The following is a 115,343-nucleotide window of genomic DNA, read 5'->3' as shown; positions in this document are numbered from 1 at the left end:
AATGGCAGGACAAATGCTGTTCAGCTACCCCTGACAGAATGGGAAAAAGTACTGAATAAGCTAAAAAAGTATGAACAGGCTTTAAAGCTGAAATCAGACCTTAAAGAGGCATTTGAACAAGTCGAAAGTCTTAAAAAAGCAAAAGGACATAAGCAGACACTAAACGAGTTTTTAAATGAGCTTTAGTGTTATTCCCAGCGATAAGTTTAAGCGGGAAGCGAAACGGCTTATCAGGAAATTTCCATCTCTCAAAAAAGAGCTTGCCAGCTTAGGTGCTATATTAGAAAAAGAACCAGACACGGGAACACCTTTAGGAAATGAAACTTATAAAATCAGGCTTGCTATTAAAAGCAAAGGAAAAGGAAAAAGTGGCGGAGCCAGAGTTATAACTTATTTTGTTACTGACAACAAAGAAGTTTATTTATTGACAATTTATGACAAATCGGAATTTGATAGCATAGATGACAAAACAATCAAATTAATTATAGAAAGTTTAAATGCTGACAAATAGTGTGAACATTCCCGCCGTGGTTCGCACCTCTGGATCTCCTGCCGATCATTTGTTTTACCCGATAGTTATCTGATAAAGCATGAACATCCCCAAATCTTTCTTTTTCCTCTCAGCTTTTCATGATGTTCTCAGTAATGTCTGCCTGTGATCAGCCTTGTGTGCCGGAAAGATGAACCAGGACGGGTAAAGACACAAACCAGTACGGAAAATAGTGTCAAGGAAAGCCATCCCCTTCCAGCAAATGCCATTATAATGATAACGCCCTGCCATTCTTTACGCATTCACCCGCATGCGTTACTTCCCTTACATCAACCAGGTGCGCGGCTTCTACCAGATTTACCAAATAGATTGCATTACACAGCATTTTGTAAATTAAGTGAGTTATGAATCACCAGGAAGAACACCGGGAGCTGTATATCCGTATTGGTGAAATATATTTTTGGATGGCGAATACGGATGCGGTTTCCGTCATTTCGACCGAGCCAACACGAACACTATAGTTTAATGCAACTTTTGCGAGGGAGAAATCTGCCGGGCATTTGTACTAATGCTCAACATTTGCATTACTTCCTAACAGATTTCTCTCCCGCCGTAATATGCATTTAAATCAATACAACCCGAGGGCGGTTCGAAATGACGGTAGCGGTTTCCGTCCTTTCGACCGAGCCAACACGAATATTGTAGTTGAATCACTCTTATGCGAGGGAGAAATCTGCCGGGCTTTGGTACTAATGCTCATCTTTTGCACTACTGCCTAACAGATTTCTCTCCCGCCGCAACATGCATTTAATTCATTACAACCCGAGGGCGGGTTCGAAATGACGGTAGCGGTTTCCGTCATTTCGACCGAGCCAACACGAACGTTATAATTTAATGTAACTTTTGCGAAGGAGAAATCTGCCCACTTCGGTACTAATGCTCATCTTTTGCACTACTGCCTAACAGATTTCTCACCCGCCGCAAGATACATTTAATTCATTACAACCCGGGGGCGGGATCGAAATGACGGTAGCGGTTTCCGTCCTTTCGACCGAGCCAACACGAACACTGTAGTTGAATCACTCTTATGCGAGGGAGAAATCTGCCGGGCACTGGTACTAATGTTCATCTTTTGCACTACAGCCTAACAGATTTCTCACCCGCCGCAATAGCCGTTTAATTCATTACAACCTGAGGGCGGGTTCGAAATGACGGATGCGGATTCCGTCATTTCGACCGAGCCAACACGAATACTGTAGTTTAATCACTCTTATGCGAGGGAGAAATCTGCCGGGCTTTGGTACTGATGTTCAGCATTTGCACTACTGCCTAACAGATTTCTCTCCCGCCACAATAGCCGTTTAATTTATTACAACCTGAGGGCGGGTTCGAAATGACGGATGCGGATTCCGTCCTTTCGACTGAGCCAACGCGAACACTGTAGTTTAATCACTCTTATGCGAGGGAGAAATCTGCCGGGCATTGGTACTAATGCTCAACATCTGCACTATTGCCTAACAGATTTCTCTCCCGCCACAATAGCCGTTTAATTTATTACAACCTGAGGGCGGGTTCGAAATGACGGATGCGGTTTCCGTCATTTCGACTGAGCCAACACGAATATTGTAGTTGAATCACTCCTATGCGAGGGAAAAATCTGCCGGGCATTGGTACTAATGTTCATCTTTTGCACTACTGCCTAACGGATTTCTCACCCGCCGTAATAGTCGTTTAGTGTATTACAACCTGAGGGCGGGTTCGAAATGACGGTAGCGGTTTCCGTCCTTTCGACCGAGCCAACACGAATATTGTAGTTGAATCACTCTTATGCGAGGGAGAAATCTGCCGGGCTTTGGTACTGATGTTCAGCATTCGCACTACTGCCCAACGGATTTCTCACCCGCCGCAATATGCATTTAATTCAATACAACCTGAGGGCAGGTTTGAAATGACGGTAGCGGTTTCCGTCCTTTCGACCGAGCCAACACGAACACTGTAGTTTAATCACTCCTATGCGAGGGAGAAATCTGCTCGGTTTTCTGTACTGATGTTCAGCATTCGCACTACTGCCCAACGGATTTCTCACCCGCCGCAACATGCACTTAATTCAATACAACCTGTGGGCGGTTCGAAATGACGGTAGCGGTTTCCGTCCTTTCGACCGAGCCAACGCGAACACTGTAGTTTAATCACTCTTATGCGAGGGAGAAATCTGCTCGGTTTTTTGGTACTGATGTTCAGCATTCGCACTACTGCCCAACGGATTTCTCACCCGCCGCAACATGAATTTAATTCAATACAACCTGAGAGCGGGTTCGAAATGACGATGTGCACCGTCATTTCGACTGAGCCAACACGAACACTGTAGTTGAATCACTCTTATGCGAGGGAGAAATCTGCCGGGCTTTGGTACTGATGTTCAGCATTCGCACTACTGCCCAACGGATTTCTCACCCGCCGCAACATGCACTTAATTAAATACAACCTGTGGGCGGGTTCGAAATGACGATGAGTATGCAGTCATTATAACCAAGCCAGCGCGGACAGCATATGGAAAATGTACAAGAGAATCATCCCCCTTGCAGCAAATACCATTATAATGATAACGACCTGCCATTCTTTACACATTCACCCACATGCGTTACCTCCCTTACATCCACCAGGTGCGCGGCTTCTACCAGCTTTATCAAATGGGTGCATACTGTTAGCGGGGCTGCTATAGCAGTAGTATCACTGTTCAGGGCATTCTCCACTACCTGCTCCCAGCACTGCAGCCAGTCATTGAGCGACTGGTAATCGAAAAACCGTTGAAATGCCCGGTAGGGATCACTATATTCTTTTTCAGACAGGCAGCGTGGGAACTCCTTCCACGCATCAGCGCTAACATAATGGCTGCAATAGTATTTTTTATGGAAGAGCTCTTCTTTTTTAATGGTAACCGACCTGTGCTTTTTATGCCTCAAAGCATGGGTGGCTTGTATAAGCGAGCGGATGAGCTTGCTGTCTAAAAGTATATCGCCGGGCGGGTGTCCTTTGTATATACCTGCCCCGCTGGCATGGCTCACGAGCTTTTTGATGAGCCTGCGAAAATGGTGCACATGGGCTTCGGCAAAGAAGTGGGCAATTACCTGGTAAGGGTCTGTAATGCATTCGCAGAGCCAGCATTGGGTGGTAAACGGGTCTTTGTGGTGTTTGGTTTTCATCTTTTTATTTTTAGGTGAGGCTTGTATAGACCTATAAGGTTTCAAAAACCTTATAGGTCTTGCTGCGGCGGTATTATGCCGGGGAAGGCGGTGATGATCTCTCCGCCGGTGCTGGTAATGACCGTAATAATTGTTACGGTATTGCCGGAAGTATCGTGGCCGAGCGGCGTGCCGGTATCCAGTACCCGCTGCAGGTGGGGACTGCAGGGCACTCCCGCCCCTTTCGGTACGGGCAGGGGTTGGGGCGGTTGCTGGCAGGCATCTCTTATGCAGGCTACAATTTGCGGTATGGGTATGGTAAACTTGCCGGTAAGCGGGTGGCGCGGCACTTTGTAGTAATGGCGCTCTAAAATATGCGCCAGGGCTTTGCTGCTTAGGTAGGAGCCTTTACGCAGCAGCTTTTTACGGTGCTTTACCGGCAGTTGCCAGATAAGCCCCTCCTGCAATTGCTGCAGCCAGCTTTGGGTATCTGCCAGCAGGAACAGGGCCTGCAGCCATTGGGTTTCGTTGAAATGGATGTTGGTGTTTTGTGCAGGTGTGGCAACGGCGTTGTTCATAACAAAAAGTTTTAGGCTGGCACCCGCACAAAAAAGGCGTGGCGCTCAACTTACCGAACTGAGGCCGTCGGAGGCCCTGCAACGGATAAGAGAGCTCACGCCTAGGTCGTGAGCCATTCTGCTTATCATCTCGTTGCAATTGAAATTTCCGACGTTTCAGTTCGAGATTCAAAGCGAATTGCTTCAAATGTTTTTATGAAGTAATCGCAAAAATAATTTCTTTGTAAATATACAAAGAAATATTATAAAGTGGGGATTTATTCCCACATTTATTTTTTTGTAGAGTAAGACCTTACTACAAAATGTATTATGGAAAAGGTTCCTGATAGTGATTTTTTAGTTCAATTTGGAAAGCAAGTTGAAAAGTTTAGAAAGAAGAAGAAACTAAGTTATAGAAAACTAGCCCAGAACTGTAATATAGATTACAGCGATATAAGCAAAATTGAAAAGGGAAAAGCCAACATCACAATGTTGACGCTATTAGAACTCGCTAAGGGTTTGGAAATACATCCTAAAAAGCTGCTGGATTTTGAGTTTGATTTTGAGGATTGAATTTATATGTAAAGGGTTTAGAAATTAGACCGTCTATTGCCGGCTGACATTATTTTTTTATAGATTATTCACCTTGCAATCATGCCTAAGTTGGACAATATTGATCTGGTCTTAAAAGAGAAAATAGCCAGGAGAATTAAAGACCTCCGGGAACGCTCTGGGAAAAATCAATTAACCTTTGCAAGCGATGCTGAAAAAGACCGGCAAACGTTAAGCCGTTGGGAAACAGGATGATGTTTTTTAATATTTTTATGTAGCCGGCTACATTGCTACTATCAGCTTCCGTTGTGTCACTCACTTGTGCTTCATCAATACTATTCAACTGCTCATGAAGCACCCCGATGAATATCGGTGGTACGTTCTGTGCGCTATTCAGCAAGGCGCGGTGTTAACTATAGTTTTCACGGCTATTTATTTCCGAGAATTTTATAACCAATCCTGATAGCGAATGTGTGGAAATGATCCCCGTAAGCCAATCCATCAGAAGAAATAAAACGATAATCAATTGAAAAAGTAAATTTCCGTTTTTGAATACCCGGTTCTATACCAATAAAGCCACAAAAATCGTCATGACCGCCTTCTATATTAATGCCAAAACCTGCTTTGGGCTCAATAAAAGCCGACTTTATATTTTTTCGATATCCAATAGAAGTAAGTGCAAAAGTATAGCTATATGCGTCGTAATCTAAATCTTCATACAGCCTGTCAATGCCCAACGTAGCAACTAAAGCATTGCTTTTCTTGCCAACGGGAAATAGGAGCTTTACATGGCTTCCAACTCCCCAAAGTGGATATCCCTCATTTAATGCAAAATCTATAGAACCGGTTACTTCCAACTGTGGCTTTTTTGCCTGCTGCGCATTTGAAGAATAACTATAAACAAGCAAGCAAAGCAGAATAAAGGTTGAAGGTTTAAGTAGCATTGATCAGAAAAATTAATGTTGAAGTATTCGAGTTTATAACAATAATTGGAAAACTTCTCACCGCCGGGTGCGAAGCGCCCGTTAGAAAAAACTTAAGATCGAATTTTCATACATGCATTAAAAATATCAATTACTGCTTGTGCTAAATTAGTGTCTATTAAGTGCTTTTGTGCAATAAGATAATAACTTGTTTCAAGCGGACTAGCCTGGGCCCTAACATTTATTCTTTCTGCTTCACCTTCGCCATAGCTATTTTTATAATCAGATTCAAGCCGTAGCAGTATATAATGTTCAGTAAACGCTTTTCGAGATTTTGCCTTACTTGCTTTATATGCAGGCCAAAAATCCTCATGTCTCTCCATTTGGGGATTATATTTATTCAGCATGTTTTCGAGATTAATTTCCATTTCTCCAAAATCACAAGGCCATTGATCTCTTATTATTTCAAATGTTTCCATATAGGTACCCTCATTCACTTTCCCCATAGGAACAAAAAGTATTTCCTTATATTTTTCACTTATATAAACCCTTGCGAGTTTATATGAGTATGTGGAGTCAACGAAATCTTTTTTTTTAAATATATCTTCAGGCTGTATCATGTATTGAGTTTTGGAATTATTAACAACTGAATGCTGTGAGCTGGTTATTGTTTTTTAGTCGTATAATTCTTTTTACAGTAATCTCTTTAGAAAACACTGCAGGTCTGATTGATTTTACTTTTTTACTGGTGTGTGAAAACGCCCATCAGTATGGAAAATGTTATGCGTTTGCTATTTGTCTTTCAGCCTAATTAACGGATTCTTATATTGATCAATTAGACCCGTCAATGGTTCAGCATCCCAAAAAAATACTTTCGAATCAATTCCATTTTCAGCCGTCAATCCAGTGGCTTTTAAAATTTCTTTTACTGCTTTTGGATTGATTTGTCTTTTCCAACCAGGGAAGCCGACTTGAATATACCTTTTTTGATATCTCTGTTCAATTAATCCAAAAAACTTCTTTTGGGTAGCTTCTCCAACAACATCGACAAACCCTTCATTTGAAATTTCAAAGTGAAATCCTTGCCTCTTTAATAACTTGTCGAATTCTTGATATGTAACCGGATAATATTTTTTTTCAATTTCTCTTGTATTGCGTCTTATAAAATCTGAAATAAAAATAATTTCCTTATCTTCTAATTTCTGATATCTCCTTTCTTTGAAATTTTTGAAATCTGTTAATCGGTCAGCGGCAACGCACAAAGCAAGTTTTTCAAATTCTTTTTGCTGAGTATCAATAGTACGTCCATACTTTAACAAGTGATATATTAATGTCAGAAGTCCTGTTCGCTTGTTTGCATCATGGAATGCGTGGTTCTTTACAATACCATAGAATAGGGTCGCGCAAATCTCCTCTGGCTTTTTCCATTTTTGAAAGCCTCCATAACCGGCAAGTTGACGTCCCAATGTTGAACCTAACAAATTAAAGTCCTTTACACCATAAGTGATACTTTCTGTGTTTGATGAAAAGAAGTCAATTATTAAGAAATGAGCTTTTAAAATTTCTTTATAAGAAATCATTTTTTCAGAATCAAAGGGGTCGTCTTCGATTAAGGCTAGATTTCTTTCAAACTCTTGCTGAATTATTTGACTGTCGAACATGGAAGTTTTTTATAGTGACGCACAACGTTTATATTCATGCTATTACACGAAATAATTAAAATTACAAAGTACTAAAAAAGCATTTAGGGTATACATTTTACATTGGTTTATATCGCCAATACAATCTCTGTATCCGTATTTAGATGTTTCTAAGCGTTTGTATACGAGTAATCAGAATAGCTTCACCGCTTCCAACCGCATGCTTCATTTTTGCAGTTTCCTATAAGATCAGGCACATACAAAGACATCACAGTTTCAGCTAATACTGGCGCATGTTTCTAACCACTAAAATTTTTAAAATTGGGTTCGGGTAGTGGCAGGCTGTCAAAAGATTGAAGGATTAAGCGTGTTTCAAGATAAGATGTTTTTTGATAATATCAAATACTTAATTGTGGCAGACCATATTTTCTGCATTGTTGCTAGCTAAACATATATCAGTACAAAGGGCTAGGATCTTTTGTACGATTTGTGTGTTAGTTTTTGTATGCCGTAATGAGTCTGCTTATACGTTGGTTTGGGATAGAGTTACGATTTCACTGTTATTATACAGATTACGTAAATATAGTGATCTGATCCTGAACTGGCTTCGCCTCTTAACCTTTGGCTTAATTGAAAGATTTTCCATTTTTATGCCAGGATCGTAATAAATATTTCCTATTGCCATTTGCTTTAGGAAAAGCTGAAAGTCTGTTCCTGTACCTAAAATAACTTTGTTCCCGTACTTGTATTGTCGTTCGTTTATCTTGTTTGATAGTGATGGAACGTAGCAGGCCTGATTGTGTTTTCTGTTCCAATGTAAAAGAAGTGATGCAAAACTCCAGGCTGCAGCTTCGTTGCCCTGATTGTCAACCAATACAATACGGCCATTTGAATTTCTGATTTTGCCACTTGCATTGTCAAAGCCAATCAGTTGCAGCTCAAGGTTTGTTAAAGAGTGCCGCAATCCTACTTTGTGAACGCCACCAAAGTTTATTCGATCCTCTCTGCCTGTTTTGTCAAAATAGCCGTATTTATTTAGAAATACCTCTATTCCCTGCGTTTTGTAAATTCCTTCTGTAGGCTCGGGCGTCATTAGCGTAATAACCGAGGTAGTAATACGGTCGAAGTTTTTAACACCAAATTGTTTTACTTCCCAGCCTAAATAATCAGGTTCAGAGTACCCGTTTGGTGTAATCCCTAATTCAGCTTCTAAAGTGTAACCACCGCAATTTGAAGAAATGCATGGTAAAATATTTCCATTCCTATCTAACCTTTTGGACGTAATCCAATTCAATTGATAAATGCGGTAAAGCTCTACAAGCAACTTCTCTTTGTTGTTTACAGCTTGTGGAAGTTCAATAACTTTGAAAACACCAACTTCATCATCAGCTATAATGCAGTTAAACTCCTGTGCCATTTCAGAATCTGGTGCAACAACATAACCTAATATAATTCCTGCTTTAGAAACGCTTAAAAACAATAATCTGTCAGCTAAACGCCGTGTCATTAGATATGAAGGCGGATTTTCACACTTGGCTAAAAAGCCTGAGAATCTTACTTCGGGATATTTCGGATAAAGTATCAGTTGTGAGTTAGGGGCCGGATAAATATTTCCATCATCACCAATCCACGAAAATTTGATTGATGCTTTAAAACGCTCTCTGTTCCAATCGCCCGCTTCTTCCGTTTTGATTTCAGCGATTGGCAGAATATTCAATATCTCAAAACTACCACCTAAATAAACCTGATTTTTAGAGTTATCGTTGGGTGAAAGTTTTTTTACATAAATTTTCTGGCAGCCATAATCAGCAAATAGCTTTTTGAGATTTTGCAGATTCATCTATTGCTAATAATGATTTTACTAATTGTTTGCCCACAGCCTGAATAAGAGGAACAGTTACGGAATTTCCAAATTGTCTGTAAGCCTGATTGTCTGAAACGGGAATAACAAACTCGTCCGGGAAGCCTTGTAATCTTGCACATTCTCTTGGTGTCAGTCGTCTTGGGTTGATACCATGCTGCGGTATCAGAATTTCCGAGCCGTCTTTGTAATAACGTGCAGAAATTGTTCTTGAAATTCCGTTTAAATCTGTCATCCCGAACCCAAACCCGTTGCCTTGTGCCTTATGCTTTGCAGCGTAGTTTTGTAAGTAGTCCCAAAGTTTATCGGTCAAGGTGTATTTAGTTTCTATTTCTTCTTCAAGGATGTCTTTAATTTTTGCGGTTGGGTCTGGAAGTTTGGGAAATTGAAAGTTTTCTTTGCCCTTGAAGATGTTATTTCTGAAACCTACGACTATTATCCTTTCACGATGCTGAGGCACAAAATGTTTACCGTCCAAAACCTGATAATGGATTGAATAACCTAACTCTGTCAACGTATTTTTAATAACTTTAAATGTGTTGCCTTTGTCGTGTGAAACAAGGTTTTTGACATTTTCCAACATAAAAGCCTTTGGCTTTTTATGTTCCAAAATTCTTGCGATATCAAAAAATAATGTTCCCTGCGTTTCATCCAAAAAGCCGTGTTTTTTCCCTAATGCGTTTTTCTTTGAAACACCTGCTATTGAAAACGGCTGGCAGGGAAAGCCTGCCAATAGAACGTCATGGTCGGGAATTGCTTTTTCGCTGATTTTGGTAATGTCGCCGAACGGCACTTCTCCAAAATTAGCTTCGTAAGTTTTCTTGGCAAAGTTGTTCCATTCGCTTGTAAAAACGCATTTGCCTCCTAAATTTTGATACGCCAGGCGGATACCGCCAATACCTGCAAAAAGGTCAATAAATTTGAACTTAGGGTTTACTTTAGGCGGAAATGGCACATCAAATTTTAACGGGATATAAAGTTGTTCAGGTTCTTCAACAACAGATAGAATCTCCTCGAACAGATACTCTTTTGCAGATGGCTTGAAATATTGAGAAACGCCATTTTTGTGGTTCTGCCAATAATGGGTCAGGTGGGCAAAGCCGTCATTTAAGTGCTTGTCCACATTTATATTAAGTTTCTCCTTTATTTTACTATAAGTCGCCATTCGTACTATATTAAATTTTCTTCAATTTTATTTATGCAATTTGCTAAATTTTTTCGTATTTCTTTACTCCAAAACCGTAAAACTTTCCACCCCGTTTTCACAAGTTCTTCATTTACCCGACTGTCCCTCTTCATATTACCCTCAATTTTAGCCCACCAAAAGTCCCGATTGGTCTGAATACGGTGTTTTTCAGTATCCCAGTCTTTTCCGTGAAAATATTCACTGTCTACGAAGATGGCAAGCTTATATCGCTTAAAAGTCAGATCAGGCTTGCCAAAAACAGTCTTATCATTTTTTCGGTAACGGTGCCCTCGTTGCCAAAGGGCTTTAGCCAAAAGAACTTCGTCCTTTGTCTCTTTGCTGCGAATGGCCTGCATATTTTTCCGTCTCTGTTCTTTGGTTAATACGTCCATCTCGTAAAATTAGTCAAATGGCTGGGTGTGTTGGTAAAATTGCGGCTCTTTTCTGGGTTGGAGTTTGCAGGAAGGATAAATATTGGATAAGCTGTACAAGTACGAGAAATGCAATGCCAAAATATTATTGAAGTCCTCAGATAAAATCGCCTGCAAAGCTTATAGGTTTGACCTTTTTCGAATCCTATGGCTAACTATATAAGGGCTTCATAGAATGGCATTATATAAATAAAGCTAATAACTACTTGCAAAGCCATTACAGGAACAACTAAGGATAATGAATATTGTGAAGCATGCCTATTCTTCTACTTTACCGAAATATGCTTCACCTGTTCCATATGAATATTCCTTATTATACTCTTTAGAGGGTATATAACTTAACGCAAGCTGCGGATAATTAAGCCACAATTTAAACAATGTTAATGCTGAGGTCTTTGCTCCAAGAGAGTTCAAAATAATATTATAATTGTCAAAATAAGTTCCATTGGTACCAATTTCAATTTCTGACAGTTTTTCAACAATTTGATTATACGATTTTTGAATGTCATAAGGATTATATTTATATATCAATCTTACATTGTACTTAGATTTAAATAATTCTTGACACTTCTCAACTATATCACGGTTACGCTCATTTTCGCTATCCTGAAAATATAAAATAGTTGTTTTTGGTTCAAAGTTATAAATGAGGCTGTCTAAACGTTGTATATCGTAGCCTCCAGTGACAATTAGTAATGTGGGAAGTCCTAATTGAGCAATTCCTGACATTTTGTATAGCAAACGTGGTTTTCCTGGATCTCGGCTTATCCATTCAGTGGTATATCCTTGAGGTCTAAAATAAATAAAATGAGTTTCAGAAGAGACAAGTCTGCAATTATATAATGTCAGCCATATAGCTTCACGCGTCATAGTTGTAATATCTACCAGAACGATAGAATTTTTACAGTTACTAACAATACGGTCTCGAAAAATAAACCAATTTTCATACGGTTTTGCTGGATCAATTTCAACCTCAACCAGCTTTCCCTCCATGAGGCTCCTAGTTTCTTCCAAGTTCGCTTTCTTCCACTCGTGGGTAAGCGGATTATTATATTTGAACATCAGAAGCATGCTCCCGGGGTGATTTGATATATTTTGTTTTAACCCTTGTATAAACCGCTCCTCCCAACTGAGGACTGAAATTATAACGTATTTCATAAATCAAATAAAGTTTGCTGTGTGACTTCTTTGGCGTTTATTTTTTTGTTCTTGGTTGCTGCATCATAAAGCTCTTTAGCTTTAATAGAAACCCTTGAATGCTGGCCTATTACATCGAGCCCCCTACTAGGGAACAATATTCTATTAGGTATATAAATTGTCTCCTTTTCGCCAAATTCTTTTGCGGATGATTTCCTATCATAGAGAATTAATGCTTCTCTAGAGATTCTTATCCATTCATCCATTTCTGCAGACTGTTCTTTCGTTAGGTCGCTCCAAGCAGATATGGAAAAAGTAATAGCCCTTGGTTCTGAAGAGTTTTCATTTAGGAGCCGTTCTTTAAATAGTAATGTTATCTGTTCAAATAAATTCTTAATTTCTGCACCTTGTTTGGTTGAACAATTATCAATATTATTAAACAAATCATTTTCTATTTTATTCCATAACTGATTACTCTGTTCTTTAATCACCTCATCTTGATAGCTAGGACGAATACTTGATATCGCTTTTGGATCTTTATTCTCATCATTTAATTTGGAAACTTCTTTATCGAACATCCAATAGCATGGCTGAAGTAAGTTTCGAACAACTCCTGTTGAAAGATGAACAATGGTTTCCCATCCGGAGTACTGAGGTAAATTCGCTTTAGATGAGCGAGTTCTAAAATATTCTGCTCTGGCATATTTATAAACATAATCATTAATCTTTTTTGCAGCATTATCTTGATTTTTATATAGTTCCTCTGCTCTCTTTCTTATAACTTGTTCGGCAGAAATAAAATCAGATTCAACTTTAGGATTTATCGGAAAGAAAGTGTAAACATCTGTATTGTTTGCTCCAAATTTTTCAAGTCTTCGCTTAACAATGTCTTTTGCCCAAAGCCCAAAATCAGAGAACTTGTTTTGATAAGGTTTCTCCATATCTATTTTAAGAAAGTCATGTCCTTCAATAATTGAACTTCCGGTCGCAGTAATATACATATGTGGTCTAACCTTAGCCACTGCTACTTTAAAGCTAAAGTCAGTATGGTCTCTATAGGCTATCCATGAATTTAAAACTTTCACTTGATAAGAGTTTAAATCATGTGCATCGTCAATAAGAAATAAAAAATGTAACCTATTCAAATGTTCAATACTTTTTACTATTCTTATTAGAGGAATTATCAATGAAAAAAAAGAAACGCACTTTTCACTGAATGAGCCATCGGAATTATTTATTTCATTTTGAGTTTCATTACTAAGCTTCTGAAAATACTTAACTAGCCCTTTAAAAATCGGCGCTCCATTCGGCACATCAATATTTAGAATATATTTTAGATCTGATCGTATTTCTTCTTCCTTTTGTGTATCGAAAAGGTTTGGAATTAGTGACAAAACATTCACCATCTCGTGTGCAATGGATAGAACAAAAAAATGCTCCGAAAGAACAGATACCTTGAAATCATTATTTACAAGTTCGTATTCTTTTTTGAAAAAAAGAACGTTTGTACATGGTATATATATTCCTATTTTTGAATAATCAAATTCTTTATTTTCTTTTTCAGCCTTTCTCAATTGCTTTTGATACGAATTATATAAAAGGGTCATGGATTTACCACATCCCCTTTCGCCTACTATGAAAATATTTCTACTAGATTGGATAAACCTGGAATAATTATGATCTTCAACAAAGTATTCAATGAGTTCATCTGTAGCAAAATTTACAGCAGCCTCAAACTCAAATGGATTTATGGGTAGTTTATTTTCCATTAAATTCAATTTTTATAGAATTGTATACTTCCTCGGGAGAGTATTTATTATTATGGGAAAAAAATTTATCTGGATTCTCTCCAACAGGTAGAGTTAGGTCATCAAGGAATAATTCAGAAATACCCGGATCTATCCTTATCGCTTTGGATCTTTCATCGTCTATGTTTTCTATAAGAAAATTAAAGGTGACATGTGTTTTTTTGAAAGGACTTAGCCAATCACAATAATATTTACAATACTTCCTTTCCGCTTCAAGTTTTAACATTCTTCCAATTGTAAATCGGAAAAGATCAATAAATTCGACATGAGTTTTCTCGGAAATGACTCCCTTGTTTGCTTGGATCGAAAAATTATATGTTAAACAAATTCGCTCATTTTGCCTGTCAACGTTAGTCTTAGTGATTTCGGCGTATTTATGGTATATAATTGAATTTTGGGAATACGGATAATTATAATATTTATTCATAAAAATAGATGTTCTGTGTGGACCTTCCGCCAATTCATCAGCAAATCGCAAAAGAGCCGCACTTTTTTTTGAGTAAATTTCGCAACCAAATAAATGTGGTGGCAATATTGACAACTCATTTATTGTATCCTTTGAACCATCGCTTGCTGTTCCAGAGTGCTTACTGGCAACTTCTGGAACTAATATTCTCTCTTCATCGAATTCTCTCTTTCTACCCCTTATATAGTCATATATTTCTCTGATCACGTCTTGCTCATGATGCCTCATTCTATCAACAGTCAGATTACCTACATCATGGAAGAGTATTAGCATACATATAAAGTAAATTTGGATAGCGTGTAAGTCTTCAATTTCATTCCCAAGCAATTTTTCTGCATATCTCATTACATCCATAATATGATCTTCACCATGATCTGACAGATCTTTTTGAATAAACTTGATGTCTTTATATATATTATCTGATATCAACAAGTCTCGTGCGCTTGTGTAGTATCCATAAAATTTATCAACATCAGAAGGAGATTCCAGGAAATCTTTACTTAGTTTTTCGTGTAGTTTTGATTCAATTTTCTGTTTAGTCCAAGACATATCTCAGCTTTGATTCTTTAATTGTTCGAAGATCGCTTTTGCTAGTAGAGGAGGTACGGAATTTCCAACTTGTTGTTGTTGAAACCCAATACTTCCGAAAAAACGAAATTTATCTGGGAAAGATTGTAGTCTAGCTGCCTCTCTAACACTTAAGCCTCTGTTCTCAATAGGATGAATAAGCATATTTTTTCTATAATTTCCTATAACTACAGAAGGCTCGTTTTGTTTCAGCCTAAAATATATACCTGTATGGCAACGTGTGTGATCTTTATAATTCTTCATTAACCTTGCAGGAATATTTTCCCAATTACCTCCTTCAGGGATATGCTGATATCGTTTAAGTACGAGATTGTTATTTCGTGTCACTAAATTATTGCGAGATGTTTTTTCTGTGCCTCGCATCACTTTTTGATACTTTGTTTCGGTATCACATCTATAGTCAAGTTCATCGAAATCTGCTCCATTGGGAAGAGCAGGAAGATCTGACAACGCTTCCTTTACCGTTAAATATTTTGAAACAGTAGGCTTAGGAAATTTAAAACTTATTCCATGTAGCGAACCGACGATGAACACTCTATTTCTTACTTGGGGTACCCCAAAATCAGCTGCATTCAAAATCGCGAAACTAGAGTTGTATCCCAGCTTTTTTAATTCTTTATTTATCGCTTCAAAAAAAAATCCAGATTCTGTTTCTACAAGTCCTTTTACATTTTCAACAATTATCCAGTCTGGTTTTAAAATTCGGGCAATTCTTATATATTCTTTAAAAAGCCAGTTTTCATTATTTGTTTTATTTCGAGTTTTTTGATTTGATGTAGAAAATCCTTGACAAGGAGGGCCTCCAAATAAAACTTTTAAATGAGCATTATCGAAAATGCTTTGATCTAAATCCAGCTTTCTTATATCATCATTGAAGAGAACCGTATTGGGATGGTTTGCTTGAAAGGTAATTCCTGCAAATCGATCCTTTTCAACGGCAAGTCTTACATCTATACCTGCAGCAATTGCGCCTTCAGACATGCCGCCTGCTCCCGAAAATAAATCAACAGCCTGCATTTTTTTATTATTCATAAACGAATGCAAAAATATAAGTTATGCACTCATGTTGATAAATTATCTAAAATAATTGATAATCAGTATTATATATATCATTTCACAATATTCGGCTTATCCTATTAATTCCATTATTCATTCTGTGTAAATAAAACTTCATTTTGACTTTTAGCAACAACTTACCCCCAAATCCGTCTCAAGTATCCTTAGTAATTTTAGATAACGTCTCAACATCCCCCGTGGTTCGTGTCTCACGAAACACTTCTTCTTAAATAAATAAATGTGTCGCTTTCAAGGCTCGTGCGGTTGAGAAACTATAAAAGCTCTTTTTGTAACACTCTCCTGCATTTGCTCAAAAACGAATATACAAAGAGGCATTGCTACTCCAGCTTACATTTGGAGCACAGTTACAAAGTCACTTATATTTTTTGAATTGGGTTCGGGTAGCGGCAGGCAGTCAAAAGATTGAAGGATTATAAGTATGCTTTAAGGTAAGATGTTTTTTGGAAATATCAAAGATTTTATTGGTATAGATAGAGTTAGCAGGAGATTACTAATGGACTGCCTGCATAGGGGTTTTAAAAAAATATCTTACTAACCGGCAATCATTTTAGAGTTTGATTTGTAGCAGCTATAACATTCTGGATATGCTATGCTTGTATCTGCTTTCTTTCCGCAGGAGTGGCAATATTTCTCGGGGTATAGCCCATCTTTCCATTTTGACCACGCATTATAACAGTTAGTACATAAAGGTTTTTCAGGATTGTATTTTAGATTATTACTACACCTTATGCAAACACCGTCTTTTTTTACATACATTCCAATACTTGGAATTTTTGCAGTGAAATTGATTGAATCTTCTGATTGCAACGATGAAAGAGGTGTTGCATGTTGAAAAAAATGTTCTGCTTCCTTTTTTGCAACCTCAAATAATTGTTTGTCTGTATCTCGTCTGATATATATGCCCATTTCTCGGTTCTTCTCAGAGAACTCATACATATTCATGGAGCTGATGACCATGCTATCTTGGTTAAAATAACATTTCGCATGTAAGTTCTTCAGGTGTTTAATGGCAATATTTTTTAGTAAAAGTAAATTGCCTACGCATTCAGGCTTAGAATCTTTGCCAATTAAAATAGTTACTGGCGTATTTCTTTTAGCTGCATCGCTAATACGAACAAACCAATTTTCGGATAGCTGCCAGTAAGGCGAGATTAATACTAATGTAGATTGAGCGTTCCGAATGATATCTTCAATTTTGGCAACTGTCTCTCGAGTAGTTAGAAATTCTGCCATAAATACAATAATAAGGGGTTGATATAATTAACGACTTAAGCACGCGAGTATTGTCGATAGAATGTACTTAAAGTACAATTATATAAAAATCACTTAATTATAAATTTTTGGTAGGATTAAGTACGAAAGAGGTTTTCGCTCCTTATCGGTAAATGACGAGTTATCTATACCAACCTCATCTCCTGCCTGTGTCGGCTTAGATAGTCGTGATTTTCCAGTGACAGGTTTTTGATCATTTTCCTTCCACTAATGTCTATTCTATAATAGTCACTTTCCTTGAGAGTGTCTGATAAAATAATTTTTACCATTGTTTTCAAAACTGATCAGATGCTGATCAAACAATGCATCGTAAGCAGGTGAGCGTAATATACCATTGTGCACATCTGATCTTTCATTATTGTTGGCAAAAGCGCTATGTTACAATGTGAGAAGCAATTAAAATTTAATGCTTTGTATAACCAGTTACAGCGCACGCAAACTTCCAACGGTGTAATACACTTTTGCGGTAAGCTCCCTGCCCTATTCGGGATGTAACCAATCCTTTGCGCTCAGTTTCGTTTGGAATTTGAGTGCCATATTCGGCAGGTGGATCTTCCATAATCAATTCCTGGAAATCTTCCCGGTAGCTAAGCGTTATTCCCTTTTTCTTAAAAAAGAATTTAATCGCGTTTCTTTCTTTTCCTTCCCGGTGCCGGCCCCGTGAAAAAGCCATAATCAATTAACTCCAGCTCTCCTTTATATTGTACAAATCCTTTTGCAACATATTCAAAAAGAAAAATGCTTTTATTGTTTTTCTTATGTTCCAATAAAGCTAAATTCCCCTTCACAAAATTCATATTCCCTGTTTGGCCTTCTCCGGTATAAGAAAATACGCTCTCGTTTTCTCATTGATCTTTGTAACCATGTTTATGGCCGGTAGTACCTGAAAAAATGAAAATGTAAGGCTGGGTAGCAGAAACGGAAATTCCAGACTGGCGACTTCCTCCATAGGAGTCGTGAATAGTGGATCGTTGAATAATGTCATTTATTTTAAAGTCTGGTTGCAAAAGCGTTATGGAATTACGCTTGGTGCAGATTCCTCCTTGGGTCGGAATGACAGGCCGCGGTGCAATGCATATGCTGAATAATGAACCGAACGTACAAGAGTGCGACGCAAGAAAAGCCTAATAGAAATCCAACTGCCGGCTACCCAAAAATAATAATACACCACTCATTCAGCCTGGTGATTGTGTACGGCAGCAGCTATAACAATTCCCTTTATTACCCGGGCAGGTAAGATACCGGGCAGGGGCTGTATAATACACCGCTATTTTGTTGCATACCGTTGTATGCAGCCTCATATTTACTGCCATTTGCAGCAGTCCTGCCAAATGTGAGATTCTCACATTTATCGCTTATCTTCTCACAATTAAACTTAACACTACAATGTATAAACGCTTTTCATTTCTTATTGCTATCGGGTGCTGCTTTCAGCTTTGTGCACAGCCGTCAAAAATCAGGCATGTGGTATTAATAGGCTGCGACGGTTTTGGCGCCTACGCCGTGCCTCATGCCGATATGCCCGAATTAAAAAAGCTGATGCAGAACGGCGCATGGTCGTTAAAAGCGCGTGCTGTGCTTCCGTCTTCCAGCGCGGTAAACTGGGCTTCTATACTGATGGGGGCGGGACCAACCATGCACGGTTATACGGAATGGAACAGCGTGGTACCGGAAATACCTTCTGCCGATACAACACCGGGAGGAATATTTCCTTCTGTTTTCAGCCTGCTGAAAATGCAGAAACCTTCCGCGTCAACAGCGCTTATATTTAGCTGGCAGGGTATTGACCCGCTGGTGGAAAAGGGCGCTACCGATTTCAGGTTTGCGGGAAATAATAAGGATGATGTTTGCGTAGATACGGCGGTTGTTGTTATCATCAGCCAAAAACCTGTGCTCACTTTCATTCACCTTGATGAACCTGATGGTGTTGGACATAATATAGGGCATCGCACAAAGGAATATTATGAGGAGTTAAAGAAGGTGGATGCCCGTATCGGCAGAATAGTGGCCGTGGTAACTGAGGCGGGCATTGCTGATGAAACAGTTATTATTGTAACGGCCGATCATGGTGGCATTCATAAAGGGCATGGCGGTAAATCGTTGGATGAAGTGTTAATACCCTGGATATTGTATGGCAGGGGAGTAAAGAAGAACAAGGAACTGCAAACCCCCATTATAACGTATGATACCGGCGCAACCATTGCCTGGCTGCTTGGATTGAAAATGCCAGCAAGTTGGCGCGGGCTGCCGGTGAAAGAAGCATTTTAGAAGTGTGGCGGTAATTCTGGCGCCGTGGTTCGCGTCTCGCGAAACACTTTTTCTTAAATAAATGTACCGTTTTCAAGGCACGTGCCCCGGCGATTGAGAAATAGAATAATGATACTATCAAAAAAGCTTACAAGTCGTTACTAAAAACTCCTGTATTCCCCGATCAAATATTTATTGGCTTCATCTTCTTTAAAGCGTGCGTTTGCACCATCCCAGTTTAATATTTGGTTAGGGAAGCGCGCTGCGATCACACCCAGCAAAATTACTTCTGTAAGCTTTGCTGCATAAGAAAATGGCGCACTGCATTTTGCCTTGCCAAGACAGGTATCTACAAACTGGTGATAGTGCTTTTGACCCTCCACATCATAACTTACTGTTGGTTTACCGGCTTCACTTTTAGCATCGAATTTTTTGATGTCGATGAGTTGATAAGCATTGTCAACAATCAATCTTGGAAGCTCCATGAAGTGGGGGAGCAATAAGCGTTGCCCGTTTTCTCCAATAAACATAGCGCCCTGGTCAGGCAACTTTTCATCGTTGGGCAGCTTCAGTTCTTCCTGCAACTCCGGCGCACCTTGTCCGTCATACCAAACCCATTCAAGTGTTTTTGCTGTATATTTTGTTCCCGGAAAAACATAGGTTACATGGTTTTTTTCAGCATGTCCAAAGCTATTCGGTTCGCGGCACTCATTTTTCACCGTTAACGGAACACCCAACTGTAAAGCATTATAGGGTGTATCAAAAATATGCACGCCCATATCGCCTAATGTGCCGCAACCGTAGTCAATACATTTTCTCCAATTGCCGTTAAGATAAAATCCTTCTTTATAAGGTCTTTGTTTAGCAGTCCCTAACCAAAGGTTCCAGTCTACTCCCTCAGGCACTGAGTCGCTTCCCTCTGGTTCTGGGCCATCATAACCCCAAACTTTAGGCGACCAGGCAATCACCTTTTTCACTTTTCCGATAATGCCTTTCTGAATAAGTATAGTAGCTAACTTATAATCGTAAAAAGAATGCACCTGGATACCCATTTGAGTTACCAGCTTTTTTTGCGCAGCCACAGCTTCCATCTTCCTCGCTTCTGAAATGTAATGTGTGAGTGGTTTCTGGCAATACACATTCTTATTCATCTCCATTGCCAGTAAGGAAACCGGCGCATGTGCATGATCAGGTGTTGATACCACAACAGCGTCAATTTCGTTGGCTATGTTTTTGAACATTTCCCGGTAGTCTGTAAATATTTTGGCGTTTGCATACGTTGCTTTAACGGCATTTATTTTATTCATATCCACATCGCAAAGCGCCACTACTTCTACTGCGGGGTGAGAAGCGATGTCTTTCAGATCATTTAAACCCATTGAACCAAGTCCCACCTGGGCTATTCTTAATTTTTTTTTAGCACCGGATGCAGAGGATGGAAATGGCAATAAAAAAGCCAGCGCCCCTGCGGCTGTGGTTTGTATAAATTCTTTTCTTTTCATTAGTCCTTTTTAAATCGAATTGTATAGAAAATGGCAAAGTATTGCCAAAGTAACTAAACTTTTGTATGCAGTGTTACTAAACCGGAGAAAATGCCAAGAACGTCGCCAGGAGGCGATAATATACGCATACGAGGCGAAGACACCTCGCATAGCGATTGAATCAGGCTTACTGAATTTCACCAATGTATATTCGATGTCGCTTCCTTAAGCATAAGAATCATCATAAACTTTACATCGCAGCTCTATCCATATTACGGAGGGTGATCTTATGAACCCCGGGGGTACTATCGCAGTCTCTATGCCAACTCGGGGGAGTGGAGTGATCTTCCGCACTGCCTTTCTAAAAAAGAGTTTGGTGATCCCTACCGGGCATTCAGGCAATTTTTTGTATTCCTGCCACTGCAGCAATGGATACAGCATTGGGAAAAACTGGTGGGATCGGCGCTGTTGCACAGCAGGGGAAGGCATAGCATTAATATAATGGCAGCTTACTTCCTGCTGGTGAAGCTGCTGGAGGCGGCCCACCTGGTGGATGTGAGGGAGGTGAATCATGTAGCAGGGGTTTTGAAGGATCGGCTTCAAAAACAATGATGTTTCTTCTGTACTTTTTTGCTTGTCCAAAAAAGTACCAAAAAAAGACCCCGGAAACATATTACCCCCATGTTTCCGGAAGGAGCCCTGATTGAGCTTTTGTACTACTGTGACTTCAGCTATTGGAATGCTACTGCCGGCGTAGGTGCAAAATGCTGATTAAACTCAGTCACAGTTCCTTTGCGTCCGTTGCTCCCCTGCGTGCTTTGCGTGAAACTTCATGTTTCCGGGGGAGCTTTGATTGAGCTTTTGTACTACTATGAATTCCGCAACAGCACCCTGATGCGTTTGCTGATAACTTGGCCTCCCGGAATACTTACAACCGCTCACAGTCTTTGCGATCCCACCGCAAAGCCCGGCGAAGGGAATGAAATCCCTACTTACTTTTTGATTTGTGGTGCTGGCATTAAAAGGAAAATAAGGATAACAGTTGCAATATTCATTAAATTGTAAGTAAATTTATGAGCAGGAAGCAGTAAGTGGAAAAAATTTCTATACACAGCTTTATGACCGGTGCAGCAGGAGGGTTTTGAATTTTAATAAAAAAAGGAGGATGTAATGGGATCAGGTATAAAAAATAATATGCAAGCTTCCGGGTTCAGAGACCGGAAATCATATTCCCCGGAAGAAATATGGGCTGCCGGCGGCACTACCGCTTTCGGCAAAAAGAAAGGACAAAACAATGAAAAATTGATTGAAGCCCTGGAAGCAAGCCCGGAGATAGAACCTTTTAATGAAGAAGAGTGGAAAGAAGCATTGAAGCAATTGGAGCAAAATAAATGACGGGTATGCATTTGCTTTTTGACACAAAGGCGTAACCCGTTATTTGGAGAATATAATTTTCTTACACCCAGAAATATGGGTAAAAACGACCTTTGGATAGCATCGCTTGCCGGGTTACTTGATCTGCAACTTGTAACAACCGATAGTGATTTTGATCATTTGAACGGTGTATTTTTTGAAGTTAGAAAAATAGAACTCAATCAATTATCTGATTTCTTTTAAGAGGTATAATGCTTAAAGACACTATTACTAAAAAGCTAAAGTGGTGGAATGATAAGTTCATTGTTGATGACCTTCAAAAAAGGTATGAAGCATGGGATAGCGGTAAGGAAAAGGGTTATTCTATGGCAGACATAGATAAAGATATTGCCAGGCTGAAGAAAAAGCGCACTTCGAAATGATGACTTATACTGATTTATAAAATAGCCAGGAAGAAAAAATAGTTACAATAGTATCAGTATTTCATACAAAAAGAAATACGAAGAGAAATACAGATCATAAATGCAAGTTTGAAAAGGTCAAAAGCCGGCTCCGGCAACTTTAGTTATTGGTTGCCAAACCTATCTTTTTGGATTCACTTTTGGCAGGTAATAAATTTTATTAGTTGCCAATTACTGTTGTTCAACACGCTCTCCAGCCTGTATTCCGACTAAAAAATTTGCTGTGCAAAATCAATAAGGCCATGACGAGGATTTATAGTATTGATAAATAGTCGATTAGAAAATACGTCATTGGCACGAAGGAGGAATCTGTTAGAATGTAGTGTATACAGGAGAAGAATGTTGGCGGGAAGCAGATGCCTTCCCGACCTTCGGTTTAGGGTCGGTATGATTGCTGTGCAGCATTCAGCGGTAGTGCAATCGTTCAACATTTTGCACTACTGTTCAACATGTACTCTCCTGTTTGTCATTGGCACCTAAGGATGGGTCTATGTCCCTGAAAATTTACTCTCGCAATTTATCCGGACATCCCGAAGTCAGTACTAAAGTTAGATTGATAATCGAATATAATCGCATCAAATCGTATTAATTATTTTTTGGTAGGATTATTAATCGTATATTAACGTATCAAATCGAATCATACATGAATGATAAAATATATGCGTTTTCCTTTTCTCCGGACTGGATGCTACTGTCTAACCGTATCAGCCAGTTAGACCGCTTTGATGCATCCTGGACAACGATAGAAAAAAGAGAAGGTCAAACCTTAAAGCAACTAAAAGCCATTGCAACAGTAAGAAGCGTAGGAGCTTCCACAAGAATCGAAGGTTCTCAAATGACAGATGCGGAAGTGGAATCACTATTGAAAAACCTGGCTATATCCAGGCTGGAGGAGCGGGATGAACAGGAGGTTGCCGGCTACTTTGAAACACTTGAATTAATTTCCGGGTCGTACCAGGATATAGCCATTACTGAAACGAACCTGAAGCACCTGCACAACGGTTTAATGAAATACAGCAGGAAAGATGGCTGGCACAGAGGAGACTACAAGCAGCAAAGCAATATGGTTCAGGCAAAGGAAGCAGACGGAACAACAAGGATCATTTTTAAAACAACAGACCCGGGCTTTGCTACACAAGATGCGATGAGCAGTTTGGTGGAATGGTATTATTCGGATTCAAAAACATTGCCTTTAATAAAAGCTGCTGTGTTTGTATATGAGTTTTTAAGCATCCACCCTTTCCAGGATGGTAATGGTCGTTTAAGCCGGCTGCTGGGTACGCTGTTGCTGCTGAAACACGGCTATTCGTGGATCCAGTACGTAAGCTTTGAACATGAAATTGAAAGCCGCAAAAGTGAATATTATAAAGTACTGATGCAATGCCAGCGGAGCCGCCCCGGGGAGGAGGTGGCTCCATGGGTGGAATTTTTTTTTGATTGCCTGCTTAATATCCAACAACAACTCATGGCTAAGCTGGAAGTGCAGAAAAAAGCCAGCATGCTGTCACAACGGGAGAAAATGATATACAGCTTTATCGAAAATCACCCGGGATCACGCTCAGGAGAAATTGCCCGTAAACTTGATATTCCTTTACCCACTGTAAAACGAATGCTGGCTGAGATGGTGGTAAGTAAATTACTCATACAATTCGGCAAGGGCGCAGGAACGAACTATACTATTGAAGGTACCGGGGTGCTTAAAAAAGATCAGGCGATGCGCTTTACTGATACAGACAGAAGCAAACAATTTATGCTACAGCACCAGGGCTCATTTATTGAGATCACCAGGATTATACTAACACCATTATTTGAATGGAAGCATCCCGGTGAATGGGGCTCAGTGCTTGCCAGGAATGGATTGCATATAAGGATAAAGTGTATAAGCGCCGGGTCAGCTACCGTGGAAGCGCCACCGGTCGCACTCATTGCCGCTCCTTATCAGTACCAGCCGGTATTTGAATTAGAGCAACCAATAAATATCCCGGCGGGAGTATGGGAGGGAAATCCTTATAAAAAAGAGTTTCCTATAGAGGTAACGATTACACTTGAAGGATCTTCAAAGAACTTTGATTTTGATGTTATGATTATTTATGATAAGGCTTAACATCTGCAGAAAGAAGTTCAGCATTGCATTGTTAATGCATTTCGGCCACAGCTCAATTTTCGTACCAATGCTACCAGTTTATTTGTTTTCCTGTCTCCCGGTCTGTTCGGATACTTTCTGTCCGCAATAAGGGCAAAAAACCCAAAGCTTCTCTAATGTGCTGAGGCAACTGCTGCAAGTAATTATCCTGTCAACTACTGATTTCATGGGGTTTGATGTTCTTACAGTAAATGCTTCGGTAATTTCTTTTAAAAAGCTTGATTCATTTCCCCTTTCTGTGATGAGGAACAGTTTGTCTTTGGCTCTCGTAATGGCAACATAAAATAATCTTCTTTCTTCTTCCAATAGCAAATCATGGTCAGCTTTTTTGATTATCTGAAAAATCCTGTCCTCCATCCAAATGTCAGGAAAGCCTCCATATCCTTCTGTTAAGCCGATGATAAATACAATTTTTGCCTCAAGCCCTTTGGCGCCATGGATCGTTTTTGATTGAACACTTAGTCCTTCGTCTTTAAACCGGGTTAAATAGGAGGTGTACATTTTTTTTCTTCTGTAGAGAAACAGGATTTCGTCATTGCTCACTCCCTCATTTGCCAATTCCTTTATATTATCAATACAGAACTGAATATTTTCTTCTCTGTTGTTTCCTGAATAAACAACTATTTTGTGCTCAGAGATCTTAGAAGCCTGAACATCTTTGTCTATTTTGAATTTGTTGTAACTGATTACTTCATTACTCGCGCCAACTATGTTTTGCGTGCTTCTATAATTCAAGCTGAGTGTTATTATTTTCGAGTTGGCAAAGTGTTTTTCAAAATCTATAATATAACTTATGTTTGATCCCATAAATCCGTAAATACTTTGCCAGTCATCTCCAACGCAGAAAAGCTGGGTGTCCTCAGTTAAGAGCACTTTGATTAACTCTACCTGTAAGGTATTTACATCCTGAAATTCGTCTACTAAAATGTATTTATATTTTTCCCTGTATTTATTGGCAATATCAGCATGGTTCTTAAAGAGTGGAATGCTTTTTGAAAGCAAATCATTATAGTCAAGATAGGATTTGTTTGTACAGTAATCAATATATTTTTTGATAACCGGAACAGCAAGTTCATAAAAATTACGAACTCTCTCATGCGGGTCATTTCTACCTTTTTCTAAAATAAAACCGGCGTCAGTATTTTCAACCTTGATCATGTCTGAAACTCTTATGATCTGCCGAATAAATTCTTTAACATTTTCATGATAGCCATTGAATTCCTCTTTAAAATCGAGGGTTACGGTTTTGTGATAATAAGATGACAGCCGGTTCTTTACAATTTCATCAAGCGTTTGATTAAAAAGAGTTGAGTCTTTCGTTATGCTGTCTGAGGTTTTGATCAATAGTAAATTGCCTTTTTTAAATTGTTCTTCCTTATCTCTGATCGTATAGCTCTTATCGCTGACATGTTCTATATAAAGATCTGCATCAGGAATATAAAAATCCGGGCGGAATGGAAAGTCTTTTACATTTACCCGGGGTTCATATTCATACCTGATGTTGTGCCTGTAAAACCAGTCAGCAATATATTGTTCTGATTTTGACCGAACTTTCGTTCCGTCAAGAGTCGTGAAATACTTTCCATCTTTCGGTGGAAGTCTTTGGTCTGTATTCTGTATGTGAATTTTGTCAATAATATAATCAAGTATATATCGTTTGAGCTGAAGTAAGTAGCCGGCATCCTCACATAGTTCGATTAAAAGCTTATGCATTACTCCGAATGCAGTTTCCCGGGCAGTATATTTGGAAAGCTCGTCGTCTTCGTTCTTTTTTGTGTTTTTGATTATTTTGAATTTATTATCGAATACCTTAGCTCCGTCATCGCGAAGAATACTGAAGCAAAATGAATGGAATGTTTTGATGGTCAGGTTATTTGTCAACGCGTAATTTTTCTGCTGGATATGTCTCTCTTTATCCTTTTTTACGTTGCTTAAGGTTTCGTCAAGTAGCTGCTTCTTATAGTTTCCACTTGTGTCTGCTGAAATGATTAATCTGTCTATCATTTCATTTGTTGCATCTTTGGCAAATGTAATGGCAAGTATGCTGGAGGCGTTTACACCTTTTTCTTCTATCAGGTAGATAATTTTCTGTAAAAGTGTTTTTGTTTTACCCGAGCCGGCACCGGCTAAAACCAGTATACGCTTGTCCTCGCTAACAACCGCTTCACGCTGCTTATCGTTTAGCGCACTTAAATCGGTTTTTATTATATTTTCCAAAAGCTTATTCAGTTGTTTGTTTAACAGGAAGGTTTATTTTCTTCCAAAGTCGGCGGGATTTTCTCCCCAGGCTTTCGTTTCCCATTTCAGTATTTCATTGTCATAGGTGTTTTCATTCAGCCATTTAACTGCTCTGTCAATAAGTTCAAACAGTTTCTTATTTTTATCACTTCTCTTATGATTGGTTCTTGCCTCTTTGTTCTTTACCCAGCCAATGGCATTTCTGCTGTCTGAGTAAATTGGAAGTTTCAGGCTATTTTGCTTACAATAGGCTAAAGCATGAACAATTGCTAAAAATTCAACAATATTGTTTGTTCCGTCTTCAAATGGTCCTCCTTTAAACAAAATTTTGCCGGTTTCTGTGTGAATACCCTGGTATTCTGCAACTCCTGTTGTCGTGTCCCAGGCTCCATCAACTGAAATACTTTCTTTGACCGGGCTTCCCAGTAAAGCAAGCTGTTCGGGAGTTAATTCTGATTCAAAAAAATCTTTCCCGATAAATTCCCTGCTCGAACTTTTAAAAGCTTGTTCTGCCAGTTCTCTTGTTTTAAAGGATTTATAAACAGCTTTAGGGTAACCGGATACTTGCGCGCTGCACTCTTCCCATGTTTCAAAGACGCCAGTCTGTCGTCCGACCCAAACTACATAATATTTTGTTTTTGCCATTCCCGGTGTTTGGCGTTTTCTGTTGCGAGATATCTTATACCGGCAGATTTACGTTTATTAACAGTTAGCCAACGGTTAGTCGAATTTAGTACAAAAATTTATCAGTACTGTAGACATCCTGGGATGTTTTTCAGGGGCAGTATTACATATTCCCAATGAACGATAATAAATCCTACCGTACCTGTTATAACATCTACCTTTATCTGAACCTGGTTAAAAGTACTTTTGCTGCAAAAGAATAACAGGTGAATGCACAAAACAATATCTCCCGTAAAAATTTTATCAAAAATTCAGCTTTAGCCATGGCAGGATTAACCATAACACCGTGCATACCGGGTTTAAAAGCTGCTACGGGTAATACACCCGCAGCAGGTAAAAATAAATTAAGCCTCAAAAATGTTCGCCTGGAAACCGGCTTTGTATACGAGGACGGTGAAGTAACGGCAACCACCACTGGGTTGTTTTATATTGAGATAGAGAACGGCAACATTGCAGCCATATCTCCCAACCAGCCCAACGCCAATGCCATTGATGCAAAAGGTTACCTGATGCTGCCTTCTTTTAAGGACATGCATATCCACATGGATAAAACCTTTTACGGCGATAGCTGGCGGGCAACGCGGAAAAGAACAGGCGGCGTAAAGGGAATGATCGCGCTGGAGCAAAAGATACTCCCTGAAATGCTGAAAAATTCCACGTTCAAAGCGGAAAAAATGATGGAGCTGCTGCAATCAAAAGGCACGGGCTTTGCACGTAGTCATGTGAATATAGAGCCTGTCTCTAAGCTGGAATCATTAGCGCACCTTCAGCAAGCCCTGGAAAACAGGAAAGACAGCTTTGGCGCGGAACTCGTGGCTTTTCCGCAACACGGTGTATTCTATACCAACTCCGCTCCTTACATGAAGGAAGCAGCCAAAATGAATATTGATTTCATTGGAGGACTGGATCCTTACACTATTGATGGCGCTATTGAAAGAACGATTGACTTTACCGTTCAACTGGCGCTGGATCATAATAAGGGCATTGACATTCACCTGCACGAAACAGGCGAATCAGGATTGAAAACGGTGGAATATTTAATAGACAAGGTAAATGAAAACCCGGTGCTGAAAGGAAAGACCTACATCAGTCATTGCTTTGTGCTGGGAAAATTAGACAACGCCAGGCAGGAAGAGATCGCTGAAAAGCTGGGTGCTGCACAAATAGGCATCAACTCCACCATTCCATTCGGCGGACTGATCATGCCCATTCCCACATTGTATAAACACAAAGTGAAAGTAATGACCGGTAACGACAGCATTGTAGATCACTGGAATACTTTCGGCACAGGCAGTGTGCTGCACAAAGCCAACCTGGCGGCGCAACTATATGGCTATTCTACCGAGTTCGGTTTGTCGAGAAGCCTGGGGCTGGCAACAGCCGGTGTGCTGCCGTTGAATGATAAAGGCAACCGCCAATGGCCTAAGGCAGGTTACAAAGCCAACCTGGTACTTTTGAATGCCAGTTGCTCTGCCGAAGCGGTGTCGAGGGTTTCGCAGGTGGAGTCGCTGATCTATGAGGGGAAGGTGGTATTTTAAATTAAATATTCCGGCTATGCAGCTATTGCTATTGTTATTTTCATTCGTCATTTTTAATGCATGTCAGCCGACTATTATTGAACCTTCAACTTATACAATGCATAAGCAACAAAATATTATTGAGGCTGTAAAGAAGAATGATATGGAGGCTGTGAAGAAGCTGTTGAGCGGCGGTGCGGATGTGAATACAAGAGATAAAAGCGGGCGGTCATTATTGCTGATCGCTACTATACAGCAGCAGGCGGAGATGGCAAAGCTATTGGTAACACACGGAGCTGATGTGAACCTGCAGGCTGATAACCTTGACAGTCCGTTCCTTTATGCAGGCGCCAGCGGGCAAACCGCTTTGGTAAAGCTGTTTTTAGCGAACGGCGCACGCTTTGATCGGTTCAACCGCTACAACGGCACGGCATTGATCCCTGCCTGCGAGCGGGGGCATGTGGAAACCGTTACAATACTGGCTAATACAAAAGGTTTTCCCATTGATCATGTGAACCGCCTCGGCTGGACGGCATTGTTAGAGGCTGTTATTTTGGGCAACGGAAGTGAAAGCTACCGGCAGATCGTACAGATACTGAAAGATGCCGGCGCCAACCTTACCATTGCGGATAAAGATGGCGTCACGCCTTTACAACATGCACGGTCGAGGGGCTTTAAGGAGATCGCCGAAATACTGGAAAGATAGAGGCGCAGGAATAAGCGCCGGGTATTGGTTCGGAATGTCCTATTTTTAAGCAACAAGTTTTGAAGCTGTATGAAGCATCCGCCCGGTCACTTCCCGGTTTTAAGCATCAGCGGGTTCAGCGAAGGCCAGTCCACGCGCTGTAATGTTTTATTTCATGAGCTGAGGGGAGCGCATTCGATTGATGATCCGCATAAGCATGATTTTTTTGTGATCATGCTGTTTGAGCGTGGCAGCGGCACACATACGATAGATTTTATACCTCACAGGATCAAAAGCCACCAGGTTCACCTGCTTTTTCCCGGCCAGGTGCACCAGTGGAAAATGACGCAGCAAACCATCGGCTACCAACTGATGATCAGCCGCGAATGGTTTGAGTGGTTCCGCCCTTCTCTGCGGTTCTCTGCATCCTATTACCAGAGCCATCCTGTAATGAATATTTCAGAAGCGCATTATCAATTGCTGCTGTATGAATTCAGGGCGATCCAAAAAGAATTGAGCGGAACAAACACTGCCTGGGAGCTTGTGCAAACCCGTTGCCAGTTGATCTGCTTGCTGATCAGCAAGATCGTGGAAAGCGCTTCCGGAGATTTTGAGGGATATCATTCCAACCCTGTTATAACAAAATATATAGCCCTGGTTGACCAGCATTTTAAGCAGGAGCATTCGGTAGCATTTTATGCCGGTAAGCTGCATATCTCTGCCAATTATCTCAATATTGTTTGCAGGAAAAACCTGCATGCGGCCGCTTCCTCGCTTATCTACGACCGCATTTTACTGGAGGCAAAGCGGCTGTTGAAGGTTTCGGAAATGTCGGTAAAGGATATAGTGTATGCGCTGGGGTTTTACGATCACGCTAATTTTTCAAAGTTCTTCAGATTGCAAACCGGCATGACGCCAACACAGTTTAAGGATTTGTAACATCACAACAGCGTATACGATCAGGCAAATGCAGCGCCGGGAATTATCTCTGTCGGCTGGCGAAATATTATAGTGAAAGAGTATGATCCTGCCGCGCAGGACGCCGGAATTTGTGGCATAGAAAAAACAGGTGAGGCCGTTAAACAGCAACCTCTGATATGCACTTTGTCATCAATATGCCTGATAAACAAAAACAGGAGCCCTTGGAAACTCCTGTTTATACAGTCATAGTGTAAAAATCTATTGCGCGGGTGTTAACACCTCGTCTATTACATGAACGATCCCGTTTGACGCCGGCACGGAAGCAACGATATTTGCCTTTCCGTTGATCAGCGGCTTGCCGTTTACTATTTTGATCGTTATATTTTTTCCATCCACCATACCAAGGCTTTGGCCGTCCTGCAGTTGTCCGGCTTTAAGCACGCCCACGTACACATGATGCTGCAAAACATCAATTAAAGCGTCTTTCTTTCCGGGTTTCAGCAAGTCTTCCACTGTGCCTGCCGGGAGCTTGTCAAAAGCAGCGTTGGTGGGAGCAAACACTGTAAAAGGGCCTGCATTGCTCAGCGAAGTCACCAGGTCGGCAGCTTTTACTGCTTTCACCAAAGTACTGTGGTCTGCACTGCCAATGGCGACCTGCACTACATTTGGCTGAGAGATGTTATCTACCACGCCTGCCTGCGAGTGCGTTTCAACAGCTGTTCCCGGAGATGCTTCAGTATGGGTGTTGGCGCCGGAGTTGCAGGCAATCAGTGTGCCTGCGCCAAAAAAAATAAAAAGTAGTTTTTTCATGCTCGAAGAGTTTCCTGTAAGTTATCAGAAGCTTATCCTATACCTTATGAGGTTTGTCATGCAGACAGCTGATTTTACCCCTTGCAGGTTGTGTAGTAGTGGTAGAAGCAGGAACTGGGCTATTATTCCGGACAGTTCAGGTTGGTTATCGCGTAAGCAGTACAACGCCGTTTTGGCGTTGATTTACTCCATCTGTATCTGCAAGATTGATCATCCAGGTATAGGAACCTGCTGGCGTTGGCTTGCCTTTTATTGTTCCATACCAGCCTTTCTTAATATCAGTTGCCTAATCTATTCTTTTGTTTAACCAGGTGTAATATATGCTTGTCATCAGCATTTTCCGGATTTTCTCCTCTGTCCGGGTGCTGATAAATATCATGTATTTTGCGGCATGTAGATATCTTATTTACCGCAAATGCTACAAACGGTAACCTATATTACCGCTGTATGTGATATTAACGATCTTGTTGCCAGGGCATGCTTACCAAAGGCCCGCAAGGCGTAAGAAGCACCAGCTACCTGATGGCAGGGGATAGTTATGTATAAGTAGTAAAACCCTTTTTTGCGGCTTTGCCTTTTGTGAACTTTCACGAAATATCATTGCTTGGTCCGGAAATTTCCGGCATTTTAAAATCTTGGTAAAAACCAACAACCATAAATGTATTGCCCCGCATTTTTGCAGTGAAATAATAATACAATATGGAACAGGTAAACAAACAGGCATTACTTAACAAACTTTATCAGCGGGTTGAAAATCATCTTCACCATGCAATACATGCTTTTCAAAATATGAGCGAACAGGCATTGCTTGCAGCATCTGCAACCTGCGGCTGGAGTATTGCACAGTGTCTTCAGCATTTAAATGAATACGGTGATTATTATTTGCCCGCAATAGAGAAAGCAATCAAGAATAATTCCGATACCACTAAAACCAACTTTAAAAGCTCATGGTTTGGCGCATATTTTACTAAAATGATGGAGCCGGAAACAGGAAAGAAAAAAATGAAAGCTTTTAAAAAATATGATCCGCCACCACAATTGAATGCTTATGCAGTTGTAGCGGAATTTATACAGCAGCAGGAGCAATTGCTCACACTTTTGTCAAAAGCAGCTTCTGCTGATCTTGATAAAAGAATACCTATATCATTAACAGCATTGATCCGTTTAAAGCTGGGAGATGTTTTTCAATTTGTGATTGCGCACGATGAAAGACATGTGCAGCAGGCACTGCGGAATTGTATAGAATAACTTTTATTGATGTAAAGAGTATTTGTTCGCAGTTTTATGAGTTGAATTTTATATCTTCATACTAACTTACTAAGAGAATAATATAGCTTCACGCATAAGAATTGATATATGCCCCGGTTACAATGTTTCCTGTAAACACCCATCCAATGTCTTGATCATTTAGCCGTAGTTTTTTCAGTGACTACATTGTTTACTAATCTTTAATTATTTTGTTATGAGAATTATTTCTACAAAAAAATTAATTGGAGGTGTATTAGCGGTATTTTTATTGATTATACAGGGTGATAGGGAGAAGAAATATACAGATACTTATAAAGTCAACAATAGCGCAAACACATATTTCAGCAAAAAAGCGGGAATTACCGGTGCGGATATTGATAAAAAAATGCTTGCCGCTATTGAAGCGAAAGAACACAATATCCGCTTTGATCCCGTAAACAAAACTTACCGTAGCCCCAACCGCAGGCATAATATCAGGAGTAGTTTTCGACCGGGAAGCTGGTCGCTGCAAAATCGTATTCAACAAAATAATCCCGGCTTTAAGCTGAAGTTTATTACAGAGGGTATTTATGCTGACGGAAATTGCATTGCCAGGCCCGGGCAGAAGGTTTCTGTTGTTACCGATAATAATAAGGTTGATTTTGAACATGAAAAGTTTACAGAACAGTATATCAACAATGACGAAGGTGTGCGTCAGAATTTTATAATAAAATCCGCTCCCAAAAATACAGGAACAATTGCTGTGCGGTTGCAATATTCAGGTATGACGGCTACCGAAATAGCTGAAAATGCCATTTCCTTTCATAACGCTAACAGCACACTTACCTATACTGATATACGTGTATGGGATGCAACGGGGAAAAATGTTACTGCGAAAATGAAATTGAACGGAAATGAAATTAATTTAATAGCTGAAGTGAAGAATGCTATATTTCCGGTAACCATCGATCCTGTTATTTCAAATCTAAAATTGCCTGACGCGATATTATCTGGTACTGCTTCTTATCCACACATTGGATATGACGTAGCAGGAGCAGGTGATATTAACGGAGACGGCTATGGTGATGTGCTTGCCGGTTCGGATGGTGGAATGGTACTTGTTTATTACGGTGGGGCAGAAGGTATTACAAGTTTTAATACAGATACATTAACAGATGAAAATTCCTCTTTGGGGTTTTATGTTGCTGCAGCAGGAGATATTGATGCAGATGGTTACAGCGATTTTGTTGTGGGGATTGCATTTCAGGATAAGGCGGTAGTATTCTATGGTTCTGCCTCAGGCGTAAATGTAAGCAAGGTTGATACGCTTGTGGGGGCCGTTAATTCCGGTATAGGTCATTTTAAGGCAATAAGCGGAGATATAAATGGAGATGGATACAGTGACATTGTTACCGGTGCTTTTTTTTATCCTGATGGTAACGGCACTAACGGCGCGGCTTTTATATATTATGGCGCCGCTTCGGGAATTAATACATCGCCCAGCTCCGCTGTTGAGCTCAAATTGAATGATCCTGAGTTAGCGTACAGTACTATTTTAGCGGAAGCAGGAGATATAAACAACGATGGTTATGATGATTTCATGATTGGCATTCCCGGCTTGAATAAAGATCAACCAGAAGAAGGCATTGCCCTGCTTTTTTACGGAGCCGCGTCAGGCATTATAGCCGCGCCAGATACGATTGAAGGTAACCAGGAAGGAGCCCGGTTAGGCGCAGGTATGGCAGGTGGATGTGATCTGAATGGTGATGGTTTTAGCGATATTATTATCGGTGCACCCGGTTATGATAACGGAGCAGTTGATGAAGGAATAGCGTTGGTTTATTATGGCGCGGCCTCAGGCCTGGATCAATCAACAGCAGATACACTGCAAAATAATAAACCCGGTGAGAACTTTGGTACTTATGTTGTTTGTAATAAAAGAGCAACTAACTCGGCATATGTGAGTATATCGGCCGGGAGCCCGGGCAATACCGGATCGCTCCTTACCATTGCTACGGTATATTCAGGTACCACAACGGGTATTAATAAAAGCAATGCAGATACTATAAAATTGCATAGCATCTATGCTACAAACGATAGATATCCAATTGCTTTTTCAGAAAAGACCAATGAAGATAACCTGACGGACCTGGTGCTGGGTTCTATATATGGAAACATACATGGTTATGCAGGAGCCATATTCGTATATTATGGAGAATTAAGTTCCGGAGGCACATTACCTGCATTGCATGCAGGCAACCAGGCCGATGCCTTGTATGGAGCAGGGATATCCGGCGCAGGAGATGTTAATGGCGATGGGTATTCAGATTTGATTGTTGGCGCTCCGGGTTATGATAATGGTGAAGCAGATGAGGGCGCTGCCTTTTTATATTATGGTTCATCAACCGGTATTGGTTCAGATCCTGTAATGCTGGAGGCTGACCAGGCAAATGCGCATTTCGGAACCGCTGTTTCCGGTGCAGGAGATTTGAATGATGATGGATATGCTGATATTATTATAGCTGCTCCTCATTATGATAATGGGCAAACAGACGAAGGTGTTGTATTTGTATATATGGGATCTTCAACGGGCATTAGTACCACCCCTGCAGCGTTGCTTGAAAGCAATCAGGCTAACACTTTATTCGGCAACAGCATATCAAGGGCAGGAGATGTTAACGGGGATGGATTTAGTGATATATTGATTGGTGCACCTTTATATGATAACGGGCAAACTGATGAAGGCGTTGTATTTGTTTATACCGGTTCATCCGCAGGCATAAATAACACACCGGCAATTATTTTAGAAAGAGACCAAGGAAACGCTCAATTTGGAGCAAGCGTAGCTGCCGCCGCTGATATAAATGCAGATGGATATAGCGATATTGTAATTGGCGCGCCTTTTTATGATAACGGCGAAACGGATGAAGGCGCGGCCTTTATTTACCAGGGCAGCGCTGTTGGCCTGAGCAATACCGTTGTTGCTGTTATAGAAAGCAACCAGGCTAATGCGCAAATGGGAATATCTGTTTCCGGAGCAGGTGATGTAAATGGTGATGGGTATAGCGATGTTATTATTGCCGCTCCATATTTTGATAATGGAGAAACAGATGAAGGTGTTGTTTGGGTTTACCATGGCTCAGCTACAGGAATCGTTACGCCTTATGCAATATTGTTGGAGGGCAATCAAATTAATGCACAGTTTGGTTATAGTGTTGCAGGCGCAGGGGATAACAATGCAGACGGCTACAGTGATATTGTGATAGGCGCTCCTTATTTTGATAAAGAGGAAACGGATGAAGGCGCTGCTTTTGTATATTATGGCGCTGCATCAGGCATTAATAATGCGCCGGTTGCGATACTTGGAAGTGACCAGGCAGGTGCTCATTATGGTACCTGGGTAAATTCGTCGGGCGATATTAATGGTGATGGTTACAGTGATGTTGTTATAGGTGTGCCGCAATATGAAAACGGGGAGACCAATGAAGGCGCAATATTTTTCTATAATGGCAGTGGAAGCACAACAGGAACAACTGCTGCCTATACATTCAATATTGCAGGAACCCGCATTTCCGGTGCAGGTGATTTAAATGGCGATGGTTTTGATGATCTGATCGTAGGAGTACCAAATGGTGGTATGTATATTTACTATGGTTCGCAAAACGGCATCAGCAATACGCCTGATGTTACACTGTTGTCAGGGTGGGGTGGGGCTACCGCAGGAGATGTTAACGGCGATGGCTATGGTGATATGGTGGTGAATATAATAATAACCCAAACCCCACAGGAGCAGATAAGCGGGGTTGTTATTTTTTATGGTTCAGCTATAGGAATCAATATTAATAATACAGATACGTTAGAAGGATATAATGATGTCAACTTAGCACCTTATCCCAGCATGTTTGGGTACGTAAATGTTGCAGGTGATGTTAACGGCGATGGTTTCAGTGATCTTTTTATTGCGGCTCCCGGTGTTTTTAGCGGGACTGGTATTATACATGTTTATTATGGCTCGGCAACAGGAATAATAAAAACACCCGGAACGCTTTTGTATGGAGCAAGTGTTAAAACCTATTTTGGTGATAATCTTATTATGCCCGGTGATATAAATGGCGATGGCTATTGTGATGTGGCTGTAGGAGATTCGGATGCCAGTACCAATGGTTTTCAAAATGGAGCATTTATGGTATATTACGGCTCTTCGGCCGGCTTTATTCCAAATGGTGAGGGTTTTACAAACCCTGGTGATATTGTTTCGGGGGTGTTTGAAGAAGAGCATTTTGGAACTATCTCTCCTGCCGGAGATGTGAATGGTGACGGATTTGCTGATATCAAAGTTTACCAGGTTGGCGGTGGATGGTTCATATATCCTGGGTCTGCCGCAGGGATAAGCCGATCTCCGGTATATTATCCGACAGTAACGGCTGGCGGTATTGCTGATGTTGATGGGGATGGCTATGCAGATACTTATATTAATGGAACGGCAATAGGTGATATAAATGGCGATGGATTTACGGACATTGCTTTGAATGCAGCGGATAAAGCAGAAGTTTATTGGGGAAACAAGAGCGCTGGTATCCGTAAAACCATACAATTATTTAATACTTCAACAACTATACCTATTCAGCAGGTAAATATTACGCAACCTGATTTTGCCATAGGGTTATTTGCCAAAAATCCACAGGGCAGAACAAAGGGTAAACTGGTTTGGGAAACAAGAGCGCAGGGGCAACCCTTCAGCAGCGGTTCACCCATTACCAACAGCACACAGTTTACAGCAGAGCAGATGGTGTTTTCAGACCTTGGCGCTTCAGGTATTTTGCTTACGGACAATGTTAATAAAACAGCGTTTCAAACAAAAGTACGGGCACGTGTAAAATATGATCCTGTTACATCGCTGAACGGGCAGGTATACAGCCGCTGGGTATATCCGCCAGGCTTTTTTGGTGCTATGAGCATGAATGCTGCGGCACTGCCGGTTGATTTAATTGATTTTACAGCAACACCTGTTGACAATAAGCGGGTAAGGCTATTTTGGGAAACTGCTTCTGAAATCAATAATAGCTACTTCTCAGTTGAAAGATCAGCAGATGCAGCGCGTTGGCATGAAATAAACAAAGTAAACGGAGCTGGCAACGCTTCAACAAATATAGCCTACGAAGTATGGGACGAACAACCGTACAAAGGAATTTCTTATTACCGTTTAAAGCAGGTGGATAAGGATGGGAAATTCAGTTATTCGGAAATAAGAAAAGTAAATATTGCAGATCATAAGTCGAAGCTTCGTGTTTATCCCAATCCGGCAAATAGTATATTGTCCGTTGAAGGTAGCAGGGCGGAACTCACCCGACTGCAATTATATAATGTTGAAGGCAAAAATATAACTCCATCGATAAAAATAAGAAGGGTAGATGATACGATACTATCGCTGGATATAAGCAGGTTAACACCGGGCATATACTATTTGCAAACAACAACTGAAACAAGGAAAATTATCCGGCAATAGATCAAGGAAAATAAGAACAGAAAGTGGAAATTTTATTTAAACACATTCAGGTACTTTCTCGCAAACTTATTGTATAAATAAATAAGCGGGTAAATTACGGCAAGTGTTAAAACAGTAATCACTAAACAATAGAATACGTTTGTTCTTATTATCTCGCTGTCTAAAGAAAGCATTTTGCTAACCGCATAAATCAATGCACGATATGTTTGCTCCTGGAATGCTAAAATCACAATAGAATTTTTTCCAAGAAACGCTAACAGTCTGTTTGACCTTATAAATATTGAAATAATTAAATAAACGGCTATACCACACAAAGCCAATGGAATATAAGGTAATGTAGTGTTTTCTATATTGCTGGAATATTTGCCCATGCATAATAATTGAACACCCAAACAACCAATAAGCAAAAATATTTTAGCGGTTAGCCCACTCCTTGTACTCAATTGCTGTACATGCCCTTTTGAAAAAAAACCAATACCATAAAATGTTACAGCAAATAGCGCAGTATGTATACCCCATGGCAAAATATTTAAATTGTTTGCACGAATTAAGGTTGCCAGTACAAAGCAAATAAGCAGGAGCCCTGCTACACCCCAGCTATCTTTACATTTCGATATTCCCCAAAACATTAATTCAACAGAAAATAAGCAAGGCAAAAACCATAAAGCACCATTAAAATTTAAATGAAAGCCCTCATATGTGCCATATATCAGCCCCAATAGTTGGTGCGGAATACTGAATTCACCTCCCCGAAAATGTCGTTCAATAAATACAAAATATAAGAATGTGATAAGAAAGAACAAAATATAGGGCAGCACAATTGTATTGATTTTATGTTTTACAAAACTTCTGAAACCAGCATATTTATCTCTGTTAAATAACATCCCCGAAATCCAAAAAAAAAGCGGCATATGGAAATCCCATATATATTCCCGCATAACAGCAATATGTGTTATATGTCCAAAAACGACAAATGAAATACCTATTCCTTTTAAAATATCAATATAACCTATGCGCTGCTTTATCGCTTCCATATTTATTATTTTCCAGATCGGTTAACCGATTATATGTGAATATCAACGTTATTTACTTTTATGCAAACTAATGTACCATTAACTGATGTAATATGTGCCCCTATTTTGGCATTTTACTAAATTGATGCTGATTTATTGAGGTACACCTGCTTTATATAATACAGTTATCGTGTCTGTTGTAATGCTATATGCTTCTGCAGCGCCTGCTATAGCAGCTTCGCCCTGTTTTACATGCAGGGTTTGATTGCTTGAGGTGATGGTTGCTTCGCCTTCCGTTACTAAAATGATTTCTATTGAAAAAGCAGTATGCGTATATTTTTCATCCTTGCCCAATTCAATTTTGCTTACTATAAAATCCGGTACAGGGCAATAATAAACAGTTTCGGCTCCTCTTTTTTCTCCATCCATTATGTTAGCAACCACACCTTCAAATAAAGTGTGTTTCAATAATTCAGGCACATCAATATGTTTGGGGGTGAGTCCGCCGCGCAGCACATTATCAGAATTTGACATCAGCTCTATATTCTGTCCTTCCAGGTAAGCATGAGGCACACCTGCCCCCTGGAATATTGCCTGACCCGGATGCAGTTGCAGAATATTAAAAAAATAGATGGAGAAAATTCCACGATCCATATTGGTATACCGATCATCACTGTCAGGTAATGTTTTGCAGGCCCAATATGCCGGCTCTGCTTTTGATAATTGATTGGTTTTATAAACGGCTTCCGATCTTTTGAGTAAAGGCGCCAGCATATTATCTACTTCGGACTGTGGCAATTCCATCACATATTTATACAAACCGAAATAGCCTTCTTTATCAAAGATGGATAATAAAGCGTTGAACTCCGGAACTTCGCTCAGGGTTTGCCGCAATGCGTTTTTTTCTTTGAAGCCATGCAGCAGCCAGAATTCACTTAACGCAACCATTACTTCAGGCTTATGGTTATCATCTTTATAATTGCGGTGGGCTGCGGTAACCGGGATGCCTGCTTCATTTTCTCTTGCATATCCTTTTTCTGCTTCTTCTTTGGTAGGATGCACCTGTATGGAAAGCATATCTTTTACATCCAGCACTTTAAACAAATAAGGTAAACCGCCAAATGTTTTTGCTACTGTATCCCCCAGCCATTTGGTTTTATCCTCATCTATAAGTTTGTTCAACGGTGTGGAATGATCTTTATCCCATTCCACCAGCGACGGGCTGCTTGTATGCGCTCCCATCCAGTATTCGGCAAATGGTTTGTATTCGCTGTTTTCTACTCCCAGTAATTGCGGTAAAAAAGTATAGCCGCCCCATGCATAATGCTGAACTTTTCCTTTTAGTTTGAACATCTGGCTTTGTTGTTTAAATATCTTTTGTGTATCAAGAATGAAGGTATAATAATAATTGTAGGTTGGAAATTTAAAAAATCCGGGATGTCCGGCAAATTATCCTGAACCAGGTAGAAACTAATTTTTTTGACAATTTCAGAAATATATTCAATAGCATAGATATGCTATCTCATCTAACTGGTTTCCGTTAATTTAGTGGAATGTTCCTGAGATTGTTTACGCTCCTGGCTGTACTGGTTTCTTTTTGTCGTTCCGGCTATTCACAACATTATATTTTTAACCGCCTTTCAATGAGCGATGGATTGTTATCTAATAATGTGAGGGCGGTGTGGCAGGATAAAACAGGTTATTTATGGCTTGGAACCGAAAACGGGCTACAGCGTTATGACGGCAACCGTTTCAGAACCATAATAAATGAACGTACAGAGCAGATTTTTTCAGACCTCGCTAACAGGGTTTGGATAAGGATGGGAAAACGTGTTGGAATTCTCAACACTACAACATTTGTTTTTACTCCTGTTGCTTATGAAAACAGTGAAGCAATACATAATAGTTCCACGATATGGTTGCGGAAAGATGCGTCAGGGAATGTTTGCCTGCAGCTTACAGGAAAAAATTACCAGTATTTTGACGAGGAAACAAGCAGCTTTTCCACCAGGCATAATCCTTTTAAAATCCCCGGTCATTTAAAAATACTTGATGTTGCGGAAGACCTGGCAAAAGGCAGATACTGGATTGTAAGCTCCAAAGGTTTGGGCTATTGGGATAAAGCCACAAAAAATTATTATACCGCATCTAATAAGGTTCAGAACGAACCTCTGTTAGCGGAGAAAAAAACACTTCAGCGCATTTCAGATTTTTTTATAGATAATAAAAACGTTTACTGGCTGCTCGAAAACAATAACAGTATTTCCCGGTTTCTTTTTTATAACAGCCTTACCAATATATTTGAGCCAGATACAGCTTTCCTGAATCATGCTGAGAACAACAGCTATTTTGAAATATATGGGCTGAAAAATATTAACGATTCCACTACGGCTGTATATGGGTTAAATTATTTTCGCATAAGGAGTGGACTGAATTTTTATAACCTGAAATCTCATATCAGTAATCCTTATGGTATTCAATTTAACTCCGTGTCTGATGTATTACAGGATGAGGAGGGAATTATCTGGGCAGCTACAGATAACGGGCTTTATTATACCAGCAATATTTTAAAAAATCTCCACATTGTTTTCAGCCAGGAGCAAAACAGGAGCGTTGTAAGCGGCCTGGCGCAGGATCATAATGATAATTTATGGATCGCTACCTGGGGCAGGGGGATATTTTTGTTAAACAACAATTATTCGGATCCTGATACAAGACCTGTAAATGAAATAAATGACCTGGGTGATTTTGCGAAAATGGCCTGGACGCTTTGTGAAGATAACCAGGGTAATATGTGGATAGGTTTTCATGAAGGAAAGTTACTCAGCTATAATCTTCAAAGTAAAAAAACTGTCTTATACCAGCCTCCTGTTTTCAAAAATAACGCCGTCAGGCAGATTACAAGAGATAGCAGGGGCTTACTCTGGATCGGGCTTAATGATGGAAATATATTTACGCTTAATCCTTCGGCTCAGCTGCCGAAGGACAGGGCTCTTACACAAATATGTGCTTTAAGTGGAGCCATTAGCCGGATGGTACTGATCAATAACCGGTATATATGGGTAGCTGTTAATGGTAAAGGAATAGATATAATAGATACTGACAGTAAAAAGATTATTCATTCAATAGATGTGCAAAAAACCGGGGGCGGCTTTATTACGAGGGTTAAAGATATACTCAGGGCAAATGATTCGCTTTGCATTATTGCGGGAGAAAAATTGGCAACCGTGAATAGTAAAACCTTTGAGGTTAATATTGATGTAAACAATATATCTCCTCCGGGAACAATATACACTTTACAAAAAGACGCCGACAATTATTATTGGCTGGGAGGCTCAAACGGAATTTGCAAACTGAACCTGGATACCAGAACGCTTACAAAATATTCACAACAGGATGGATTGCTTACAATCCACAATAACAGCTATATACCCGAAAGAAGCATAATGCTCCGCTCCGGCAGGATGGTGTTTGGAGGTAACCAGCACCTGGTAGTATTTGATCCGGCAGATTATAATACATCTGTTCAGCCTCCCGATGTAACTATAACAGGCTTTCAATTGAATAACAGGTACCTGCCCCCGGATTCACTGGATAAGCTAAAAGAAATTTCCATATTGTATGAGCACAGGGCTTTTGCTGTTGAATTTGCAGCACTGGCTTTCAGGCAAAGAGGAAAGCTGGTGTATGAATATAAGCTTGAAGGCCTAGATAAAGCATGGAGCACGCAAAGTACGCCCGCACCTGTTAAGTATAATGTATTGCCCCACGGCAGGTATCGTTTTCTTGTACGCGCAAAAAATGAAGCAGGACAATATTCGCAGCATATTACTTCATTGCATCTTTTTATTGCTCCTCCTTTTTGGAAAACAACCTGGTTTTATATGCTGCTTGTAACAGTTTTTGCCTCCCTGCTTTTTTATCTCCATCGCCTCCGGCTGCAAAAGCTATTACATGTAGAAAGAGTACGCAGCCGCCTTGCCCGGGATCTGCACGATGATATGGGGTCTACACTAAGTACCATTAATATTCTCAGCAATATGGCGCTGCAGCAAAAGCCTTTAGATGAAACCAGGAACCGGGAATATATGAGCACCATCAACACCAGCACTTCTCAAATGATGGAAGCAATGGACGATATTGTATGGAGCATTAATCCTGCTAATGACAGTATTGCTAAAATTATTGCAAGAATGAAAGAAACCGCCGGTGCAGTGTTGGAGCCTAGGCAGATTGAATATCGTTTTGACGTAAACTCTTCTGTGCCCGAGCTTCGTTTATCAATGGAAGCAAGGCGTGAAATATTCCTTGTATTTAAAGAAGCACTGAATAATATTATAAAGTATGCGGATTGTACCGGCGTTGTATTTACACTCACAAAAAAAGGATCGGATTTTATATTGGTTATTGAAGATAATGGTAAGGGTTTCAGAACGCCGGCAGATATATCTGTTGTAAGGGGCAACGGGCTGAAAAATATGCAAAAGCGCGCAACAAATATAAAAGGGCAACTATTTGTTAAATCTGAACCCGGAAAAGGCACCACTATACAATTATCTATGCCCATCGCATAAATATGCGTTGTATTGAAGTAACCGGTAACTGATATTTGCAATATCAACTTAAAACAAAATGACTAATAAACAAATACGGGTTTTATTGTATGATGATGCTGACCAGTTCAGGGAAGCCATCACACTTTTATTAGATCAGGCGGAAGGATTTGAAGTGGTGGGAAATTTCAATAATTGTGAAACCGCGGTAGCGGATATTGAAATGTTGAAGCCGGATGTGATACTGATGGATATTGATATGCCGGGGGCTACGGGCATGGATGGTGTACGGATGATCCGTCAAAAAAATCTCACGGTAAAGATCATAATGCTTACTGTTTTCGACAATAATAAAAACATTTATGATGCCATCCGCCTTGGGGCAAATGGTTATGTGCTGAAGAAAAGTACACCGGATGCTATTATCAATGCTATAAAAGATGTAAATGATGGTGGCGCTCCCATGAATTCATCTATCGCAACACAGGTATTGCAAATGTTTGCCGGCATGTCACCCGGCACTCAAAACTATGGTCTTTCAGAAAAAGAAAAGCAGGTGTTGAAATCACTGGTAGATGGCAATAGCTATAAAATGGTAGCCTCATCACTCAATATTTCTATTGATACCGTTCGCTCTCACATACGAAGCATTTATGAAAAACTACAGGTAAATTCTAAAAGCGCCGCAGTGGCCAAGGCGTTAAAAGACCGCATCCTTTAACTGGTTTTATATATGATTTTTTAAACGGCAAATGTTGTAATGGCATTGCTATGCATAAACCATAATAACAATAATACAATCATGAAAAAGAATACTTTTTTTAACGTGCTTATTTTTTTAACTGTTGCATTTATATCCTGCAAAAAAGTTCCTGTTAATATTCCTGACCCTGTTAAACCTGTGCCGGCAGATACAAGTACCCGGAGAGATTTTAAGATTGTTTTTGAAAACCTGGATAACAGCCAGGTGGGGCAGGATAGCCTGATAGCTGTATTGACTATTGAAAATGCACAAACACCTGCAGGAGATACCAATATTTCCATACCTGTTGTTTCCAATCAGCAATACCGCACCGGCACACTTACGCTTGCAAAAGGAAATTATACAATCAAAAAACTCATCCTTAAAAACAGTGCCGGTATAGTGAGATTTGCAACCCCTGTTGCAGGGTCTGCTAAGGCGTTATCGGTTAATAAGCCACTGCATATTGCTTTTACATTAGACGATAAAGCAGAAAAAGCCATTCCTGCAGAAATTATTACAGTAAGCAATACAGATACTCCTGAAAGTTTTGGATACCCTGCAGGCTGTTTCGGTAATCGTAACCCGGAAACGGAAATGGATAAGCTTATCTATATCCGCCCCATTATTAAAGTTGGTGATATTATATATGATAGCATTCCTGTTCAACTGATCGTGAAAAGCTGGGATGTAAAAAATGAAATGACCTATAATATTCATTACCTCGCGGCAGGTACACAAGGTGTTTATCTTTCCGCAAAAGGACAAAAGCATCAGCTCTCTGTATCCAAATGGGGTGCTTATGATGAAATAATCCTGTATAAAAATGAAATACACGAAAACGCAGTATATGATATAGGAGGTGAAGTAGCCGCGCAAAAACTGAAAACTGTATACGAGCTTAAAATTGTGGGTAATACAAGCACCGCATTAACAAAAACGGATTATAGTTATCAGCCGGATGGAGCAGTTATACAAAGACAGGTGATGGCGAAACGTGCAGATATGTCTAACTATATAGCCCAGAAAGACCTGTATGAATATACCAATGGCAAAATCACCACTATCCGCAGCTATGATGAAAACAATGCATTGTTTAAAACAACCACTGTGCAATATGACAATACCGGGGGAAGGGTTATTGCTATGGCTGAGGCAGGAAGCGCGGTAAATATAAACGCTGTAGTAAATTATACACTGCTTGATACGAGGGTGGGCATCAGCCAGGATTACCGGATAGATATACAATACAATTACAGTGATGGGCGCCCGGCTTCTTATTTCAGTAAAACCATGTATGGAGGACGTGTTTTAACTGATGTGAGGGCAAACAGCAATGGAAGCAGGGAGGAAGGTATATACAGTCATGACTCCGGGATAAATCCTTATGCACACCTCGCTATTCCTGATATGGAGCTTACCCAATATACAAAACACAACCTGGAGGTTCAGTGGAAAACATGGTACGGTGGTTATCCTGAAAATGAAGCGTATGCCATCAGTTATGTGTACGGGGAAGGCGGATATCCTAAAGAAGTGACAACAAAATATCGTTCATATAATACCAAAGCCGACACCTACAGCATTCGTAAAGTGTTTGTTTATTAAAATCATATTCCTGTTTTTATTTACCATTAAATATTTTAAATGAAGTTTTTTGTAGAAAGAGTATGCATAAGTATGCTTATAGTTTTCTTCCTGCCCGCATTATTTGTTTCCTGCAAAAAAGAAAAAAAACAGGCAGATGATGCCCCTCTTGTAATAACTCCACTGGTACGTCCCAGCGGCATATCAACCGGAGTAGCTGTTACAAAAATTATAGGCACTTCAGGAGGCACTATCCGTTCTGCCGATGGAAGTTTGCTTATTGTTATTCCCGCAGGAGCGCTGGATATCAATACAACGATAACTGTAGAACCGATAACAAATACTAATATAGCTGGTATAGGCAGTGCATTCAGACTTACACCTCATGGAAAAATATTTTCAAAACCTGTTACCATTACCTGGGCATGGGCTGCTCATGCTGATAGCATTGGCTTATTGCAAACATTAGGACTTGCATACCAAATGGATGACGGTGTATGGAAATTTACAGGTGCCGATAGCTTTGATGCTAATAACAAAACCGTAAGCTTTAGTACAACACATTTTAGCGACTGGTCATTGATGAACCGTATTTCCCTTACGCCTTATAAGGCTTCTATAGATGTGGGCGATAAGCAAACCATAAATGCCCTGGTATTCACGGAGGTTGATATGGACAACCTGTTGGTGCCCCTGGTTAATGATCCTGACGGTCCTTATAATGATTCTGGCTATCCTGTAGGTACACCTGCTCCATTGCCTTACAGGTTTATAAAATCATGGAAATTAACCGGTGCCGGAAGTATCGCTGAGATATCAAAGCATGCTGTAAGATATCAGTCACCTGCTTCAGTAAACGGAACTACATCAGCAACGGTTACGCTGCAACTGAATGCACCTGTACCCGGCACATTTTTACTGGTAAGCAATATTACTATTATGGGAGATGGCTGGATAGAGCTGAGCATTGACGGAGGTTCTCCGGTACGTTTTCCTGCTTCACCTGTTGTAAAAATGGGAACTCAATACATACTGTCCAATCCGGAGGATGAAGGCGGAGGACATTTCCTGCTTACCTGGGATGGAGGGTTGGGGAGCCATGCTTTTGATCTTGATGCTGGTGGAACACGGTTTCACTTTTTAACCGGCATTAATGAAGGATACAACAGTATGTATATACCCGGGGCAAACATGCCTCCGCAGGCCAGTGAAGGCAATGTAAATATTACAAAACTAAGTGCCGGAAAAGCAGAGGGAGCTTTTAACATCAGCAATGTAGGTGTTGGCGATAAGTTCAAACCTGAAGCTACCGCGCAGGGAAAGTTCAGCGCAAGATTATTTATACCATAATTCAACCTCAGATAGCATACAATTAAAGAGATACAGTATGAAAGCAAGATTAGTTATAATAATAGCCGGGTTGTTTTTTTTCTCATGTGAAAAATACGATCATCGTACTGAAAGCATGGATCAATTACAAAAAGATGTAACAGGGCTTATCCGGTCGCGGACCCAAAAAATTCCTTTTACGGCACCCATCGCATGGGCGATGATTCAGAACGGTAAGACGGTAGCTGCATACAGGCAGGGAATGGAAGTGCCGGAAGGTAATACCGCAGTAACGGATCAAAGCTTGTTCCCATTAGCATCTGCCACTAAACTATTTACCAGCGTGATGATAATGAAAGCTTTTGAAGAAGGACTGATTCAACTGGCTGCAAAGGCATCTGATTATATAGACGGGTTGCCGCAGATATGGCACAATGTCTCCATTAGCCAGTTATTATCGCATACAGATGGTATTCCGGATGCGTCAGAAAATGAAGATTATAAAACCCTTGTGTTCGAAGTAAAAGAATTGCTAAGCAGGAGCGCCTATCTTGATTATGCCGGAAAACTGCCCTTGATGTTTGAGCCAGGAACACAAACAAGATACGGTCAAACTGGTTATGTGTTGCTATCCATGATTTTGGAAAAGATATATAAAAAAGTATATGAAGAAATAATTGTAGAAAAAATACTGGAACCTCTTGGTATGCAGCATACGCATTTTTTTACCTATAGTAAAACCATTGGAACGTACAAGCCCGGGGTATTTGAACCTGACGGCAAGGGATTTTAAAAAGAAACGCCCAGGTATGTATACGCTGATTACGCCACAGCAGGCATTTGTACCAGCTTAAGCGATATGATAAAATTCATCTGCGCGCTGCAAAAGCATACGCTTATTGACGCCACACATTTTAAACGACTTTATACACCGGTAGAAGGTGTGAACGATTTTGCATTGGGATGGGAGTACCGCTATAAAGATGGCCACCTCAGGGCAGGGCATAGTGGCGGATGGTCTGTTGTGATAATGCACCTGCCGGAAACTAATACTACAAGTATTTTCCTTTCATCGGCTGCTGATAGGTCTGTTATAAATACAGGCTATCAATTGGCTGAAAAAGTGCTGGATTACGCTATCAGCTAAATTTAAAAATATGAACAAAGTATTATTGATAACTGTTATGATAATTACCCCGGCCATTTGTGTGGCGCAGCAAAAAATAAAGAGGTGGGCTTTGCAAGGGGAGGCACTGGCACAAACTACAGGCGCATATGCTGAATCAATGCGGATTCCCGGATTAAGAAGACAGCTAAACGATGGAAGAGGATTACAATTGAATGCTGAATATGTATACGTATACCAGCATAACTGGCAGATTTTTCAGCATGTGGGTATAATGCAATATTATCATCCCCAACAGGCAAAAGGGTTTTCTGTTGCTGCTCAGTTAGGGTATCGTCAAAAAATTTCCATTGCATATATGGAGGCATTGATAGGCGCAGGATTTCTGCGAACAACATTTTATGACAAACGGGAATTTCAAAACCTCAATGGGAATTTTTATAAAGCAGGTTCAGTATTGCAGGGTTTACGCCATCAGTGGCAGTTGGTGTTGGGGCAAATGTAAATAAAGCATTGAGCACTTATATTCGATATTATCATTTGGCACAGTTGCAGAGCAGCGCTTCGGCACAAGGTATCCGCCTGCACAGAAACCTGGCTATTGGTATTGGGTTGAAGATGTAAAAAAGTAATGCTTTTAAACGGCAGATGCTATGTGCAAATTCAGTGATTTCGCTTTTAAAAAGATATTTTAATCTCAAAAGATCAATGTCCATTAGTTAAGCAATAAAAGAAGGTTTATGAGGAAAATGAGACTGCCTTAGATGTTTCCAAAAGCGAAATCCCTGCGTGCAAATTAAGCTTTCAGGTGTTAGGATGGGCTGTTTTCATATTCCTCATCCACCTTCAGATTTTTTCCATCCGCTGCCGTTGTTGCCAGTATATCGCAGCGGTTGTTATAGGCATTATCCGCATGTCCTTTTACCCATACAAACTGTATGCTATGTTTTAAAGAAAGCTGGTAATATTTTTTCCAGAGGTCTTTATTTTTTTTGCCGCCCTTAAAATCCGTTTTTATCCAGTTGTTCAACCAGCCTTCTTTTACTGCCCTGACTACATATTGACTATCGGAATAGACGGTGATAGCAAGATTGGTTTTGGTTAAAGCTTCCAATGCCGCTATTACCGCCATCAGCTCCATCCTGTTATTGGTAGTGCGCCTGTATCCTGCAGACAATTCTTTCTCGTGGTTACCCCATTTTAAAATAGCGCCATATCCTCCGGGACCAGGGTTGCCCCGTGCCGCGCCATCTGTATAAATAATAAGTGATGGCTGCATACTATATAAATATTTCTCCTTTCAGATAGGTTACGGCATAACCACTCATTAAAACCCTGTCGCCTGCCAGCACACAATCAAGATGGCCTTTTCTTGCAGAAAGCTGGATGGCTTTCATATTGTTCTTCTTCAATACCGAAGCCCAATATGGCACAAGCAAGGTATGGGCAGATCCTGTAACGGGATCTTCATCAATACCGCTTTGCGGAAAAAAACCTCTTGAAACAAAATCAACCTCATTACCTGGAGCAGTTACGAGCACACCACGACTTTTTATGGTAGATAGTGTTTTAAAATCAGGTTGTAGATTTTCGACAGTGCTTTGTTTATCGACCACCACCATATAATCAAATTTTCCTTTGTATACTTTCGATACTTCAATTTTCAATCCTTCCGCAATAGCGGGAGGAATATCGGCTACTATTTCAAAATGATCTGCCGGAAAATCCAAAGTAAGTTGCCCGTTTTTTTCTTTACCCACTTTAAGCCAGCCGCTTTTTGAATTAAAGCTGATCTCATTTTCACTATACCCGAGATGGTTAAAAAAAACATGCGCTGATGCTAATGTGGCATGCCCGCATAACGCTACTTCAACAGTTGGTGTAAACCACCTGATATGATAGCCTTCATTTTCTTTAACAATAAAAGCGGTTTCGGCGAGATTATTTTCCAGGGCAATATTTTGCATTACAGCATCCGGCAGCCATTCATTAAGCGGGCACACTGCTGCCGGGTTGCCGCCAAAAATTTTTTGTGTAAATGCATCTGCCTGGTATATGGGGATGTTCATAATTTTATATTTCAGGTTTGTAACAGATGCAATATTAGCGGTTATTTTTTGCCAACATTAACCATGCAGGTATTTATTCGGAATATTTATGGGGGAATAATCTATTCTGTACCTGGCTTTTAGCAATATTGATACTACTTCATAAATCTGCTTTTCTGTTCTTTGAAATTGCCGGAGCAATCCCATCATAGCATAGCTTACAGGATTAACTGAGGGAATAAATGTTTCCCATTCGTAGCCTTTACCCCAGATGAGCCCCGGCACAGTTAACGACAAATCTGCATTTTGAGCAACAAGAAAATTCATTACATCAATGCAACTGTTGGCATGTTGGTTAACCGTATGAAAAACCGGGGTCTGTCCACCAAAGCCATTACTGTCAAGTCCGGCTGTTGCATTAATATCTGCCCCATACTTTACAAGCATTTTTGCACAATGCAAATGATTGTATTCAGCACAAATATGTAAAAGGGTTACTTCGTAAAGTGGTGTAAAAGTGCAGTCTAAAGAATATGTTTTAAATACCAGTTCCCTGTTATTATTTAAATATTGTTCAAGTAAAGTCGAATCGTCGAGTAAAACAGCTAATAAAACCTTGTCATCGAATGCTACGCCAAAATCCACAAAAACCTTAATGCAATCTTTAAATCCGGGGCTGCGCAGATACATGTTTATAAGTTCATAAATGAGAGGTTTGCCTTTATGCAATTGATTGGGATCAACGCCATTCTGGAAGCATGCTTTAATTCCTTCTGCTGAATGAACTTCAAAGTCTCCTATTATTTTTTGCAGATAGTCCATTTAAAAACGAAAGAGTGTTGTGAAATGTAAGATTTGAAATTTGAAACACTTTCCCCCTATAATTTGACGGCTTTGAGTATTCAGCCTTCGTTTTGTCAGCTGATAGCTGATTGCTCATTGCCCATAGCCACCCCCCATCTCACACCTGAAATACTCCCAAGCTAAAATGCTCAGCATTTTTTTTATGATTTGCCGCAGCGATTCCCTCTGAAATAAGCTGCCGGGTTTCTCCCGGATCAATAATAGCGTCTACCCATAACCGTGCTGCCGCGTAATAGGGAGTTGTTTGTTTTTCGTAGCGCTGCCTGATGTCGTCCAGTAATTTTTTTTCTTCTGCGGGATCAATTGTTTTTCCTTTTGCTTTCAGGGCGCTTACCTGTATCTGCAACAATGTTTTCGCTGCCTGCTCGCCGCCCATTACTGCTATACGTGCCGAAGGCCATGCGTAAATAAACCTCGGATCATAGGCTTTGCCGCACATGGCATAATTGCCTGCGCCAAATGAGTTGCCGATAATAATAGTGATTTTAGGAACAATGGAATTGGCTACGGCATTTACAAGCTTAGCACCATCTTTAATAATGCCTGAATGCTCGCTCCTGCTACCCACCATAAAACCTGTTACATCCTGCATAAAAACCAGTGGTATATTTTTCTGGTTACAATTCATGATAAACCGGGCAGCTTTATCGGCGCTATCATTATATATTACACCGCCTAACTGAATTTCACCTTTTTTGTTTTTAATTACTTTACGCTGATTGGCAACTATACCAACAGCCCAGCCATCAATGCGTGCATAGCCGCATAAAATGGTCTGCCCATAATCTTTTTTATACTGATCAAAATCGGAATTATCTACCATTCTTTCGATGATCTCCAGCATATCATAAGGCTTGGTTGGGTCTGCAGGCAGCATGCCGTATATATCCGCAGGATCTTTTTTGGGCTTAATGCTTTTTATTCTGTCAAACCCCGCGGTTTCCTTCGCGCCCAATTTTGAAATGATCTTTTTTACTTCGTCTAAGCATTGCTGTTCGGTATCGAATTTATAATCCGCTATTCCGCTTATTTCTGTATGCGTTGTTGCGCCGCCAAGCGTTTCCGTATCAACTTCTTCACCAATGGCAGCTTTTACGAGATATGGCCCGGCTAAAAATATGGACCCATTATTTTTTACCATCAGGGTTTCATCGCTCATGATGGGTAAATATGCGCCGCCTGCCACACAGGCGCCCATTACCGCGGCAATCTGCACAATGCCCATTGCACTCATGCGGGCATTGTTACGGAATATGCGCCCAAAATGTTCTTTGTCCGGAAAAATTTCATCCTGCATCGGGAGAAATACGCCGGCACTATCTACCAGGTAAATAACGGGCAGATTATTTTCCATGGCAATCTCCTGCATACGCAGGTTTTTTTTACCTGTAATAGGAAACCATGCGCCTGCTTTTACGGTTTGATCATTGGCAAGAACAACACATTGCCTGCCGCTCACATAGCCCACACCTGCAACTGTTCCCCCTGCCGGGCAGCCACCCTGTTCTGCATACATTTCATAGCCCGCAAATGCCCCGATCTCTATGAAGGGTTTTCCTGTATCGCATAAATATTCAATTCTTTCCCTTGCGGTAAGTTTGTTTTTCTCCCATTGTTTTTCAATGGCCTTCTTACCACCACCTGCATAAATCTTTTCCAAAGCCATTTTAACCTGGCTCAGGGCAAGCTTATGCACATCTTCGTTTTTGTTGTTTTCTATATTCATTTACTCATTTTTATTGCCATGGATAGGTACGAATAAATCGGGAAGTAAAAACCTATAGGGTTTTCCCGGCCGCATTGCAGCGCTGCAAATCCTATAGGTTTAGCGGAGTTTTATTTAGCCCAGTAATCAACCACTACCGCTTTTTCAAGATAGGGCTTTAATACTTCCACAAAAGCTTTATGCTCCGGGTGTGGCAGATATGCTTCCCTGTCTTTTTCAGATGCGAAGGTTACAAAAAAGCAATGCGTTAAACCTTCGTTCAATCCTTCAGGACTGTTATTGGTTCCCCACTCAAATGCTTTTACTTCTTTAATTTTTGAAGGCAATGCTTTAAATGCATCTTCTACCTTCTTTATCTGTTCAGGCGTGGCGCTTTCTTTAAATTTAAATAATACAACGTGTCGTAACATTTTTTGGTCTTTATAGTTTGCTGAAATAATGGTTGCTGAAATAGCGAATACAGCAATAATTAAAATGAAATTTCTCATATTGATTGTTTTATTTTGAGGTGTATGTATAGGATTTAAGGTAAATGGTTTAAGGTAAAGTAGCTCAAACGCCTGTGGCCTTATACCCTACACCTTCCACCCTCTACCTCAAAAATATATGTTTTAAAACGCTAAAATAAAGGTTTGTATATGAATATTATTATTTCTGAAGATTATGCTGCAATGTCGCGCCGTGTGGCAAATGATGTAAATAAGATCATACAGGAAAAACCCGGTTGCCTGGTTTGCATTCCATCTGGCGATACGCCAACCGGAATGTATAATAACCTTGCTGAAGATCACAAAGAAGGTAAACTGAACATCGGGCAAACTTATTTTGTGGGACTGGATGAGTGGGGCGGATTGAATAAAGAAGATAACGGTAGTTGCGGTTATTACCTGCATAAATATTTTCTTGATCCATTGCAGGTAAAGAAAGAAAAATATTTTTTATTTGATGGCAAAGCCGGTAACCTGCAAAATGAATGCATAAAAGCAGAAGCATTTATTGATGATAAGGGAGGTATTGAACTTGCCATACTTGGATTGGGTATGAATGGGCATCTTGGTATAAATGAACCGGGTGTATCTCCGGAATTAAGAACACATGTAATTCAGCTTGATGAACTCACTAAAAAAGTAGGGCAAAAATATTTTGATAAAACAACATTGCTCAGTACAGGTATCACTATAGGCTTACAATTACTGCTTGAGGCAAAAACAATTTTTCTTTTAGTCAGCGGCAAACATAAAGCTGGTATACTTAGCCAGGTGGTGAATGGAGAAATATCAAATAAAGTTCCGGCGAGCTTATTACGCAATCATGATAATTGTTTTGTGTATGTGGATAAGGATGCTGGGGGAAAAACGGAGATTTAATTTTATAGTGAATCAACCACATAGGAGCATAAGAAGCATAGGAAAGCATAGTTTAAATTTATCAAAACTATGTGTACCTGTGTTTCTATCTTTCTATGTGGTGAAATAATTATGATAAACAAATAACAAAAGCAGCACTCCAAGGAATACTGCTTTTGCATGATCACCAATAAGTGAACATTTGATTTTACACTGGTAGACTATTGATTATCTCTGTTATAATCTACTTTAATGTTTACTGTTCAAGTTTGATTTCACCCACATCTGTAGCTGCGCCATCTTTTACTTCAACGCCATCTTTAGCGGCATTTTTAAAGGGGGCTTTAGCTTCGATAATTACCTGGTAAGTACCCGGTTTAACATCGCCTATTTCGAATGCACCATTAGCTATATCTGCTTTAACTGTATCAGTACCTGAAATAGCCCATGCCCTAACTGCTGCATCTGCGGGGCTCACAGTTCCTTTAACAGAACCATTTGTAATCACATTAAATGCGAACAATCCGGCAGTCAAAATACCTAAGCCTGCCAATGTTAATCTTGCTTTTTTCATACCTCTGGAATTTTTATGTTTATCTAATTAATGACGATATTATTTTCCGAGGAGTTTGAGGATCAGGAGGGATGCAACTATAAAGACAACTACTGTGCCAAAAAATAAGCTGCACAGGTGTTAAAATACTTTAACACATTCATAATGTACAGAAAAACCTATACCTGCAAACGCTTATTCATCATCTTCGTTTATACATAAACGTTATACCCCTGCATCTGCCATATCTCGTTATTCACAGTGGTGCATATTCATAATTACATCTGTTCTTCTCTTTTGCTATATTTGCCGCGTTTATAAAATACTAAAATAATTAGTATACATTTGCCGCGTTTTACAACCCAATATTGATATGAATTATGGCAGAAGCTAAACAAAACTTGTTTGATTATAATGAAGATTCCATTAAATCCCTTGACTGGCGGGAGCATATCCGCCTGCGTCCCGGTATGTACATTGGTAAGCTGGGCGATGGCAGCAGTGCCGACGATGGTATATACGTGTTATTAAAAGAAGTGCTTGATAACTGTATTGACGAGCACATGATGGGCTATGGAAAGCAGATTGATATAACAGTGGAAGGCAAAACAGTTACGGTGAGGGATTATGGAAGGGGTATTCCCCTTGGTAAGGTGGTTGATGTGGTGAGCAAGATAAATACAGGCGCTAAATACGACAGCAAGGCTTTCCAGAAATCTGTTGGTTTAAATGGTGTTGGTACAAAGGCCGTAAATGCGCTCAGTAATTATTTTAAAGTAACCGCTGTACGGGAGGGTAAACAAAAAACCGCTGAGTTTGAAAGAGGCATTTTAATTAAGGAACATAAGGAAACTAAATCAGACGAAAGCAACGGTACACTGGTGACATTTATACCGGATGATGGCGTTTTCAGGAATTTTCACTTTCAGCAGGAATATATTGATAATCTGATATGGAATTATTGTTACCTGAACGCGGGATTGGTAATTACCTTTAACGGAAAAAAATATGTAAGCAGGAATGGGCTGCTGGATTTGCTGGAAAGAAAAACAAATCCTGATGAATTAAGGTATCCCATCATTCACCTTAAAGGAGATGATATTGAACTTGCTATTACCCACAATAATGATTATGGGGAAGAAATATTCAGTTTTGTAAACGGACAGTTTACCACACAGGGAGGTACGCACCAGCAAGCCTTTCGCGAAGCGTTTGTAAAAGTGATACGGGATTTTTATAAAAAAGATTATGAAGCGGCAGATATCAGGCAAAGTATTGTAGCGGCAGTGGCTGTACGTGTGGTGGAGCCTGTATTTGAAAGCCAGACAAAAACAAAGTTGGGCTCTCAATATGTTCAGGAAGGCGGCACAAGTATGAAAAACTTTGTGTACGAGTTCTTAGCAAAAGAACTGGATAATTATCTTCATAAAAATACTGCAACTGCTGAAACGCTTAAAAAACGTATTGAGCAAAGTGAAAGGGAAAGAAAGGAATTGGCTGGCATTAAAAAACTGGCCAATGAACGGGCAAAGAAAGCAAATCTCCATAACCGTAAACTGCGTGATTGCCGCATACATTTAAATGATGAGCCACCTGGCAAAGGCAAAGAAGATTTTCATGCAAGACAATTAGACAGTACCATTTTTATTACCGAGGGTGACTCCGCGAGTGGTTCTATTACCAAGGCCCGTGATGTGGAAACACAGGCTGTATTCAGTTTGCGTGGTAAACCTTTGAATTGTTTTGGACTTACCAAAAAAGTGGTATATGAAAATGAGGAATTTAACCTGTTGCAACATGCGCTCAATATTGAAGAAGGTATTGAGGGGCTGCGGTATAATAATGTGGTGATAGCAACAGATGCTGACGTAGATGGTATGCATATCCGTTTACTGTTGCTTACATTCTTCCTGCAATTTTTTCCTGACCTTGTAAAGAACGGACATGTATATATATTGGAAACACCTTTATTCCGCGTAAGAAACAAACAGGAAACCATATACTGTTATGATGAAAGTGAAAAGCAGGCCGCCGCAAAAAAGTTAGGCAGTAAGCCGGAGATTACAAGGTTTAAAGGGTTGGGTGAAATTTCTCCTGAAGAGTTTGTAAAATTCATCAGCTCCGATATGCGCAAGCAACCGGTAATGGTAATGCCTGAAACACATTTACAGCAATTGCTGGAGTATTATATGGGCAAGAATACGCAGGAAAGGCAGGAATTTATTATTGATAATCTTAAGGTGGAGATTGACCTGGCGGAAGGATAGAAAGAGGTAAGTGATAAGGTGATTGCAACCACAAACCATAAACAACAAACTATAAACCACAAACCAATCATGATACATATTGTATTTAACGAAGCTGATGTGGAAGTGCTGAGCAAAGCTATTGAGCTTGATGAATCCCTGCAGGGAACTCTGATACAGATAAAAGATGATTATGCAGTTGGCCCTGTGTCAAATGTATATATAGGTGAAGGTATAGCTGCAAGAAAAGCCTGGTGGAGTGAGGTGCTCGCTGGCGGTGATCTTGATGGAAAAGCAGATGACGGCTCTGTGAATGATTATGATACCGTGGCAACTTTGGTGGGAACATTGCGTCGTGATCCCGAAGAAAAGGTCTGGATTTGGGCAGCGCAGAATAAGCATGATGTAAGCGGTTATTACTGGCTGCTGTATTATATGAAAGAATTCCAGGGACGTGTATTTATCCTGTACCTGAATAATCTGCCTTTTATTAATGAAAAAGGGAATATTTTTTACCCGGAATGGCTGCATGTAATTCCGCCAAAAGAATTTATTAAAGCAAAGAAATTGTCAAGACCCATCACGCTGAGTGAATTTGAGATTGACCCGGATGAATGGATAAAGCTTGGTAATGAAAATAAGATGGTGCGTATACTGGAAGGAGGAAAAAAACTGGTACAGCATAACGAAGATTTTTATGATGCTGATCTGAAAAAGTATATTACCAAAGACTGGCAGAAAGGCAGTAAAGTCATCGCTCATTTTCTTTCTAAAAATAAACATACTACCGGTGATGCCTACCTGCTCTGGCGCCTGAAGAAATTAATAGAAAAAGGAGAATATGATGTGCAGGGCGAAGTAAAAAACATGAAAGATTTTGAAATAAAGACAAAAGCTGCAGTGGCTGACATTGTAAGTGAATAAAATTATATGAAAGACAATTTTTTAGAAAACGAATCCGGCATTCAGGGGCAGTACAAAACCTGGTTTCTGGATTACGCGTCCTATGTAATACTTGAGCGGGCCGTTCCCGCGGTTGAAGATGGATTGAAGCCGGTACAACGCCGTATACTTCATGCCATGAAGGAAATGGATGACGGACGTTTTAATAAAGTAGCCAATATCATCGGTCAATCTATGCAGTATCATCCTCATGGTGATGCGTCAATAGGAGATGCATTGGTGAATATGGGGCAAAAAGATTTGCTTATAGAAACGCAGGGAAACTGGGGCGATGTAAGAACAGGAGATGACGCTGCGGCTGCCCGTTATATAGAAGCAAGGCTCAGTAAATTTGCGCTGGAAGTGGCCTTCAACCCTAAAACTACCGAGTGGCAACTGAGTTACGATGGCAGAAAAAATGAGCCGGTTACTTTACCAATGAAATTTCCTTTACTGCTGGCACAGGGTGCGGAAGGTATTGCCGTTGGATTATCAACCAAAATATTGCCTCATAATTTTTGTGAGTTAATAGAAGCATCTATAAAATGCCTTAGAGGCAGAAAGTTTGAATTGTATCCCGACTTTCAAACTGTGGGTATGATTGACGTTGCCAACTACAATGAAGGTAAACGTGGTGGCAAAGTAAGAGTGCGGGCGCATATTGAAGAGCTGGATAAAAAAACACTGATCATTAAGGATGTGCCTTATGGCGTTACTACCGCGCAGTTGATGGATTCGATTGTAAAGGCAAACGACCAGGGCAAAATAAAAATTAAAAAGGTAACCGATAATACCGCTGCGGATGTTGAGATACAGGTTGATCTTGCACCTGGTATTTCCCCGGATATTACTATTGACGCATTGTATGCTTTTACAGATTGCGAAGTAAGCATTTCGCCCAATGCCTGTGTTATTATTGATCAGAAGCCCAGGTTTATCGGCGTGCAGGAATTGCTGCGCACCGCCACCGATAATACCAAAGAACTGCTGCGCCGTGAGTTAGAAATAAAGCTTGCAGAGCTCCAGGAAAAATGGCATTATACTTCTCTTGAAAAAATATTTTTTGAAGAAAAAATTTACAAGGAATTAGAGAAGAAGCATGAAACCTGGGATAAAGTGCTGGAAGCGATTGACAAAGCGTTTACTCCTTTTAAAAAGCAGTTGAGAAGGGATATTACCAGGGAAGATATAGTGAAACTAACGGAAAAGCCTGTGCGAAGAATTTACAAGCTGGATATTGATGAGCTGAATGACCAGATTAAAGCCATCAATGCAGATATTAAACAGGTGAAGTCTGACCTGGATAATCTCGTGGATTTTGCCGTGGCGTATTACGAAAATCTCCTGAAAAAATATGGCAAAGGGAGAGAGCGTAAAACAGAAATTAAATTATTTGAAGCAATACAGGCAAAACAGGTTGCCATTGCAAACGCTAAATTATATGTAAACCGTGCGGAAGGTTTTATTGGCACAGGATTAAAAAAGGATGAATTTATCGCTGATTGCTCGAACCTTGATGACATTATCGCGTTTACCAAAGCCGGTAAGATGAAGGTGGTAAAAGCTGCCGATAAGGTATTTATCGGCAAGGATATTCTGCATGTAGCTGTCTTTCAGAAAAATGATGAGCGCACAACGTATAATATGATATATGTTGACGGGAAATCCGGGGTGAGTTATGCAAAACGTTTTAACGTTACGGGCGTAACAAGAGATAAGGAATACGATCTTACCAAAGGATCAGAGAAAAGCAAAGTGCATTATTTCTCTGTAAATCCGAACGGAGAAGCGGAAACTGTAAAAATTATATTAAGCCCTAATGCTACGGCCAGAAATAAAGAATTTGATTTTTATTTTGAAGAGATGGAGATAAAGGGAAGAGGAAGTATGGGCAACCAGGTTACGAAGTACCCGGTAAAAAATGTGAAGTTTAAAGAAGCAGGAAGATCTACATTGAGTGGCAGAAAGCTATGGTTTGACAATACTTTTGGCAGGCTGAATACGGAAGAAAAAGGAAACTATATCGGCTCTTTCGAATCTGAGGATCGTTTGCTGGTAGTATATAATACAGGTAACTATGAGATATCTGATACGGAACTTACCCAGCGTTTTGATGGAGATAAAGTTTTGCTGATAGAGAAGTTCAACCCGGAAAAGATCGTGACCGCTGTTTATCTTGACAAAGAAAAATTACAGTATAATATCAAACGTTTTAAAATTGAAACAACCACATTGCGCAATAAATTTTTCTTTATAAAAGAAGGCGAAGGCAATGTGCTGGAAGCGGTAACTACTGATGAAGAACCGATATTGATCATGCAGAGTGGAAGAGGAGCGCAGGTTAGAAAAGCAAAGATCAAGGTCAATAAAGTGGTTGAAGTAATGGGCTGGAAGGCTGTTGGCGCGAAGCTCGCCGATTACTCAAAGAGCACGGAAATGGAATGGGAGAAGAAGAAAGCAGATGATAATAACCAACCAGAATTATTTTAAACGAGAAAGGCAGTATCCGGAAAGTACTGCCTTCTCTTTTTTCATTTGAGATCTGGGATTTGAAATTTGACATTGCTTACAGCAGGCAGGTTTCAAATCTCAAATTTCAAATCTCAAATTTTTTTATGACACGTATAACCGAACAACCCTCACTATACAGGCATCTGGAAAAGATGTCCGTAGAAGAACTGACTGCTAATATTAACAATGAAGATAAGAAGGTGGCAATTGCTATTGAAAAAGCCTTGCCGCAATTGAATAAACTGATTACTGCGATAGTGGAGCAATTGCAGCATGGTGGCAGAATGTTTTACCTCGGCGCCGGCAGCGGTGGCAGGCTTTCTGTATTAGATGCCATTGAATTACCTACCACTTACGGCATTGAAAAAGGGATTGTGAACGTGATATTAGCGGGCGGGCTTGAGCATTTAATAGAAGCACCTGAAGAAAAGGAAGATGATACAGAAGCCGGCTGGAATGAACTGCTGAAACATAATATTTCTCCCAAAGATATAGTGGTGGGTATTTCCGCCAGTGGCACCACACCGTTTGTACTATCTGCCTTGCAAAAATGTAAGGCTAATAATATTACGGCAGGTTGTATCGTAAGCAATCCTGGTTCTCCTATTGCAGGCGCAGCCGCCATACCTGTAGAAGTAATAACAGGCCCTGAATTTGTAACCGGCAGCACCCGTATGAAATGCGGTACAGCGCAGAAGATGATCTTCGATATGATCAGTACAACCACTATGATACGCCTTGGACGCGTAGAAGATAACAGCATGGTAAATGTTTTACTCATCAACGATAAAATAACCGACAGGGCGGTTAAGATCTTAATGGAAAAAGCTGCTATTAAAAATTATGAGGAAGCAAAGGAAACCTTGCTGAAATACGGAAGTGTGAAAAAGGCCATGGAGGCGATTGAAAAATAAGGTTGCTGTTTTGGGAACTTTGTGAGTCTTTGTGTCCCTTAGTGTAATAATGTAATACCACAAAAAACACAAAGCAGGCACAAAAGACACAAGCTCTGATAGCGTCATACCAGCTTATATGTAATTGTACCTTCAAGCGTTTTGAGCATGATCATTGCATTAATCTTACTATATACTCATAAGGTTTTACACGCTGCAAGCAAATCTTTTGTTACCTGTTAAAATTATTTACACTTAACTCAATGATTATCCCGGTTGACGCCTTGCTATGCATATTCTTCCTTTCTCCCCATAACATTCATAATACGTTTACGGTGCTGCGTGCCCCATTTAGCCATTTCGTTAATAATAGACTGCAGGGTTTTTCCGTAATCTGTTAATTCATATTCAACGGTAACCGGCTTGGTATCGTACACTGTTCTTTTTACCAATTCATTAATTTCCAGGTCCCGGAGCTCTTTGCTGAGCATTTTTGAACCAATGCCCGTTACTTCACGCTGCAGTTCCATAAACCTTTTTTTGCCAAAACTCAGGGAACCGATAATAGCAATTTTCCATTTACCATTAAGCATATCTAACGTATCATGAATGGCTCTTAAATGACTTGTGCATTTGTCCGGCATTTTAGCCGGGGCAATTTTCTTATTCATACCATTGATTTACCGGATGGTTTCCTATAGGAAAGTAGTTTCTATATGGAAACTACTTTCAAAAGTAAAGTATATTTTCGAATTTTGCAGTATAAAACTTTTAAAACATGTCAAACAAAACAAAAAAGATTCTATCCACCATATTATTGGTCATCCCTTCTCTGATGGTGGTTTTCAGCGGAATTATGAAACTTGCAGGCAGCGAGCAAATTGTCACTGGGTTGTCTAAAATCGGTTACGGATCGCTGATAAGTATACTCGGCATTGCTGAACTGGTTTTTGTTGCGCTGTTATGGATACCTAAAACCTGGAAGGTTGGTTTCTTTTTCCTGCTTTCTTATCTTGGCGGAGCCGCAGCTATTGAAGTGAGCGGTGGAAAAGGCGCTGTCGCACTTATATTTATCGCTTTGTTATGGGCTGGTGCTTATTTAAGAGATAATTTTATGTTTGTAAAAGCAACATCAAAACAATAGCTAATGAGTAATCATACATCAAAGATGAAGGTGGAAATATGGAGTGATATTATGTGCCCGTTCTGTTATATTGGCAAAAGGAAGTTTGAGTCGGCAATGGAAACTTTTAATGCTGCTGATCATATTGAACTGGAATGGCATAGCTTTCAGCTTGATCCCGATGTGAAATCCGGGGAAGGTAAAAACCTGTACCGGTATCTGAGTGAACGCAAAGGCATAGCTTACCAGCAATCAGTGGAAATGCATAAGCAGGTTACGGATATGGCTGCAGTAGCAGGGCTTGAGTATAATTTTGATAAAGCGGTTGTAGCCAATTCTTTTGATGCGCACAGGTTAATACAGCTGGCTAAAGCAAAAGGTCTGGGCGATGCCGCGGAGGAACGATTGTTTCGTGCCTATTTTACCGAAGGAAAGGATATAAGTAACTACGCGGTATTGAAGGAGCTTGGCAATGATATTGGATTGAAGCATACTGAAGTTGATGAAATGTTGGGTAGTGATGCATATACCGAGAATGTACAACACGATATACATGAAGCCGCGCAGATAGGTGTAAGAGGTGTTCCCTTTTTTGTATTCAACCGAAAATTTGCAGTATCCGGAGCTCAGCCACCTGAAGTTTTTTCACAGGCTTTGCAACAGTCTTATGCGGACTGGTATAAAAACCAGCCTGCTGCAATAACGGAGATAGGAACAGGCGCTGTATGTACCCCTGGTGGCGATTGCAAATAAACTATTTGTTATTTCTGCCGTTAGTGTGACTGAGGAATAATTCTTGATGAGTTATCGTAATTTTAATACAGGTAATTTATAAAATACGATGCCATGAAGTATAAAATCTTAGGTAATACAGGATTAAAGGTTTCCGAATTATGTCTCGGAACAATGACTTTTGGTGGAAAGGGAATGTGGACAGCAATAGGCACACTTGAGCAACAGTCTGTTGATGATCTTGTAAAAAGATCAGTTGATGCAGGTATTAATTTTATTGATACCGCTAATGTGTATTCAGAAGGATTGTCGGAGGAGATCACAGGCAGGGCTATACGAAATTTGGGATTGAACCGTGATGATCTTGTAATAGCTACCAAAGTGAGAGGAAAGATGGGGCCGGGACCAAATAATATTGGTCTCACGCGTAAGCATATCTATACAGAAATAGAAGCAAGCCTGCTTAGATTAAATACCGATTATATTGATCTTTACCAGATACATGGCTACGATGCCCAAACGCCATTGGAAGATACCATTGATACTTTAGACAGGCTTGTGCAAAGCGGCAAGGTTCGTTATATAGGCTGTAGTAACCTGGCTGCCTGGCAATTGATGAAGTCGCTAAACTATTCATTATATAATCATAAATCAGCTTTTGTATCGTTGCAGGCATACTATACTATTGCAGGCAGGGACCTTGAAAGAGAACTTGTGCCCCTGCTTACGGACCAGAAGGTGGGGTTGATGGTCTGGAGCCCGCTGGCAGGTGGTTTTTTAAGCGGTAAGTATATGCGAATCGGGGAAGCAGAACAAGGCTCAAGGAGGATTACTTTTGATTTTCCACCGGTGAATAAAGAACGGGCTTTTGATATCATTGATGTGTTACAGGCTATAGCAAAAGAAAAAAATGTTTCTGTTGCACAGCTTGCCATTGCATGGTTATTGCATCAACCTGTGGTTACTACGGTGATCATTGGCGCTAAAAAAACAGATCAGTTAGAAGATAACCTGAAAGCGGTTGATATAACTTTCACAAAAGATGAACTGCAAAAATTAGATGAAATAAGCAAACTTCCTTCCGAGTACCCCGGGTGGATGCTGCATAGGCAGGGCGTAGACAGGAATGCACATTAAGGCGATGAATATGAAGCCTGTACTTTCAAGAAGAGAAATGATCAAATTACTTGGTACAACTGGTGCAGGTCTTTCTTTATGCACGGCATCCATGGCCAAATACCTATATGAAACCGGCGTTATGATGAAACGTGCTATTCCCTCCACAGGAGAATTATTGCCGGTTGTAGGCTTAGGCTCGTGGATACAATTTGATATTGCTGCCGGTTCTCCTGAACGAAATACATTGAAGGAAGTATTGAAAACAGTGAATGAAAAAGGAGGCAGGTTGATTGATTCTTCTCCTATGTATGGCAGATCAGAAACAACTATAGGAGAACTTACCAGTGAAATACAACACGCAGGTAAGTTTTTTTATGCCACAAAGGTATGGACAAAAGGAGAACAGGAAGGTATTGCGCAGATGAAAGCATCAATGCGCAAAATGCGAAGAACTAAAATGGATTTGATGCAGGTGCATAATCTTGTAGACTGGCAAACACATATTCGTACTTTAAAGAAATGGAAAGAAGAAGGAGTTGTTCGTTATATCGGCATTACGCATTATACAGCTACTGCACACCGGCAGTTAGAGCAAATCATTAAAACCGGGGCTGTTGATTTTGTGCAGTTCAATTATTCCATCGGTATTCGTAACGCGGAAAATAGTTTATTAAAAGCCGCGGAGGATAATGGTATAGCTGTTATTATCAACGAGCCTTTTGAATCCGGCTCGTTATTCAATAAAGTAAAAGGGAAAGCATTACCGCCGTGGGCGGCAGATTATGATATCAGATCCTGGGCGCAATTCTTCCTGAAATATATACTCTCCCATGACGCGGTAACCTGCGTTATACCCGGCACTTCAAATCCTACACACGCGGCAGACAATATGGAAGCCGGCTACAATAAACTGCCGGATGAAAAAGGACGGATAAAGATGGCTACCTATTTTGATACACTGGTATAAACTACAGGAAAAGAACGATTTAGGGAAAAATAAAAAAATATGCTGCAGGTCTGCGGTTAAGCGCAACAATATTGCTCCCCGGTTATTGCATTTATATACTTGATTTACCTCAAATTTTCAACGGATTTGTCGCTGTAACGGGTTTTTTCTTAGGAATATTACTTACTTTAGAATGCTCCCAAAATTTATCCCTGAACTATGTCCCGGCTTATGAGAAAAATACTTGTTGTATGTGCATTGCTTGCCGGGCAAACTATATCTGCTCAACAATACTGGCTTACTATTCAGGTAACAGATTCTGCAAATGTTCCGCAGCCCAATGCAACCCTTAGTATAAATAAAAAACTTATTGTAGTTGATTCATCCAGTGTTTTCCTCAATTTGCTTGAACAGGGAAAGTATAAAATAAAAATAAGTGCAGTTGGTTATCATTCATTGGAGTTTTCAGTTAATCTTATAACTGACACAATATTGTTGGTAAAGCTCAATACAAAAAACAAAGTATTACAGGGAGTGATGGTTACGGCAAATCGTTCTGTTCACCGTAACCAAATGAGTACACAGGTAATAGGTATAACCCAATTAAAAAAATTGCCTGTTATTTTGGGTGAAATAGATCCTTTGAAAACAATAACATTATTACCTGGTGTAAAAAGTGGTGGAGATGCAAGCGCAGGTATTTACGTGAGAGGGGGAGGTCCGGATCAGAATCTCGTTTTACTTGATGGCATTACGGTGTATAACCCCAACCATTTGCTGGGTTTCTTCAGTGTCTTTAATGGCGAAGCTGTTAAGAACGTAGAAGTCATGAAAGGAGGAATACCCGCTGAGTATGGAGGGCGATTGAGCAGTGTGATCACCGTTAACTCAAGAGACGGACATAAAGATTCCGTAAAAGCAAGTGGGGGTATTGGATTACTTTCTTCAAGGCTTTCGCTTGAAGGTCCATTGGTAAAAGGAAAATCATCTTTTATCATAAGTGCAAGGCGGACATATGCAGATCAATTGGCCAAAGTTTTTGCTAAGGACAGCATAGGCAACAACGGCTATTATTTTTATGATGTCAATACAAAAGTTAACGTTTATATCAATAAAAACAACAACATCAACTTTACTTTTTATAAAGGCCGCGATAAATTTTCTTACATAAATAAAGAAGATATAGGCAAAGAAAGAATGTTTGATGTATTGTGGGGAAATACCATTGCTGGGCTAAGCTGGAAACAACAGGTAAGCCCGGGTCTGAAACAGGAGCTGGCGCTTATCTATAATAATTTTGATCTTGACAGCAGGATAAATTTTGGTGCTTCAGGGTTCATTTTTAGTTCCGGTCTTAACGACTACCAGGTAAAAAACGATTGGACTTATACCTCTGATGCAAGGTTAAAATTGAAATGGGGATTGCAGTATATCCTGCATAGTTTTAAACCCGGTGCGGGTGCATCTAATGCAGGTATGCAGGAGTTTAAATCTCAGGTAAGCGACCGCCATGCAAGAGAAGCTGCGGCCTATTTAAGTGCAGACATCAATGTGTCATCTTCATTAAATATAATTGCGGGTATACGTTATAGTTACTTTAACCAGGTAGGTCCAACCGAACAATCTATATACACCAGGGAAGGCGTACCTACCGGCGAAACGGAAAAATATGAAAAAGGGGAAAGCATTGCCAGGTATCATTATCCCGAACCCCGCATAAGCGCATTATACAAATTAGAAAATAATGCAAGTTTGAGATTGTCTTATGCACGCACCATACAGTACCTGCATCTTGCTACAACCAGTGCGGCAACTTTTCCCAGCGATTTGTGGACGCCGGCGAGCAAACTCATTAAACCCGGAATAGCATACCAGGTAGCGGCAGGCTATTTTAAAGAATTGAAAAATGGCAGCTATGAACTGAGTGCGGAGGCATATTACAAAACCATGAGTAATCAATTGGAATTTAAGCCCGGCGCCCAGCTATTGCTGAATCAGAACATTGAAAATGAAATGATTTTTGGAACTGGCAGAGCATACGGCATAGAGCTTTTTTTACAGAAAAAAGCAGGGAAGCTTACAGGTTGGGTTGGTTATACGCTTAGTCGCGCAGAGCGCAATTTCCCGGAGATGAATAAAGGAAAAACTTTTCCTTACCGCTACGACAGAACACATGACCTGAGTGTGGTGGTAAATTATCCTTTGGGGCGAAAATGGGAAGTATCCGGTGTGTTTGTATATGGAACCGGTAATGCTGTAACAATGCCTACAGGAAGGTTTGCCTATAGTATCGGGCGGAATGCAGAGCGAAATGAAGTGATATTCACCAATATCAATCAATATGATAAAATAAATGATTACAGGATGCCTGCCTACCACCGCATGGATATATCATTTATCTACACACCAAAGCCAAACAGTACAAAACAATTCCGGAGCAGTTGGAATTTTAGCATATACAATTTGTATAACCGGTATAATCCATATTTTATTTACATGACGGTAGATGAGGATGAGAAAGCAATCAAGGGGAAGAAGGTTTTTCTGTTTCCTGTTGTGCCTTCTGTTACATGGAATTTTAAGTTTTAAGATGATGAGAAAGATATTGTATATAGTGATGATTATCGTTGCGCAGTTTCAACTGGTATCCTGCGAAAGGGATTTTGATATTAAAATACAATCCAACAAGCCAATGCTGATCGTTGAGGGCTATATTAATAATGAAATGAAAGAATACAACTATGTTGTATTAAGCAGAAGCCAGGATTACTATTCTACCACTCTTGAAAATCTTCCTGTTTATGGTGCAAAAGTTACGGTAACAGAAGGAACGCTGCAACCCGATAACAGCATTGCATGGGATAAAGATAACGCAGTGATTTTGCGTGAAAGAAATATTGCTACTATAAACATAAGCTCCCGCACTATTTCAAATGGTATTTATTTTGATGAACGATTGATAACAGATACCTCTAATGCACTGTTGGGTAAACCGGGTAAATATTATTTGCTGAGAATTGAAGTAGATGGGAATATATATACTGCTGTTACTTACCTGCCCGTTCCGGTAAACCTGGATAGGTTGTCGAGTGAAAATCATTTTATTGATGCGGATAAAAATGAGGAAAGGGCGATGATTACTTTGCATTATAAGGACCCCGATAGTCTTGGTAATGCTCAACTGGTTTATTCCCGCAGTGATGATAACCGCAATAATTTTGGATGGGGTGGGCTACGTTCAGGCAGGTTTATAAATGCTACAGATGATCTTATTAATGGTCAATACCTCAATGTTGTTGTTTCTGCTGATTTTGCTATTAAGGAAAAAGTAGATTATTACCTGGTAAGTGTTGAACGCAGCGTATATAATTTCTGGAACAGCTTTAATAAAGCAAAAGATAATGCCGGTCCTTTTTCTACGCCCGTAATGTTGGATAATACCATAACAGGAGATGATGTGATAGGATGTTTCAGCGGGTTTAGCTTGAGCGGGAAGACAATAGTGGTAAAGTAAAGCCTAACCTGCCTTTCCAAAGAAAAGGGAAGCGGTACTGTAGAATATATACAGGCCATAACACTACCATATCATATATTGAATATAACCGGGATAAGCGTTTCCACATTCTCACACTTCCACATTCTCCCCTCATTTTCAAATTAATCATCGAGCTTCCAATCCCAATCTTCTTGAAATATCAGAGGTGAAAACATTATTGGGATCGTACTTTGCTTTAATCGCAATCCATTCTTTATACTGCGGGTACATTTTTTGGAATACTTCCCTGTCCAGCATAGAATCTTTACCGAGGTATAATCTTCCGCCTGCATTTAATACTACTTCATCTAATTGGCGGGTAAAAGGCTTTAACGCTTTAGTTACAGGAAAATCTATCGCCAGTGTATAACCATTAAAAGGAAAAGATAGTATGCCCTGTCCGTCTCCCATCTTTTTAAATACATTTAAAAATGGTGTACAACCGCTATTGGCAATCATCTCCAGGATTTTCCTCAATGTTTCAGCGCCGCCTTTTTCGGGTATAACAAACTGGTACTGTATAAACCCTCTTTTACCATACCCGCGGTTCCAGTTATTGATCATATCAAGCGGAAAGAAGAATTTTTCATAATGCACAAATTCTTTGGGTGAATTCTGTACAAAAGAAATTAAAGCATTAAGTATACGCACGGTAAAATTGTTCAGCACAAAGCCAGGCAAAAAGAATGGAACACTTAGTTTGGAAATCTTGTGAATTTTTAAAGGATCTTTTTGCAGCTCAGGAGTTAGCTCACTGAGTTTTGCGGACTCGCCAACGGTTAAAACTCCTCTGCCCAGTTGAGTGCCTGTAGCCATAGCATCAATCCATGCAACGGAATAATTATAATCCTTGTATTGATCTACCGCTGCAAGCATTTCCTCAAGGTTTTTAACCTTGATGGATTTTTGCCTGAAGTATGTTGTCTCAATTTTTCTTAGCCTGATCTTTGCCGTTAGTATGGCGCCAAGCAAGCCGAGTCCGCCAAAGTTGGCTATAAACAGATCCGCATTGTCATCTCTTGATGCGGTAACTATATTTCCGTTCGCCAATAAAATAGTGAATGAAATCACGCAGTTGATAAACGATCCATCCGCATGATGCGCTTTACCGTGAATGTCGTTTGCGATAGCGCCACCAATGGTAACAAATTTTGTTCCCGGGCAGATCATTGGCAGCCAGCCGCGTGGTGCAAATGTGGTAATGATCTCTTCAAGGCTTGCTCCTGCCTCACATTCAAGTACACCCGAAGTTTCATCCCATCTGAGAAAATGATGCATACAGGTACTTACCGCTACATGCTTGTTTTCATTAATGGCCTGGTCGCCATAGCTTCTTCCCAAGCCGCGGGGTATAATATTTCCGTGATTTACTATTTCCTTCCATTCTTTTTCAGAACGGGGGTTAGCCACTAATGCTTTTGTTGCAGGGTAATTGCCCCAGCCAGCCAACAGTTCCTGGTGCTCTGTAATCATAATTATTTTGATTGCGCAAAATTAATATATGCAGGAGGATATTGCTAATTTATACTACTTATACAGGATTTATTAATCCTATGACAATATCCATCACATTGGTTTGTGTTGGCCCTGTGATTAAGAGCCCTCCTGCCTGTTTAAAAAAATGGTAAGCGTCGTTGCTGGCAAGATAGTCACAAGGGTTAAGCGTAGTTTGCAAAAGGCTTTGTTCATCAATAACAGCACCTGCTGCATCGGTAGGTCCGTCTGTACCGTCTGTTCCGCCAGAAAGTATCGTAATGTTTTTTAAACTGGTTTTATTATTTTTTTCAGTAGCGCACAAAGCCGCCAGGGCAAACTCCTGGTTTCTTCCGCCTTTGCCCCTGCCTTTTAATGTTACAGTTGTTTCGCCACCCCATAACAGGCATATCTTTTCTTTATTTCCCAGCGTATTCAATTGCGCTATAAAGGTTATTGCTTTATTCGCCGCTTCACCTGATAGCTGTTCTGGAACTATTTGTGCAGCATAACCAAGCCGTTTCGCTTTTTGCGCCGCTGCCTGCAAAGCGATGTCATTATTGGCGACAATAATATTATTTACTTTTTTAAAAATTTCATCTCCGGGTTCAGGTGTATCAGGTATTAATTTTTCAACGCCTTTTTGTAACCATTGGCGAATGCCTGATGGGAGTTTATCAGTCAATCTGTATTTCACTATAATTTCCCCGGCATCTTCAAAGCTGCTGTTATCTGCAACCGTTAGTCCGCTTGCAATCACTGAAAGGTCATCGCCGGGCACATCACTCAGGATAAGCGATACAATAGTCGCCTCTGTATGCTTCAATAGTTGTCCACCTTTCAGTAAAGACAAATGTTTTCGTAGCGTATTTATTTCATCAATAGACGCTCCGCAACCTAACAGCAGCTGAACGGTTTGCTGAATATCGCCCAGGCTGATTCCCGGAGGGCAATCTGCAACCAGCGCCGATGCGCCGCCGCTTACCAGCATTATGATCAAATCATTCTTCCCGGCTTTTTTGAAAAGAGATAATAATTCATTTCCGCCTGTTATACTATTGTTATCAGGTACAGGATGCCCGGCTTCAATTGTTCTGCACTTTTTTAATGGAAGCGCATGTTTATATTTTGTAACAACAAGCCCTTCTGTAATGAGGTCACCTAATATTTTTTCTGTTTCCAGTGCCATTGCGGCGGCGGCTTTGCCCGCCGCCGCAACGTATATATTCTTTAAAGAAGAATGAAGCATATCTGATGACCCGATATATAAGTACTGATCATCAATGCTGATATGTGCGGGTATAAAATTAGCCGGCTTTACAGCTTCTACTCCTGCCAGGAATATTTCCGTTGCATCCTTACGTGACATACCCGAAATTAACATTAGTTTTTAAAGCATCATCACGTTTCATTCTACAACAATTTTATATTACCTTCGGAATAAATTAGTTGTTTAGCTAACTATTTTGTAAAAATATACACATGAAACGTGTCATTAAAAAAATAGCGGTGCTTGGCTCAGGCGTTATGGGTTCAAGAATTGCCTGCCATTTTGCAGGAATTGGTGTACCTGTTTTGTTGCTTGATATTGCACCAAAAGAATTGAACGATGCTGAAAAAGCCAAAGGATTTACACTGGAAACTACAGCAGTAAAAAACAGGATAGTGAATGACGCGCTTGCTGCCGCGATAAAATCAAATCCTTCGCCGGTATATACCAAAGACGCGGTAAAGAAAATAAAGACCGGCAACTTTACTGATAACATGAAAGATATTGCCGGTTATGATTGGGTAATAGAAGTAGTGGTAGAAAGGTTGGATATAAAACAATCTGTGCTTTCAGAAGCAGATAAATACCGTAAGCCGGGAACGCTTATTACTTCAAACACATCAGGTATCCCCATACACATGATGGCGGAGGGGAAAAGTGAAGATTTTAAAAAGCATTTCTGCGGAACGCATTTTTTTAATCCACCGCGTTACCTGAAGCTGCTTGAAATTATTCCCACACCATATACTGATAAAGAAGTCGTGGATTTTTTAATGCACTATGGTGATTTGTTTCTTGGCAAAACAACAGTGCTTTGTAAGGATACTCCTGCATTTATAGCTAACAGGATAGGAGTGTTCAGTATCATGTCTATTTTTAAAATAATGGATAATATTGGGTTGAGCATTGATGAAGTAGAAGCGTTGACAGGCCCGATATTTGGCAGGCCTAAATCTGCAACTTTCCGTACAGCAGATGTGGTAGGGATAGATACATTAGTAAAAGTGGCGGTTGGCGTGCATGATAACTGTCCCAACGACGAAGCGAAAGAAATTTTTACTATACCTGCATGGCTCGAAAAAATTGTTGCCAACAAATGGTTAGGAGATAAAACAGGACAGGGCTTTTTTAAGAAAATAAAAGGCGCCGGCGGCGCTTCAGAAATATTGGTGCTGAACCTGCAAACAATGGAATACGAACCGCGTAAAAAGCCGAAGTTCGCAGGTGTTGAAGCTGCAAAACCAATGGATGATTTAAAGACACGCATAAAGATGCTCGTTAGCGGGCAGGATAAAGCAGGTGAATTTTATCTCCGGTTTCATTACAGTCTATTCTCTTATATCTCGCACAGAATACCCGAAATTTCAGACGAAATATACCCGATTGATGATGCAATGAAAGCAGGATTCGGATGGGAGATAGGCGCTTTTGAAACATGGGATATATTGGGCGTTGAAAAAACAGTAAAGGCAATGAAAGATGCAGGCTTTACTGTAGCAGCCTGGGTTGATGATATGCTTGCAAAAGGCAATACTTCTTTCTATAAAATTGAGAAAGGAAAGAAATGGTGTTATTCTCCGGCAATGAGCAACTATCTGTCAACTGTTGCGGAAGGAGCGGAAAGCGCTTTTATAGTGATGAAGAATTTTGTGGGACAAACCATCTGGAAAAACAGTGCTGCGAATGTATATCATTTGGGTGATGATGTATTGGGATTGGAGTGGAATACCAAAATGGGAACAATAGGAGGGGAGGTGCTGGAAGGTATTAATAAAGGCATTGCATTAGCAGAAGAAAAATATAAAGGGCTTGTAATAGCAAATGATTCGCAGAATTTTTCAGCAGGTGCTAATGTGGGTATGATATTTATGTTTGCAGTAGAGCAGGAATTTGATGAACTGGATATGGCTGTGCGTGCATTTCAGAATACGATGATGCGTGCAAGATACTCCAGCATTCCCGTGGTGGTTGCCCCACATGCATTGAGCTTAGGCGGTGCGTGTGAACTCAGCCTGCATAGTGATAAAGTAATGCCTGCCGCTGAAACATATATTGGTTTGGTTGAGCTTGGGGTAGGATTGATACCGGGAGGTGGAGGCACAAAAGAATTTGTATTGCGCGCTGCTGATGAATTGCAGGAAGATGAGCCAGATACTATTCCATTAAAAAATCGTTTTTTAACTATAGCTACCGCTAAAGTATCTACCAGCGCTTTTGAAGCATTTGACCTGGGTATATTGAGAAAAGGCCATGATGAAGTAATTATTAATCCAGACAGGAGAATTGCAGCCGCTAAAAACAGCGTGATAGAAATATATGATAATGGTTATACTATGCCGGTACAGCGTACACATATACTGGTAAGAGGCAGGTCGATGCTGGGCGCATTGTATGCGGGCATCAACGGAATGCAGCGTGCCAATTATGCCACAGAACATGATGGCGTGGTAGCAAAAAAACTTGCCTATGTAATGTGCGGCGGCGACCTCAGCGAACCTTCTTTAGTAAGTGAGCAATATTTATTAGACCTGGAAAGAGAAGCATTCCTCAGCCTTTGCGGTGAAAAGAAAACACTGGAGCGTATACAGAGTGTGTTGAAAGGAGGGAAGCCAGTGAGGAATTAATGGTCAGAGGTTTGTGGTTTATAGTTTATGTAAACCACAAACCATAAACCACAAACTAATACCAAATCTTAGTTAACCTTCCTGTATTAACAGGGTATATTGAATATAAAATATCAGTGTTATGAGGTGTGCTACGATCTGGTCAATAGCTTGTATGCTAATTGGTCAATTAATAGTTGATAAAGCGATGGCGCAGACAGATGCTCCTGACGCAGAAAATGTTTTTAAGGTTAATATTATTGCACCTGGTGTAAGTTATGAAAAGAGAATAGGTTACAGGCAAACACTGGTTGCCGGAGCGTACCTGGCACCAGATTTTGCATTTTCTTATTCATCAAATTTTGGCAGTAATTTTTATTTTAATCTTGTGCCGGGTATTGAAGCGGCATACCGTTATTACTATAATGGAAAAAGGCGGACTGATAAGGGATATACCACCTCTCTCAACAACATGAATTATTTTTCATTTGTGTATATACCATCCATTACAGATGTGGCTATATCTGATGCTTATTATGATGAAACAAGAAAAAGACTAGTGCATAATATTGGTATAGCCTGGGGCTTTCAACGCAATTACAAAAACCGCATTAGCCTTGATTTGTATATAGGGCCGGGTTGCAGGATTGGTAAATCAACGGATGTAAATGCTTCGGGCCAATATTATTCAAAGATTGGTATTGCTCCTACAATTATTTCTAACATAACAATGGGGTTATGGCTGAACAAAAGGCGGGATAGTGTAAATTAATATAACCAGGAAACAGGTTGCAGGTGCCGGATTTGTAGTTTATGGTTTGTAATTTTAACGTTACTGATTTTGCCAACTATAAATTACAAACAACAAACCAGTAATAGTGCGTTGTTGGCGTTTTTAAAGATACTTCCTCAACAATAAATAAAACATCATTATCAGCAACAGGATGATGATTGTAGCAACGGCCGGTATTAAAATATTCGGAAGAGGTTTTTTGAGAATGGATTTTTTGCGGCGTTTAGATAATTTCTGAACAAGCTGTTTATTCAGCTCATTCATTATCACAGGTAATTGTTGTTTATCTTTTACACTGGATAATCCTTCAGTGGCATCACTTTCAAAGTCCGCATCTACCAGTAGCTTTTCTATTTCATGTCTTTCTTCCGGGGAAAGTTTATCCTGCAGATAGTCGAGCAACTTCTGCTGGTCAATATCTTTTGATTGCGATAATATGTTAAACAAATCACTGTTCATAAACCTTCATTATCTTTCTGTTCCCTTTTGCTTTAATTTTTTTTCCAGGATGATTTTCAGGTTCCGCTTACCGTTCTGAATATAGCTTTTTACCTGCATAGGCGTATAGCCTGTAATATCCGCTATTTCAGTATATGATTTTTTTTGCAGGTAGAAAAAAGATACGCATTTTTTTTGATCCTCATTCAGTTCCTGCAAGGCCTCTTCCATTGCTTCAAGTGTCTCGTCTTTTTGCCTGTGCAGTATAACCGGGTCAATTTCTTCAGGTTCAGAAATTACCATCCTTTCTGTAACAGGAACGGCGTTCTTGCCCTTGTCTCTTAATTGCATAAGACAATAGTTTCGGGCTACCATATACAGCCAGCTTTTAAAATAAGTTACCTGGTACTTATGCAATTCTGAAATAGCTTTTAAAAAAATCTGCTGTACGGCGTCTTTCGCTTCTTCTTCATTTTTCAGGTACTTCATGCATACACCGTATAACAGCAGCGTGTATCGCTGCATAAGGATCCCAAGCCATTCATTGTTACCATCTTTATGGTAAAGCTCTAATAAGCCGGCATCTGTTATATGGTTGGATTGAGAAGCAATCAAAACAGGAAAGTATGTTATTAATGTTTAGATGCAGCTTATCTCCATTTCCACAAAATAAAATGGAGATAATATTGTTTTTGATTTTTGCTGCTATTTTTTTCCGCCGAAATTCTGCTTATAAAAAACAATAGCTTCTTCTACAATTTTTAGGGCTGTTGCCTTATCCTGGAACTCGTTTACACTAACGGTTTTATTTTCCAGCTTTTTATATTCTTCAAAAAACTGGCGCAGTTCACTAAAAAAGTGCTTCGGCATTTCCTCAATGTTGTTGATGTAGTTTACACCAGGGTCATTGTTGGCAACTGCAATGATCTTATCATCAGCGTCTCCGCTGTCAATCATCTGCATTACGCCAATCACTTTAGCCTGCACAAGGCATAACGGCTGAATACTAAGGCTTGAAATCACCAGTATATCCAAAGGATCTTTATCATCACCATAAGTTTGAGGAATAAACCCATAGTTGGTTGGGTAATAGAATGAAGAGTATATCACCCTGTCTAATTTAAGCAAACCGCTTGGTTTGTCAATTTCGTATTTCTGCCTTGATCCTTGCGGAATTTCTATTACCGCGTTAACAATACGTGGTGCATTGTCGCCGGGTTCAACGCCATGCCAGGGGTGTAATACTGTCATCATAAAGAAAATATTTTTTAAAAAGAAAATTATAAACGGACTGGGAACAGAATTATTTTTCTATAACATTTGTAGAGTCTCCTGTAAAATTATATTTAAAATCAACCCACCATTCATTATTTTGTTTTACCAGTTTTATCTGGTTGTTTTCTTTTTTGAAGGAATTTGAATAGCTAATGATGGTAGTTGAGTCATTAAGATCCTGGGATTTATTTATGATAATGCTTGCTTCTTTATATCCGTCTTTTTCTGATTTAGAGGAAGCATTATACATTTTTTCGTTTCTTTCAAACAGCATTTCATTTGTTCCGTCTTTCAATATAAACAACTTTGCCTGGCGCATATTACCGTCAAGCGCAAAGCGAATAAAATCCCGGCCGGCTTCTAATGGGTCATCCGGCTTTTTATAATTATCTGTTTCGGAACAACCAATAGATGCAATAGCTATAATAACGAATAGAACCGTGGTAAACTTTGCCATTCAAAAACAATTGTACGCAAAAATAGAACAAAAAGCACTATTGATAGCTGGTAGAACCATCCCTGACCTTTACCTTTTTCCTACCACTGTTCTTTTTCTCCCATTCTTCTACCTGTTTGGGTCTTTCTACAGGCTTTTTGGCGGTTGCGGTTGAGTCTGCTGTTTTCATATTTCCTTTGTCTTTCTGTCCAAAGAAATAAGTTTCCTGCTTGGTAATAAAGCCAGTGCCAGGATCATAAAATTTCCAGGTACCATGCTCAACAGACGCTACTTCAAGTTTTACAATTTTCATTTCCCATTTATCAGGAATCTCAGGATCTGGCACCTGCACGCTGTCATAAGGATTTTCAGGATTAGTTGCACGCCAGCTTTCTTCACGCAGCAAATCCCCCATTTTGGTATAATATTGCTGTTTCCCGTCTTTTTCACCCCATTTATAATTTTCAATGGCTACCAGGTCGCCTGAGAGTGCATATTTTCTCCATGTCCCCTCTTTTTTGCCATCTTCAAAATAGCCCTCTTCTTCATAGCCGGGTTCTCCCCGCAATTCTTCTACCCGCACTACCCAGGGGCCCTGCTTTTTATCATTTTTATCAACCCGGTTAAGCGTATCTCCTTTAACGGAAATGATAAAACTTTTTAACTGAGCCTGGCTTTGCAATGAGGCAATTACTAAGGCTGCAATAAATAAATGGCGCATAGTAAATTATTTTAAAGGAGTTACAAAGGTAAACGGAAGGATAAATATAATGGTATAGACAAAAGTTAAAGAATGAGGGAGTTTTAATAAATATCTCCTGTTTCCATATCAAGCTGGTAAGGATTGTGGGTAAGTTTAAAATTATAGCCTGGTTTAGTGGTATTATATGGAATCAGGGCAGGGGCACCACCAAAAACAAGGGCAGCCGCTGCCGTTTCTCCTAACCTGAAATCCCTAACCTTTTTAAGCAGTTTGGCTCCATAAAAATTAAATGTATTTCCACTTCGGTAAAGCCTGAAAAAACTTCCTGCGGAACTTATAAAAATATTTTTTCCATCAGAATATCCATATAATTCTCTTATCAGTATTTCTTTTCCGAGTGCATCTTTTATGTATATATCATCATTTTTTTCCCCGGCTTTTACAACAAATTCTTTTACAGATGGTTTATTATTTTTTAACTCATCAAATGTGAGGTATATACCTTTTTGTAAAGTATCATTTAGTATAGCTATATTGAATCGTTCTTTATTATATTGTTCAACCTGGCTGGGGGTGTATCTTTTTGTTATTTGTTCTATTTTGGATTCTGTAAAAAGCCTGAGCTTTGATAAGCTTAACGTTAGCGCATCTTCAATATAAAGATCAGCATCACGATGAATGTTTTTATCTCCGGTTATGGTACTGTCAAGTCTATATAATGGGATGTAGAAGTTGTCTTTCTCCGCTAAGTATTCAATTCTGAATATAATACCACTTTCGCTTGTTATGGGCGAATGCTGATACTTATCTTCTTTTTCATCATAAATTTCGTCAGAAAGCCATAGCTTTTTTATGATGCAGATCAATTTGTATGAAGCAGTATAATTTGCAACCGGGCGATCTATGGAAGAAATTAAATAATTGCGTATTTCGTTAGTAAAACCGTTTTTTAATCTTATCACACTCTTGGGATCAACACTTCCTTTGTGCATAAATCCTAAAGTACTTGTGTCAAACCTGTTATCTTCTACTATTATATCAGAAAACATACATCCTGCGCTTACAGTAAAGGATGGTTTATGTAAAGTGATTTTATGTATGCGGAATTTTGAAAAATCAGTACTTTTTTTATCAGGAGATTCTTCCTTTTGGGCTGCAGCTTTTATACTTAAAATGAGCAGAATGAAAGCGAAGATATTTTTCATGACGGTAAGATAGAAATTTATTATGCTGTAAGCAAAGTGATATAGAACAGGATGTAAAAGGTGATTTATTTAATTATCATATGTTAAATATACGCCCGAAGCCGCTTTTCGTTTATATATAAATCTTCTGTTCCTGATGAAAAAACTGCAAAGCGCCTCAGTATTTCTTATCCTGATGTTATTACTTTTCTCTTGTAAAAAAGATGATATAGTGGATAGTGCGCCACCCGAAGAAGTACAAAAACCGGATTTTGCTTACGGCGTAAATGCTGCTGATATACTGGTAATGGTAAATGAAGTAAGGAAAAACGGCTGCAATTGCGGGGCAACCTATATGCCTCCGGTTAATGAATTAACATGGAATGATGCTTTAGGAAAAGCTGCTTATGCTCATAGTGAGGATATGAAAGCGAACAATTATTTTGATCATAAAGGAAGCGATAACAGCAATCCCGGGGCAAGAATTACAGCAGCAGGGTACTCCTGGATAACATATGGAGAAAATATAGCGCTTGGGCAAACTACCGAACGCATTGTGATGAACAGTTGGTTAAAAAGTGAAGGGCATTGTAAAAATATAATGAATGCCGGCTTTAAAGAGATGGGCGTGGGGCGTATAGGCAATTGCTGGACCCAGATATTTGCCGCAAAAAAATAAGCTTAATCAGAAGCCTTAACAGGTGAAAGGGGATATGTAAATTCCTTTTCACTTTTTGATATTACAAGCGTAGCCACACCATTGCCAATGATATTGGTGATAGCCCTTGCTTCGCTCATAAATTTATCTACTGCCAGTAAAAATGCCAGCCCTTCTAAAGGGATTTTATGTAAAGCAGTTAAGGTTGAAGCAAGTATTATAAAACCACTGCCGGTAACGCCGGCCGCTCCTTTTGAGGTGATCATTAAAATGCCTACCACAGAAGCCATTTCCCAAAACGAAAGATGAACATTATATAACTGCGCTAAAAAAATAATTGCCATTGAAAGATATATGGATGTCCCATCGAGATTGAATGAATACCCGGTTGGCACAACAAGACCAACCACAGACTTGCTGCAACCCATTTTTTCGAGCTTGTTCATTAAGGAAGGGAGCGCAGATTCTGAAGATGAAGTGCCAAGCACTATAAGTAACTCTTCTTTTATACCAACAAGGAATTTCCAGATGCTGAGCTTATAATATTTTAGTATCAACCCGAGTACAATGAAAATAAAAGCAGCCATTGTTCCATACATGGTTAGCATCAGCTTACCGAGCGGTATTAAAGTTTTAATACCAAATTTTCCTACAGTAAAAGCCATTCCCCCAAATGCCCCAAATGGCGCAAGGTACATTACATACTTCAGTGCCCTGAATACATAATGCGTTATCATTGCCAGCCATTTCAATATTTTTTCCCTGTGCTTAACCTGGCTTAAGATAATACCGGTAATTATCGCAACGATCAACACCTGTAAAGTGAAATTTTCTTTCAGAAAAGCTATCCAGCTGAAATCACTATGCCCCTCTTTGGCATACTTTGATGCATCCTGCATAGGAAGCCCGGTTTTGTCTATTTTACCCGGCTCAAAAAATAAGGCGAATGCAATACCCAATACCAACGCAAAAGTTGTAACAACCTCAAAATACAGCACAGCTTTTAACCCTATCTTTCCAACCTTTTTTAAATTGCCCATGCCCACTATGCCCAGTACAATAGTCAGGAAAATGATGGGTCCAATAAAAACTTTAATGATGTTGATGAAGGTCTTTCCCATCCATTCTGTTTTAATAGCAGTGGCCGGGAAAAAATGGCCGAGTATGACGGCCGCTATAATGGCAAGCAAAACCCAAAAGGTAAGGTTGAAAACAATCTTGCTGAATGTGCTTTTTGGTTTCATTCAAAAAATAAATGTTTAAATGTAATATAAAATGAACTAATGCCATCGTTATAAAAATTTTCATTCTATTTGTATGCTGAAATTTTTCAGTATAACCTTACTTAAAAATGAAATGTAATAATGGTAGATATAAGCGGTTGCAAAAATTTCTTTTTTATTGGTGTGGCGGGTACCGGGATGAGCGCCCTGGCGCAATATCTTGTGGGGCTTGGTAAAAATGTATCGGGTTCTGATCGTTATTTTACGAACGACAGCAAGAACGAAACCCAGGTAAAATTAGAAGAAGCAGGCATTCGTTGTTATGTACAGAATGGAGAAGCTATAACGCCGGGCATTGATATTGTTATAGCATCTGCCGCAATTGAAGATACTGTGACAGAGGTGCGAAAGGCAAGGCAGCTTAATATTCCAATTATTAAAAGATCGGAGCTGCTTGCGTATATAGCAACAACCAGAAGAACGATAGCCGTAGCAGGCACTTCCGGCAAAAGCACCACCAGTGCCATGCTGTTTGATGTTTTAAAATATGCGGGAATGCAACCTGGCATTATCAGCGGCGCAGGGCTGGTGAGCTTAATTAAGGAAGGTAAGATAGGTAATGCAGAAACCGGGAATGGCGAATGGCTTGTAATTGAAGCTGATGAAAGTGACGGGTCTATTGTGCAATATGAAGCAGAAATAGGCGTACTACTGAATATTGATAAAGACCATAAAGAAATTGATGTGCTTATGGATATCTTTGATGTGTTTAAAAGAAACACAAAGGATATATTTATCGTAAACCAATCACACCCGCTTGCAGCAAAGCTTTCAAAAGATAACAGGTACAATTTTTCGGTTGATGAAAATGATGATGCGGCATTTATAGCTACCGATTTTAAACAAAAGGGGTTAGATATACAGTTTAAGATTAATGGCATCGATTTCTCTTTGCATACTGTTGGCCGGCATAATATGGAGAATGCGCTTGCTGCCACTGCTGTTGCTGCATTGCTTGGAGTGCCACTCCAAACCTGTGCCCAGGCTTTAAAAAGCTATGAAGGCATATACCGCCGTCATCAATTGCTAGGAGAAAAGAATGGTGTAATTGTCATTGATGATTATGCGCACAATCCTGCAAAATGTGCAGCTTCTATTGCGGCATGTCAGAATATAGCTCCGAAAGTAATAGCCTGGTTCCAGCCTCACGGTTATGGGCCAACGCGATTTTTGCGGCATGATTTTGTGCATGATATAGGCAGCATATTAAGGAAAGAAGATGAGATATGGATGAGCGAAATTTTTTATGCCGGAGGCACGGCGGAGAAGAACATTTCAGCTAATGATCTTATTGGTGATCTGAAAGCAATGCATGCCAGTGCTTTTTTTGTAGAGGACAGAAATGATTTTTTAGATGCTGTACGCAGTCACCTCACAAATAATTGTGTATTGCTGCTTATGGGTGCACGCGATCCTTCGCTTGAGCATTTTGCTAAAACAACCTGGGAAAATTTATAGCATGCTTTAAAGATTAGCGTAAAACCGGAGGCTGGATTTTCTTTTTTTAAGATGCCAGGTTATTGCTTTAAAGAATGCTTTAAGGTGCCCGGATTTTCCTGTAACCGTATACTTCGCAATATTAAATGGCGCGAAAAAAAGTGTGAAGAAAAGCAGGAAAACCGAGAATCCTGCGGTTGTTGAATTATTGCGCATGGCCATAATCCTGTTACGGGTATTATAGAATACTTCTGTTGCTGTTGCACATTTGGTTGTTGCAGAATGTTTGCTGTACACAATTGCCCCGGGTTGATATAATATTTTATACCCGCTTTTCAATATCCTGGCGCTGATTTCCGCATCATCAAAATAAACAAAGAAATTACGTGGAAGCACACCCGCTTTTTCTATCATGCTTTTTCGCATCATCATTGCACCGGAATATACCCCATTAGTATAAACCTGCTTATTATATTGTCCATTATCTTTTTGACGGCTGCCGATTATATACGTTCGCCCTGTTAAAGGGTTAAGCGAGGTAGACCCTGCATACTCAATTACGTTTCTATTTTTGTATGAATATATTTTGGGACAAGCTGCACCAACAGTAGTATCCTCTACAAGCGGAGTTAACAGATCTTCAATCAGATGTTCAGTTACTTCTGTATGATTATTCATGAAAAGGATAAAATCTCCTTTTGCCTGCGCAACAGCCCAGTTGGCGGCACCTTCTGCTTTCATATTATTGTCTGCCCTTAGTAACCGGGTATTGGCATAATTGCCTTTATAAATCTGAGGGCCGGGATCAATTGCCGAGCCCATATCGCAAACCAAAATTTCATAATGGGGATATGCAAGCTTTCGGGTAGATTCCAAAAAATGGCGCGTAGCTTCCGTTTGGTTCCAGTTAAGCGTAATAATCGAAACCAAGGGCTTTGCCTTGATTGTAATGTATCTTTTTTCCTGCCGGGTATTTATTTCTCTGTTCATAACTATATAAAGTGTTGAGAAATAAAGGATTTAAAAATTGCCCTGGTTTATAAGCAATGTTGTTGTATCAGAGGAATCGGAGAATTTGTAAGAAGTAATATAAAGATAGTCTAAAAGGAGATTGGTTTGTATGTTGCGTATCAAATCTACAATAGAGTTATATAAAAATATGAAAGACGTTCTTGCTTTTACGTGGTATTAAACACGATATAAATAATGATAAAATAGTATGCCATTTAAGGGCTGATTATTTTATCATTTGTCAATTGATTTTATAAGCACTGGTTATCAGAAGATTATGGTAATAAGATATTTCAGTACAAATAAGAATAACTTATTATTATTTTTAAAAACCTCATAAGAGTTTTCCACTTTTAGCATATGATAGTCCCTTTGGTATAATCCTTGTGTTGCTCATTGAACTTTGTTAAAATATAATCCAAATCCATTTACAATGTCCAAACTGTACCTCAGAGTTGTTTCTAAAAAACAACACATTTTCTTCGGAGTAATACTTATCTGATAATCTGCATGCCTTAAAAAAATCAGTATTTACTCATAAAAATTATTTGAAGAATGAATTATCAATTACCCTGGCGTTTTAATCTTGTTATCCGAAACGTCAAAAAAATCAGGTTTTTCCTTTTAACAATTATTGCAGTTTTTTCATTTATTAATATTATTTCAGCCCAAACAATGCAAACTACACAGCGATCTGTGTATACCAGGGTTGATAATTATATTGGTGGATATCTGGAATCAGTGCCCAATGATTATTATAATAACCCTACAAAAAAATATCCTTTGATTATATTTCTGCACGGTATCGGAGAGCGTGGTGATGGGTCACCCGGAGCGTTGGAGCGGGTTGCAAATGTGGGTATTGCTCAAAGGTTGAAAAATAAAACCTTTCCGGCGAGTTTTACATATGGAGGCACCAGTTATTCTTTTATAGTGATTTCTCCGCAGATTTCGGGCTCTGCATGGGATACTCCGATTGAAGATATCATCAAATTTGCGAAAAAGAATTACCGTGTTGATGAACAAAGAATTTATGTAACGGGGTTAAGTATGGGAGGGATTTCATTGTGGGCCTATGCAACAAAGACAGTTGACAGGGGTAAAGAAATAGCAGCTATGCTATTGGCCACTCCCGGCACCAGTGCTACTGCAGCTCAGCTTAAAAATCTTAGTAGTTCGCAAATTCCAATTTGGGTTACCAATAATACCGGGGATCCGTATAATTCTGCCAGCGGCGCTACGGCATTGGTAAATGCAATAAACAGCACCGTGCCGGCTCCTCCCAAAGCATTATTAACTATTTTTACTAAAAGCGGGCATGATTGCTGGACTGCCACATATGACCCTGCTTTTAAACAGGGAGGATTAAATGTGTACGAATGGATGCTTTCAAAGAAAAGAGGCACTGCACAAACTACTACACCAAAGCCCGTGCTTACAGCCAATGCCGGGACTAATAAAGTTATTACCTTACCTACTAATACTGTTACACTTGATGCCAGCGGTTCAAAAGTAACTTCAGGCACAATTACATCCTATAGCTGGACTAAAATTTCAGGACCCGCTACAGGATTGCTCGCATTGATTTCAAATGGATTGCAGGCAAAACTTACCAGTCTTGTAGCAGGAGTATATACTTACCAGTTAACAGTAAAAGATAGTAATGGCAGCACTGCTACAGCAAATGTAACGGTAACAGTAAATGCTGCAACAACTTCGACGGCACCTCCTACTGCCAATGCCGGGAAAGAACAAACCATAACATTACCTACGAGTAGTTGTACATTAAACGGGTCATTGTCATCAGCCTCAACCGGTAATACCATAGTGTCTTACAAATGGACCAAAATGTCTTCAAGTCCTTCTGCGGGCGTAATAACAAATCCTAACAGTGTTACTACTACTGTTACAGGTTTAGTTGCTGGTAAATATACTTTCAGCCTTACTGTTACTGACAGCAGGGGAGTAAGTGTGTCCGGCGGTACAATAGTTACAGTAAAAGCTGGAACTACAACTACGAATGTTGCACCTAAAGCAGTAGCTAATGGAGGCGGTGCGGTACAGCTGCCTACCAACAGCAGAACGCTTAGTGGAACAGCATCAACCCCAGCACCGGGCAGCAGCATAGCTTCTTATTCCTGGAGTAAAGTATCCGGTCCGACAAGCTATAAAATTGCGAATGCAAATGCAGCAACAACTGTATTTTCAAATCTGGTAGAAGGAGTATATGTATTCAGGCTGAAGGTAACAGATAAAAATGGGTTATCTTCTACTGCAGATGCAAAAATAGTAGTTCAGGCAGCAGCCAAGGTTGCACCTAAGGCGGTTGTTAATGGGGGCGGTGTTATCAAACTGCCAACCAACAGCAAAATCCTCAGCGGAACAGCATCAACGCCGGCGCCCGGAAGTAGTATAGCTTCTTACTACTGGAGTAAAGTTTCCGGGCCCTCAAGCTATAAAATCTCAAATTCCAATATTAAAGAGACTATATTTTCTAACCTGGCAGAGGGCGTATATGTATTCAGGCTGAAAGTAACAGATAAAAACGGTTTATCGTCTACTGCAGATGCAAAAATAGTAGTTCAGGCAGCAAGTGTTGCGCCTAAAGCAGTAGTTTATGAAGGCGGTGTTATCAAACTGCCAACCAACAGCAAAACCCTCAGCGGAACAGGATCAAAACCAGCTCCAGGAAGCAGCATAGCTTCTTACTACTGGAGCAAGGTTTCCGGGCCATCGAGCTACAAAATAGCAAATCCTAACGTTGCAGAGACTGTATTTTCTAACCTGGTAGAGGGCGTATATGTATTCAGGCTGAAAGTAACAGATAGAAACGGGTTATCGTCTACTGCTGATGCAAAAATAGTGGTTCAGTCGGCTGGAACTGCCAACCGCACCATAGGGGCAGGTGATAGTGTTTCTATAGCTCTTGCTGAAGATAACATAATCAGGAGAGATGAATCGTCATTAGATTTCAAGGTAAGTCCGAATCCGGTTCAATCTGATATGAATATTGCTATAACCGGAGATTTAAAAGGGAAAGCAAATATTGCTGTTTATAATATTGGCGGAGCGCAGGTATTACAGCAGGAGTTTGCAAAAGATGGTAGTGGCACGCTTAATAAAAGGTTTAATTTGTCTAAACTACCCCCTGGTATTTATATTGTTCAAATTATAATAGATGGAAAATATAAGAAAGCGTTGAGGATTGTAAAACAATAGGTAAAATATTAAATTAATTAGAATAAATAAAAAATCCTGGTCTATAATGACCAGGATTTTTTATTTAGTGGAGAAAAAGGGTACGATATATTATTTATTATTATTATGTTTATAAATAAAAACACTTATTTAATATTTAACAAACACTTTGGTATAATACTTGCGCAGTTACAAAAAATTTTATAAATACTAAATCCAATTCTATGTGTAAAGTCTACTCACGATTTCTTAATCAGAAAGAATAGCCCTCTAATTTTTAATGACGTCTAAATCCCCTATTTCTAAACCATTCAATCTCTTAAAAAATCATGAACAAGGTTAATCCCGCGTGCCTGAAAAAAAAATCAATATCCGCACGTACTTCCGCTTTTCTTTCTATTTTTTTCTTATTTTTTTCTGTCGCTGGTTTTGCTCAAACGATGCAGACTACACAAAAATCTGTGTACACCAAGATTGCCAAATATGTTGGTGGATACATGGAATCTGTGCCAAACGATTATTATAATAATCCTACAAAAAAATATCCTTTGCTTATCTTTCTCCATGGTATAGGAGAACGCGGCGATGGAACACCCGGAGTGTTGGAACGGGTAACTAATGTTGGTATTGCTAAATTATTGAAAGATAATGCTTTTCCGGCCAGCTTTGCATATGGTGGGTCTAATTATTCATTTATTGTCCTTTCGCCTCAAATATCAGGATCTGCATGGGATCAACCAATTGCAGATATAATTGCGTTTGCAAAACAGAATTATCGTGTTGATGAACAAAGAATTTACGTAACTGGTTTAAGTATGGGAGGAATTTCTTTATGGGCATATGCAACTCAAACTGCTGCCAGAGGCAAAGAGCTTGCAGCAATGTTATTATGCACTCCCGGTACAGGTTATACATCCACACAGCTTTCAAATCTCAGTAGTGCGCAATTGCCTGTTTGGGTTACCAATAATACAGGAGATCCGTATAATCCTGCCAGTGGCGCTACGGCATTGGTAAATGCGATAAACAGCACCGTGCCAGCTCCCCCCAAAGCATTATTAACCATTTTTACTAAAAGTGGGCATGATTGCTGGACTGCTACATATGATCCTGCTTTTAAGCAGGATGGACTAAATGTATATGAGTGGATGCTATCGAAAAGCAGAGGTTCTGTTCAGCAGGCGCCTGCCAAACCTGTATTAACAGCCAGTGCAGGAGCAAATCAGATTATTACGCTGCCTACAAATACTGTTACACTTGATGCCAGCGGCTCAAAAGTAACTTCAGGCACAATTACATCCTATAGCTGGACTAAAGTATCTGGTCCAACTACAGGGACGCTTACACTTATATCAAATGGGTTACAGGCAAAGCTAACAGACCTTGTGGCCGGAGTATATGTATATCAGTTGACCGTAAAGGATAGTAATGGCAGTACTGCTACAGCAAATGTAACGGTAACAGTAAATGCTGCAACAACTTCAACAGCACCCCCTACTGCCAATGCCGGGAAAGAACAAACCATAACATTACCTACGAATAGTTGCACATTAAACGGGTCATTGTCATCTGCCTCAACCGGTAATACCATAGTATCTTACAAATGGACCAAAATGTCTTCAAGTCCTTCTGCTGGTGCAATAACAAATCCCAGCAGTGTCTCAACTACAGTTACCGGGCTAGTGGAGGGTGTATACACTTTTAGCCTTACTGTTACCGACAGCAGGGGAGTAAGTGTGTCCGGCGGTACAATAGTTACTGTAAAAGCCGGAACTACCAGTACGAATGTTGCGCCTACAGCAGTAGCGAATGGAGGTGGTGTGATACAGTTGCCCACCAACAGCAGAACACTTAGTGGAACCGCATCAACCCCAGCACCGGGCAGCAGCATAGCTTCTTATTCCTGGAGTAAAGTATCCGGTCCGACAAGCTATAAAATTGCGAATGCAAATGCAGCAACAACTGAATTTTCAAACCTGGTAGAGGGCGTATATGTATTCAGGCTTACAGTAACAGATAAAAACGGGTTATCATCTTCTGCAGATGCAAAAATAGTAGTTCAGGCAGCAGCCGATGTTACTTCTACAGCGCCTACAGCAGTAGCGAATGGAGGTGGTGTGATACAGTTGCCCACCAACAGCAGAACACTTAGTGGAACCGCATCAACCCCAGCACCGGGCAGCAGCATAGCTTCTTATTCCTGGAGTAAAGTATCCGGTCCGACAAGCTATAAAATTGCGAATGCAAATGCAGCAACAACTGAATTTTCAAACCTGGTAGAGGGCGTATATGTATTCAGGCTTACAGTAACAGATAAAAACGGGTTATCATCTTCTGCAGATGCAAAAATAGTAGTTCAGGCAGCAGCCGATGTTACTTCTACAGCGCCTACAGCAGTAGCGAATGGAGGTGGTGTGATACAGTTGCCCACCAACAGCAGAACGCTTAGTGGAACCGCATCAACCCCAGCACCGGGCAGCAGCATAGTTTCTTATTACTGGAGTAAAGTTTCCGGACCAACAAGCTATAAAATTGCGAATCCAAATGTTGCTGAGACTGAATTTTCAAACCTGGTGGAGGGCGTATATGTATTCAGGCTTACTGTAACAGATAAAAATGGGTTGTCCTCTTCTGCAGATGCAAAAATAGTGGTTCAATCGGCAGCAACTGCCAACCGTACTATAGGATCAGATGATAATGCCTCTATAGCTCTTGCTGAAGATAACATAATCAGGAGAGATGAATCGTCATTAGATTTCAAGGTAAGTCCAAACCCGGTTCAATCTGATATGAATATTGCTATAACCGGTGGTTTAAACGGAAAAGCGAGTATTACTGTTTATAATATTAGCGGAAAACAGGTATTACAACAGGAATTTGTAAAAGATGGAAACGGTACTTTAAACAAAGGATTTAATCTATCCAGGTTGCCAAGAGGTATATATGTAGTGCAGGTAGCTGTTGATGGTAAATACAAAAAGGCAATACGAATAGTTAAGCAATAATATGTTTCATTAGAGAAATCTAAACTATTTCTAATAATAAAGGCGGACTTCACAAAAAAGTCTGCCTTTATTATTACCTATTATATCCTCTTTATGTGATTTTTGGGTATTCAAAAATGCTAATCAACAGATTGTTATATTTTCTTTCCGCCATATGTTGTCGATGGTTTTTTCTGCAGTGCGCAAAATTTAGCAGCGTTTACAATGAATGCTTCTTTGCAGGCTTTGTCACGCTGCGTGAAATATGCTTTCCTAACCCCCGCTAAAACAAAATAATCACGGTATTTATTAAAGCATATTTAATGATTTCACATTTGGAAAATATTAGCCAGTATCAGGTAGAAAACAGAAAATCAGCCAGGCGCCAATAAACTATTTATAATAAGTCATTCCCGTTCCTGTGGAAACTTCCATTTCCCTTTGTTGAATTGATTATACTCTTTATACTGTTTATAACATTGCAGTATATACATGCCTAATTCAGCATCGTTAACCGTTATTACATATTCATACATCGGACGGTAAAATTTCATAAAATCAGTGAGTTGTTCCCCGTCCAGGTCAGTGAGCTTTTTTACAAAGGTCCTGTTAAACCGGTAATCAATATGTTTCTGCTGCTCTTCTTCAATAAGCCAGTTCTGTATAAACTTCATGTTCCTGTTTCTGCGAAAGCGAAATACATTGATCAATTCATCAAGATCAACCCCAACGCCGGCTCCCATACTACCCGGTGATAGAGAAGTTGTACGTAAACCAGGCTTTCGGTAATTAAAAATCTTCTCATATTCCTTCCTGTTTTGAAGGGAATCAAAGTGATAGCTTGGTTTTTTTACTGTTACATTAGGCAGTTCAATAGCCGATAACTGTATTGAAATATCAAAGGCGGCGGGATTGGAAATGGTATTTACAGGATATTTTGGTGTAACTTTTTCAAGGTAAGAAAACCAGATAGAGTCGTTCTTGCTTACTCTTATACTGTAAAACCCTGTAGAATCTGTATGTGTTCCATTTCCTGAACTGGTAAGCACCGAAACAAAAGGCAACGGAATTTTTTGTGAGATATCATATACTCTTCCCTGTATTTCCTGGGCATAGGTTGTATTAGCCACAGAAATGAGTGCAACAAATAAAAGAAGATATATTTTCTTATAAAACCTCATCAATCCAAACTCTTTTCAAGGTACGCTTTCCATCTTTGATAAATTTCGTTATATACAGCAGGTGCTTCCCCGGGCTCAGTAGTACTAACCGGTGCATAAGAAGCAAAAGCTTCCTGTGTTGTTTTATAGATTCCTGCGCCTATGCCACCGCCAATAGCAGCGCCTGCCGCTCCATCATTTTCGTATAACTCTACAGGAACGCCTGTAAAATTTACAAAAAGATCAGTAAATAATTTGCTGAGAAACATATTTGCTTTGCCAGCCCGGATCACCGTTGGATGAATTCCATTCTGTTTTAAAATATCCAACCCGTATTTAAATGCACAGGCAATACCTTCCTGCACTGCTCTGAACAAATGTGCAGATGTATGTACGGTAAGCTGTAAGTTACTTATCTGGGCGCCGGGCATTTTATTTTCAAGCATACGCTCTGCACCGTTGCCAAAAGGAAGAATAGTTAAGCCATCACTTCCCAATGCAATAGCTTGTGCCTGGCGATTAATATCATTATAACTTAAATCTTTGCCCATGTTATCTTTTATCCATCTGTTCATAATACCCGTTCCATTTATACATAACAATACACCGATGCTTTTTGCTGTATTATTATGATTAACATGTGCAAAGCTGTTTACCCGAGACTGCAGATCGTAAGTAAGTTTATCACTCACAGCATAAATAACACCGGATGTTCCCGCCGTTGCCGCTATCTCTCCGGGTTTCATTACGTTTAAAGAGAGTGCATTATTAGGTTGGTCCCCGGCTTTATATGCTACAGGAATACCAGGTTTTAATGCAAGTTCTTTGGCAATTTCATTTGTAACTTTTCCATGTACTGAAAAAACCGGTTGCACCGAAGGAATAAATGACCTTTCAAATCCGTAATAGGATACTATTTTATCAGCAATATCATCACTTGTAAAATCCCAGAAAATTCCTTCGGAAAGGGCGGATGGAGAAGTAGATATTTCACCTGTAAGTTTCAGGGCAATAAAATCTCCGGGCAGCATTATCTTATCTATTTTTTCATAAACCTCAGGTTCGTTTTGTTTTACCCACGATAATTTAGACGCGGTGAAATTACCCGGAGAATTGAGGAGACAACCAAGGCAATAATCCGCTCCGAGTTTATTAAAAGCAGTATTTCCAATTTCTACAGCCCTGCTGTCGCACCAAATAATGGACGGGCGAAGCGCATGCTTATTTTTATCAATAACTACAAGTCCGTGCATTTGATACGCAATGCCAACAGAAACTATATCATCCGGGTTGTATTTGCCGGAGCTGTTTACCTTTTTAATAGCCTGTTTAGTATATGACCACCAGGTTTCAGGGTCCTGTTCTGCCCAACCCGGTTGTTTTGATATTATTGCTGCTTCAGTTTCGGGAAATTGAGCAGAAGCAATAATTTTTGTAGTTGCAGCATCAATAACTGATACTTTAACAGAAGATGTGCCAACATCTATTCCAAGCAATAGCATACATAGTAATTAATGATGGTGCAATAATAAGGCAAGATATTTAAACCACTTGGTTATTTTGTTGCCTGCAAGATCGGTTTTTAAAGCAGCATAATGCTTATACCCGCTGAAATACAGTTGTTTTAACGCAATTTTACCGCTTTTTTATTTTCCGTACTTAAAGGCAAATCTTATATTTGATCAGGTACTTATTGTAAAGTGTTATTGATTTTGCTGAAACGATAAAATGAAATCTATAGGAAAATATTTACGTAAGTTTTTTTTATTTTTTCTCATCTGCTGGCACTGGAGCTTATATGTTTCAGGACAGGTGAGGGTTATTGCGTCAGCAAATAAGCAGATACTTACTGCCAATGATCTGTTAACACTGCACTTTAGTGTTGAAAACGCTGATGATGTACAGCAATTTATCCCCCCTTCATTTACCGGTTGCAAAATCGTGCAGGGACCTACTCATGTTAACAGTTCTTCCATCATAAATGGTGTTAAAAGCAATGCTTTGTCTTTTGTATATGTAGTACAACCTGCATCTCCCGGTAAATATTGTTTTAGCGGGGCATCAGCCAAAGTAAATGGGAAGCGGTTAGTATTTAATACATTGAATATACTGGTGAAGAAAATGCCGGGTAAATCGCGGTATGATTTTATTGAGGAAGATGATGATGCCCGCCATGAATTATACAGCGATTATATTTTGAGGCGGGGTGAAAATATACAGGATAAGATCAGGAAAAATCTTTTTATAAAAGTTGATGTAGATAAAACCACATGTTATGAAGGTGAAGCTGTGGTTGCTACATATAAATTATATACCCGTTTGCGTTCTGAATCAAAAGTGGTAAGACGACCTTCTTTCAATGGATTTAGTGTATATGATATGCTGGATCCAACTGTGGCGCCTTCAAGTATTGAAAAATTGAATGGTAAGGATTTTAATGTCTACATTATCCGTAAAGTACAGCTTTTTCCGCTTCAGTCGGGGCAGATGGAATTAGATGCTGCAGAAGTTGAAAACGCGATTACGTTTTTGAAGGCTGATGACGCGATGAAAAATAATGGTGCGAACCTCAGTACACTTCTCAGGGCATTTGAAACGGACGATATAAAAAGCAGTGGTATAGCAACAGAGCATGTAAGCATACGAAGTAATCCTGTTACAGTAACGGTAAAACCTTTGCCAGAAGGAAAGCCTGGCACTTTTAACGGAGCAGTGGGATCATTCAGTATTCAATCTGCTGTAAGCAAAAAGCAAATTCCTTTAAATGATGCTGCCATATTTAAGGTGATCATTAAAGGAGAAGGGAATTTTGGGGTGCTGAATACTCCTGCAATACATTGGGCGAAAAGCATTGAAGCTTATGAACCTAATATTAAGGAAGATTTTTTGAAGAATGTTGTGCCGATGCGTGGTTACAAAGCCTATGAATTTACTTTTACTCCCAAACAAAAAGGCGAAATAGTGCTTGATCCTGTTGAATTTTCTTTTTTCGATCCCGTTGCAAATCAATACAAAACAATTACTACTGATTCAATAACAATTACTGCAACTGCACCCGTTACGCGGGATAGCGCATTTATTACCAGGATGCCGGATAATAGCCAGGAACAGCCTTCTGCATTATCCCGCCCATGGATACTATTCATTGCCGGAAGTTTATTGTTTTTATTTGCGTATGTGCTTTACCGTTATATAAAAACATCTGATCAGAATGCTATTGCAAACCTCCCGGGAGAGAGAGAGGTTCCCGATAAAAAAGATTTGTCTTCGGATGACGTGACTCATCCATCTTCAGTATCTCTCAGCCCCTTGTTTAATGCAAAGCTGATGCTTGTTCAGCAAGACTCACGTGGGTTTTACAGTGAATTGAACAGGGCTTTGCGGAACTATGTTTCTGAGAAATATAAATTTTCAGCTAATCTTAATCTAAAAGAAATAGAACAGCAAATGAAATTGAAAGGACTGGATAATGATATTGTTTCTCAATTTTCACTGGTTGTTCAGCAATGTGAAATTGCCCTGTACAATCCATATCTGAACGAAGCGGATATGCAATCTGTATATGAACTTGCAGAAGATTTTGTATTAAATGTAAGCAAGACCTGATAACAGGATACGTAGGGCTTGCTGTTTAACTTATTTTGGATGATATTCCGATAAGAATCAGTGTCTATAGCTTTTTTAGCATAATTCTTTTTTGCCTCTACAGCCGGCGGGCTGCGTAACCGGAACGCCGCTGCTTTTTGTCTTTTGAAAAAATATGCTTCGCATTTTTTCAATTTCGCCTTCGGCGAAACCATACAAAAAGAGGCGGCTAACCCGGTTACTGGTAAACCTAAAAAAATAAATGCTGTGAGTTAAACAGCAAGCCCTACTTAGTGCATTCCTTATGCCTAAGTGAAATCTCATGTATGCAAAAACAGCATTCTTTGTAAAAAAAGAATGCTGTTTTTCTGAATATTATACAGTGAAATTTATCTCCTGATTACTACGCGTTCTCTTTCCCACCTGTCGCCAATACGAATCAGTATAGTATACACTCCTTCACTGTATCTGCTTAACTGGCCGATTTCTATATTGTTTTGACCAGATTCAACCATTCTTTGTCCGCGAACTACAATTTTACCAGTCATATCTATCAATTGGTATTCTACACTTCCACGTAACGCTGTGTAAAAACTCATTGTTAAAGATGATATAGCAGGGTTGGGGCTCACTTTTATTTTATTATTGCTTATACCTGATAATCTTACTGATAAGACAGCACTGTATTTGAGCGCTCCGTCTTTGCTTGATACTTTTATACGATAGTATAAAATATTATTGTCTGCATTAATATCCGCATCCCTGTATTTAAAGCTTTGTGTTCCTATGAAAGGCGTTTCCTGCGTAACTCTTCCAATCGCGGTAAAATTAATTCCGTCGGTTGACCTTTCAACATCAAAGTAGCTTATCTGTTCACTTGTAAGGATTTTCCAGTTGAGGTCAACCCCTCCACTTTGCTGAACAGCATTGAACTGAAGGAAATCTACCGGCAACACAGTACATGTAGTAACATTCAGGGTTATCGCAGCACATGTTGTAGTGTTACAATCTCCCTCTGCACGTACATAATATGTTGTGGTTACACTTGGGTATACGGTTATTGAGTTTCCGGTGCCGACAGGAGTGCCTCCACAGCTTCCGGTATACCATCTCCATACAGCATTTGTGCCTGTTGACCCGCCATCCCTTGTTAAGGTTATAGCGTTACCCGGACATATAGATCCTGTAGCCGGAGAACGTAAAATGCCTGTAGCCGGAGTAGATGATGTTTTGGCATTCAATAAGAACGCATCGGATATATATGCGCAACTTCTGTCAAGATAAGCGCCTGCAGAATCCGGTCCAACCAAAACTCTGTAGTATTTACCAATATCGCTCGCCGACAGAGGACTTATTGTGTAATCACTGCTTGTAGCAGATGTAATGTCCGTCCATGGTCCGCTGACGTTGTTGCTTCTTTGCCATTGATAATATACTGTTCCGGAAATTACTGTCGGGTCACTTAATGCTGCACTGAACGTAGTTGTGCCGCTGGTACATCCGGCAGTATTGTTTACTGAAACAGTAGGTGTAGGATCGCAAAGACCAAATTGTATATCATCTATTGCCAGGTCATTACCGCAGCCACCTGCAGCGGCATTTGTAATTTCAATAATCACACTGGTTATTCCCGAAGGCATTATGAACTTCATTCCATACTGAGTCCATGCACTGCTGGTAATTTCAGGAGTAGTAAGGTTGGTGATTATATTATTTGTAGCTGCATCTCTTACCGTAAAAGTTAATTTTGGATTTATTATTCCTCCAAAGGCATCACAAAAACTACCATACGATGAATTACTAATATTTGAAACAAATGCAAATAATGAATATTTAAGATTACCACATGAAACATTTACCTGATCTTTATAGATCCTGTTCGATTTTACGTCAGCATTAACCACCATCATTCTGTTATTACCACTACCTGTAGTATGATCGGTACGGCTGATCCACCTTGAGGTATTGCCGTTATTGGCATTACTTGTTAATGCATACCGCTCAATATCCAGTGGTTGACTTGTACTGCCGGTATAATCGGTGGCGGCAGTTCCGGCAGATCCGGTTGCTGCGGGTATTGTTGTACCCAAACCAGAGCCCGTTCCAAAATTTTGAAGGAATAATATTTTTTCCAATGCTTCGCAAGGCGGCATTTCTGCTACTGTTGCAATAAAGAAAGGAGTAGGTCTGTCTTCTCCGGGATCATCTGGTTTTGAGTTATTGTTAAGATCAGGGTTATCGCCATCTGTAGATACATCTTCCAGGTCTATCCCGGCATATCCTGTACCTGTGACCCTGGCATTATTATTATATACTTTACCAATAGTGATATTATTGACCCTGAAAGATACACGAATAATAAAATAATTATTTGCTAATGGGTAGTTAGGTAAAGTTTGACCATCGGCAAGTAAGGCCGATTTAGCAGTAGTTAAACCGGTGTATGCAGTGTTAAGCGCTAATCCTAACGGGTTGTACACCCATGATACAGATAAATTACTTATGGTGTTACCACCTGACCCTGAAACAAAAGGATTACCTGCGCTGGTATTTGATGCTCTCAGCAGTTCGTAAACCTGCACATTACTGATATCCCAGCTTCCAACATTTTTAACTGTAATATCATAACTTAGGTCGTATGTTCCAGGAGTGCCGGTTGGCGTTGCAGATGAAAGTTTCTTTGCAGCACCTACACCGGATATAATTTCAGTAAGGTCATTACTTTGATAGCAAGGGGATTGGGTAACAGCAGTTTTAACACCGGTTAAAATATTAAGATCCCAATATTTATTATTGGCATCAGCGGCGATAAGTTTACCTTCAGCAAAGTTTAAACCAACGATTTGGTCGCCTGATAAATTTGCGATTAAAGTACCCTGTAAAGGATTGGGCGTAGCATAATCCTGGTAATTTACCGACAGATATTTTTTATCCCAAACCATCAGCATCTTACCATCCGGCGTAAGTGTTAAGTCTCCTGACTGCTGTGTAATGTTCACCCCGCTAGGCAGGGAAATAGCTTTGCTGGGACCAAAAGTTCCTGTACTGAAATCTACCGTACGCAAGGCCAAGCCATAAGGAGAGCTTCCTGTGAAAATAAGCTGGTAACAAAGCCCATCTGGGGCGAAAGCAAACCCAAGAATAGCCATATTATTATACACAGTATATAATGCCGTAGTTGGAGGGCATCCACTACCCGGAGTCCAACGCCAGACATAAGTATTATTACCGGTATACCTGTAGTAATACAATTGATGATCAGATGGATTGAACGAAATACCAGCTCCATATATACTAAATCCCGGTGAAGCCAGGCTTGGAATACAATTTTCGTAATCAGATAATGTAGTGGTAATGTTATTGTATCGGAAAACATGCGCAGACCATGTGCTGGTTCCTCCACCGCATGGGCGGCCAACCGATACGGCCATCGATACTGTGGCCGGATTAGTTGCTGTAGGCTGGGCATATACGATTTCAAATACTCCTGCACTGCATATAAGCAGTAAGAATATTTTTAGAAATGCTTTTCTCAAAGGGTAGAAATACGTTTTCATACTATCGAATTTGAGTGCTTCTCAAAAGGTTAAATTGAATATTTTATAGTATTCCTGAACAAAGCTAATATGTGTTTACCATTAGATATTCTCATTTCGATATACTCCCTTTTTTCTTCGATTTTCCAAAACCAGATTAGCATATGTTAATCAAATAGGTGTATTCTTCTATGATTTCATAATATAACGCTTGTAGTTGTCTTTGAAGTATTTGGTCGTACCTCATATATAACGCAAAAACCCCGGCTTAAGTGCCGGGGTTGTGCTAAACTCGTTTTCTATTACGATCTATTTATAGCTTGCCATAAGGCTTTTGGCAAGATCAGTCATCTTTTTAATGCCTTCTTCGGGCAGGTTACCACGTTTAAATTCAGCCAGTACTTCAGGTAATTTATTTTCCATCTCAATCAGGAAAAGCTCTTCAAACTCTTTTACCTTATTAACAGGAACATCTTTTAAAAGACCTTGTGAACCGAGATAGATAATAGCAACCTGTTTTTCAACAGTGAAGGGGCTGTATTGCGGTTGTTTAAGAATTTCCACGTTACGCGCTCCTTTGTCAAGAATAAACTTAGTTGCAGCATCAAGGTCGCCACCAAATTTTGAGAAGGCTTCCATCTCACGATATTGTGCCTGGTCCAGCTTTAATGTACCTGCTACTTTTTTCATTGATTTGATCTGTGCGTTACCACCCACACGGCTAACCGAAATACCCACGTTAATAGCAGGGCGTATACCTGCGTTGAACAGGTTTGATTCAAGGAATATCTGTCCATCGGTAATAGAGATCACGTTGGTAGGGATATAAGCAGACACGTCACCGGCCTGTGTTTCAATAATGGGCAATGCCGTTAAAGAACCACCACCTTTTACAAGATGTTTGATGCTGTCTGGTACGTCATTCATTTTCCTGGCAACAGCATCATCATTAATAACCTTTGCTGCACGCTCCAATAAGCGGCTGTGCAGGTAGAATACATCACCGGGATAAGCTTCACGACCAGGAGGGCGGCGAAGTAATAATGATACTTCACGATAAGCTACCGCCTGTTTACTCAAATCATCATATACGATCAATGCAGGACGCCCGGTATCGCGGAAATATTCCCCGATGGCAGCACCGGCATAAGGCGCGAAGAACTGTTGTGGAGCAGGGTCTGATGCAGAAGCAGCAACAATAACAGTATAAGCCATTGCACCATTATCTTCCAGCGTTTTCATTACGTTAGCAATGGTGGATGCTTTTTGACCGCATGCCACATATATACAGTATACAGGTTTGCCAGCCTGGTAAAATTCCCTCTGATTAATGATCGTATCAATCGCAATGGCTGTTTTACCTGTCTGGCGGTCACCAATGATCAACTCTCGCTGACCACGGCCTACAGGGATCATCGCATCAATCGCTTTAATACCTGTTTGCAGGGGTTCTTTTACCGGCTCACGGAAGATTACGCCAGGGGCTTTACGCTCCAATGGCATATCGTACAGTTCACCAGAAATAGGTCCTTTACCATCTATTGGTTCTCCCAATACATTTATAACGCGACCAACCAATCCTTCACCTACTTTAAGTGAAGCAATGTTGCCGGTTCTTTTTACCTTATTGCCTTCTTTAATTTCACCTGAATCACCCATCAATACCACGCCCACATTGTCTTCTTCAAGGTTAAGTGCTACTGCTTTTACGCCATTTTCAAATTCAACCAGTTCACCGGCACGCACATTATTTAAACCATAAATACGTGCAATACCATCTCCCACCTGTAACACAGTTCCTACCTCTTCCAGATCAGCACCTGCATTAAAATTGCTTAACTGCTGGCGCAGTATCGCACTTATTTCGTCGGGCTTAATTTCTGCCATATCTGTTGTTTTATATTGTTGTTAATCGTTTTTATAAAAACCTTACCTGATATTCCTGATATACACATTGTTCTGGAACTGTCTTTGTATATCTCTCAGGTCTCTTATTATGCTGGCATCTACCAGCTTATTATCAAACTCAAGTACAAAGCCACCAATCAATTCTTCTTTTACAACTGTCTCTAATTCTATATTGGTAAGTGCAGTATCTGTTTTTACTTTTTGTTCAATAGCTTTTCTCAGCTCCTCGCTGATGGGTTGCGCAGTAGTAAGTTTTACCTTATGAATATTTTTCAACCGGTTATACTGCTCAATAAAAGCGTTGATGATCTCTGGCAAAATACTTTCCCTGCCTTTTTGCACCAGCAATTTATTAAATGCCGCAGTAAGATCATTTACTCTTCCTTTAGTAATCGCATCAATAACAGCATTTTTTTTATCTGCAGTAATAACCGGGCTTTTTACGAGGTTCACAAAATCCCTGCTTTGCTTGCATACAGATAGTAAAAACAGCATATCAGCATATACTGCTTCTAATTGATTCCGCTCGAGCGCTAAATCAATCAGGCTCTTGGCATATCTTCCGGCTAAACGTGGCTGAAGCATTTTTAAATTTGAGATTTGAGACTTGAAATTTGAAATGAACGTAGTTCACTCTTATTCAAAATCAAAATTTTTAGTTCAGTTTAATATCGTTTGCTAATTCCTTAATGTAGGTTTCCTGCTGCGCCTTGTTAGACAATTCGCGGCGTAATACTTTTTCAGACACTTCAATCACTAAGTTGCCCACCTGGTTTTTCAGGTCAACCACCGCAGCCATTTTTTGATTTTCAATAGCCTGCTGTGTTTCTGCCATTATTTTAGCAGCTTCAGCTTTAGCCTGTTCTTTGGCTTCGCTGATCATTTTATCTTTAATGGCTTTAGCTTCGTTCAATATCTGTGTTCTTTCCTCGCGTGCCTGTGCAAGCAATTTTTCATTATCACTCTGCAACTGTGCCATTTCAGCCTTAACTTTTTCAGCAGAAGCTATGGCATCGTTAATGCCTTTCTCTCTTTCACCTATGGCTTTCATAATAGGTTTCCATGCAAATTTGCCCAATACAAAAAGCAGGATCAAAAATGCAAGTGTTGACCATATCAGCAAACCTGGGTCTGGAAGTACCAATGGATTTATTTCAAGAAGCATATGGGTATATATTATACTTTAGTTATAATTCAAAAAAAGTACAGGCTTTCCGCCCTGTGCATGAGCCTGTACAAGACGTTAAGTGTCTTACGCTCCGGCGCTATTACCCAAAAGGGCAACAACCACCGCGAACAGAGAAACCGCTTCAACCAACGCCGCAGCAACGATCATGTTTGTGCGGATGTCGTTAGCAGCTTCAGGCTGACGTGCAATACCTTCAACGGCGCCTTTACCAATTTGACCGATACCGATACCGGCACCGATTGCCGCTAAGCCTGCACCAATTGCAGCAACACTTCCTACTACCATTTTTTTAATATTTAAAGTGAATAAAAAACATTTATAACTATTATATCACAGGAATATCTTCATGCTGATCATGATGCTCTTCAATTGCCATTCCTATATATAAAGCTGATAACATAGCAAATATAAATGCCTGTAAAAAACCTACAAGCAACTCAATAACACTAATAAAAACTGTAAACGGAACTGCCATTGCTGAAGCAGCTACTGATTTAAAAATAAATATCAGTGATATAAGGCTCATCACTAAAATATGTCCGGCAGTGATGTTTGCAAATAACCGGATAGTGAGTGATATGGGTTTAATAAAAACACCCAGTAACTCAATAGGCATCAAAAATATCTTCATTAAAGTGGGCAGACCGGGCATCCAGAAAATATGCTTCCAGTAATCCTTTTTTCCATTTACGTTTACAATTACAAAGGTGAAAAGCGCCAATGCAAGTGTAAAGGCGATATTACCACTCAGGTTAGCGCCACCGGGAAAGAACGGAACCAGGCCCAAAAGGTTGTTAATCCAGATAAAAAAGAAAATCGTTAAAAGAAATGGCATATACCTCGTATACTGATGGCCGAGGTAGGGTTTAGCCACTTCATCTCTTACAAATAATATGATGGGTTCGATAAATGATTGAAAACCTTTGGGTGCTGATTTTACACCTCTTTTTTTATAGGCGTTTGCTACAGAAGTGAAAATGAGGATCAGCAGAATAACAGTAAGAAATAAAGAAACCACATTTTTGGTGATAGAAATATCAAATACTTTTTTTGATGCTTCTTCATCTACCGCGCCATCCGCGTTCATGATCCTGATCTTTCCTTCAATCAATTTATAAGGATAGTTACCATTATATATTACCGGCTCGTGGTGTTCGTTTGAAAGTTTGGCGGAAGAGAAGGTTTCAAAACCTTTATCGGTTTTAATAATTACCGGTAAAGGAATGGAAGTATGCCCCCATAAATGCCAGCTATGGTGATCCTTAACGTGATCAAGGATAAAGCCGGTAACGTCAAAATCTCCTTCTTCTCCATGTTTTGCTTCACCCTGCGCTTCCGCAGCATGATTTGGTTCATGTTCCTGGGAAAATGATGTATTAGAATAAAAACATATGAATAGGCTAAAAACCGCTACCAATAAGGATTTGACGCTTTTTGAGAACATCTCTTTCTTGAAATTTGGCGCAAAGATAGGAGTTGGAGGCCAGAAATAATAATATCTGAAATACGAAATCGGGAAATTTCTTCATTCTTTATTAACATGCTGTATGTTCTTTCTGAACTCATCAGTATGCTTTTTTGGATTCTGCTTCTTTCCAGTTAATACCTATTATATATACGATAGTTCCATTAGCATTCTGGGTCTTGCTTTTAGTGGCTGCTCGTGGCTTTACCAGGCTGTTGGCATTCCCGGAAATAATAATATCATTGTCTATCTGGTTTAAGTCAGACCGTACTCCTTCCTTATAGAACATGTTTTTTATTTCACTCAGCGCCTGCATCATCATTTTTTCCTGGGGTGCCTGAACTGTAACGCGGAGCTTGATCTTATTTGAAGTATTAGCGGTTAATTGCCGGGCTATATTACTGATTAGCGGTATACCTTTTTTATCGAGATTGTATTTTGAATCGAGGTTAAGCTGGCCCAACTGGGTTTCCTCAACAGGACTTGTATTCCCGGGCTTTTCCTGTGCAGGGATGATTGTAAAATCAATTCTGCATTTTGGCAGTGCTTTTTGCAACTGCTCTATTTCAGCCCTGGGTATGGATGTTGTGCCAAGCGTCAGCTCCTGCAAATTTTTAAAGTTATACAACTGCGCCGGTAAAGCAGTAAGTTGTTCCTTTTCAAGGTTTAACCTGCAGATTTGCAGAGGGTCAGCAACCCTTAATGCTTCCTGCATACTATAGTAGGTATAATTACAGGGATTGACATTTACCCGTGCCTTGTTTATCTGAACTACGGCAAAATCCCTGTCAAACGGTGTCCCGGTAAAATCTTTTCTGCTCCATTGTATAATGTTGTTTTTAATATTATACCCGGTTGTATGTAAAACCCTGGTAGGACTGGTGGGGAAATCTTTTTGCAGTGCAGTAAACCGTTGATCAGCCGGTATATTTGAGCCCCCGGCATTTATATTGAGTTCTATCTTAATGGTATCTGTGTCTTCCACTCCTGCAAAAATTTTATCCAGCTTGTCTCTTTGGCCTGTAGAGAAATTAAAATGCTGTTCGATATTAGCCGAAACAATATTTGGAGAAGTATTGGCAAAATATAAGGTCATATTGTTGAACTTGTTGCAGGTTGCTTCATCTATGTTGGTTATTTCAGCCTTACTATTATACCAGTTCTCGCACAAAGACACGTTAAACGAGATATCCTTAACGTTCTTCAGGAAAAATACTCGATACCGGTTGTTTGCCCGTACTAAAAACCGGTATGTTCCTTTCTGGTCAAAGCAAATTTCATCTATTGCATAAGTGCCGTATGTTGATTTTTCACCTGTAGAATAATAGATCAGTTTTGAGGCTATGTCAATCCTTGCAAAGCGGTTATTTGCAGCGCCCCACCAGGTATTGTTTAATGACAATGGTACCGCATCGAAAGAAATGATGTTGCAGGTATAAGCAGCCGGGTCCATATCCAGGTATAATTCAGGCATGGATGAATCATTGTTACCAGTACCCATAATTACAGCTATTCCGATTCCCAGGTTTTTCTTGATGATATCAGCAATTGAATCTGCCATTGCTCTTTGATCATTGAAGTAAATGATCTTTGAAGAATCCCTGAAGGCGCTTTGGGCTGCTGCAATATCATACATTCCTAAAACATCTGATAGCTGTTGCTGAACAGCATCATAGTTTGTTTTGTTGTTGTAAAAAATGGATAAACGTTTTCTTTCTGCAAGCTCAGGTTCCCTTATATATGCATCGTAAGTGGAATCTATTGAGATTGCAGCGGTTAGGGCAGGAGAATTTTTTTGATTGATGATTAATAGCGGTTGCCTGCCGGATGATGCCTGAACAATTCCCGGAAATGTATAAACCGAATCGTTAACTTTTTTGCCGGTATAAATTGAATCAGTTTGAATGCTTAATGATATTTCCCCAAATGGATTCAGCAATGTGGTATTATGCAGGGTTACTTCCAACGACTGCCTGGTTATTTTTCTGAATGTAAATAAGCCGTTCTTATATAACAGCCAGGTAGTTGATAATGCTAAGAGTATAAAGGAGGATAAAGCAATAATGTTGCGAAGCATTTTTATTCTTCTCCGTTTTGCCTGCGCTTCTTTTTCTTTTTGCAATTGTTCATCATTACGTTGCCTGTCTTTTTCCGCTTTTTTAATATTAAGCTCGTTTAAATACCGATTAATGGGTATGGAAGAAGTAGTGTTGGGCTGCCTGATCAATGTATTCACAGCCTCTTCATGATACGTGGCATACGGCCAATCGAAATATCCTTTTTTAAGATAATCCGTTACTTTCATCAGTATTTCATCGGGTATTGGCTCAGCCTGATCATTAGCATACAGGAGGAAAAGGTTACTGTGGTGATGAAGGTCGTATTCTTCTTTGGCAAATGAATTTTCTTTGAATGTGTCTTTTATTTCTTCCAGTAATACTACAATTGCTTTTCTTGCAATTATTTCAGTAGTATTGGTGATATGCCGGAGCATTTCAAGCCTTAATTCATCATCTATCACAGTATCCTGCATCCAGCTTATGCGTGAAATTTTCAGGAGGTTCTCGTATGTGATCAGTTTTTTTTGCTTACCTGTATTCTCAAGTGCGCTGCCTATAGCCAAAGTCACATTCCAGTCAACATGAGGGTATACCGCAGTAGCGCAAACCCATTCCAGCAATGCTTCGTTTGCAAGGTATTCTGATAGCGCATCAAAGTCCTGGAAATTATAGTAACGTGCGGAATAGGTTTCTGATATCTCTATCTTATCCTGCTTGGTAGTTTCAACCTGAAGACTGATTACATCAAGTAATATCCTGAGCACATTATTTTGATACAGATCAGCAGGTATAAGTACAAGGCCTGAACGTTGTAAAATAATCTCTTTGTAAGACCAGTCTTTTTTAGGCACAGGAGTAATGATAACCTGTGTTTCCCATTGCTTTAGTTTTTCTTCTGCCCATTCCTTAATTCTTGCCTGATGGGGTTCTAACAGGTAATGAGCATGCGAAAACATCAGTAAAATGCTGTCAGGATACAATTGAATTACTCTGTCGAGCGGTAGTCTTACATGGTTAAAACGTGTATTGTTAAGATATAAGGGTTCTTTATAGTAATCGTATACTATGATATTTACCTGTTCTGCACGCAATCTTTCTATAACAAATTCAAACAGTTTTACCAGGTGACTGTCTGGATATTCCTTATCTATAAGAATAAGAAAATCTACAGGCTTTGTTTTGGGAGAAAACTCAAATGTAGGAAAGCCTCCGGCTTTTATGGTTTTACAGATGGATTTCTTGAGGTTAAGTTGTAATGTATCACTTAACTGCCGTTTACGTAAGCCATCCGCCAAACGATTTACCTGTTCGCCGGGATCAATTTTATGATCCTGGCTTTTAAATGCAATGGCAAATGGTCCGGCCTGGCGATCATTATTATCAGCAGCGCCTTTTGAGGGGAGAACAGCCTGTGTATGCTGCTTTGCTTTGGGAATCTTCCATTGTTTGTAAATATATGCCATTACAGCAGCAGGTAAAATGATCAACAAACCAAGCAGGTACAATATATTCCGGACCAACAATGATGAACCTGTTGCAACTGGCTGTAGAGACCTTGTAAGCAGTTGGTATACCGGGGTTTCATCGTACCGTGTAATAAGGGAATCTGTACAGCTATATAATCCACGGGTATCGGCAATTAATTTTACAGTATATGTTTTGTTTGATGTTTGCATTGATACAAATTCGCTGCCTGCTGTAACCAATGAATCATTCAAATACCATTTGTAAGTATACTTTTTGGATATAGATGTTGTGTCTCCGGGTACAGCCACATATTTTTTCTTTCCGTTTTTTGTTTCACGGAGTATATTCAGTATTGGTGGATGATCGCATTTCACGGTAGTATATATGCTGTCTGTCAGCACAGTGCCGGTTTGCTGGTTTAGTGCGGATGCTGTAATGAGATAATTACCTGTGTCCCGGTAAACGGTAGTTACCGTACGTGTATTTCCTGAGTGTTTATTGTTCAATCTCCACTCCACGCTATATTGATCAATTGCAGAGCTGTCATTTATATAAAGTGTATATTCAACGGAATCTCCGATAGCCACTTCAGCATATTTTCCTGCCGGCCAAAGCGTTTGCTGTGAAATACTTAAATAGAACTGATCATGCTTTTCGGATTTGAGCAGGAATAAGAGCATTGCAATCGCCAGCGCTGAAATTAAAGTTATCCACCACCAGGGTATATACTTTTTCTTTTTTACCGGTCTTGTTATATTAAGCTTTTCTGATGCTATCCATTGAATGTATTTGTCAAAAACCAGGTTGAATTTTTCCTGGTCTTCCTTATTGCGGCAGACAATAGGCCGTATATAATATTTTATTTTTTTATAGTCGTGAATTTCGTTTTCATTGAGTGAAGCCAGTACTTTTTGAATATCAAGCACGGAGGTAACACCAATATCCCGTATACCCTCTGCCCGCAGCATGGCAAGCAAAGTTTCAACCGGTATGCTGATATTGGCGTTTGCTGGCATAATGGTACATTAACAGAAGTGAGTGATTATAATTCCTTCCTTATCATTTCCATGTCGTCTTTGGTTTTTGCCAATATGGGTATTGAATATCTCAGGATGGTTTTTTTATCTTCTGGCAGGTTTGTAAAATCCACATCACCGGTAAAAAAATTGTTTAATTCTAAAACCTTTATCCATTCAAGCAGCTCTGAAGTGGCAGGCTTTTTATCTTTAAACCTGTCTTTTAAAATATAGAACTGGTCAACGGCTTTATCAAACCCTTTCATTTTTTTAGCGAGCTCCTCATCTGTCAGAGCATTTTCTGCATATAATTCTTTAAGATAAGGAGCCATGCGGCTGCTTACGATTTTGTATAAAGATTCTTTTCCTGGCGAAGGAATATGATAGAAAAGGCAACGACGGAGAAATGCATCGGGAAGATTTTTTTCAAAATTGCTTGTCATGATCACTACAATAGCGGGAAATGGCTTCTGGCTTTTATCCTTAGCAATCTGTTTATTTAATTCCTGTATTTTAAATTCATAATGCTCAATTTCATTTAGTAAGTCGTTAGGGAAGTCCCGTGGCGCCTTATCAATTTCATCTATCAGTACCACACTGCTGGCCGGTTTATTTTGTATGCTTTTATTAAAACCATTCAGCCGCGACAGCGCCTGCAAATCCTCGTTGCCCAGTATCGCATCCTTACCAAATGATTGGATGATTGCTTCACCTAAAGCATTTAACTGTATAAAGGAATGAGGGGTGATTTCTTCAACCGTGCCTTTGTTTTCCTGTGCAGCAGTATTAATAATATTTCTTTTCTGAAAATGACCAACGGCATCATAATAATAAAACAAGTCGCTTGCAGCAGATGTGGTCTTGGTATTAAAAACAAATGGGGTGCTTAAAAATGGGGCAAATCCATTCAATGCCGGAGCTTTGCCCAGTTCCTGCGCAACCTTAAAAGCCAGTTGTGTTTTGCCGGTACCCGGCGCGCCTGTAAGCAGTAGCGGCTTTTGTAACCAGATGCTCATATTTACAGCCTCTGTAAGTTCATGGTCGTGTATTACATAATCATCAGGCCTGTTGGCAGATGAAACCTGGATATTCTTTATAGTAAACATATTTAACTGTTGAATTTTTTAGTATTATAATGATCAATGATCTTCTCCATAGCTTCTGCAGCATTGTCCATAAAGTATTCCTGGTTCATATCCCGTTCAATGGTTGAAAAATGTTCTTTTACCTGATTGTCAATTTCAAACTGGTTTTCTCCCAGGTTGTTTTCCAGCATCCATTCCACTATAATATCATCGTTGATTTTTTCCAGTACCGGCATCTTTTTGTTTTCAAAGTGTGGCATATTCTCAAAATCTTTTATCATCACATCTTTGTCAGCGGTTTCATCATTGTATTGCACGTGCGTAAAGAAAATGATCTTTTTATTTCTGTATAAAGGGTTATCAACCTGGGAAAATTCAGTATAAAATTTTTGAATACCTTCTTTGTACACGTCAATATGATTTTTGAGAAATGTGCTTTGAATAATGATACTGATCACGAGACAATTTTTATTTACTTTATTAAGACAATCAAAAAAGCTGTCTGCAGAAAAAACAGTTATGACCTCATTCGTTTTAGACTGTAGCTGGCTTAGCAATTTGTTTTTAATATCCTGTTTAATTTTCTCCCCGTCTGAAGGTGGATTGGAATTGGCCATGAATCTTATATCAAGCGTTTCATTATTTCCAAACTGGTTTCTGATACTGTAAATGCAACGGTTAACCATCATTGAATGCCCATTGTATTTATGCCCGCATACCATAAAAAAATAGATATGGTGATGTACGTTTTGCATAATGCTATTTGTGAAGAACCGGGCCTGTTCTACCCTGTCGCAAAGCAGCTTTGTTTCGCCGGGAATAAATTTCTTTTTAAAATCTCCCGTTTCTGCTACTACGGCGGCTAATACAAGACCGGGAAGATCTTTGTAGTCATCAAACACGCCTGTAAAGAAAGGCGTGGTTTTTATTTTGCTGATAAATTTTAGCAGTCGTTCATCTGCAATTGGTTCTTTAACGGCTTTAAAAAAAATCAATCTCTTTTTTTTGTTCATTACTGCAGCATCATATTCATACTCAGTATAGGATAAGGGGAGTTGATTACCGTTCTCATCCATAGCTAATGAACCATATTTATCTCCTATTATTCCAACATATATATCCGCGTCTGCAACATCTTTCTGGCATTTATCTTTAATAGACTGAGAAAGAGCCGGAGGATATTTTTCCATACATACAGTAATGTATTGAGCCTGATCGAGTCTTAATCTTAAGAGATTACGATCTTCAATTAAGTCTCTGTAAGTTGATGATATGTAAATAGAATAAGCGCCCATAAAAGTAAAAGATGCCTGCTGGCTTCAATACCTTGAATACAATATGGGGTGCAGATACAAGGAGTATTGCAAAAGATAAGGATCGCATCGGAGCCGGAGATATCAGCATTTTCCAGCGCTTTGTTAATACCACAGGATCGGTAAGATGTTCTGATTCGGTAAGCAGCGTGAAATTTATAAATCTATCTTAATACAGGCAAGCATTAAATAAAGCCAGTTACGCTTACCGGGATAGTGTTATACCGACCCTGAATTTAATAATTTTTTATTAAATATTCCCGGTTGTCATGGCAGAGTTGCATTACAAATTTTCGCACTGCAAGTAGGCGGTGAGATACCGTCTCCTGACGCAGACCCTGGTTATGTCTTCAACAACCAGCGAAAATTTGGAATACGCCCGGGACAGGACTGATTAATAATTGAATGTGGCAGTACCCTGCACATAATGAAATAGTCTATAGGCGTAGTATTGTATACCAGCGCTGATGTCACGAATAAATTTTGAGCAAACGCCGTCAACAACCTGTAATATTTTCAGCCAATGGCAACAGAAGAACAAAGAAATGTTGTTATTGTTACTTGTTTTCAGCACGGAAGGTGTTGGTTAAACAATAATATTGTATCAAGCCCGTGTTTAATATCATACTTCTTTTCTTAATATTTCCAATGGAGGCAATTTCACTACATCCCTGCTGTTAAACAATCCAATTAATACTGTAACAGAAGATATGGTTAAGAACAGAATTATTACAGGCCACCAGGATGGATAAAATGGCGCATTGAATGTAAAATGAGCTAAAGCCCAGCTACCGGCTAATGATAACAATATGCCGGTACCGGCAGCAAGTGCCCCAAGAAAGAAGTATTCTAATGTAATGATAAAATATATCTGCCTGCGGCTGGCGCCCAGGGTACGCAGCAAAATACTTTCCTGCATACGTTGATACTTGCTTACAAATACAGATGCGATCAATACGATCAGCCCGGTAGCAATACTGAATCCTGCCATAAAGCGGATAACAAAACCTATTTTTTCCAATACTTCATCCAGCACTTTCAATATCAGTCCAAGATCAATAATGGAAATGTTGGGGAACTGCCGTACAACAGCCTGCTGAAAGGATGCCGATACTTCACTGGAAGGAACTCGTGTTACCAATACGTGAAATTGTGGAGCGTTTTCAAGCACACCCGAAGGAAATACTACCCTGAAATTGGTTTGTACTCTTTGCCAGTCTACATCGCGTATGCTGCCTACCACAGCCGGCATTAATGTGCCCTGCACATTAAATACAATGCTATCGCCTATGTTAGCCCTGATATGATCTGCCCATCCTTTTTCAAGAGAGATATATATGGGGTGTCCCTGCTGGTATCCATGCATATCTATTTTTCCTGCCGTTAATTTCTCCGAGTCTGTTAAGGTATCTCTGTACGTTACTCTTATTTCTCCTTCAAATGCACGACGTGGGATTCGAAGCGATGAATCTTTTCTTACATCTTCTGCTGTTTTGCCATTTATCTCTTCAATACGCATTGTTACAATAGGCACCTGCTGCTGCAATGGTAATTTAAATTGTTTTGCAAGATTTGCTACAGCCTGTTTTTGATTGCTCTGTATATCAAACAAAACCATATTTGGCTGGTTGCCGCTGGCGGATAATGATACCCGGTTCATTAATGTGCCCTGTATAAAGTACAATGTGCCGATGAACAACGTTCCCAAACCTATCGTAACTACCAGTAATATAGTTTGATTATTGGGGCGATATAAATTGGCAAATCCCTGTCGCCATACATAACTGAACGAAGAAGGGAAAAACCTTTTTACAGTCCATCGCAACAACAACGCAAACAACGTAAGGAGAATAAAAGCCATAAGAATTGCAGTTGTAAAAACAACTGCCTGCATCCAGCTTTCCATCTGCATCCTCGCAAATAAGCATACAAAAAACAGAATAATGCCGAACAGGATTAATTGTAACGGATCTTTCCATGCAGGCCGCAACTCCAATGAAATGCGTAATGTATATAAAGGAGAAATATTCCTTATTGAAAGCAACGGTAACAGACCAAATAATAATGAGATCACCACACCCAGTCCAATACCTTTAATAACTGCTCCCCACGAAATGAAAGTTGTAATTTGTACGGGAAGCAAATCTTTTAATACAAATGGCAATAGCTGCTGGGCTATGGTGCCCAGCATAGCGCCGGTTACAGCACCAATAAATCCTATTACACCAATCTGGATAAGATATATAAGAAAGGTTTGAATACCTGATGCACCGAGGCAACGCAGCACAGCTATACTGTTTATTTTTTCCCGTATATAAATATTAATAGAACTGGCAATGCCGATACACCCCAGTAGTAATGCAATAAAGCCTACCAGGGTAAGAAATTTTGACAGATCATCAAATTGACGGCTGGTTTGCTTTTTCCTGGATTCAGCAGTATCATAATCCCAACCTGTTTTGTCAAGTGTTTCTTTTACAGCATTTAGTTGTCTATCTAATTGTGTTGCAGAAGCATATTTAAAATAGTAGGTGTATTTAAACCGGCTGCCTTTTTGAAGTAACCCGGTTTGCTCCAGGTACCGGAAAGGGATGTATACCGGCGCTGCAACGGTAGTAGAAATACCTGTGCGCCCGGGAGCCTGTGTTAATATACCTGCAATTGTAAAATCAAGTTCACCTATTTGTATGGTATCGCCAACCCCGGCATTATACTGAAGCATCAGGGTCTTATCTACCAAAGCCTGTCTTAACTCACGGAAATCTGTACCCGCGTTTTGGGGAATAGTTTCAAAGCTGCCATAGTAAGGATAATTACCTTCCAGTGCAAGTACTTCAACCAACCTGGTGCCATTACTTTTTTTGAAATAAACCATTGATGCAAAACTGCATTGCTTTGAACGTTCATCTCCTAATGAATCAATCAGTTTTGCTATGGCGGTATCTGGTAACCGGTTGTTATCAATTACCAGGTCGGCGCCTACCAAGGCCTTTGCCTGGTTATCAATATCTCTTCTTACATTATCTTCTAAAGAAAATATTGCAACCAATGCAGTAATACCAATGATAATGGAAGAAATAAACAGCAATAGCCTGCCGCGGTTACGCCTGCTGTCACGCCATGCCATTTTCAGCAACCAGGAAATACCAATGCTTTTCTTATTCGTTGCCTGTAATTGATCCATGCTTTTTATTATGCCGGTAACATAATATTCCCGGTTGCTTCATCGGAAACAATATGTCCTCCTTTTAATTTTATAATACGGTGCGTGCTTGCAGCCAGCTCAGGATTATGTGTTACAATAATCAGCGTAGTTCCTGCTTCTTTATTCAGGTCAAAAAGCAGTTGTACAATTTTATAACTGGTTTCATCATCAAGATTTCCGGTTGGTTCATCTGCAAACAGAATTTTGGGATTGGTTGAAAAAGCTCTTGCAATAGACACACGTTGCTGTTCACCGCCGGATAATTGTGCAGGATAATGGTGCATGCGTTCTGCCAATCCGACTTTGTCAAGCAAGAGCGCTCCTCTCTCCCGTATATGCTTTTCATTTCTCAGTTCCAGGGGCACCATCACATTCTCTAACGCAGTCAGCGTAGGCATAAGCTGGAAATTCTGAAAAATAAAGCCAAGATAACGGTTACGTATACCTGCTCTTTCATCTTCATTCAAATGATCTAACCGTATACCGTTAAGGATCACGGAGCCACCGCTTGCCCTGTCTAGACCAGCGCAAAGTCCAAGCAAAGTGGTTTTGCCACTACCTGAAGGACCAATAATGGATACAACAGAGCCTTCTTGTATGGAGAAATTAATATCATGCAGCACTGTAAGTGTTTTACTGCCGCTTTTGTAAGATTTGCTTATATTATTTACCTGTAATATTAAGTTCACTTTTATTGTTTTAAAGATTGCATGCAAATTCGTTTAGTTTGCTTAAGAGTTATTTAAATTACAGTATTTTTAAAACTTAGTAACAGGTTTTTGATGAGCGTAAAACAATATTCCTGCGGCGCATATGCATGGGCTATATGTGCAATGCTTTTTTGGACTACGGCATGCAACAATCCGGCCCCGGCGCCTGTGCCTGAAAAGAAGGTTGATAGTGCTGTTGCAAAAGCATTAACTACAACTCAAAAAATGAATATTATATTTTTTGGGAATAGCTTAACAGCTGGCTATGGGTTAGATTTAGCGGAAGCATTTCCTGCCATCATTCAGCACAAATTAGATTCATTGCACTATCCCTATAAAGTTATTAATGCAGGTTTAAGTGGTGAAACTACGGCAGGTGGCAAAAGCAGGGTTGACTGGATATTACAGCAACACGTGCATATTTTTGTGTTGGAGCTGGGTGGTAATGATGGGCTGAGAGGAATTGCCCTTACAGAGACTTCGCAAAACCTGCAGGCTATTATTGATAAGGTAAAAAGCAAATATCCTGATGTAAAAATACTGTTGACGGGTATGCGTATTCCACCTAATCTTGGAAAAAAATATGCAGATGAATTTCATCGGTTGTATAAAGTACTGGCAGAGAAAAACAAAATAGCTTTTCTTCCCTTTTTACTCGAAGGCGTAGGCGGTGATGAGAAGCTTAACCAGGCAGATGGAATTCACCCCACAGCAGAAGGACAGAAGATGGTTGCTGATAATGTTTGGACGGTGTTAAAAGATTTGTTGTGAAGCATTGTTATGCCTCCATTACTTACGGGTAGGGGAGAGCGGGTACATTCCAATTGTTGCTGCAATTTTAATTGCCTCACCCTTTTATCCCCTCCCCGTACAGCAGAAAGGGAAGAGCGGTGCGACAATTTGGACTGCGCCCGGAGCAACCTGCCCAATGCACGTCTGCCCTACTGTAGTAAGTGTGAATATTGAGTGTAGTCCTAATCAAATTTAGACGTTAGAATTGCTTTTTCTATTTCCTCACCGAATTTCCTATCTGTAAAGTCAACTTTTATTATAAAAAAATAATTTTTCACTTGCACAAGATAAATTCCGCGGTGTTCACCTGGGTATCGGCTGTCATGAACCTGTAGACGTTTACGTTATCTGCTGTCAAAACAGAAGAGGCTGTGTCATAGTATGTCATTTGCTGCTTAGCGATCATTTGCTGCATGTGTTTTGAAAATTCATAGTACTGCGCAAAGTCACCTGTCTTTGCTGTCTGTCTTGTAAAATTGAATGATGCTATGTTGTTACCGTCAGGTGATGAAACAACTAATAATCCTTTCATGAGATCAGCCTACAGCTCCCGCAGTTTTGATGTATCTGTAATTGCTTTACCGTTTGTATCTACAAAAGAAGGTGTTGGGAAATTGTCCTGGAAAACATAGTTGTCTGGCAGGTTAATATGCAGACCAATGTCTTGGAAATTAAATTGCTTGTAGTTCTGCCCGCAGGAGCTTAGCG

The 115,343-nt window shown here is 39.8% G+C and carries 90 protein-coding genes and 2 pseudogenes (2 of these 92 only partly in view); 40 read left to right on the top strand and 52 right to left on the bottom strand.

Features of this window, described 5'->3' with window-relative positions; all coding sequences use genetic code 11:
- Together DC498_RS01590 and DC498_RS01585 are read left to right on the top strand one after the other, a co-directional pair.
- Positions 1 to 186 carry the 3' portion of a hypothetical protein gene (locus DC498_RS01590; protein ID WP_116872359.1) on the top strand. It extends 33 nt beyond the left edge of the window, so the window shows 186 of its 219 coding nt (coding positions 34-219); the start codon falls outside the window, past its left edge; it ends in the stop codon at positions 184 to 186.
- Entirely contained in the window at positions 176 to 511 is a 336-nt protein-coding gene (locus DC498_RS01585) for a type II toxin-antitoxin system RelE/ParE family toxin (RefSeq protein WP_116872358.1), read from the top strand. Before DC498_RS01590 ends, DC498_RS01585 begins: the two co-directional genes overlap by 11 nt.
- Positions 512 to 3,084: 2,573 nt before the next feature.
- On the opposite strand, the gene DC498_RS01580 is transcribed toward DC498_RS01585, so the two are convergent.
- A complete protein-coding gene (locus DC498_RS01580; protein WP_116872357.1) occupies positions 3,085 to 3,693 on the bottom strand; it encodes a hypothetical protein in 609 nt (202 codons plus the stop codon).
- A gap of 50 nt (positions 3,694 to 3,743) precedes the next feature.
- Entirely contained in the window at positions 3,744 to 4,250 is a 507-nt protein-coding gene (locus DC498_RS01575; protein ID WP_116872356.1) for a hypothetical protein, read from the bottom strand.
- A gap of 309 nt (positions 4,251 to 4,559) precedes the next feature.
- Here DC498_RS01575 and DC498_RS01570 point away from each other — a divergent pair, with 309 nt between their 5' ends.
- A complete protein-coding gene (locus DC498_RS01570; RefSeq protein WP_116872355.1) occupies positions 4,560 to 4,802 on the top strand; it encodes a helix-turn-helix domain-containing protein in 243 nt (80 codons plus the stop codon).
- Between the two features lie 81 nt (positions 4,803 to 4,883).
- On the top strand, positions 4,884 to 5,036 hold the full coding sequence (locus DC498_RS25955; RefSeq protein WP_133176731.1) for a helix-turn-helix domain-containing protein: 153 nt from the start codon (positions 4,884 to 4,886) through the stop codon (positions 5,034 to 5,036).
- Between the two features lie 173 nt (positions 5,037 to 5,209).
- On the opposite strand, the gene DC498_RS01560 is transcribed toward DC498_RS25955, so the two are convergent.
- The 13 genes and pseudogenes from DC498_RS01560 to DC498_RS25950 form a co-directional block, all read right to left on the bottom strand.
- Positions 5,210 to 5,725, bottom strand: coding sequence for a hypothetical protein (locus DC498_RS01560; protein WP_116872353.1), 516 nt, complete (start codon positions 5,723 to 5,725; stop codon positions 5,210 to 5,212).
- Positions 5,726 to 5,817: 92 nt separating this feature from the next.
- Positions 5,818 to 6,324: a hypothetical protein gene (locus tag DC498_RS01555; protein WP_116872352.1), complete on the bottom strand. Its 507-nt coding sequence runs from the start codon at positions 6,322 to 6,324 to the stop codon at positions 5,818 to 5,820.
- A gap of 171 nt (positions 6,325 to 6,495) precedes the next feature.
- Positions 6,496 to 7,365, bottom strand: a complete 870-nt coding sequence (locus DC498_RS01550; RefSeq protein WP_116872351.1) for a type II toxin-antitoxin system death-on-curing family toxin — start codon at positions 7,363 to 7,365, stop codon at positions 6,496 to 6,498.
- 502 nt (positions 7,366 to 7,867) lie between these two features.
- A complete protein-coding gene (locus DC498_RS01545) occupies positions 7,868 to 9,184 on the bottom strand; it encodes an MvaI/BcnI family restriction endonuclease (RefSeq protein ID WP_116872350.1) in 1,317 nt (438 codons plus the stop codon).
- Positions 9,150 to 10,370 (bottom strand): DNA (cytosine-5-)-methyltransferase, encoded by a 1,221-nt coding sequence (gene dcm, locus DC498_RS01540; RefSeq protein ID WP_116872349.1) that lies wholly within the window; start codon positions 10,368 to 10,370, stop codon positions 9,150 to 9,152. Before dcm ends, DC498_RS01545 begins: the two co-directional genes overlap by 35 nt.
- A 5-nt stretch (positions 10,371 to 10,375) precedes the next feature.
- Positions 10,376 to 10,783: a very short patch repair endonuclease gene (locus DC498_RS01535; protein WP_116872348.1), complete on the bottom strand. Its 408-nt coding sequence runs from the start codon at positions 10,781 to 10,783 to the stop codon at positions 10,376 to 10,378.
- A gap of 297 nt (positions 10,784 to 11,080) precedes the next feature.
- Positions 11,081 to 11,815 (bottom strand): hypothetical protein, encoded by a 735-nt coding sequence (locus DC498_RS01530; RefSeq protein ID WP_133176730.1) that lies wholly within the window; start codon positions 11,813 to 11,815, stop codon positions 11,081 to 11,083.
- A gap of 161 nt (positions 11,816 to 11,976) precedes the next feature.
- Positions 11,977 to 13,728: an ORC-CDC6 family AAA ATPase gene (locus tag DC498_RS01525; RefSeq protein WP_116872346.1), complete on the bottom strand. Its 1,752-nt coding sequence runs from the start codon at positions 13,726 to 13,728 to the stop codon at positions 11,977 to 11,979.
- A complete protein-coding gene (locus DC498_RS01520) occupies positions 13,718 to 14,782 on the bottom strand; it encodes an HD domain-containing protein (RefSeq protein WP_116872345.1) in 1,065 nt (354 codons plus the stop codon). The genes DC498_RS01525 and DC498_RS01520 overlap by 11 nt, the downstream gene beginning before the upstream one ends.
- 3 nt (positions 14,783 to 14,785) lie before the next feature.
- Positions 14,786 to 15,853 (bottom strand): DNA cytosine methyltransferase, encoded by a 1,068-nt coding sequence (locus DC498_RS01515; protein ID WP_116872344.1) that lies wholly within the window; start codon positions 15,851 to 15,853, stop codon positions 14,786 to 14,788.
- A gap of 576 nt (positions 15,854 to 16,429) precedes the next feature.
- Positions 16,430 to 17,131 (bottom strand): phospholipase D family protein, encoded by a 702-nt coding sequence (locus DC498_RS01510; protein WP_116872343.1) that lies wholly within the window; start codon positions 17,129 to 17,131, stop codon positions 16,430 to 16,432.
- A gap of 267 nt (positions 17,132 to 17,398) precedes the next feature.
- Positions 17,399 to 17,521, bottom strand: a pseudogene (locus DC498_RS26710) (hypothetical protein); the annotation flags it as partial.
- Positions 17,522 to 17,573: 52 nt separating this feature from the next.
- Complete coding sequence (locus DC498_RS25950) at positions 17,574 to 17,843, bottom strand: hypothetical protein (RefSeq protein WP_133176729.1); 270 nt, start codon at positions 17,841 to 17,843, stop codon at positions 17,574 to 17,576.
- Between the two features lie 713 nt (positions 17,844 to 18,556).
- Between DC498_RS25950 and DC498_RS01500 the strand changes: the two genes are divergently transcribed.
- Complete coding sequence (locus DC498_RS01500; RefSeq protein ID WP_116872575.1) at positions 18,557 to 19,438, top strand: alkaline phosphatase; 882 nt, start codon at positions 18,557 to 18,559, stop codon at positions 19,436 to 19,438.
- Between the two features lie 140 nt (positions 19,439 to 19,578).
- Here DC498_RS01500 and DC498_RS01495 read toward each other — a convergent pair whose 3' ends face one another.
- A complete protein-coding gene (locus DC498_RS01495; protein WP_116872341.1) occupies positions 19,579 to 20,919 on the bottom strand; it encodes a Gfo/Idh/MocA family protein in 1,341 nt (446 codons plus the stop codon).
- Positions 20,920 to 22,068: 1,149 nt separating this feature from the next.
- On the opposite strand from DC498_RS01495, the gene DC498_RS01485 reads away from it, so the two are divergent.
- From DC498_RS01485 to DC498_RS01475, 4 genes are all read left to right on the top strand, one after another.
- Complete coding sequence (locus DC498_RS01485; RefSeq protein ID WP_116872339.1) at positions 22,069 to 22,293, top strand: hypothetical protein; 225 nt, start codon at positions 22,069 to 22,071, stop codon at positions 22,291 to 22,293.
- Positions 22,294 to 22,368: 75 nt separating this feature from the next.
- On the top strand, positions 22,369 to 22,515 hold the full coding sequence (locus DC498_RS26350) for a hypothetical protein (RefSeq protein ID WP_206197500.1): 147 nt from the start codon (positions 22,369 to 22,371) through the stop codon (positions 22,513 to 22,515).
- Positions 22,516 to 22,523: 8 nt separating this feature from the next.
- Positions 22,524 to 22,694 carry a hypothetical protein gene (locus DC498_RS26045; RefSeq protein ID WP_165813716.1) on the top strand — a complete coding sequence of 57 codons (171 nt, stop codon included), beginning with the start codon at positions 22,524 to 22,526 and terminating at the stop codon, positions 22,692 to 22,694.
- Positions 22,695 to 23,376: 682 nt separating this feature from the next.
- On the top strand, positions 23,377 to 24,837 hold the full coding sequence (locus tag DC498_RS01475; RefSeq protein WP_116872338.1) for a Fic family protein: 1,461 nt from the start codon (positions 23,377 to 23,379) through the stop codon (positions 24,835 to 24,837).
- Between the two features lie 78 nt (positions 24,838 to 24,915).
- Here DC498_RS01475 and DC498_RS01470 read toward each other — a convergent pair whose 3' ends face one another.
- Both DC498_RS01470 and DC498_RS01465 read right to left on the bottom strand, forming a co-directional pair.
- On the bottom strand, positions 24,916 to 27,093 hold the full coding sequence (locus DC498_RS01470; protein ID WP_206197499.1) for a UvrD-helicase domain-containing protein: 2,178 nt from the start codon (positions 27,091 to 27,093) through the stop codon (positions 24,916 to 24,918).
- A 33-nt stretch (positions 27,094 to 27,126) separates the two neighbouring features.
- On the bottom strand, positions 27,127 to 27,759 hold the full coding sequence (locus DC498_RS01465; RefSeq protein WP_116872337.1) for a ribonuclease H1 domain-containing protein: 633 nt from the start codon (positions 27,757 to 27,759) through the stop codon (positions 27,127 to 27,129).
- A 302-nt stretch (positions 27,760 to 28,061) separates the two neighbouring features.
- On the opposite strand from DC498_RS01465, the gene DC498_RS01460 reads away from it, so the two are divergent.
- The 3 genes from DC498_RS01460 to DC498_RS01450 all read left to right on the top strand — a co-directional run bounded on the left by DC498_RS01460 (position 28,062) and on the right by DC498_RS01450 (position 30,939).
- The gene (locus tag DC498_RS01460; protein ID WP_206197498.1) at positions 28,062 to 29,336 is read left to right on the top strand and encodes an amidohydrolase; all 1,275 of its coding nucleotides are present in this window, start codon (positions 28,062 to 28,064) and stop codon (positions 29,334 to 29,336) included.
- A 97-nt stretch (positions 29,337 to 29,433) separates the two neighbouring features.
- On the top strand, positions 29,434 to 30,021 hold the full coding sequence (locus DC498_RS01455) for an ankyrin repeat domain-containing protein (protein ID WP_206197497.1): 588 nt from the start codon (positions 29,434 to 29,436) through the stop codon (positions 30,019 to 30,021).
- A 69-nt stretch (positions 30,022 to 30,090) separates the two neighbouring features.
- Positions 30,091 to 30,939, top strand: a complete 849-nt coding sequence (locus DC498_RS01450; RefSeq protein WP_116872335.1) for an AraC family transcriptional regulator — start codon at positions 30,091 to 30,093, stop codon at positions 30,937 to 30,939.
- Between the two features lie 240 nt (positions 30,940 to 31,179).
- On the opposite strand, the gene DC498_RS01445 is transcribed toward DC498_RS01450, so the two are convergent.
- Positions 31,180 to 31,731: a fasciclin domain-containing protein gene (locus DC498_RS01445; protein ID WP_116872334.1), complete on the bottom strand. Its 552-nt coding sequence runs from the start codon at positions 31,729 to 31,731 to the stop codon at positions 31,180 to 31,182.
- A 699-nt stretch (positions 31,732 to 32,430) separates the two neighbouring features.
- Here DC498_RS01445 and DC498_RS01440 point away from each other — a divergent pair.
- Entirely contained in the window at positions 32,431 to 32,979 is a 549-nt protein-coding gene (locus DC498_RS01440; protein ID WP_116872333.1) for a DinB family protein, read from the top strand.
- Between the two features lie 214 nt (positions 32,980 to 33,193).
- Positions 33,194 to 38,464, top strand: a complete 5,271-nt coding sequence (locus tag DC498_RS01435; protein WP_116872332.1) for an FG-GAP-like repeat-containing protein — start codon at positions 33,194 to 33,196, stop codon at positions 38,462 to 38,464.
- A 32-nt stretch (positions 38,465 to 38,496) separates the two neighbouring features.
- On the opposite strand, the gene DC498_RS01430 is transcribed toward DC498_RS01435, so the two are convergent.
- On the bottom strand, positions 38,497 to 39,498 hold the full coding sequence (locus DC498_RS01430; RefSeq protein ID WP_116872331.1) for an acyltransferase family protein: 1,002 nt from the start codon (positions 39,496 to 39,498) through the stop codon (positions 38,497 to 38,499).
- 132 nt (positions 39,499 to 39,630) lie between these two features.
- Positions 39,631 to 40,830 (bottom strand): mannose-6-phosphate isomerase, class I, encoded by a 1,200-nt coding sequence (manA, locus tag DC498_RS01425; protein ID WP_116872330.1) that lies wholly within the window; start codon positions 40,828 to 40,830, stop codon positions 39,631 to 39,633.
- Between the two features lie 200 nt (positions 40,831 to 41,030).
- Between manA and DC498_RS01420 the strand changes: the two genes are divergently transcribed.
- The 6 genes and pseudogenes from DC498_RS01420 (at position 41,031) to DC498_RS01390 (ending at position 49,319) form a co-directional block, all read left to right on the top strand.
- Entirely contained in the window at positions 41,031 to 44,051 is a 3,021-nt protein-coding gene (locus DC498_RS01420) for a ligand-binding sensor domain-containing protein (protein WP_116872329.1), read from the top strand.
- Positions 44,052 to 44,109: 58 nt separating this feature from the next.
- Positions 44,110 to 44,751 carry a response regulator transcription factor gene (locus DC498_RS01415; protein WP_116872328.1) on the top strand — a complete coding sequence of 214 codons (642 nt, stop codon included), beginning with the start codon at positions 44,110 to 44,112 and terminating at the stop codon, positions 44,749 to 44,751.
- Positions 44,752 to 44,832: 81 nt separating this feature from the next.
- On the top strand, positions 44,833 to 46,380 hold the full coding sequence (locus DC498_RS01410; RefSeq protein WP_133176728.1) for a hypothetical protein: 1,548 nt from the start codon (positions 44,833 to 44,835) through the stop codon (positions 46,378 to 46,380).
- A 39-nt stretch (positions 46,381 to 46,419) separates the two neighbouring features.
- Positions 46,420 to 47,709 carry a hypothetical protein gene (locus DC498_RS01405; RefSeq protein WP_116872326.1) on the top strand — a complete coding sequence of 430 codons (1,290 nt, stop codon included), beginning with the start codon at positions 46,420 to 46,422 and terminating at the stop codon, positions 47,707 to 47,709.
- A 37-nt stretch (positions 47,710 to 47,746) separates the two neighbouring features.
- Positions 47,747 to 48,835 (top strand): annotated as a pseudogene (locus tag DC498_RS26485) (serine hydrolase domain-containing protein).
- A 10-nt stretch (positions 48,836 to 48,845) separates the two neighbouring features.
- Positions 48,846 to 49,319 (top strand): hypothetical protein, encoded by a 474-nt coding sequence (locus DC498_RS01390; RefSeq protein WP_116872323.1) that lies wholly within the window; start codon positions 48,846 to 48,848, stop codon positions 49,317 to 49,319.
- 306 nt (positions 49,320 to 49,625) lie between these two features.
- Here DC498_RS01390 and rnhA read toward each other — a convergent pair whose 3' ends face one another.
- The 5 genes from rnhA to DC498_RS01365 all read right to left on the bottom strand — a co-directional run bounded on the left by rnhA (position 49,626) and on the right by DC498_RS01365 (position 53,940).
- Positions 49,626 to 50,093, bottom strand: coding sequence for a ribonuclease HI (gene rnhA / locus DC498_RS01385; protein WP_116872322.1), 468 nt, complete (start codon positions 50,091 to 50,093; stop codon positions 49,626 to 49,628).
- 1 nt (position 50,094) lies between these two features.
- The gene (locus DC498_RS01380) at positions 50,095 to 50,883 is read right to left on the bottom strand and encodes a PhzF family phenazine biosynthesis protein (protein WP_116872321.1); all 789 of its coding nucleotides are present in this window, start codon (positions 50,881 to 50,883) and stop codon (positions 50,095 to 50,097) included.
- Between the two features lie 57 nt (positions 50,884 to 50,940).
- On the bottom strand, positions 50,941 to 51,684 hold the full coding sequence (locus DC498_RS01375; RefSeq protein ID WP_116872320.1) for an ankyrin repeat domain-containing protein: 744 nt from the start codon (positions 51,682 to 51,684) through the stop codon (positions 50,941 to 50,943).
- Positions 51,685 to 51,823: 139 nt separating this feature from the next.
- Entirely contained in the window at positions 51,824 to 53,452 is a 1,629-nt protein-coding gene (locus DC498_RS01370) for an acyl-CoA carboxylase subunit beta (RefSeq protein ID WP_116872319.1), read from the bottom strand.
- 110 nt (positions 53,453 to 53,562) lie between these two features.
- Positions 53,563 to 53,940 carry a Dabb family protein gene (locus DC498_RS01365; protein ID WP_116872318.1) on the bottom strand — a complete coding sequence of 126 codons (378 nt, stop codon included), beginning with the start codon at positions 53,938 to 53,940 and terminating at the stop codon, positions 53,563 to 53,565.
- A 150-nt stretch (positions 53,941 to 54,090) separates the two neighbouring features.
- On the opposite strand from DC498_RS01365, the gene DC498_RS01360 reads away from it, so the two are divergent.
- A complete protein-coding gene (locus DC498_RS01360; RefSeq protein ID WP_116872317.1) occupies positions 54,091 to 54,819 on the top strand; it encodes a glucosamine-6-phosphate deaminase in 729 nt (242 codons plus the stop codon).
- A gap of 235 nt (positions 54,820 to 55,054) precedes the next feature.
- Here DC498_RS01360 and DC498_RS01355 read toward each other — a convergent pair whose 3' ends face one another.
- Entirely contained in the window at positions 55,055 to 55,372 is a 318-nt protein-coding gene (locus tag DC498_RS01355) for a carboxypeptidase regulatory-like domain-containing protein (protein WP_116872316.1), read from the bottom strand.
- 359 nt (positions 55,373 to 55,731) lie between these two features.
- Between DC498_RS01355 and DC498_RS01350 the strand changes: the two genes are divergently transcribed.
- From DC498_RS01350 to DC498_RS01335, 4 genes are all read left to right on the top strand, one after another.
- Positions 55,732 to 57,618 (top strand): toprim domain-containing protein, encoded by a 1,887-nt coding sequence (locus DC498_RS01350; RefSeq protein WP_116872315.1) that lies wholly within the window; start codon positions 55,732 to 55,734, stop codon positions 57,616 to 57,618.
- Positions 57,619 to 57,687: 69 nt separating this feature from the next.
- Positions 57,688 to 58,521: a DUF1835 domain-containing protein gene (locus tag DC498_RS01345; RefSeq protein WP_116872314.1), complete on the top strand. Its 834-nt coding sequence runs from the start codon at positions 57,688 to 57,690 to the stop codon at positions 58,519 to 58,521.
- Between the two features lie 6 nt (positions 58,522 to 58,527).
- On the top strand, positions 58,528 to 61,029 hold the full coding sequence (locus DC498_RS01340; RefSeq protein ID WP_116872313.1) for a DNA gyrase/topoisomerase IV subunit A: 2,502 nt from the start codon (positions 58,528 to 58,530) through the stop codon (positions 61,027 to 61,029).
- 125 nt (positions 61,030 to 61,154) lie between these two features.
- Positions 61,155 to 61,964, top strand: a complete 810-nt coding sequence (locus tag DC498_RS01335; protein ID WP_116872572.1) for an N-acetylmuramic acid 6-phosphate etherase — start codon at positions 61,155 to 61,157, stop codon at positions 61,962 to 61,964.
- A 266-nt stretch (positions 61,965 to 62,230) separates the two neighbouring features.
- Here the strand turns inward: DC498_RS01335 and DC498_RS01330 are convergent, their stop codons facing one another.
- On the bottom strand, positions 62,231 to 62,614 hold the full coding sequence (locus DC498_RS01330) for a winged helix-turn-helix transcriptional regulator (protein ID WP_116872312.1): 384 nt from the start codon (positions 62,612 to 62,614) through the stop codon (positions 62,231 to 62,233).
- A gap of 107 nt (positions 62,615 to 62,721) precedes the next feature.
- Between DC498_RS01330 and DC498_RS01325 the strand changes: the two genes are divergently transcribed.
- The 6 genes from DC498_RS01325 (at position 62,722) to DC498_RS01300 (ending at position 69,377) form a co-directional block, all read left to right on the top strand.
- Positions 62,722 to 63,087 (top strand): DoxX family protein, encoded by a 366-nt coding sequence (locus tag DC498_RS01325; RefSeq protein WP_116872311.1) that lies wholly within the window; start codon positions 62,722 to 62,724, stop codon positions 63,085 to 63,087.
- 3 nt (positions 63,088 to 63,090) lie between these two features.
- Complete coding sequence (locus DC498_RS01320) at positions 63,091 to 63,819, top strand: DsbA family oxidoreductase (protein ID WP_240627817.1); 729 nt, start codon at positions 63,091 to 63,093, stop codon at positions 63,817 to 63,819.
- A 93-nt stretch (positions 63,820 to 63,912) separates the two neighbouring features.
- Positions 63,913 to 64,935, top strand: a complete 1,023-nt coding sequence (locus DC498_RS01315) for an aldo/keto reductase (protein WP_116872310.1) — start codon at positions 63,913 to 63,915, stop codon at positions 64,933 to 64,935.
- 10 nt (positions 64,936 to 64,945) lie between these two features.
- Positions 64,946 to 65,884: an aldo/keto reductase gene (locus DC498_RS01310; protein WP_116872570.1), complete on the top strand. Its 939-nt coding sequence runs from the start codon at positions 64,946 to 64,948 to the stop codon at positions 65,882 to 65,884.
- Between the two features lie 210 nt (positions 65,885 to 66,094).
- Positions 66,095 to 68,452, top strand: a complete 2,358-nt coding sequence (locus tag DC498_RS01305; protein WP_165813715.1) for a TonB-dependent receptor — start codon at positions 66,095 to 66,097, stop codon at positions 68,450 to 68,452.
- A 1-nt stretch (position 68,453) separates the two neighbouring features.
- Positions 68,454 to 69,377, top strand: a complete 924-nt coding sequence (locus DC498_RS01300) for a DUF4249 family protein (protein WP_165813714.1) — start codon at positions 68,454 to 68,456, stop codon at positions 69,375 to 69,377.
- 147 nt (positions 69,378 to 69,524) lie between these two features.
- Here DC498_RS01300 and DC498_RS01295 read toward each other — a convergent pair whose 3' ends face one another.
- Both DC498_RS01295 and DC498_RS01290 read right to left on the bottom strand, forming a co-directional pair.
- Positions 69,525 to 70,871 carry an FAD-binding oxidoreductase gene (locus DC498_RS01295; RefSeq protein WP_116872307.1) on the bottom strand — a complete coding sequence of 449 codons (1,347 nt, stop codon included), beginning with the start codon at positions 70,869 to 70,871 and terminating at the stop codon, positions 69,525 to 69,527.
- Positions 70,872 to 70,929: 58 nt separating this feature from the next.
- On the bottom strand, positions 70,930 to 72,240 hold the full coding sequence (locus tag DC498_RS01290) for a glycerate kinase type-2 family protein (protein WP_165813713.1): 1,311 nt from the start codon (positions 72,238 to 72,240) through the stop codon (positions 70,930 to 70,932).
- A gap of 113 nt (positions 72,241 to 72,353) precedes the next feature.
- On the opposite strand from DC498_RS01290, the gene DC498_RS01285 reads away from it, so the two are divergent.
- Together DC498_RS01285 and DC498_RS01280 are read left to right on the top strand one after the other, a co-directional pair.
- Positions 72,354 to 74,765, top strand: a complete 2,412-nt coding sequence (locus DC498_RS01285) for a 3-hydroxyacyl-CoA dehydrogenase/enoyl-CoA hydratase family protein (protein ID WP_116872305.1) — start codon at positions 72,354 to 72,356, stop codon at positions 74,763 to 74,765.
- Positions 74,766 to 74,886: 121 nt separating this feature from the next.
- Positions 74,887 to 75,516 (top strand): hypothetical protein, encoded by a 630-nt coding sequence (locus tag DC498_RS01280; RefSeq protein WP_133176727.1) that lies wholly within the window; start codon positions 74,887 to 74,889, stop codon positions 75,514 to 75,516.
- Between the two features lie 123 nt (positions 75,517 to 75,639).
- Here the strand turns inward: DC498_RS01280 and DC498_RS01275 are convergent, their stop codons facing one another.
- The 6 genes from DC498_RS01275 to DC498_RS01250 form a co-directional block, all read right to left on the bottom strand.
- On the bottom strand, positions 75,640 to 75,996 hold the full coding sequence (locus DC498_RS01275; protein WP_116872303.1) for a hypothetical protein: 357 nt from the start codon (positions 75,994 to 75,996) through the stop codon (positions 75,640 to 75,642).
- A gap of 9 nt (positions 75,997 to 76,005) precedes the next feature.
- On the bottom strand, positions 76,006 to 76,500 hold the full coding sequence (locus DC498_RS01270) for an RNA polymerase sigma factor (protein ID WP_116872569.1): 495 nt from the start codon (positions 76,498 to 76,500) through the stop codon (positions 76,006 to 76,008).
- Between the two features lie 180 nt (positions 76,501 to 76,680).
- Positions 76,681 to 77,229, bottom strand: coding sequence for an inorganic diphosphatase (locus DC498_RS01265; protein WP_116872302.1), 549 nt, complete (start codon positions 77,227 to 77,229; stop codon positions 76,681 to 76,683).
- A gap of 49 nt (positions 77,230 to 77,278) precedes the next feature.
- The gene (locus DC498_RS01260; RefSeq protein WP_116872301.1) at positions 77,279 to 77,707 is read right to left on the bottom strand and encodes a hypothetical protein; all 429 of its coding nucleotides are present in this window, start codon (positions 77,705 to 77,707) and stop codon (positions 77,279 to 77,281) included.
- A 37-nt stretch (positions 77,708 to 77,744) separates the two neighbouring features.
- A complete protein-coding gene (locus DC498_RS01255; RefSeq protein ID WP_116872300.1) occupies positions 77,745 to 78,407 on the bottom strand; it encodes a toxin-antitoxin system YwqK family antitoxin in 663 nt (220 codons plus the stop codon).
- Between the two features lie 83 nt (positions 78,408 to 78,490).
- Positions 78,491 to 79,594: a hypothetical protein gene (locus tag DC498_RS01250; RefSeq protein ID WP_116872299.1), complete on the bottom strand. Its 1,104-nt coding sequence runs from the start codon at positions 79,592 to 79,594 to the stop codon at positions 78,491 to 78,493.
- A gap of 136 nt (positions 79,595 to 79,730) precedes the next feature.
- On the opposite strand from DC498_RS01250, the gene DC498_RS01245 reads away from it, so the two are divergent.
- The gene (locus DC498_RS01245; protein ID WP_116872298.1) at positions 79,731 to 80,252 is read left to right on the top strand and encodes a CAP domain-containing protein; all 522 of its coding nucleotides are present in this window, start codon (positions 79,731 to 79,733) and stop codon (positions 80,250 to 80,252) included.
- A gap of 2 nt (positions 80,253 to 80,254) precedes the next feature.
- Here the strand turns inward: DC498_RS01245 and DC498_RS01240 are convergent, their stop codons facing one another.
- Entirely contained in the window at positions 80,255 to 81,475 is a 1,221-nt protein-coding gene (locus tag DC498_RS01240; RefSeq protein ID WP_116872297.1) for a cation:dicarboxylate symporter family transporter, read from the bottom strand.
- Between the two features lie 120 nt (positions 81,476 to 81,595).
- On the opposite strand from DC498_RS01240, the gene DC498_RS01235 reads away from it, so the two are divergent.
- On the top strand, positions 81,596 to 82,972 hold the full coding sequence (locus DC498_RS01235) for a Mur ligase domain-containing protein (protein WP_116872296.1): 1,377 nt from the start codon (positions 81,596 to 81,598) through the stop codon (positions 82,970 to 82,972).
- A 6-nt stretch (positions 82,973 to 82,978) separates the two neighbouring features.
- Here DC498_RS01235 and DC498_RS01230 read toward each other — a convergent pair whose 3' ends face one another.
- Entirely contained in the window at positions 82,979 to 83,941 is a 963-nt protein-coding gene (locus DC498_RS01230) for a glycosyltransferase family 2 protein (RefSeq protein WP_116872295.1), read from the bottom strand.
- Positions 83,942 to 84,517: 576 nt separating this feature from the next.
- On the opposite strand from DC498_RS01230, the gene DC498_RS01225 reads away from it, so the two are divergent.
- Both DC498_RS01225 and DC498_RS01220 read left to right on the top strand, forming a co-directional pair.
- Positions 84,518 to 87,181, top strand: a complete 2,664-nt coding sequence (locus DC498_RS01225; RefSeq protein WP_116872294.1) for a PKD domain-containing protein — start codon at positions 84,518 to 84,520, stop codon at positions 87,179 to 87,181.
- Between the two features lie 419 nt (positions 87,182 to 87,600).
- Positions 87,601 to 90,165, top strand: a complete 2,565-nt coding sequence (locus DC498_RS01220; RefSeq protein WP_206197496.1) for a PKD domain-containing protein — start codon at positions 87,601 to 87,603, stop codon at positions 90,163 to 90,165.
- Positions 90,166 to 90,551: 386 nt separating this feature from the next.
- Here the strand turns inward: DC498_RS01220 and DC498_RS01215 are convergent, their stop codons facing one another.
- Both DC498_RS01215 and DC498_RS01210 read right to left on the bottom strand, forming a co-directional pair.
- Entirely contained in the window at positions 90,552 to 91,325 is a 774-nt protein-coding gene (locus tag DC498_RS01215) for a carboxypeptidase-like regulatory domain-containing protein (RefSeq protein WP_116872292.1), read from the bottom strand.
- On the bottom strand, positions 91,325 to 92,806 hold the full coding sequence (locus tag DC498_RS01210; RefSeq protein WP_116872291.1) for a xylulokinase: 1,482 nt from the start codon (positions 92,804 to 92,806) through the stop codon (positions 91,325 to 91,327). The genes DC498_RS01215 and DC498_RS01210 overlap by 1 nt, the downstream gene beginning before the upstream one ends.
- Before the next feature lie 226 nt (positions 92,807 to 93,032).
- On the opposite strand from DC498_RS01210, the gene DC498_RS01205 reads away from it, so the two are divergent.
- Positions 93,033 to 94,910, top strand: a complete 1,878-nt coding sequence (locus tag DC498_RS01205; RefSeq protein WP_116872290.1) for a BatD family protein — start codon at positions 93,033 to 93,035, stop codon at positions 94,908 to 94,910.
- Between the two features lie 368 nt (positions 94,911 to 95,278).
- Here DC498_RS01205 and DC498_RS01200 read toward each other — a convergent pair whose 3' ends face one another.
- The 9 genes from DC498_RS01200 to DC498_RS01160 form a co-directional block, all read right to left on the bottom strand.
- The gene (locus DC498_RS01200; protein ID WP_116872289.1) at positions 95,279 to 98,446 is read right to left on the bottom strand and encodes a T9SS type A sorting domain-containing protein; all 3,168 of its coding nucleotides are present in this window, start codon (positions 98,444 to 98,446) and stop codon (positions 95,279 to 95,281) included.
- Between the two features lie 288 nt (positions 98,447 to 98,734).
- Positions 98,735 to 100,312: a F0F1 ATP synthase subunit alpha gene (atpA, locus tag DC498_RS01195; protein WP_116872288.1), complete on the bottom strand. Its 1,578-nt coding sequence runs from the start codon at positions 100,310 to 100,312 to the stop codon at positions 98,735 to 98,737.
- 42 nt (positions 100,313 to 100,354) lie between these two features.
- A complete protein-coding gene (atpH, locus tag DC498_RS01190; protein WP_116872287.1) occupies positions 100,355 to 100,918 on the bottom strand; it encodes an ATP synthase F1 subunit delta in 564 nt (187 codons plus the stop codon).
- Between the two features lie 70 nt (positions 100,919 to 100,988).
- The gene (gene atpF / locus DC498_RS01185) at positions 100,989 to 101,498 is read right to left on the bottom strand and encodes a F0F1 ATP synthase subunit B (protein ID WP_116872286.1); all 510 of its coding nucleotides are present in this window, start codon (positions 101,496 to 101,498) and stop codon (positions 100,989 to 100,991) included.
- A gap of 87 nt (positions 101,499 to 101,585) precedes the next feature.
- The gene (atpE, locus tag DC498_RS01180; protein WP_116872285.1) at positions 101,586 to 101,807 is read right to left on the bottom strand and encodes an ATP synthase F0 subunit C; all 222 of its coding nucleotides are present in this window, start codon (positions 101,805 to 101,807) and stop codon (positions 101,586 to 101,588) included.
- 40 nt (positions 101,808 to 101,847) lie between these two features.
- Complete coding sequence (atpB, locus tag DC498_RS01175) at positions 101,848 to 102,966, bottom strand: F0F1 ATP synthase subunit A (RefSeq protein ID WP_116872284.1); 1,119 nt, start codon at positions 102,964 to 102,966, stop codon at positions 101,848 to 101,850.
- 121 nt (positions 102,967 to 103,087) lie between these two features.
- On the bottom strand, positions 103,088 to 107,530 hold the full coding sequence (locus DC498_RS01170; protein WP_116872283.1) for a PKD domain-containing protein: 4,443 nt from the start codon (positions 107,528 to 107,530) through the stop codon (positions 103,088 to 103,090).
- 26 nt (positions 107,531 to 107,556) lie between these two features.
- On the bottom strand, positions 107,557 to 108,636 hold the full coding sequence (locus DC498_RS01165; RefSeq protein ID WP_116872282.1) for an AAA family ATPase: 1,080 nt from the start codon (positions 108,634 to 108,636) through the stop codon (positions 107,557 to 107,559).
- Positions 108,637 to 108,638: 2 nt separating this feature from the next.
- Complete coding sequence (locus DC498_RS01160; protein WP_116872281.1) at positions 108,639 to 109,910, bottom strand: DUF4062 domain-containing protein; 1,272 nt, start codon at positions 109,908 to 109,910, stop codon at positions 108,639 to 108,641.
- A 485-nt stretch (positions 109,911 to 110,395) separates the two neighbouring features.
- Here DC498_RS01160 and DC498_RS26620 point away from each other — a divergent pair, with 485 nt between their 5' ends.
- Positions 110,396 to 110,518, top strand: coding sequence for a hypothetical protein (locus DC498_RS26620; protein WP_255415812.1), 123 nt, complete (start codon positions 110,396 to 110,398; stop codon positions 110,516 to 110,518).
- 32 nt (positions 110,519 to 110,550) lie between these two features.
- Here the strand turns inward: DC498_RS26620 and DC498_RS01150 are convergent, their stop codons facing one another.
- A complete protein-coding gene (locus tag DC498_RS01150) occupies positions 110,551 to 113,112 on the bottom strand; it encodes an ABC transporter permease (RefSeq protein ID WP_116872279.1) in 2,562 nt (853 codons plus the stop codon).
- Between the two features lie 8 nt (positions 113,113 to 113,120).
- Positions 113,121 to 113,822: an ABC transporter ATP-binding protein gene (locus DC498_RS01145; protein ID WP_116872568.1), complete on the bottom strand. Its 702-nt coding sequence runs from the start codon at positions 113,820 to 113,822 to the stop codon at positions 113,121 to 113,123.
- Between the two features lie 93 nt (positions 113,823 to 113,915).
- Between DC498_RS01145 and DC498_RS01140 the strand changes: the two genes are divergently transcribed.
- Positions 113,916 to 114,614 carry an arylesterase gene (locus DC498_RS01140; protein ID WP_206197495.1) on the top strand — a complete coding sequence of 233 codons (699 nt, stop codon included), beginning with the start codon at positions 113,916 to 113,918 and terminating at the stop codon, positions 114,612 to 114,614.
- 562 nt (positions 114,615 to 115,176) lie between these two features.
- Here the strand turns inward: DC498_RS01140 and DC498_RS25945 are convergent.
- Positions 115,177 to 115,343, bottom strand: the 3' portion of a protein-coding gene (locus DC498_RS25945; RefSeq protein ID WP_133176725.1) for a hypothetical protein. It continues 34 nt past the right edge of the window; the window shows 167 of its 201 coding nt (coding positions 35-201); its start codon lies beyond the right edge, outside the window — the gene reads right to left on this strand; it ends in the stop codon at positions 115,177 to 115,179.

Source organism: Terrimonas sp., from assembly GCF_003075435.1.
Taxonomy (GTDB): domain Bacteria; phylum Bacteroidota; class Bacteroidia; order Chitinophagales; family Chitinophagaceae; genus Agriterribacter.
The sequence above is the reverse complement of the archived record's forward strand: the minus strand, read 5'-3'. Positions and strand labels throughout refer to the sequence as shown.

Coding starts and splice junctions, on each gene's coding strand:
- DC498_RS01235 (WP_116872296.1), top strand. CDS start 81,596: ATGGTAGATATAAGCGGTTGCAAAAATTTCTTTTTTATTGGTGTGGCG.
- DC498_RS26620 (WP_255415812.1), top strand. CDS start 110,396: ATGTCACGAATAAATTTTGAGCAAACGCCGTCAACAACCTGTAATATT.
- DC498_RS01570 (WP_116872355.1), top strand. CDS start 4,560: ATGGAAAAGGTTCCTGATAGTGATTTTTTAGTTCAATTTGGAAAGCAA.
- DC498_RS01555 (WP_116872352.1), bottom strand. CDS start 6,324: ATGATACAGCCTGAAGATATATTTAAAAAAAAAGATTTCGTTGACTCC.
- DC498_RS01290 (WP_165813713.1), bottom strand. CDS start 72,240: ATGTCACGTAAGGATGCAACGGAAATATTCCTGGCAGGAGTAGAAGCT.
- DC498_RS01415 (WP_116872328.1), top strand. CDS start 44,110: ATGACTAATAAACAAATACGGGTTTTATTGTATGATGATGCTGACCAG.
- DC498_RS01375 (WP_116872320.1), bottom strand. CDS start 51,684: ATGGACTATCTGCAAAAAATAATAGGAGACTTTGAAGTTCATTCAGCA.
- DC498_RS01410 (WP_133176728.1), top strand. CDS start 44,833: ATGAAAAAGAATACTTTTTTTAACGTGCTTATTTTTTTAACTGTTGCA.
- atpH (WP_116872287.1), bottom strand. CDS start 100,918: ATGCTTCAGCCACGTTTAGCCGGAAGATATGCCAAGAGCCTGATTGAT.
- DC498_RS01550 (WP_116872351.1), bottom strand. CDS start 7,365: ATGTTCGACAGTCAAATAATTCAGCAAGAGTTTGAAAGAAATCTAGCC.
- DC498_RS01325 (WP_116872311.1), top strand. CDS start 62,722: ATGTCAAACAAAACAAAAAAGATTCTATCCACCATATTATTGGTCATC.
- atpF (WP_116872286.1), bottom strand. CDS start 101,498: ATGCTTCTTGAAATAAATCCATTGGTACTTCCAGACCCAGGTTTGCTG.
- DC498_RS01340 (WP_116872313.1), top strand. CDS start 58,528: ATGAAAGACAATTTTTTAGAAAACGAATCCGGCATTCAGGGGCAGTAC.
- DC498_RS01430 (WP_116872331.1), bottom strand. CDS start 39,498: ATGGAAGCGATAAAGCAGCGCATAGGTTATATTGATATTTTAAAAGGA.
- DC498_RS01305 (WP_165813715.1), top strand. CDS start 66,095: ATGAGAAAAATACTTGTTGTATGTGCATTGCTTGCCGGGCAAACTATA.
- DC498_RS01450 (WP_116872335.1), top strand. CDS start 30,091: ATGAAGCATCCGCCCGGTCACTTCCCGGTTTTAAGCATCAGCGGGTTC.
- DC498_RS01355 (WP_116872316.1), bottom strand. CDS start 55,372: ATGAAAAAAGCAAGATTAACATTGGCAGGCTTAGGTATTTTGACTGCC.
- DC498_RS01390 (WP_116872323.1), top strand. CDS start 48,846: ATGAACAAAGTATTATTGATAACTGTTATGATAATTACCCCGGCCATT.
- DC498_RS01140 (WP_206197495.1), top strand. CDS start 113,916: ATGAGCGTAAAACAATATTCCTGCGGCGCATATGCATGGGCTATATGT.
- DC498_RS01150 (WP_116872279.1), bottom strand. CDS start 113,112: ATGGATCAATTACAGGCAACGAATAAGAAAAGCATTGGTATTTCCTGG.
- DC498_RS01475 (WP_116872338.1), top strand. CDS start 23,377: ATGAATGATAAAATATATGCGTTTTCCTTTTCTCCGGACTGGATGCTA.
- DC498_RS01420 (WP_116872329.1), top strand. CDS start 41,031: ATGTTCCTGAGATTGTTTACGCTCCTGGCTGTACTGGTTTCTTTTTGT.
- DC498_RS01275 (WP_116872303.1), bottom strand. CDS start 75,996: ATGAACAGTGATTTGTTTAACATATTATCGCAATCAAAAGATATTGAC.
- DC498_RS01485 (WP_116872339.1), top strand. CDS start 22,069: ATGGGATCAGGTATAAAAAATAATATGCAAGCTTCCGGGTTCAGAGAC.
- DC498_RS25955 (WP_133176731.1), top strand. CDS start 4,884: ATGCCTAAGTTGGACAATATTGATCTGGTCTTAAAAGAGAAAATAGCC.
- DC498_RS26045 (WP_165813716.1), top strand. CDS start 22,524: ATGCTTAAAGACACTATTACTAAAAAGCTAAAGTGGTGGAATGATAAG.
- atpA (WP_116872288.1), bottom strand. CDS start 100,312: ATGGCAGAAATTAAGCCCGACGAAATAAGTGCGATACTGCGCCAGCAG.
- DC498_RS01270 (WP_116872569.1), bottom strand. CDS start 76,500: ATGCAGCGATACACGCTGCTGTTATACGGTGTATGCATGAAGTACCTG.
- DC498_RS01310 (WP_116872570.1), top strand. CDS start 64,946: ATGAAGCCTGTACTTTCAAGAAGAGAAATGATCAAATTACTTGGTACA.
- atpE (WP_116872285.1), bottom strand. CDS start 101,807: ATGGTAGTAGGAAGTGTTGCTGCAATTGGTGCAGGCTTAGCGGCAATC.
- DC498_RS01210 (WP_116872291.1), bottom strand. CDS start 92,806: ATGCTATTGCTTGGAATAGATGTTGGCACATCTTCTGTTAAAGTATCA.
- DC498_RS01285 (WP_116872305.1), top strand. CDS start 72,354: ATGAAACGTGTCATTAAAAAAATAGCGGTGCTTGGCTCAGGCGTTATG.
- DC498_RS01220 (WP_206197496.1), top strand. CDS start 87,601: ATGCAGACTACACAAAAATCTGTGTACACCAAGATTGCCAAATATGTT.
- manA (WP_116872330.1), bottom strand. CDS start 40,830: ATGTTCAAACTAAAAGGAAAAGTTCAGCATTATGCATGGGGCGGCTAT.
- DC498_RS01205 (WP_116872290.1), top strand. CDS start 93,033: ATGAAATCTATAGGAAAATATTTACGTAAGTTTTTTTTATTTTTTCTC.
- rnhA (WP_116872322.1), bottom strand. CDS start 50,093: ATGCAGCCATCACTTATTATTTATACAGATGGCGCGGCACGGGGCAAC.
- DC498_RS01260 (WP_116872301.1), bottom strand. CDS start 77,707: ATGGCAAAGTTTACCACGGTTCTATTCGTTATTATAGCTATTGCATCT.
- DC498_RS25950 (WP_133176729.1), bottom strand. CDS start 17,843: ATGGCTTTTTCACGGGGCCGGCACCGGGAAGGAAAAGAAAGAAACGCG.
- DC498_RS01465 (WP_116872337.1), bottom strand. CDS start 27,759: ATGGCAAAAACAAAATATTATGTAGTTTGGGTCGGACGACAGACTGGC.
- DC498_RS01165 (WP_116872282.1), bottom strand. CDS start 108,636: ATGTTTACTATAAAGAATATCCAGGTTTCATCTGCCAACAGGCCTGAT.
- atpB (WP_116872284.1), bottom strand. CDS start 102,966: ATGTTCTCAAAAAGCGTCAAATCCTTATTGGTAGCGGTTTTTAGCCTA.
- DC498_RS01250 (WP_116872299.1), bottom strand. CDS start 79,594: ATGAAAAATATCTTCGCTTTCATTCTGCTCATTTTAAGTATAAAAGCT.
- DC498_RS01225 (WP_116872294.1), top strand. CDS start 84,518: ATGAATTATCAATTACCCTGGCGTTTTAATCTTGTTATCCGAAACGTC.
- DC498_RS01345 (WP_116872314.1), top strand. CDS start 57,688: ATGATACATATTGTATTTAACGAAGCTGATGTGGAAGTGCTGAGCAAA.
- DC498_RS01585 (WP_116872358.1), top strand. CDS start 176: ATGAGCTTTAGTGTTATTCCCAGCGATAAGTTTAAGCGGGAAGCGAAA.
- DC498_RS01510 (WP_116872343.1), bottom strand. CDS start 17,131: ATGGCAGAATTTCTAACTACTCGAGAGACAGTTGCCAAAATTGAAGAT.
- DC498_RS01530 (WP_133176730.1), bottom strand. CDS start 11,815: ATGGAGGGAAAGCTGGTTGAGGTTGAAATTGATCCAGCAAAACCGTAT.
- DC498_RS01240 (WP_116872297.1), bottom strand. CDS start 81,475: ATGAAACCAAAAAGCACATTCAGCAAGATTGTTTTCAACCTTACCTTT.
- DC498_RS01405 (WP_116872326.1), top strand. CDS start 46,420: ATGAAGTTTTTTGTAGAAAGAGTATGCATAAGTATGCTTATAGTTTTC.
- DC498_RS01230 (WP_116872295.1), bottom strand. CDS start 83,941: ATGAACAGAGAAATAAATACCCGGCAGGAAAAAAGATACATTACAATC.
- DC498_RS01300 (WP_165813714.1), top strand. CDS start 68,454: ATGATGAGAAAGATATTGTATATAGTGATGATTATCGTTGCGCAGTTT.
- DC498_RS01280 (WP_133176727.1), top strand. CDS start 74,887: ATGAGGTGTGCTACGATCTGGTCAATAGCTTGTATGCTAATTGGTCAA.
- DC498_RS26350 (WP_206197500.1), top strand. CDS start 22,369: ATGGGTAAAAACGACCTTTGGATAGCATCGCTTGCCGGGTTACTTGAT.
- DC498_RS01215 (WP_116872292.1), bottom strand. CDS start 91,325: ATGAGGTTTTATAAGAAAATATATCTTCTTTTATTTGTTGCACTCATT.
- DC498_RS01360 (WP_116872317.1), top strand. CDS start 54,091: ATGAATATTATTATTTCTGAAGATTATGCTGCAATGTCGCGCCGTGTG.
- DC498_RS01170 (WP_116872283.1), bottom strand. CDS start 107,530: ATGCCAGCAAACGCCAATATCAGCATACCGGTTGAAACTTTGCTTGCC.
- DC498_RS01200 (WP_116872289.1), bottom strand. CDS start 98,446: ATGAAAACGTATTTCTACCCTTTGAGAAAAGCATTTCTAAAAATATTC.
- DC498_RS01535 (WP_116872348.1), bottom strand. CDS start 10,783: ATGGACGTATTAACCAAAGAACAGAGACGGAAAAATATGCAGGCCATT.
- DC498_RS01455 (WP_206197497.1), top strand. CDS start 29,434: ATGCATAAGCAACAAAATATTATTGAGGCTGTAAAGAAGAATGATATG.
- DC498_RS01440 (WP_116872333.1), top strand. CDS start 32,431: ATGGAACAGGTAAACAAACAGGCATTACTTAACAAACTTTATCAGCGG.
- DC498_RS01495 (WP_116872341.1), bottom strand. CDS start 20,919: ATGAAAAGAAAAGAATTTATACAAACCACAGCCGCAGGGGCGCTGGCT.
- DC498_RS01330 (WP_116872312.1), bottom strand. CDS start 62,614: ATGAATAAGAAAATTGCCCCGGCTAAAATGCCGGACAAATGCACAAGT.
- DC498_RS01265 (WP_116872302.1), bottom strand. CDS start 77,229: ATGATGACAGTATTACACCCCTGGCATGGCGTTGAACCCGGCGACAAT.
- DC498_RS01365 (WP_116872318.1), bottom strand. CDS start 53,940: ATGAGAAATTTCATTTTAATTATTGCTGTATTCGCTATTTCAGCAACC.
- DC498_RS01315 (WP_116872310.1), top strand. CDS start 63,913: ATGAAGTATAAAATCTTAGGTAATACAGGATTAAAGGTTTCCGAATTA.
- DC498_RS01575 (WP_116872356.1), bottom strand. CDS start 4,250: ATGAACAACGCCGTTGCCACACCTGCACAAAACACCAACATCCATTTC.
- DC498_RS01370 (WP_116872319.1), bottom strand. CDS start 53,452: ATGAATATAGAAAACAACAAAAACGAAGATGTGCATAAGCTTGCCCTG.
- DC498_RS01160 (WP_116872281.1), bottom strand. CDS start 109,910: ATGGGCGCTTATTCTATTTACATATCATCAACTTACAGAGACTTAATT.
- DC498_RS01435 (WP_116872332.1), top strand. CDS start 33,194: ATGAGAATTATTTCTACAAAAAAATTAATTGGAGGTGTATTAGCGGTA.
- DC498_RS01545 (WP_116872350.1), bottom strand. CDS start 9,184: ATGAATCTGCAAAATCTCAAAAAGCTATTTGCTGATTATGGCTGCCAG.
- DC498_RS01520 (WP_116872345.1), bottom strand. CDS start 14,782: ATGTCTTGGACTAAACAGAAAATTGAATCAAAACTACACGAAAAACTA.
- DC498_RS01350 (WP_116872315.1), top strand. CDS start 55,732: ATGGCAGAAGCTAAACAAAACTTGTTTGATTATAATGAAGATTCCATT.
- DC498_RS01245 (WP_116872298.1), top strand. CDS start 79,731: ATGAAAAAACTGCAAAGCGCCTCAGTATTTCTTATCCTGATGTTATTA.
- DC498_RS01320 (WP_240627817.1), top strand. CDS start 63,091: ATGAGTAATCATACATCAAAGATGAAGGTGGAAATATGGAGTGATATT.
- DC498_RS01580 (WP_116872357.1), bottom strand. CDS start 3,693: ATGAAAACCAAACACCACAAAGACCCGTTTACCACCCAATGCTGGCTC.
- DC498_RS01295 (WP_116872307.1), bottom strand. CDS start 70,871: ATGATTACAGAGCACCAGGAACTGTTGGCTGGCTGGGGCAATTACCCT.
- DC498_RS01515 (WP_116872344.1), bottom strand. CDS start 15,853: ATGAATAATAAAAAAATGCAGGCTGTTGATTTATTTTCGGGAGCAGGC.
- DC498_RS01500 (WP_116872575.1), top strand. CDS start 18,557: ATGTATAAACGCTTTTCATTTCTTATTGCTATCGGGTGCTGCTTTCAG.
- DC498_RS01525 (WP_116872346.1), bottom strand. CDS start 13,728: ATGGAAAATAAACTACCCATAAATCCATTTGAGTTTGAGGCTGCTGTA.
- DC498_RS01335 (WP_116872572.1), top strand. CDS start 61,155: ATGACACGTATAACCGAACAACCCTCACTATACAGGCATCTGGAAAAG.
- DC498_RS01380 (WP_116872321.1), bottom strand. CDS start 50,883: ATGAACATCCCCATATACCAGGCAGATGCATTTACACAAAAAATTTTT.
- DC498_RS01445 (WP_116872334.1), bottom strand. CDS start 31,731: ATGAAAAAACTACTTTTTATTTTTTTTGGCGCAGGCACACTGATTGCC.
- DC498_RS01560 (WP_116872353.1), bottom strand. CDS start 5,725: ATGCTACTTAAACCTTCAACCTTTATTCTGCTTTGCTTGCTTGTTTAT.
- DC498_RS01255 (WP_116872300.1), bottom strand. CDS start 78,407: ATGCGCCATTTATTTATTGCAGCCTTAGTAATTGCCTCATTGCAAAGC.
- dcm (WP_116872349.1), bottom strand. CDS start 10,370: ATGGCGACTTATAGTAAAATAAAGGAGAAACTTAATATAAATGTGGAC.
- DC498_RS01460 (WP_206197498.1), top strand. CDS start 28,062: ATGGCAGGATTAACCATAACACCGTGCATACCGGGTTTAAAAGCTGCT.